The organism is Streptomyces sp. NPDC055025, from assembly GCF_053608565.1.
This window is the reverse complement of record NZ_JBSGVS010000012.1, coordinates 1-115,343: the sequence shown is the minus strand read 5'-3', so window position 1 is coordinate 115,343 and position 115,343 is coordinate 1. Positions and strand designations below refer to the sequence as shown.

Here is a 115,343-nt window from a genome sequence, read left to right as displayed (position 1 = left end):
CTACCGGCCGACTCGTACGAGTCTTTGATGTCGTTCGCGCTTCCGACTTCCTCCTGGCCGGTGTCGCTGGCGACATGAGAAAAGTACGCCGGGGAGGCATCTCCCGCCATGGGCCTCAGGGCCCAACCGCGGGCCCAATACGGGGATTGGGCCCTGCCCTCCGGTGTCCGCGTGCCCCGGGAGTCCCCTATGCGCTCAGCCATGGTCGGCCGACCTCCCCCGGGTGATCCCGTGCCAGAGGGCGATGGCCTCACCGCGGCTGCCCGCGTTCAGCTTGGCGAAGATGCGGTTGATGTGGTTCTTGACGGTCTTCTGGCTGATGAAGCAGGCGGCGGCGATCTGCTGATTGGTCATGCCCGACGCGATCAGATCCATGATCTCCACCTCCCGCTGGCTCAGTTCGGAGTACAGCCCCTCAGGGAGCGCCGTCTGCTGCCCCTGAGAAGAATATCCCACACCAGCTTGCGAAAGCAAAGACCCTGAAGAAGATTGTTGTGAATTCAACCCTTGGTCAACATGCCCTGGCGGAGCCTGGGTTGCCGGGAAGGGCGGCAGCCGGCCCGGCATCGTGGCATGTGCAGGTGCAGATGGTTGAATCGGTACCGCGGGCAGATAGCCCGAGCCCGTGAACGCCGTGCCCAGGCCCTCCGGCAGACGCGCCGCCCCGCCGTCGGGCCCGGCACCGTTGCGTACCGTCGCCAGCAGCGCGCTGGAGGCGGAGTAGGTGAAGTGGGCACGGCCCTGCTTGATGTCCCGTACCGCGTGGACCAGTTGGTCGGCCGTGAACTCACCGTGGACGAGATAGCCGCCCGCGCCCAGCCTCAGCGCCTCGTGGACGATCTCGCTCTCGCGGCTGTACGTCATCATCAGGACCGGTGCCAGCCGCACCAGATGCGGCAGCGCGGAGATCCCGTCGACCCCCGGCATCCGTACGTCCAGCAGAATGACATCGGGGCGGTGCCGCACGGCCTGTTCGTACGCCTGGCGGCCGTCCGAGGCCTCCGCGACGACCTCCAGGTCGTCGCGTCCGGAGAGCAGGACGGTGAGCCCCGCCCGTACCACCGGGTTGTCGTCGGCGACCACGACGCGCATCGGCGGCGCGGTCGGCGGTGTCAGGGGGAAGTCGGGGAGTTCTCCGGATGCCGCGGGCGGCCCGGCGGTGGGGACTCCCGCGGTGTGTTCCGAGCTGAGCGGTGTGGCGTGCGAGGACGTGTGCTGGGACACATGGGACTGCTGTGTCCAGTGCTGCCCGGAGCTTCTGGAGATGTCGTCCGGCATGGCTGCGGCCTCCTCTCAAGGTCTATGGGGACGGTGGATGGGATCTGTGCTGTGCGGTACGTGGATCCTTCGGCGTCAGTTCAGTTGTGGGGCGGGCTGCGGGGTCCACTGACCCTCATGGGTAGGTCGCAGAGCGGTGAGCGGCAGTTCCAAACGCACCTCCGTGCCCTTCGCGGCACGGCCCTTGCCGATCCGGATCCGCGCTCCGATGGACGCCGCCCGCTCGACCATGCCGACCAGACCGAAGTGGCCCGCCCGGCGCAGGTCGTTGAGGGTCGTGCCGGGCGGCAGACCGTTCCCGTCGTCGTACACGCTGATCCGCAGCAGATCGCGGACCACCCCGGCCGAGACATTCACATACGTCGGATTCGCGTGACGGTGCGCGTTCTCCATCGCCTCGCTGGCGATCGTCAGGGCATGCCGGGCGACGGCGTGCGGAATGGGCGGTACGGACACCTCGCCGATCTGCCCGAAGGTCGCCTCGACGCTGTGCCGGCGGGCGAAGTCCTCGGTCCGGGAGCGCAGTTCGGTCAGTACGTCCACCCCGCCGTCCAGCCCCGATTCACGCCGCAGATCGGAGAGCAGCTCCCGTGACTCGGCGGCGGCGCGCCGGGCGGAGCGTGCCACCAGCTCCGCCTGGTGCTTGACGGTCAGGGGATCCATACGGTCCGCCGAATGCGCCAGACCGTCCGCCGCCATGGCCAGACCGTGGAGCGTCTTGGCCACCGAGTCATGCATCTCCCGTGCCAGCCGTGCTCGTTCCTCCTCGACCGCGCCGTGCACCGCGAGCCGGGCGCGGGCCTCGGTCAGGGCATGGCTGGCGGTGCCGAAGCCCAGCATCAGACTGCGCAACGTACTGCCGATCGCACCCGCGATCACGCAGAGGCCCGGCAGGAGCAGGGCGTTGAAGCCGGCGTCCGCGTCACTGTTGACGACATAGGCGGCGGCCACGATCAGCGACTGGAGTACGGCGAAGAGCGCGGCGCCGCGCCAGCCGTAGACCAGTCCCGCGAGCAGCGGAGTGCAGATGGTGACATAGGCGAGTGTCGAGTCCGGCGACGCCGTGATGAGCAGCAGCGCGCCGAAGAACATGTCGACGGCGAGAAGAACGGGGTGCCGCAGCAGGACGGGCCCGAAGCGTTCCCAGTCGCGCAGCAGGACGTAGGAGAGCATGAAGGTCACGAGCACGGCCGAGCCCACGAGCCAGGTCGCGAGGCCCGGCGCGGTACGGGCCAGGGCGAAGGGGGCGGCGAGCGCGATCATCGCCAGCCGGAAGCCGAAGACCTGACGGCACAGCGCCTGGAGGGCGTTGACCTGGATCGGCAGCGAGGGCACGTGGTTCGGGGCCGCCGTGGCCGAGCGCGGCATCTCATTGGTGTTTCCGCCTGTGAGTGTGAGTGTCTTCTGACCCATGGAGATCACCTCCCCTTCGGACGAGTGCGGTCGGACGTGCGGTCGGGCGGTACGGGCGGGTTGTGCGGACGAGTTGTGCGGTCGGGCGGTACGGATGGGTTGTGCGGTCGGGCGGTGCGGACGGCTATGCGGTGGCGCCCTGTCGGATCACCCGGAGAGAATGCTCCCGAAGTCGACATCGGAGCCGTAGTAGAAGCTCAGGACGATCAGGATCATGGTGGCGGGCAGCATCACCATGGTCACCACGAGCGTGCTCTTCGGTACGGCCTGGGCGGCGCTGCGGCGGGCGTTCTGGGCGTCCGCGCGGCGCATGTCGTTGGCGATCTGGATCAGTGTGTCGACGATCGGGGCGCCGAGTTCCTCGCCCTGCTGGAGCGCCGTGACGAACATCGACACCTGCTCCGACGCGTTGCGCTTGCGCAACTGCTCGAAGGCCTCGCGGCGGCTGACGCCCATGTCCATCTGGCGCAGGGTGATGCTGAGTTCGTCGGACCAGGGACCGGTGTACTTGTCCGCGACACGCTCCAGCGCCTGACGGAAGCCGAGTCCTGCCGAGACGACGACGGCGAGAACGTCCAGGAAGTCGGGCAGAGTGCGCTCGATGTCCGACCTGCGCCTGCGGATGGCGGCCCGGATGATCACATCGGGCCAGACCAGACCGTACGCGAGGGCGACCACGGCTATCACGGTCTGTCCCCGGGAGATCATCGCGAGCGCCGCGAGCGCGCCCAGGGCTCCGTAGACGGCCCTGCGGGCGGCGAAGCGGTCGACCGTCATACCGCCCGGGTTGCCCGCCATGTCCAGCCGGCGGCGCAGGGCCTCGACCCTCTTCGGGCCCATCATGCTGAGCACGCTGGGTGCCCAGCGCATACCGAGCCGGTCGATACCGGATCCCACGGCGGTCGTACGGGTGGCGCCGACCTCCAGGGCGAGCGCGAGATCTCCCGGAAGGCGGGCGTCCGCGCGGTACATACGGATGCCGTGGAAGGCGCCGTACACGGCGAGTCCCACGGCGAGTGCGAGCAGAAGTCCTGTCATCTCTCTTCTCCCGCCTCAGACCTGGACCCGGGACAGACGCCCGATCAGGAGATAGCCGACGGCGTACAGGGCGAACGCGATGCCGGTGCCGAACTGGCCCAGTACCGAGCCCGTCATCTTGTCCAGCGCGCCGGGTGTGGTCGCGTTGATCATCAGCAGGAAGCCGAGGCCCAGCAGGGGGACCGCGAGCGCGGTGACCTTGACCTGGGAGAGCATCGTGGTGACCTCGCGGCGGGTCTCCTTGCGTTCCTCCAGGGTCTCCGTGAGGTTCCGCAGGGAGGTGACGACCTGGCCGCCGGCGCGGCTGGAGAGGACCAGGGTGGTGACCAGGACGACCAGTTCGCGGGACGGGAGGCGGTCGGCGAGTTCACCGAGCGCGTCGTCCAGGGAGTGGCCGATGGCGAGCTGGTCGGCGACCCGGCGCAGCTCCTCACCGGCGGGGTTGTCGAGTTCCTCCGCCGCCATCGCCAGTGCCGTACGCATCGCGAGCCCCGCCTGGGTGGCGTTGGCGAGGACGCGGGTCAGTTCGGGGAGCTGGCTGATGAAGGCCTCCGTACGCTTCGTCCGCTGCCAGTTGAGGAAGGCGTTGCCGCCCCACACACCGGTCAGCGCCGCCAGTACGCCGAAGTACGGGGCGAATATGGCGCCGACGACGAAGTACAGGGCGAGCAGACCGGCCACCACGTAGACGGCGTACTCGCCCGGTGTCAGATCGAGGCCGGTGGCGGCGATCTTGCGTTCGATGCGCTTGCCCAGCTTGGTGGTGCGCAGCTGGCGGTCGATACCGACGAAGCGACGGCGCCGGCCGGTCACGTTCGCGATCTGTCCCGTGTGGGACATGCGCTCGACGAGCGCCTCCCGCTGGGCCTTGCCCGACGAGTAGACGTGCACGCCGATGACGGCGAACACACAGGTGAGCAGCGTGACGCCGATCGTCAGGAGCGGGAGATTATCCATGTCGTGCGGGGACCTTCTCGATGGACGGGGATGGCGGCGGGAAGGGGACGGGTTCGGGGGGAGGCGGGTGCGGGGTCGGCGGGTGCGGGACGAGGCCGGGGAGGCGGGACGGGTCGGGTCGGCGGGGGCGGGACCAGGTCGCGGGCGCGGGGTACGGCAGCGTTGTCAGGCCGCCGTTTTCCTTACGGCGAGCTTCTCCTCCGAATCGGCGACCCCGAAGGCCGGTGGCACGGGTTCGCTCTTCAGATAGAGGCGTTCGGCGATCCTGCGGGGCAGCGGGTAGTACTCGAACTTCCCGTAGATCCTGCCGTCCGTGGCCATCGGCTGGGCGAGAAAACGGCAGACGGAGACGATCCGGTACTCCTCGCGGCCGTGCGAGTCGACAATGGCGATCTCGGTGACCCGGCGCGAGCCGTCCGCGTGCCGGGTGAGCTGCACGATGACATCGACGGCGCTGTTGATCTGGTCCTTGATCGCCACGAACGGGATCTCGACCTCCGACATGGAGGCCAGGGTCTGGAGTCGCATCAGCGCGTCCTCGGCGCTGTTGGCGTGGACGGTGGCGAGCGAGCCGTCGTGACCGGTGGACATCGCCTGGAGCATGTCGAGCGTCTCGCCGCCGCGGACCTCACCGACGATGATGCGGTCGGGGCGCATACGCAGGGAGTTGCGTACGAGATCGCGGATGGTGACCTGGCCCTTGCCCTCGACGTTCGCGGGCCGGCTCTCCAGCGTGATCACATGGGACTGCTGGAGCTGGAGCTCCGCGGAGTCCTCGATGGTGACGATGCGCTCGCCGTTGGGGATCAGTCCGGAGAGCGAGTTCAGCAGGGTCGTCTTGCCGGTGCCGGTGGCCCCGGAGACGATCACATTGAACTTCGCCCGCACCAGCCCGGCCAGCAGGACCATCATCTGCTCGTCGAGCGAGCCGAGACTGATCATCTCCTGGAGGGTGAAGGCCCTCGGGAAGCGCCGGATGGTGAGGATCGGCCCGGTCAGCGAGAGCGGCGGGATGATCACGTTGACCCGCTCGCCGGACGGGAGACGGGCGTCCACCATGGGATTCGCCTCGTCCACACGGCGGTTGACGGTGGAGACGATGCGCTCGATGGTCTGCATGAGCTGCTCGTTGGAGGTGAACCGCATCGGCAGCATCTCCAGCCGGCCACCGCGCTCGACGAAGACCTGCTCCGCGCCGTTGACCATGATCTCGCTGATGGAGGCGTCTTCGAGCAGCGGCTCCAGGATGCCGAGGCCGAGGGCCTCGTCCACCACCCGGCGGATCAGCTGGGAGCGTTCCACGGTCGAGAGGACCGGGCCCTCCCTGCTGATGATGTGGCTCAGGACCCGTTCCAGCCGGGCCCGGCGCTCCGCCGCGGCGAGCGCGGACATCTCCGCGAGGTCGATCTCCTCCAGGAGCTTGGCGCGGTAGACCCCGACGAGGAGACTCTCCTCGCTGTGCCCGTTCGTCGGCTCGGGGCTGTTGATGCGCGCCCGCAGGCTCATGTCCTCAACTCCCAGGTTCTGCTGGTGTGCTCTGATGTGCTGGTGTGCTCTGGCTGTGCTGGTGTGCTCTGGTGTGCTGGTTCGGTGCCGTCGTACGTACGGCCCGTCCCGTCCCGTCAGTCGAGGGGCATCGTGGTGCTCCTCTCGGCGTCGGGGAACGTGAAGACCGGCAGGATCGCCGGGATCTCTATGCGCGCGGTGGCCGTGATCTCGTCGCCGGCCGACGACGGAGGGTCGATGGTGACGTCCAGCCAGTCGCTCACGGCGGTCTCGCCGGCCGTCTGCGGGTCCGTCGTCGCCTCGTCGTACGACGCGGCGCGGGCGGCGGCCCGCGATGCCGTGCCCGCCTGCTGTACGGCGTACGCGGCGATCCCGAGCTGAATCGCGGCGAGGGCCACGAAGAGCAGCAGGACGATCACACCGACGTACTCGATGGCCGCCTGGCCGCGCCCGCCCTCGCCGCGCGCCGCGCGCTTCCTCGTGGTCCGCATGGTCAGCGTGGTCCGCATGGTCAGCTCTCCCTCACCGCGGAGGCGTGGGCGGGGACATTGATCGGGATGTTGACGCCGGGGAAGAACAGCGGGAGGTCGAGTGTGAGATCCACCCTCACCAGATCGCCGTCGGGCTCGCACTCGATTTCCCCGAGGTTCCAGGGCCCCGGCAGATTGTTCTCGGCGGCTTCGGTGCACTCCGCGACCCTCGTACCCGGCACCGCGACCGTCGCGGCCCGCACCGCCTCGTCCGCCGCGTTCCCCGCGAGCGAGAACGTGTAGCCGACCAGCGCCGCCTCCCAGAGCAGGATCACGGTGGCCAGGATGATCGGGACCATGCCCGTGAACTCGATCGCGGCCTGGCCCCGGTCGTCGTACGACCGGTCACCCGGCCGCGCGTCGGGGCCCTCTCCGTACTGTCCGGCTGCTCTTCGTATGACATTCATGGTTCAACGTGCCCCCTCCGACTCGTCGGTCCTACGGCTTCGATCGTCCGCGAAGGGCCCCGACCGATCCGCGGTCTCCCTTGAACTTGCCTTGTTTCTCGCTGCCTTCGGGCACCTTCACCAGACCCAGTTCGCCCGCCAGTCCCCACATGGCCTGCTTGACCATGGACTTGGACTCCAGGTCCTGCATCCGGCCCGCGTCCACCGCCGGCTGCAACTCCTTGAAATTGGCCGGGATCACCACCTTGGAGACCCGTGTGCCGGTGATGCGCTCGATCAGCGGCGGCTGGATCTCGGTGTTCCTGTTGTAGCGGTTGACGACCGACACGGTCTCCTCCGCCTTGCGGATCTGGAGCCGGTCCCAGAGCCGCACCATGCGCTTGGCCGCGCGGACCGAGACCACATCGGGCGTGGTGACCAGCAGGGTGGTGTCGGCCATCTCGATCGCCGCCGCGTTCGCGCTGTTCATCTGGGTACCGCAGTCGATGACGACGACCTCGTAGCGGTTGCGCAGCGCGCTGACGATCTGCCGTACGGACCGTTCGTTGACCTCCTCGCCCCGCTCCCCCTCCCCCGGCGCCAGCAGCAGACCGATACCGCTCGGATGGACGAAGACCGCGTCCTGGAGCACCCGGGGAGATATGTCCTGGATGGTGGCGAGGTCCACGATCGACCGGCGGAACTGCACATCGAGGTACGAGGCGACGTCCCCGGCCTGGAGATCCAGATCGGCGAGGGCGGTGTTCATGCCCGACGCCCTGGCCGCCAGGGCGAGCTGGACCGCTATGAGGGTCGTACCGACACCGCCCTTGGAGCCGCTGACGGTGATCACCGTGCCGCCGGGGCCGGTGAACACGTCGCCGCCCTGCCCGAGATGGCGCCGCACCCCCACCGACCAGCCGGCCGCGGCCTGGACGCGCTGGGCCAGTTCCTCGTACGAGAGCGGCAGCCCGACCAGGCCGCGGGCGCCCGCGTCCATCGCGGCCGAGAACAGGACGGGGCTCGCGTCCGTGGTGACCAGGATGACCCCGACGGCGGGGAAACGGAGCGCCACCTCCCGGATCAGTTCGAGTGCGGGTACGGGACCGATCCGTTCATGGACCAGCACGACCTCGGGCAGTTCGTCGATCGACTCGGCCGCCAGCCGCCCCAGGGTGTCGATCAGGGAGGTCGAGTCACCGACCGGCGCGGCGGGCTCCGCGTCGGGAAGCTGGCTGAGCAGGGTGGTGATGGACCGTGCGGCGTCGGCGTCGCCGACGACCGGGAGGATTCTGGTCGTCATTCGTCCCTCACTTGTCCCCTTCGAGGGTGTAGGTGCTCTCCCCGGGGCGCAGCGTGGTCGGGCTGCCGTCGGCGAGGAGCGCGAGCCGTACGTGCTGGGCGAAGGACTCGGCGTACGCGACGCGCTGGGCGTCCTTGGTCTTCAGCGCGAAGGTGATCGGCACGGCCTGCTTGACCCCGCTGCGGTTCCTGTCGTTCTCGTCCGGTTCCAGCGCGGTGAGCCGGCCGACGTCGATGACCTTGGCGTTGGGGACGATGATCCGGGACTGGGCCTGCGCGCCTTCGTTGTCGGCGGCGAAGGTGGCGAAGATATTGACCAGATCGCCGGGGGTGATCTTGCCGGCGACCCCGGTCGCCGCGTCGATCATGATGGCGATCTCCTGCTCGTCATTGGCGAGCGCGGGCCGCTTGACGATCATGTCGTCCTGGAGCAGCGAGCCCTTCTTGAGCTGGTTGACGGCGATCTTCCCGCTGACGACGGCCAGATCGGTCACCGCGTTGTCGGAGAGCCACCGCTTGGGCATGGTGATCTTCTCGAACTGGTTCACCTGGAGCGGTGTGTACGGCGCCACGTCCTCTTTCAGCCGGTACGCGGCGACCTCGGGGCCGACCTTCGAATTCACATCGCTGATCACCGAGAGGACACCGGCGAAGGCGGCGAAGGCGCAGAGCACCGAGAGAAGAAGAAGTATGACGCCGCGGCGTTGCCGTGAATTCATGAGCGGGACAACCTCGTTCGGAGACGTGAGAGTGAGAGTCGGTGGGTAGGGGCCCTGGGCGGGAGCCTGCGACTGACGACCCGTGGACCACGGTCTGCTGGGTATGGAGCCTGTTGTGCGTGGACGGCGTGCTGAGCATGGACGGCGTACCGGGCGTTGACAGCGTGCTGAGCGTTGACGACGTGCTGAGTGTTGACGACGTGCTGCGTGCGAGGACCTGTTGAGCTGAGGACCTGTTGAGCTGTCGACGGCCTCCGGCCGGCGGTCCGCGACTGCCGGACCGCGACCGAGGACCCATGATGTACGGGACGGCCCGCCGGTGAGGGCCCGGGGTCCGGGGAGCCGCCGCGGCCGGTCCCGGGGACCCGCCGGCGCTCGCGGATTCACGTTCCGTGCTGGATAGGCGCTCCCTGGTTCAGGACACCGGACGCCCGGCTCTGGCTCTCCGGCGGGTTGAGCGGCGCCGAGCAGAATCCGCAGCGGTCACCTATCAGTTCGATACCGCACCAGGAACACACCTCCCGCCGGACGGAGGAAACCAACTGATAGAGAACGGAGATATCCGGAAGGAAAGCGGCGAACTCGATCATTTTGGCGGTTCCCCACCAACGCGGCGAGTCGGCCAGGAGCGAGATCTCCTGAATTCCCTGGATCCGCCAGGCGGGTGCGAGCGTGGCTGTCACCCAGTCCGACTGCAACTGCCCCTTTCCGACCACCAGTTGAGTACCGAAGTCCGGACCGGTCAGTTCACCGCTGCCGATCTTGATCAATTGAGGTTCGGGGTTGGCGAGGACGCCGAACTGGGAGCCCGGCACCCATGACTTGGCATGGGACTTGAGGCTCACCGGCACCCGGTCGAGCTTGGCGACGGAGTTGAGCAGCGCTCCGGAGTAGATGTAGTGCGAGAGCAGCCGGGCGGCGGAGGCGACGATCCCGGCACTGAAACCGGAGATCGACAACTGCCGCAGCTGGCGTACCAGTACGGCTACACCGAGCGGCGGCAGATCGAGCTTGATCAGGGCGATCCGGTCACTCTCCAGGACGGACCTGACCGTGTGCAGCCGCCGTTCATGAGCCGCCGGGATCGATGCCGGGTAGAGCCCGACGACATAGCCGTGCTGCTCCACGAGCACCTGCATATCGGCGAGCGCGGCGTCCAGGGGCTGGGCGTCGGGCGACTGTAGCAGCGCCGCGGTGGGCGTCTGATGGTCCGTCGGTGGTAGCACCAGATCGGGACTGGTGACTGCGATCGCGGTCGGCACGCTGGTTCCCCGTTCGGCTCCGGCCGTCGGAGTCCCGGCGACCGCAGATCTCTTCTGCTCCGTGCTTCTGCCCCAGCACTTTATCCACGTCGTACGACGCAGAGAACACCTATCAGATACCGGTGACCCCGTTCCCCGGTGGCAAGCACCGGCAAACTCGGGCGAAGCAGTCACCTGTTCACCCACGTTTCAAGAAATATTCCATTCAGCCGAATTCCGCATCCAATCCCGCCACTTTGGGCCCGGGTTGGGCCCAGGGACCCACGCCCCCGCTCTGCCCACACTCGTACGCTCCCATTCCGATTCCGCGTGCGAATGGCGCGCGGCGCCGAGGGGGACGGGACGGGGACGCCGGATGAGACGGGACGCGGAGCGAGGTCCGGGCATGGGCCGGGAACGGGGCCCGGTCGGGCTTCGGAATCAGCGCCGGGGCCCGCAGCCGGTCAACGGCGGGGCCCGGGTCCAGCGCCGGGACCAGCGCCCGGACGCGGGTCCGGGCTCAGCTCCGGGCTCGGCTCCGGACGCGGGGCGGGTGCCGTCCGCCCGCCGGGTGCGGGGCCGCGGACACGACCGGGGCGCCACGGCCACCGAGTATGTGGGCGTGATCGTGGTCGTCGCCGCCATCGCGGGCGCGATGGTCGGCACCGGTGTCGACGAGACCATCGCCGCCGAACTGCGCTGTCTGGTGTCCTTCGACGGGCCCTGCGGCAGGGGCGGTGACGGTACCGACGACAGCGCCCGGCCCAGGACCGACGCCGACTACGAGCCGCCGCTCTGCCAGATCTCCTCGGTCAGCGACAAGGCCGGCGCGAAGGCCAAGGTCCTCTTCATCGAGTGGGGCGAGGAGTACGGCTTCCAGCAGACGACCTTTCAGGCGAACACCGATGTGAACAAGGACGGCAAGGTCGATGTCAACGACCAGCAGGTGATGATGACCTTCACCGACGCCGCCTCCGTCGCCGCCAAGAAGGACTGGAAACCGGGCGCGAAGATCGGCAAGTTCGGCGCCGACAAGGTGGAGCTCGGTGCGGGGATCAAGGTCACCAACGGCGACACCTGGGTCTTCGACAGCGAGCAGGAGGCCGCCGCCTTCCGTGACGACATCGAGTCCCTGAAGACCTATGAGCTTGCCAACCGGAACAGCAACTCCCGTGGCGGAGGCCTCGGCAACAGCATCCTCTATCTCTTCGGCAAGGGCCCGATGGCCGAGGAGGAGAAGCTGCGCGACCGTATAGAGGAGAAGCTCGGCAACCGCCACATCAGCTACGGCAAGGTCGGCCTGGAGGCGAGCGCGGCCGGCGGGCTCAAACTGTCGGCGGGCGACGAGAAGAAGCTGAGCGGCACCCTCGGCGGCAACTTCAAGTTCTCCCCCGAGGTGACCTGGACGGACAACGACTTCAAGGGCACCAAGGCGTACACGTACAGCGCGGCCGTCGAGTACGGCGGCAAGCTCGGTTACGAGGCGGGGCCCCTGAGCGGCGAGTCCTCCGGCTCCACCACCCAGACCGGCACGATCACCGTCACCCACGACAAGAAGACCGGTGAGCTGCTGCGGATCGACATGACCCGCACGGTGGAGAAGGGCGCCGCCAAGGACGGCGCGAAGCTGGGCGGCGACAACGGCAGGAGCGGCGACGACAAGCGCGGCGGCAGCGGCGGTGCGAAGGGCGGCGACCAGAGCACCGGTATCCAGGTCGTCACCAACTCCGTCGTCATCCCGCCGGGCGGCGACGGCGACGAGCAGCGCCGGATCGCCCAGGAGTGGCTGGACGGCCATGGCGACAACGCCACGCCCTTCACCTACATGTTCGACGACCACGCGCCGACGAAGCGCCCGGGTGACGACGACCCGTTCGGGCAACTGCTCTTCGACGAGGGTCTCTCCAGCCGGACGACCTACACCGGCCGGACGGACGCGGCCGAGTACGGCTTCGAGCTGAACCTCGGGCTCAGCCTCGGCTTCTCGGTCTCGACCGAGAAGAAGGAGGAGACGCTCGACCGGGCCCAGTTCCTCGGGGCGCCCCATGGGGGCAGCCGCAGCTATCTCCCGTACAGCTACTGTGCGAACTGACCCGCCGGCGACAGGAGCACCCACGTGACGACCAGCACGATCAGCGAGAAGACGGCGGCGGTCCGACGGCGGTCCGGGACCGGGGCCGGGAGCGGGAGCGGGACCGGGACCGTGGCGGCCGGGAACGTGGCCGCCGGGAACATGGCCGCCGGGGCCATGGCGGCCGGGACCAGAGCCGTGGCGTCCGCCGCCGTATCCGTCGCCGCGTCCGTAGCCGTCCTGCTGACGGCCGGATGCGGTACGACGGACACGGACGCCGGCGCGGTCCCCGAGGGCTGGGACACACTCACGACGTCCTCGGTCACGGTCGCGTACCCGCCCGCCTTCGCCCCGCAGAGCGACACCGAGCGGAGCGAGTACAACGCGGCGGCGGCCACCCGCACCGAGGGCGGCGAGTCCGTCGGAATGATCACCGTCCAGCTCGACTTCACCAACGCCGACTCGGTGGAGGAGGCGGCGATCGGCGCGGAGGCGGGCATCGCTCTCGGCTCGACGCTCGGCAAGCAGCAGAAGATCGTGGTCACGGGCCCCGACGGCGAGGAGGAGGCCCGGCGCGTCAACTTCCGGTTTACGGAGAAGAACACCCGGTACCAGGGGGTGATCGTCGCGGGTCTCGACTCCGCCGAGAAGTCCTACGCGGTACGGATCGACGCGGCCACGGGAACGCTCGACAAGGGTGATCTGGACAAGATCATCGAGTCCATCACGGTCAAGTAAGGTGCGTTGATGGGGATTCCGGGTGGTGACTACGTCTTTTTCCTGGGCATGATTCTGCTGTTCGGGTGGCTGACGGCACATTACGCGCGACGGCTGGCGGCCGTGGGACGCGCGCTGCGGGCGGGCGGCCGGGCGGCCGGTGTCTGCATAAGGATCGAGAGCGAACCGTACAACCGCTCGGACGCGCGACGGTATGTCTTCTCCTTCCGCACCTCCGAGGACGGGCGCACGGTCGAGTTCGAGGATCTGGCGAGCGGCGCGGTGAAGGTGGGCAGCGAGGTCACGGTGGCGTACGACCCGGCCGCCCCGGAGCGCACCGCGACGGTCGCGGGGCGCGGGAGCTGGTCACCGGTGGCGCAGTACGGACTGCTGGTGGCGGGCTGCGGACTGGCGGCGGCCGGGTTCACGGCGGTGTTCCTGTTCACGGTGATCTGAGCCCCGGGACCGGCCGGTCCCGGGGCACGGCGGTACGGCGGCGGTACGGCGGCTCTTCCCCGCGCGGCGGCCCCGCGCACATGTCCGTGGCGCGGAAGCCGACGGTTCAGCGGCGGCCGGACCAGCGGCGGAAGTCCCCAGCACGGTACGGCGATTCGAGGCACGGAGTTTTGATGCACGGCGATCTGTTCGGAGGCGAGGGGCGATGACGCGGTACGACTACCCGGGGGCGCGCACCCAGCGGGACGAGGGCCCCGGAGCGCCGGTCTTCGCGCTCGTACGCGCCTGGGCGGCCGGCATCGTCGTCCTGGTCGCGACGGAGTACCTCCAGGCCACGCTGGTCAACGACCATCTCGCGTCCGAGGACACCCTGGAGACGTTCTTCGGCCGCCTGACGCTGATCCACCTCCCTAACGCGATATGCATAGCCCTGGCGACCTGGATCGCGGGCCGGGTCCACCACGAGCCGTACCGCGACGCCCGCTTCCAGCACGCCCTGGCGACCTTCACCGTCCCGGTCGCGGCCCAGGCCCTGAGCATGTCGATCCAGTGGCAGGACCTCGCCACGGAGGGCCTGCTGATGTCCAACGCGGTCCTGGTACTGGGCTGCGTAACGGGCTACGCGGCGGACCGCCTGACGGAGGACTGACGCCCCGCCGCGCGACGGGAAGCTTCACGGGAGCCGACGTGAGCGGGAGCCCGCGTGGACGGGGGCGCGCCGGTGGACCGGGCCCGGTCCGGGACGCGACCGCATGGGCGGCGACGTCAGCTGTGCCCCGGGCCCGCTCAGCCAGGCCTGCCGTCGGACCACGGCATTTGGTCCGCGGACACATGAAAACGAGCCTGCCCCTACCCTGAGATATGACTGGCCGCTCAGAGAGGGGCAAGGCCGTGCCATCTGAAGCTACCCCGGATCCATACGCCGACCCGATCGCGTTCGGGCAGAGACTCAAGATCCTCCGCACCCGCCGCGGCATGACCCGCGCACAACTCGGCGGTCTGGTGGGCGACAAGTCCGCCTCGTGGGTCCGTGCCATGGAAGAAGGCCGGCTTCAGACTCCCAAGCTGGCAACCTTCCTGCGCTTGGCGGAAGTGCTTCGTGTCCGGGATCTCTCCGAGCTCACCGGGGACCTGTCCGTACCTGTCGCTCTCTTCGCCGGTCCGGGTCACCCCCGCCTCGGTGCGGTCAAGGCGGCCGTCGACGCGTTTCCGCTCGCGACCGCACGCGAGGCGCCTTCGATCGTCCATATCCAGGCCCGCCTCGCGGGTGCCTGGAAAGCGCGGCACTCTTCCTCGCACCATCGGGAGGTCGTCGGCGCACTGCTGCCGGACCTGATCCGGGACGCCCAGCTTGCCGTACGCCAGGCCGGACATGCCGATGAACGCCGGGCCGCGCAGGCGGCACTCAGCGAGGTGTACAGCCTCAGCCAGTTCTTCGTGGCCTACCAGCCGGACGCCCCTCTGCTGTGGCGGATCGCCGAACGCGGCATGGTCGCCGCGCAGGAGTCAGAGGACCCGCACGCCATCGGTGTCGCCGCATGGCTCACCGCACAGGCCCACCGCGATTCGGGCCCGGGTCACTACGACGCGGCCGACGCCGTGAACGCGGAGGCGCTGGCCTATCTCCAGCCGCTCCTCCCGGACGCCTCGGACGAGGTCCTCGCCATCGCCGGAGCCCTGACCTTCGAGGCGGGATACACGGCCGCGCGCCGCCGTGAGACGGGCACGGCGTGGCGCTACTGGGACCGGGCCCGCGCCATGGCCAACCAGCTCCCGGCCGACTACTTCCACCCCGTCACGAGCTTCTCCCAGGCCATCATGGGCGCGCACGCCGTCACCGTGGCCGTCGAGCTGCACACCGGCGGTGAGTCGGTACGTCAGGCCACGAAGTCCGAGGCCACCTCGATCCCGTCCCGGCCGCGCCGCGCCCGCCACCGGATCGAGGAGGCACGCGGCTACCGGTTGGACGGACAGCCGGACGTCGCCCTCGAAACGCTGGCTCGCGCGCATGAGGCCGCCCCGGAAACGATCAAGTACAACGGCTACGCGAAGGCCATCGTCATCGAGGAGACCGAATCGAAGGTCCCGGCGCGGCGGCGGCGGGCCTCCGAACTCGCCGTCAAACTCGGGCTGTTGTCCGCCTGAACAAGGGCGCACAATCTGTGCGCCCGCTCCCCGCCGTGTGCTCCTACCGTCGTCGTCAGAGCTGAAGAACCACCGACGACAAGGATGTCCGTGCATGCCGAAACCGAGGCTGCGCTGCCTGAACCGCGGCACGCAGACAGGGTCCACGGTCGGCGCGCGCGTCCCTGTGACAGCCCCGGCGGCCGTCCCCACGGCCCCGGCGGCGCCCGACGCGCGAGGAGCGTACCCATGCCTGAACCAAGGATCGGCCCCACGGACTCGGAAGCCGGACCCCGGCCGCTCGACCTCACCACCATGGGCGACGCGGCGCGGCGCGTGGTCGGCTCGGGAGCCCGGGGACCGAAGGAGGGCCTGGAGGCGGCCACGCTCCTGATGCGTGGCTATCTGGGGCTGCTGATCCCGGAGTTGGAGGGTCGGTTCGGTCAGCTCGGCGATGCCGCCAGGGGACCCGCCGAAGCGGGCATCGGGGAGGCCCGGCGGCGCTTGGGCGCCGGGCCCGGTCCACTCGGGCCGGGGCGTCACGCGTACAACCTGGCGCGGTCCGTGATCGCTCTGTGCACTCATCTGGGCCACGCCCAGGAGCGCGGTGACGCGCGGTGCGTGGAGTCGTGGACGCCGCCGAACGGGACGACGGTCGAGATGGTGCCCGCCGGGCGTTTCTGGGACGCCGTACGCGTGCGTTCCCATATCGGCGAGCGCGTGATCGAGCGCCTCGGCAAGGGCGGCGGTGCGGTCGTCGAGGACTGGAAGGGCGCGGTCTTCTACTGGCTCGTACCGCCGGGCACCACCGACGCGTGGGACCTTCCCCCATCGGTGGTGCTGCCCTTGGGCATCGCCACATTCGTCGCGGTGCCGCCCGTGAGCTGCACGGGTGAGGAGAAGCACCTGCGCTGGATCGTGCCGCTGACCGCGACGTGCTACCTGACGGATCCCGAGCTGCTGCACGACGCGCTCACCACGGAGCTCTCCGCGACGGGCGGTTCGCGCTGAGATCTCTCCCGCTTCCGGCCGGGGCGCGGGCGACTCCGCCCGGCTCCCCCTGCCCGGAGACGTACTCGCCCACACTCGGCATCTGCCCAGGCCCCGGCGTCCCCGGTCCGCGACGCACCCGTGGCGGGTGTCCGCGGCCTCCCCGAGATCCGTTCATATGAACTTCATGACCTCCCGCCCCGGCCGTCGCGTCACGCCTAGACTGACCCGGCCGCCACGGAAGGAATGATCACAAATGCGCCCCGCCCGGTTCCAGGACTTCACCCTCGATCTTGCCAAGAACAGCCCCGGCGTGACCCGCGTCCAGACGCTCGCGGATACGGGAGACACCAAGTACGCCTTCGGACTGGCGATCACGACCGGGGACGGTGAAGCGCGGTGGCAGATCATGGGCCAGCTCGCGGAGGGAGAGAAGCACGAACACGCCGATGTTCCCGTCAACGGTGACCCCGCTCAGGGAGTGGCGGACCCGGCGCCCGGCGATCACGAAGGATGGCTCGCCGCGGCCATCGCACGGGCGGAGTCCCCGGAGATCGCGGACATCGAGCGCTGGTCGACCCGTCCTGGTCAGGGGAACAGCCGCGGCCTGACGATCGCGTTCCACAACGGGGCGCGCGCTTTCGTCCGGCAGCTCTAGGGCGTGTTGGAGGTGCGTCACCTGTCAGCACCGCCTAGCAAGGAGGACTGATATGGCACCACGATTGGATCCCGGCCGGTGCGAGGGCACCTGCCCCTCATGTGGACAGACGGTCGGCTCGCCCCCGGGACAGCCGACCACGGGACACCAGAAGCCCCACCCGAGCAGGGAGACCTGCCCCGGCGGCACCACAACAGCAGCACTGATCTGACCCGGGCCCCGGCCGCGTTCGCGACCGGGGCTCTTCCCTGTCATGCCCGCCCGTCCTGCGGGCGGACCGCCGTGCCGCCTCCGGGACAGCCGTCCCGCGGGTTCGGCATCCGCGCAGGTCCCGGCGTTCCCGGTGTGCGGCGGTTCCGTGGTGGGCGGTCGTGGGCCTCGTGGTGGGGGGTGGTTCCTTGTATACGACCTTCTGCCAGAGGTCTTGACAAGTTGATTGGTCTGGACCACCTTTACGCCCGACGGTGGCCACCGTTCCCCCTCTCAGTACCTCCATCCCCGAACCCCCAGCGGAGGCAGCAAGTGGAACGTGCACCAGACGGCAGAGGTCGCATACGTACCTGGATCGGCGGGGCGGTGGCCGTGCTGGCGGCCGGAGCGCTGAGTGTGACCGGGCTCTCCGGGAGCGCGCAGGCCGCCGACATCAATGTCGCCAAGAACGCCGGCTACGAGTCCGGGCTCGCCAACTGGACCTGTTCCGCGGGCAGCGGGGCCACGGTCGGCTCGCCCGTGCACGGCGGCGCCGCCGCGCTCAGGGCCACGCCCGCGGGCCAGGACAACGCCAAGTGCGCCCAGGCCGTCGCCGTGCAGCCCAACTCGACGTACACGCTGAGCGCGTGGGTCCAGGGCGGGTATGTGTATCTCGGCGCCGAGGGGACCGGTACGACCGATGTGTCGACCTGGACCCCGGACAGCTCCGGCTGGAAGCAGCTCACGACCACCTTCAGGACCGGTGCCTCCACCCGGTCGGTGACCGTCTACACCCACGGGTGGTACGGCCAGACCCCCTACTACGCCGACGATCTCTCCGTCTTCGGCCCCGACGGCGGCGGAGGCACCGACCCCGGGCCGCAGATCCCCGCCGCGCCCAGCGGTCTCGCCGTCGGCTCCGTGACCTCGTCGTCCGTGACGCTCAACTGGAGCGGGGTGTCAGGGGCGACCGGATACAACGTCTACCGGTCCGGTACGAAGGTCCAGTCGGCGACCGGCACCTCCTCGACCGTGACCGGCCTGGCCGCGAACACCTCGTACGACTTCCAGGTGACCGCGACCAACGCGGCCGGTGAGTCCGCCCGCTCCGCCACCGTCAGCGGCAGGACCGCGCAGGGCGGCGGCAACCCGCCCGGCAACCCCTCGGTGCCGAAGCACGCGCTGACCGGCTACTGGCAGAACTTCAACAACGGCGCGACCGTCCAGAAGCTCCGTGACGTCCAGTCGCAGTACGACATCATCGCGGTGTCGTTCGCCGACGCGACGACCACGCCCGGCCGGATCACCTTCAATCTCGACCCGGCCGTCGGATACGCCTCGGTGGCCGACTTCAAGGCGGACATCGCCGCGAAGAAGTCCGCGGGCAAGTCGGTGATCATCTCGGTCGGCGGTGAGAAGGGCAATGTCACCATCAACAGTGACGCCTCCGCGACCGCCTTCGCCGACAGCACCTACGCGCTGATGCAGGAGTACGGCTTCAGCGGGGTCGACATCGACCTCGAACACGGCATCAACTCCACCTATCTGACCAAGGCCCTGCGGCAGCTCTCCGCGAAGGCCGGCAGCGGACTGGTGCTGACGATGGCGCCGCAGACCATCGACATGCAGTCGACGTCGGGCGAGTACTTCAAGACGGCGCTGAACGTGAAGGACATCCTCACCGTCGTCAACATGCAGTACTACAACAGCGGTTCGATGCTCGGCTGCGACGGCAAGGTCTACTCCCAGGGCTCGGTGGACTTCCTCACCGCCCTCGCCTGCATCCAGCTCGAAGGCGGCCTCGACCCGTCACAGGTCGGTCTCGGAGTGCCCGCCTCCACGCGGGGCGCGGGCAGCGGCTATGTCGACCCGTCCATCGTGAAGAACGCGCTGGACTGCCTCGCCAGGGGCACCAACTGCGGTTCCTTCAAGCCCTCCAGGACCTACCCCGGCATCCGTGGCGCCATGACCTGGTCCACCAACTGGGACGCCACGGCGGGCAACGCCTGGTCCAACGCGGTCGGCCCGCACGTCCACGGCCTGCCGTAGGGCGTTCCGGAAGTCCCGCCGGTCCCACCGGCACCGCACCGCACCGCACCGCACCGCACAGCACAGCACCGTACCGGCAGTGCCGCCGCTCCCCCGGTGGCACTGCCAGCACCCCCCAAGCCCCCCACAGGGCCGGCAGCGCCGTCGAACCCCACCCCGACGGCGCTGCCGTGTGTGCGGCCCCGGACCGCCGCGTGGCGCGGTGACTACCAGGGGAGATCCCCCACCTGCCGCACACACAGCACCACGAACAGCAGCCCGCCCGCCGCGAGCATCACATTGCTCAGCACACCGTTGCGCCATTCGGATGGCGTACGCGAGGAGTTGAGCAGCCAGACCAGGGTGAGCGCCAGGAACGGCATGAAGAAGGCGCCGAGCACTCCGTAGACCACCACCAGACCGAACGGCTCGTCGAGGAAGAGCAGTGAGATCGGCGGGAAGGTCAGCCAGAGCAGATACGCGCGGAACATGAACGAACGCTCCCGCGCGCCGGACGCGACCATGTCCACCGCGTCCTCCCGGTCCACGCCCTTCCGGTCCCGGACGAACCGGTCGACGAAGTCGGCGAACATCAGGCTCACACCGTGCCACACGCCCATGAGCGCCCCGAAGGACGTGGCGAAGAAGCCGACCAGGAAGAGCTTCGCCGTGACCACGCCGAAGCGGTCCTCCAGTACGGTCCCGAGATCGATCAGGCCCCGGTCGCCCGAGGTGAGGGCGATCTGGGAGGAGTGCAGCAGCTCGGCTCCGATGATCAGCATGGCGACGACGAAGAGGCCGGTGGTGAGGTAGGCGACGCGGTTGTCGAGCCGCATCACCTTCATCCAGCCGGAGTTGGTCCAGCCCTTGGCGTTCACCCAGTACCCGTAGGCGGCCATGGTGATGGTGCCGCCGACGCCGCCGATCAGACCGAGCGTGTAGAAGAGCGAGCCGTCCGGCAGAACCGGCACAAGACCGGCGACGGCCTCCCCGAGATCCGGTGCGACGCGGACCGCGACATACATGACGACGAGGAACTTCATCCCGATCAGGACCGTCATGGCCTTCTCGAAGACGGCGTACCGGTTGAACCAGACGAAGACCAGGCCGGCCAGCCCCGTGACGACCGCCCAGGTCTTGAGCCCGGGGCCGTCGGGGAAGAGCGCCACGATCGGCAGGGCGCTGGAGGACATGGCCGTGGCGCCGTAGACGAAGCCCCAGACGACGACGTAGACCGCGAAGTAGACGGTGGTCCAGTTGCCCAGGCTGCGCCAGCCGTCGAAGAGCGTACGGCCGGTGGCGAGATGCCAGCGGCCCGCCGCCTCGGCGAGGGAGATCTTCACGACACAGCCGATGACCGCCGCCCACAGCAGGGTGTAGCCGAACTCGCTGCCCGCGATGAGCGTCGCGACCAGATCGCCCGCGCCGACCCCGGTCGCCGCGACGACGATCCCGGGGCCGATATACCGCCAGCTCGACTTGCGCGGCCGGGAGACGGCCGCACCGGCCTCACCGACCCCGGCCCCGGCAACCGCGTCGGCCCCGGCTCCCGTACCCGCCCCGGTTCCGGCCCCGGCACCCGTCGTGCCCGTCGTGCCCGCGCTGTCCGTCACGCCCGTCGCATCCGCACTGTCCGTCGCGCCCGTACTTTCCGTACTGTCCGCCATGCGTAACGTCGCCTCTCACTCGACCCCCCTCATGTGACCCACGTCACCAAAGCGGAGGGCCGGTGATCGCGCAAGACCGCGTCGGGTCCGCGTCGGGTCCGGCGGGGGACACATCAGGTCCCGCCTCCCTCCCCAGGATGTTGACGCGGCTGCGGTGGCGGACGAGCATTCCTGGTGGATTCCGGATCCGGTGGATTCCATGGCCGTGGCGGGAACGGGGTGTCTCCGCCAGGCGTGTTATCCACCGCGCACCGGAATCGACGGGGGATCTGCGGGGGGAGTTTTGGCATGTCCGGGGTGAAGATCGAGCGGCTGGGTGCGGACGACCCGACGGCTCTGGGCCCGTACCGGATCATCGGCAGGCTGGGTTCGGGCGGAATGGGCCGGATCTATCTGGCCCGCACCGGCCCACGGCTGGTGGCGGTCAAGACGCTGCTCGCCGAGGGGATCGTCAGCGATGTCGACCGGCGCCGGTTCGCCCGTGAGGTGGCCGTGGCCCAGCGGGTCGACAGCGGCTACACGGCGCGGGTCCTGGACGCCGACGCCGACGCGGCCCGGCCCTGGATGGCCATCCAGTACATCGCCGCGCCGTCGCTCGCCGAGCTGGTACGGACGGCCGGGCAGCCACCGGCCTCGGCGGTGCGCTGGGTGGGGGCGGGGGTGGCGGCGGCGCTGGTCGCGCTGCACGGCGCGGGCATCGTCCACCGTGACATCAAACCGCCGAACGTACTGCTCCCGCTGAACGGTCCGCGCGTCATCGACTTCGGGATCTCCCACGCCAGCGATCTCACCCGCACCAGCCTCACACTCGGCACGATCGCCTTCACCTCCCCCGAGCAGGCCAGGGGCGAGCCGTCCACGGCGGCCTCCGACATCTACTCGCTGGGCGCGACCCTCTTCCATCTCGCGGTCGGCCGGCCGCCGTACGCCCATGACGGCGACACGCTCGGGCTGCTGGCCCGGGTGGCCAGGGGCGAGCTGGAACTGAGCGGACTGCCGCGCGAACTCGACCAGCTCATCCGCCCCTGTCTGGCGGCGGACCCGGGCGCCCGGCCCCGGCCGGCGGACGTCCTCGCGCAGTTCAAGGCCGCTCTGGTCGGGCTGCCTGTGTCGGACAGCGGCAAGCGGTGGCTGCCGCCGCGCTGGACGGCGCTGATCGAGGCGTACGACCAGCAGGCGCGGAGGCTGCGGGAGGGCGGGCCGGGGGCGGGGGCGGGGTCGGGCGTGGGTCCCGACGATCCGACGGCGGACCAGCGGACGCACGGGGTACGGGAACCGGCCCCGACGCGCGAGTACACCCAGGCCCGCGACGGGGCGGAGGCGGCGGCGAAGGCGGCAGCGGAGCGGGAGAGAGCCGAGAAGGAGCAGGCCGAGAAGGAGCGGGCCGAGAAGGAGCGGGAGCGCGCCGCCCGCGAACACGACCGCGCGGAACGGGAACGGGCCGAGCGCCGCGCCCAACGGGAGCGCTCGGCCCGCGAGCTGGCCGAGATACAGGCCAGACAGGTACGCGCGGCACGCGGCCGGATCGAGCGGGAACAGGCGGAACGGGAGCAGGCGGCACGGGACAAGGCAGGGCAGGACCAGGCAGCGGGGCAGGACGCCGGGGCCGACGGCCGGTCACGGGCGGGATCGGCCGGCGGACCGGGCTCCGCGGGACAGCGCTCCCCCGGGCAGGGCTCGCCCCGGCAGGGCTCCACCGGCCACGGCTCCACCGGCCAGGGCTCACCCGCCGGATCACGCCCGGCGGGCAGACAGCGTCCCTCCGCCGGAGCGGCCCGGTCGGCGCCCGCCGCCACGCCGCCCGCGACGGCCCCCGCCAAGAAGTCCTCCGGCGGCGGTGTGTTCCTCCTCGTCATGGCCTTCGTCGTGATCTTCATCTGGCGCCCCTGGGAGGCGGACACCACCAGCACCTCGTCCTCCGGCGGCTCGTCGTCGAGCGGCGGGAGTTCCTACGACGGCGGCTCCTCCTACGCCAGTGACACCCCCTCGGCGCCCGCCCCGAGCGCCGTCGACCTCGCCTTCCGTGCCGTACGGACCGGGGAGTGCCTCAGCTCGCACGACGACGGGTTCGGACGCTGGAGCGACACCGTGCCGAAGCGGGTCGGCTGCTCGGCGCCCGAGGCGTACAACCATGTCGACCGGGCCGTCTCGGACTCGACGGGTTCGGACTGCGACGGCGGCGACGACCAGCAGACCTGGGCGAACCGGGGCGACGACGGGGTGACCACCACGCTCTGCGTCTCCCGCAGATACGCCCCGGGCCAGTGCTTCATCGCCGAGAAGAACGGCGACCGTGTCGGCGCCGGCCGCCTCCAGGCCGTATGGAACTGCGGCGCCGACACGGTGCCCAAGGGCTACGCGTACATCATGCAGATCACCGGCTACTACGGGATGCCGACGGACGGCAGTGATCCCAACTGCCCCGAGTACTGGTGGGAGGTGGACGACGACGAGAACTACGTCTGCGCCGAGGTCACGTCCTGAGCCCGGCAGGCACCGGTCCGGAGAGCGAGCGGGACGACGGACACCCTTCTAGATCACCAGGCTCAGCAGCGCCGCCACGACGAAGCCCGCCACCGACAGGACCGTCTCCAGCACCGTCCAGGACTTCAGGGTGTCGCGCTCCGAGATGCCGAAGTACTTGGCGACCATCCAGAAGCCGCCGTCGTTGACGTGCGAGGCGAAGATGGAGCCCGCCGAGATCGCCATGATGATCAGGGCGAGATGCGCCTGCGAGAAGCCCTGGCCCTCGACCAGCGGGACGACGATGCCCGCGGTGGTGACGATCGCGACCGTCGCGGAGCCCTGCGCCACCCGCAGGACGACGGAGATCAGCCAGGCCAGCAGGATGACCGGCAGACCGACGTCGTTGAAGGTGTCGGCGAGGGCGTCCGCGATACCGCTGCCCTTGAGGACCGCGCCGAAGACCCCGCCCGCGCCGACGACCAGCAGGATGTTGCCGACCGGCTTGAGGGAGGAGGTGGAGACCCTCTCCAGCGAGGCACGTGACCAGCCCCGGCGGATGCCCAGCAGGTAGTACGCCAGCAGCAGCGCGATCGTCAGCGCCACGAACGGGTGGCCGAAGAACTCGATCACCGAGCGCCCGGTCGACGGGTCCAGGGCGATGGACGAGAAGGTCGCGAGCAGGATCAGGACCAGCGGGGTGCCGATGATCGCGAGTACGGTCCCGAGCGCGACGGGCCGCTCGCTCGGGGTGACCCCGGAGGCCCGCTGCTCGGCGGCGACCGCGGCCTTGGCCTCCGCCGCGGCCTCGACCATGTCCTGCGGCACCTCGACGAACAGCCGCTTGCCGATCCACGCGGCGTAGACCCACGCGGCGAGCACGGCCGGGACGCCGACGACGACACCCATCAGGATGACCCAGCCCAGATCCACCCCGAAGAGTCCGGCCGCGGCGACGGGACCCGGGTGCGGCGGCAGAAAGGCATGGGTCATCGACAGACCGGCGAGCAGCGGCATCGCGTACAGCAGGACCGACTTGCCCGAGCGCCTGGCGGCGGCGTACACGATCGGCGCGAGGACGAAGATGCCGACGTCGAAGAAGACCGGGACACCGAAGACGACACCGGTGACGCCCATGGCGAGCGGCGCGCGCTTCTCGCCGAAGAGACGGAGCAGCCGGGCGCTCAGCACCTCGGCGCCACCGGACACTTCGAGGATCGCGCCGAGCATGGTGCCCAGACCGATGATGATCGCGACATGGCCGAGGATGCCGCCCATCCCCGTCTCGATCATGGAGACGGCGGCGGACTTCTGGACCGTGCCGAAGAGTTCGGTGACGGAGAGACCGGCGGCGAGGCCGACGGCTATGGAGACACCGAGGAGGGCCACGAAGGGCTGGAGCCTGACCTTGATGATCAGGAGGAGCAGGAGGGCGATACCGAGGGCGGCGACGGTCAGCAGACCGGCGGTGCCGTCGATCAGGAGCAGCAGACCACCGGTGTGGGGCGGTGTCTCGGGTGGGGCGTCGGCGGCCAGGAGCATGGGGGGACCTCTGTTCAGGGGGGTTCTGGGGGTTCGGGAAGCGCGGGGGGTTCCGGGGATTCAGGGGGGTCCGGGGATACAAGGGCATACGGCGAGGGCGTGGCGATGGGGGGCGGGGCAGGGGGGATCGCGGTACGGCGCCGCGGGGGCGGTCGCCGTACCGGGTCGGTTTCCGGCTCTCCGGCTCTCCGGATCTCTGGGGCTCTGGGGCTCCGGGTCTCGGGTGGGCTTCGAGGGCTCGCGGACTTCGGGAGCCGGGGGGCGGGGGGCGGGGGGCGGGGGGCGGTGGCTCAGCCGAGGACGGCGAGCGCGTCGATCTCGATCAACAGCCCCTTGGGCAGGCCCACATAGACCGTCGTCCGCGCGGCGGGGGCCTCCTTCAGCCCCTGCTCCTCGAAGTACGCGTTGTAGATCGCGTTCATCTCGGCGAAGTGGTCCACGTCGGTGAGATAGACGCGCATCATCATGACGTCGTCCCAGCTCGCGCCGCCCTCCTCCAGGATCGCCCGGACATTGGCGAACGTCTGGAGGGTCTGCTCACGCAGGGTCGGTCCCGCGACCGCGGGCGCCTGCCCCTCGACGGCGGGCAGGAAACCGACCTGGCCCGCGACCTGGAGGATGTTCCCCTTGCGGACGCCGTGCGAGAACTTCGCCGGCGGGGCGGTGTGGGTGGCGGGCGTGAGGGCGGTCTTCTCGGTCATGTGGCACTCATCCTTCGGGCGTGTCCGTGACGGGGGTGGTGTGGAGCGGGGTCGTGCTGATGGGGGCGCTGCCGGAGTACTCCCGGCTGATGGCGTCCGCGGTACGGCGTACCAGCGGCAGCAGGGTGAGGAGTTCCTCGGCGGTGACCACGACGTTCGGCGCGGAGACCGACATGGCGGCGACGGCCCGGCCGTCCGTACCGCGGACCGGGGCGCCGACGCAGTTGATGGACTCCTCGTGGCCGCCGAGATCGGTGGCCCAGCCCTGTTCGCGCACGGTCGCCAGCTCCTTGAGGAAGGCGGCGGCGTTCGGCGTCGAACGGGACGTGTAGGCGGGGTAGTCGAGCTTCTCCGCGACGGCGCGGCGCTCGGGCTCGGGAAGGTCGGCGAGCAGGAGCTTGGCCACGGCGGCGACGGTGATCGCGACGGGCTTGCCGATCCGTGAGTACATACGGACGGGGTAGCGGCTCTCGACCTTGTCGATGTAGAGGACCTCGTTCTCCTCGTACACGGCGAGATGGACGGTGTGCCCGATCTCCTCGTTGAGCGCGGTGAGATGGGGGTGCGCGATCTCGCGTACGTCCAGGTTCTCCACGGCCTCCTGCGCGAGCGCGAAGAGACGGGCGCCGAGGCGGTAGCGCTGGTCCTGCTGGCGGTGGACGAGCCCGTGCTCGTGGAGCGTACGGAGCAGCCGCAGCGCGGTGGACTTGTGCACACCGAGCCGGTCCGCGACCTGTCCGAGATCGGCGGGTCCCTGGGCGAGCAGCGGAAGGATGCTCAGCGCGCGGTCGACGGTCTGGCTCATGGGGTACGTACCTCCTGCTCCGTGGCCTCCGTCCAGCCGGGGCCGAGACGAAGTCTCCCCCACGCCCGCGCGTCGAGGCCCGCGAGCCGGTCGGCGTCCGCCCGCGCGGGCGGCGCCCCGAGATCGCCGGGCACGGTGAGGGCGGCGGCGGCCATGAGATGCCCGTGGCGCAGCCGCGCGGCGGCGGGCAGGCCGCGCAGGGTCGCGGAGAGGAATCCGGCGGCGAAGGCGTCCCCGGCCCCGACGGGCGCGACGACATCGACGCGGAGGGCGGGCACGGAGACGACGGTGTCGCGCCCGTACGCCGAGTCGCGCCCGTACGCCGCCGCGTCGTGCCCGTACGCCGAGTCGTGCCCGTACGCCGACGGGGCGGCCGGGGCGGGCGGGGCGCCCGTGGTGCCGAGGGGCGTCGTCGTCTCCGGCTCGCGTGTGTAGACCGTCGCCCCCGCCGCGCCGCGTTTGACCACCAGCGTCCGCGGTTCGGGCAGCGCGGCGCGGATCGCCTCCGCGCCGTGCAGGTCCCAGGCCGCCGCGGCCTCGTCCTCGCCGACGAACACCAGGTCGGCGCCGCGCGCGAGGTCCAGCAGCACACGGACGCCGGAGGGGTCGCGCCACAGGTTCGGGCGGTGGTTGACGTCGAAGGAGACCAGCGGGCGCCCGGGGGCCCGCGCGGTCAGCGCGCGCATCAGCGCCAGGCAGTCGTCCGAGAGCGCGGCGGTGATACCGGACAGATGCAGCAGTGCCCCCGACCGGAGGTCCTCGGGCGCCATGTTGTCCGGCGACATCGCGGAGGCGGCGGAACCCGCGCGGTAGTAGACGACCTCGTGCGCGTCGGTGGCGCGGTCCGTCGCCGTACGGAAGTAGATACCGGTAGGCCGGTGCGGGTCGCGGCGCACGCCCGAGGTGTCGACCCCGTACGCGGCGACCGACCGTACGAGATGGTCGCCGAAGCCGTCGGCACCGACCCGGCTGACCCAGCGCACCCGGTGCCCGGCCGCCGCCAGCACGCAGGCGACATTGGACTCGGCGCCGCCGATCGTACGGTCGAAGGACGGGACGTCCGCGAGCGGGCCGGGCCGCGAGGGCAGGAAGGTGACCATGGACTCACCGAGACAGACGACCTCCGCGTCCGCGGTTCCGGTCACGCTGGGACTCCTCGCCGCTCGTGATGTTCGATGAGGTCACCATTGACCCGCTGTCGCTCGGATGTTAGACAGCGGTGAGCGTTACACGCAATGGTCATTGCAAGTATTGCAACGACACTGCCGAAACAAACCGCTGGAACCACCGCAACCGCTGGAATCACCGCAACCGCCGCAACCGCTGAAGCAAGGGGAGGCTCCCATGGCCGCCGACGGACGTACCGACGAGCGCCTCGACCGGCGACCCGGCCGGGGGCTCGGCGACGAGCGCGTCGACCACCGCTTCAAGGGCCTCCCCCCGGACGCCGAGGGTCTCACCGTCGCCGCGCTCGCCGCCGAGCGCCGCTCCCTCTTCAGCGGCGGCTTCACCACCCCCGTCCTCGCCCTCTCCGCCGAGTCGGTCGAGCACAATCTCGCCCTCCTGGAGTCCTACTCCGCGCGCCACGGCCTGGCCTTCGCCCCGCACGGCAAGACCTCCATGTCACCGCAGCTCTTCGCGCGCCAGCTCGACCACGGCGCCTGGGGCATCACCGCCGCCGTGCCGCACCAGGTGCGCGTCTACCGCGCGTTCGGCATCCGGCGGATCTTCCTCGCCAACGAGCTGGTCGACGCGGCGGCGCTGCGCTGGCTCGCCGCCGAGCTGGACCGGGACCCCGCCTTCCGGTTCCTCTGCTACGTCGACTCCGTACGCGGTGTCGAGCTGATGGACGAGGCGCTGAGCGCGGCGGGCGCGGTCCGGCCCGTGGAGGTCGTCGTCGAGCTGGGCGCGGGCGAGGGCGCCCGTACCGGAGCCCGTACGGAGGCGGAGTGCGCCGCGGTCGCCGACGCGGTGGCGGCGGTGACGACCCTGCGGCTCGTCGGCGTCGCCGGTTACGAGGGCGAGGTCCCCGCGGCCGACGGTGACTCCGTGCGCGCCTGGCTGCGCCGGCTCGTCGCCCTGGCGGCCGGCTTCGACAAGGCCGGCCGCTTCGCCGTCCCGGCGCCGGACGCGGGCACGAGCGGCGCTCCCGGCGGCGAGATCGTCATCAGCGCGGGCGGCAGCGCCTGGTTCGACGCGGTCGCGGACGTCTTCGCGGAGATCCCCCCGCTCTCCCGTCCCGTGCTGAAGCTGCTGCGCTCGGGCGCGTACGTCTCGCACGACGACGGCCACTACCGCCATCTCACCCCCTTCAACCGGGTCCCCGAGGAAGGCTCCCTCCAGCCCGCCTTCCGGCTCTGGGCCCAGGTCGTCTCCCGCCCCTCCCCCGGCCAGGCCTTCGTCAACGCGGGCAAGCGGGACGCGGCGTACGACCTGGACCTGCCCGAGGCCCAGGTCGTACGGGACGGGCGCACCGGCGCGATCCGCCCGGCTGCCGGTGTCACGGTGACGGGCCTGTCCGACCAGCACGGCTGGCTGAGCACCACGCCCGAGGCGGAGCTGGAGGTCGGCGACTGGGTCGGGATGGGGCTGTCCCATCCGTGCACCTCGTTCGACAAGTGGCAGCTCATCCCGCTCGTGGAGGCCGACGGCACGGTCACGGACCTCATCCGTACGTTCTTCTGAGAGGGCCCGTCATGGATCTCGTTCTGCGGGACGCGCAGGTCATCGACGGCACGGGCGGCCCCTCGTACCGCGCGGACGTGGGCATCACCGGCGGCCGTGTCGCCGCGATACACCGGGAGTCCGGGGGCGGGGGCCGTCCCACCGGCGCCCGGGTCCTCGACGCCGGGGGACTCGCCCTCTCCCCCGGCTTCATCGACATGCACGCGCACAGCGATCTGGCGCTGCTGCGCGACCCCGACCACTCGGCGAAGGCCGCGCAGGGCGTGACCCTCGAAGTGATCGGCCAGGACGGCCTGTCGTACGCGCCGGTCGACGACACGGCCCTCGCGCAGGTGCGGCGGGCGATCTCCGGGTGGAACGGCGGCGCGCCGGAGGACACCAGCGTCGACTTCGACTGGCGCACGGTCGGCGAGTATCTGGACCGGCTCGACCACGGCTTCGGCGGCCGGGGCATCGCGGTCAACGCCGCGTATCTGATCCCGCAGGGCACGGTCCGTATGCACGCGGTCGGCTGGGACGACCGGCCCGCGACCGACGCCGAACTCACCCGGATGAAGCGGCTGGTGGCCGAGTCCATGGAGCAGGGCGCGGTCGGGATGTCCTCCGGGCTGACCTACACACCCGGGATGTACGCGGACGACGCCGAACTGACCGAGCTGTGCCGGGTGGTGGCGGAGTACGACGGCTACTACTGCCCGCACCACCGGTCCTACGGCTCCGGGGCGCTCCAGGCGTACGAGGAGATGGTGACGCTCACCCGCCACGCGGGCTGCGCCCTCCATCTCGCCCACGCCACCATGAACTTCGGGGTGAACGAGGGGAAGGCGCCCGAGCTGCTCGCGCTGCTCGACCGGGCGCTGGACTCGGGCGCGGACATCTCCCTGGACACCTATCCCTACACCCCCGGCTGCACCACGCTGGTGGCGATGCTGCCGAGCTGGGCGGGCGAGGGCGGTCCCGACACGGTCCTGGAGCGGCTGCGGGACGACTCCGCCGCCGAGAGGATCCGCCACCATCTGGAGGTGGTGGGCTCCGACGGCTGCCACGGTGTGCCCATCGAGTGGGACACGATCGAGATCTCCGGCGTCTCGGCGCCGGGACTCGCGGACCATGTCGGCCGTACGGTCGAGGAGTCGGCGCGGGCGCGCGGTGAGGCGCCCTGGACCACGGCCCGCCGGCTTCTGATCGACGACCGGTTGGGCCCGACGATCCTCCAGCACGTGGGGCACGAGGAGAACGTCCGCGCGATCATGCGGCACCGCGTCCACACGGGCGGCAGCGACGGCATCCTCCAGGGCGCCAAGCCGCATCCGCGGGCCTACGGCACGTTCCCCGAGTATCTGGGCCGGTACGCGCGTGATCTGGGCGTGCTGTCACTGGAGGAGTGCGTGTCCCACCTCACCGCCCGCCCCGCCGCCCGTCTGCGCCTCCCCGACCGCGGTCTGGTCCGCGAGGGCTACCGCGCCGATCTGGTCCTCTTCGACCCGGAGACGGTCGCGGCGGGCTCCACCTTCGCGTCCCCGCGCGTACTGCCGGTGGGCATCCCGTACGTACTGATCGACGGGCGCTTCGTGATCGAGGACGGCCGCCGCACGGACGTCCTGGCGGGCCGGTCCGTACGACGGTCGCGCCGAGGGTACGTGCCGCCCGCGCGGTCGCGCTGAGCGCCACGCCCGGCGGGGGAGGCGTCGCTCAGGCCGGGGAGGCGTCGCTCAGGCCGAGGCGGTGCTGCTCAGGCCGAGGCCAGGCGCAGGACAAGGGCCGCCGCGGCCAGCAGGAGGAGGACGACGGCCGGGGCGATCTCGTAGTCCTTCACACGGAGATGCGCGAGGGTGGCGCCGATGAAGTAGAGGACCACACCGATCGCGGCGGCCACGCCGAGTGCCGGGACCCAGAGACCGATCACGAGGCCCACCGCGCCCGCCGCCTTGAGCGTGGCGAGGCGTGGCAACCAGGAGTCCGGGACGCCCACCTTGGACATCGAACCGACGACCGACTCGTTCCGGGTGAAGGTGGCGAAGGCGGAGGCCGTCAGGACGGCGGCGAGCAGAATGCCGACTACGGCGTAGGCGATGAACACGGATGACCCCTCGGACGGTGTGCGTACGGCGTGTGAAGAACCGCGGGAAGACCGCGGGAACACCACGGGAAACAAAAGGAGGTCCACTGATCGAGGGCCCCCGCCCAACGTGCCGGAATCCGCGGCTCCCAGGAACACCGGGCCGAGGCTAGTAGTGACAGGGCTATGATCCGCCGGCTCCCGGCGCGGAGCCCGGCCGGTACATTGCCTTCCGTGAGCGACAACGAGCTGGGCATGTTCCTGCGCGCCCGCCGCGAGTCCGTCACCCCCGCCGAGGTCGGGCTCCCGGACAGCGGCCGGCGCCGTACGCCCGGCCTGCGCCGCTCCGAGCTGGCCACGCTCGCCGGTATCAGCGTCGAGTACCTCGCCCGGCTCGAACAGGGCCGGGACCGTCATCCCTCCGCGCAGGTGCTCACCGTGCTCGCGAACGCCCTGCGGCTCACCGACGAGGAGCGCTTCGCCCTGCTGCGCCAGGTCAAGGCGAACAGCGACACGCTCAAGCTCTGCCCGGGGGCGGGCCGCCCGCCGGCCAGGACCGTACGCCCCACCCTGCGCGCGGTGCTCGAACGGCTGGAGCCCACCCCCGCGGTCCTGCTGAACCGGCTGACCGAGGTGCTCGCCTTCACCCGCGGTTACGAGCTGCTCGTCGGCCCGCTGGGTCTGCTGGACGCCTCCGCGCCCAGTCTCGTCCGGTATCTGCTCACCGATCCGCGGGCCCGTACCGCGCACCCGGACTGGTCCCGCGCCGCCGATGAGCAGATCGGCCGGCTGAAGACCGACTCCGTCCCCGACGACCCGCATCTCGCGGCGCTCGTCGAGGAGCTGACGCTCGGCGTGGGCACGCCGTTCACGGAGCGCTGGGCCGCCGCCCCCCGGATGCCCGCGAACCTCAGCGCCTGGCGCCTCGTCCACCCCGGCGCGGGCGAGCTGCGGCTGCTCGACGAGACGCTCGAACTGCCGGAGGCCGAGGGCCAGCGGCTGCTGATCCATCTCCCGGCCGACGAGGCGACGTCCACGGCGCTCGACGCCCTCACCGGCCGCCGCCCCGGCGCGCTGCGCGCGGTCTGAACCGCCGGCACGGCTGAACCACCCGCACGGCTGAAACCGGCCCCTCCGGCGCCCGCCCGCGCCCGCCCGCGCCCGTCCGGCGATCGAGGACGAACGATCCGGTACGCCCGGAACGCCGTCACCGCGCCCGCGCGCCGGACCGCACACTTCCGCGTCCCCCGCCCGCCGTACTGCGCCGCCCGGCCCCCAACCCCGCCCCGACCGGCTGACGTGTCCCAAAACACGACGCGGGCTCCGTTACGCCGCCGTAAGCTCGCGGACATGCAGGTCATCCAGTCGACGAAGCTCGCAAACGTCTGTTACGAGATCCGGGGCCCCGTCCTCGACGAGGCGATGCGGCTGGAGGCGGCGGGCCAGCGCATCCTCAAGCTCAACACCGGCAACCCGGCCGCCTTCGGCTTCGAGTGCCCGCCCGAGATCCTGGAGGACGTACTCCGCAATCTCGGGGACGCCCACGGCTACGGGGACGCGAAGGGGCTGCTCTCCGCCAGGCGCGCGGTGATGCAGCACTACCAGACCAAGGGCATCGAGCTGGACGTCGAGGACATCTACCTCGGCAACGGCGTCTCCGAGCTGATCCAGATGTCGATGCAGGCGCTGCTCGACGACGGCGACGAGGTGCTCGTACCGGCGCCGGACTATCCGCTGTGGACGGCGGCGGTCTCCCTCGCGGGCGGCACGGCCGTGCACTACCGCTGCGACGAGCAGTCCGAGTGGATGCCGGACCTCGCCGACATCGAGCGGAAGATCACCGACCGCACCAAGGCGCTCGTGATCATCAACCCGAACAATCCGACGGGCGCGGTATACGGCGAGGAGATGCTCACGGCGCTCACGGAGATCGCCCGCCGCCACCATCTCGTCGTCTGCTCCGACGAGATCTACGACCGGATCCTCTACGACGGCGCCACGCACACCCCGACCGCCGCCGTCGCCCCGGATCTGCTCACGCTGACCTTCAACGGGCTCTCCAAGAACTACCGGGTGGCCGGTTTCCGCTCCGGCTGGCTGGCGGTCTGCGGGCCCAAGGCGCACGCGGCCTCGTACATCGAGGGTCTGACGATCCTGGCCAATATGCGGCTGTGCGCCAATATGCCGTCGCAGCACGCGGTGGCCACGGCGCTGGGCGGCCGGCAGTCCATCCGGGATCTGGTCCTGCCGGGCGGGCGGATCCTGGAGCAGCGGAACACCGCGTACGAGCTGCTCACCTCGATCCCGGGGGTGACCTGCGTCAAGCCCAAGGGCGCGCTCTATCTCTTCCCGCGGCTCGATCCCAAGGTCTTCAAGATCAAGGACGACCGGCAGATGGTGCTGGATCTGCTGCGGGCCGAGAAGATCATGGTCGTGCACGGTACGGGGTTCAACTGGCCGGAGCCGGACCACTTCCGGATCGTGACCCTGCCCGCCGTACAGGATCTGACGGACGCGGTGACCCGGATCGGGACCTTCCTGGACGGCTACTCGCAGCCGTAGACGCGACGGGCGCCCGCCGTATCGCCCGCATCGCCCGCGCGAAGGTTCCGGACTGTGCGCGAGAAGGGTCCGGACTCCGCTCAACTTTAGACTCGATCCAAGGTAGGATGGTCTCCTGACGATGCCAGGAGGCCATCCTCATGTATGAGCCGATCCGCGCCAAGTCGGTCCACACCCTGGCCGCTGACGCCGATTTCCCCCACCGCACCCGCGAGGAAGAGCTGAACATCCAGCTCGCCGGACATCTCTCCGCCCTGCTCGCCGTCACCGACGAGCTGGGCCTCGAAGAGCCCGGCGCGAGCATCGCCGGGCAGATCACCAGACTCCGCGGCACCCCGCCGGTCCGGCACGCGGCGCTCGCCGACGCCGACCCGGCGGCGCTGCACCGTCGCGCCCTGGCCCTCGCGGGCCGCGCGCTCGTCGTCGCCGCCTCGCGCGCCGACACCGCCGCGGCGATCCTGTCCGCCGAGCGGATGGACGCGCACACCGCCGCGCTGGCCGAGCCGCCCGCCCCGGCCGCGGCCTCGACCCCGGCTCCCGCCCCGGTCCCCGCCTCGGCCGCGGCCGCTACCGCCGACCCGGCCCCGGCCCCGGCCCCGGAGGACCAGCGTCTGGTCGGCGCCCACTGACGGCCCCGGTCCCGCGGGCCGCGGAGGCGCGCGGACCGGGTGCCCCTCACCGCCGGCGGGCGCGTACCACGGCGCCGCCCGGCGGCCCTCGTAGACCGACGCCCGACGCGCCGTCGGCCGCGGTCGCTATGACCGCTGTGAACCTTCCGTTCCGGTTCCTTACCGGGATGGGTACTTCACCCCGCGTACACCCAACTCCCCCCGGAATGTGGGTCTCCGCGAGCACGCTTTGGGCGTGAGACGCATCGTGGGAATCATCCTGGCGGTGCTGCTGATCGGCGGAGTGGCAGCAGCCGTCGTGGCAGGCCGAGAGAGCCAGGGAACAAGCACGGCAACGAAGACCGTGCGAGGGGTCATCGGTTCGGAGAAGGCGGAGTTCTTCGCCGACCCCGACGTCATCAAGGCCCTTGACGAACATGGTTACGCCGTGAAGACGGAGACCTCCGGCTCCTGGGCCATGGAGGAACTCTCTCTCGACGGCACCGACTTCGCCTTTCCTTCCTCCAAGGCACCGGCGGACGAACTGGCCGCGAAGTACCAGGTCCAGGGCACCCCGCCGCGGCCCTTCTACTCCCCGCTGGTGGTCGTCGCCCACCGCTCCGCCGCCCAGGTCCTGGCCCGCAACGGACTGGCCACCCTGGACGGCGAGTCGCGCGGCACCCTGCGGATGGAGCCGTATCTGGAGGCGGCGCGGAAGGAGCGCACCTGGCAGCAGCTCAAGGGGGCCTCGGCCCACGCGGAGCTGACCGGGACGGTCTTCATCGCGAGCACCGACCCCATGACCTCCAGCTCGGGCGCGCTCTATCTCGCCGCCGCGTCCTATGTCGCCGACGGTGGAAAGGTCGTGGGCGACAAGGCGGCCGTCGCCCGTACGGCACCGCTGCTCAAGCAGCTCACCGTGGTCCAGGGCGCCCAGCAGACCAGTTCCGACGCGCCGTTCCGCGACTTCATCAGCGGCGTCGGGAATCCGCTGGTGCTGGTCTACGAGTCGCAGGTGGCCTCGGTGCTGCTCCAGCGGCAGGAGGTCGGGGATCTGGTGGTGCTCTACCCGGACACCACCGTCAACAGCGACCACACGCTCGTACCGCTCACCGAGAACGGGCGGGCGCTCGGCGCGCTGCTCACCACCGATCCGCGCCTGCGTGAGCTGGCGGTACGGCACGGCTTCCGCCCGCAGGGAGCCGCCGCGGAGTTCACCGCCGCCACCGCTCCCTACCAGGCTTTCCTCAACCAGCGGCTGACCGGGGTCCGCCAGGCGCCCGTGCCCACCACCGAGTGGCTGCACGCGATGGCGCAGCGGGCCCGGTCGTAGGCGGCCCGCCGTGGCAGCCCAGGTCGCGGCCGGTCCGGTCCCGGCCGGCACTTCGCGCTTCGCTCTTCATGTCCCAGGGGGAACCAGATGTCCGTAGAACAGAGTTCCGGGCCGGCCGGCCCGGAACTGATCCTCACCCCGCCCGAACCCGTCGCCCCGGTCCGTACCGAACAGGCCGTGGGACTGGTGCCGATCGACGACTCCGTACGCACGGAGATGACCCGGCGCGCCACGGACTATGTCGGGTCGCTCGCCGCGCTCGACGCCCGCTCGCCCGAATTCACCGCCCGTATCGGCGAGATCGCCAATCTCGGCGCCGGTGAGATCCGCGGCGCGGCCCAGCAGTCCAACCGGATGCTGGACCGTACGATCCACTCGCTCTCCTCCGGCGGCGAGGACGCCCAGTCCCGGGTGTCGTCCTCGCTGGTCGAACTGCGCCGTACGGTCGAGGACCTGGACCCGCGCGACACCCCGGGCAAGGGGGCCCGCCGGTTTCTCTCGAAGCTGCCCGGCGGCAACAAGCTGCGCGATCACGCCGCCAAGTACGCCTCCTCGCAGGGCACCCTGAACAAGATCGTGAGCTCGCTCAGGGGCGGCCAGGACGAACTGCGCCGCGACAACGCCGCGCTGCACACCGAGCGCACACGTCTGTGGGAGACCATGGGCAAGCTCCAGGAGTACGCGGTGCTCACCTCGGCGCTCGACACGGCGATCGAGGAGCGGATCGGCTCGGTCGGCCTCGCCGATCCCGCGCAGGCCGACGCGCTGCGCGCCGATGTCCTCTTCCCCGTCCGGCAGAAGCACCAGGACCTGCTGACCCAGCTCGCGGTGTGCGCGCAGGGCTATTTGGCGATGGATGTCGTACGGCGCAACAACGAGGAGCTGATCAAGGGCGTCGACCGCGCCGCGACCACCACGGTCTCGGCGCTGCGGATCGCGGTGATGCTCTCCTCGGCCCTGGAGAACCAGCGCAGGGTGACCGAGCAGGTGAACGTCCTGCGCTCGACGACGGAGGACCTGATCCGCGGCAACGCGGAGATGCTCGCCACCCAGAGCGGCGAGATCCAGCGCATCGCGGCGGATCCGGCCGTGGGGGCGGAGACGCTGCGCACCGCGTTCCAGCAGATCTACCGGACGCTGGACGCGATCGACACGTACAAGATCCAGGCGACGGAGTCGATGGCCTCCACGGTGGAGTCCCTGACGGCCGAGCTCCAGAGCGCGAGCACCTATCTGGAGCGAACCCGCTCGGCGAGCGCGCTGGAAGGGGGCCTCCAGTGAGACGAAGGCCTCCGGTGGGACGCGCGCTGACCGCCGTACTCGTCACCGCCCTGCTGACCGCCGCCACGGCGTGCACCACCGGCGGGGGCGACGCGCCGGCCGGGCCGGAGCCCGCCCCGGCCACGACCTACCGTCCGGGCACCCTGCGGGTGCTCGCCTCCAGTGAACTCTCCGACATGCAGGGGGTGCTGGACCAGGCCGAGCAGAGGACCGGGGTGAAGGTACGCGCCACCTGGACCGGCACGCTGGACGCCGCCGAGCTGATCGCGTCGGGCAAGGCGGACGGCGCGTACGACGCGGTCTGGCTGTCGTCCAACGACTATCTGCGGCTCGACCCCGGGGTCGCGCGGCGCATCACCAACGAGACGCCGGTCATGTCCTCGCCCGTCGCGCTCGGGTTGCGGACGGAGACCGTACGGCGGCTCGGCTGGCAGCCGGACGAGGTCACCTGGTCGCAGGTGCACCAGGCGGTCGTGGCCGGGAAGCTGACCTACGGGATGACCGACCCCGTGCGTTCCAACTCCGGTTTCTCCGCGCTGATCTCGGTGGCCTCCGGGCTCTCGGGCGCGCAGTCGGCGCTCACCGACGCGGATGTGCGCCGGGCGTCGGGGAAGCTGAAGGAGTTCTTCACCGGGCAGAAGCTGACATCGGGTTCGTCCGGCTGGCTCGCGACGGCCTACACCCGGCGCGACAGTGTGGACGCGCTGGTCAACTACGAGTCCGTGCTGCTCTCCATGAACCGGGACAGCCGCACCGGGCTCACCGTGATCCGTCCCAAGGACGGGGTGGTGACCGCCGACTACCCCTTCACCCTGCTGACGTCGGCGCCCCAGGAGGCGCGGGAGGCGGGCCAGGCGCTCACCTCGTATCTGCGCAGCCCGGAGGCGCAGAAGTCGCTGACCGAGCAGACGTTCCGGCGCCCTGTCATCCCGTCGATACCGCCCGCGGCGGGCCTGGCCACCGACAAGCGGCGCGAACTCCCCTTCCCCGGCTCGCGTTCGGTCGCCGACGGGCTGCTCCACGCGTACGAGAACCAGCTGCGCCGTCCTTCGCGCACGGTGTACGTACTGGACACCTCGGGCTCGATGGAGGGCGAACGGCTCTCCCGGCTGAAGGACGCGCTCGCGGGGCTGACCGGTACGGACGACTCCGCGACCGGGGAGCGCTTCCGTGACCGGGAGGAGGTGACGCTGATGCCGTTCGGCTCCGAGGTGAAGCGGGTCCTGAGCCATACGGTGGACCCGGCCGGCCGGGCCGCCGCGCTGGACGCGATCCGCGCGGACGCCAGGGCGCTGTCGGCGTCCGGGGACACCGCGATCTACAGCAGTCTGCGGGAGGCGTACTCCCATCTCGGCAAGGGCGGTCCTGGCGCGGACGCCTTCACCTCGATCGTCCTGATGACGGACGGCGAGAACACCACGGGCACGAAGGCCGTCGAATTCGACAGCTTCTACGCGGGACTGCCCGCGGACCAGCGTGCCACCCCCGTCTTCCCCATCCTCTTCGGCGACTCGGACCGCGCGGAGCTGGAGCACATCGCCCAGCTCACGGGCGGCCGGCTGTTCGACGCGACGGGTGGCGAGGAGTCGCTCGACGGCGCCTTCGAGGAGATCCGTGGCTACCAGTAGAGCGACCGGCAGGGCACTGGCGTATCTGGAGTCGCGCAAGAACCTGGTGGGCAGCGCGGCGGGCGTGGGCGGCCTGGCCCTCACCTTCACCGGCCTCGCGGGCGCGTACTGGCCGGTGGTCGTGGCGGGACTGTACGGCGCGGGCGCGCTGATCGCCCCGCCGGAACGCCCCGACGCCCCGGCCTTCACCAACCCGGCCGAGCAACTGGACGAGCTGCGCGCCGACTTCACCAGGCTTCACGCCTATCTCGCCGAGGTCGACCTGCCGCCCACCGCGGCGGGCCGCCTCACCGAACTGACCGAGGTCCTGACCGCCCTCCTCGAACCCGGCTGGGTCGCCGACGCCCTCGCCACCGACGCCGAAGGTGTCCACACCCTCTCCCGGGCCATCCGCCAGGACGTCCCGGAATCGGTGGACACCTTCGTACGCACCCGCTGGTGGACCCGCCTCCAGCCCGGCATGGAACCCCCGGAACGCCATCTCGAACGCCAGCTCACGGTCCTGTACGACGAGGCCCGCGCCCTGGCGACGGCCCTGAGGGAGGCCGAGGCCCGCCGCCAGGAGACCCACACCCGCTACTTGGAGGACCGCCACCGCCCGCCGGGGCTGTGAGAGCCGGGGGGGCGGCGGGGCATCGGCTCTTCGCTCAGCTCACCGCTTCGACGGCCGCCTTGATGACCTTGGTGACGGCCTCCGGGTGGGAGATGAGCGTCAGGTGCGAGCCGCCCTGGAACGTGGTGATCTTCGAACCCGCCCGGCGGGCCATCATCAGTTCGGACTCGGCCGTGATGATCTGGTCGCCGGTGCTGATGAAGTACCACGACGGGATCGTCTTCCACGCCGCGTACGCGGACGGGGTGTCGAACGCGGCCATCGACGCGGCGCGCTGGGTGGCCCAGAGGTTGACGGCCTGCCGGGCCGGCAGGTCCTGGGCGAACTTCCTGACGAAGATGTCCTGCTTCAGGTACAGGTTCGCCGTGCCCTCCGGGGCGTTCGCGTACGGGACGCTGTCGAACAGCGTCTCGGGCGGGGCGTTGAGCGCCGATGCCGAGCCGCTCAGCTCCCCCGTGGTCTCGCCCACCGCCGGCGCGGCGGCGTCGACGTAGACGAGCGCCTTCACGTTGCCGGTCCGGGCGGCGGCGTTCGTGATGACCGAGCCGCCGTACGAGTGGCCGACCAGCACGACGGGGCCGGGGATGCTCCTGACGAAGTCGGCCACCGTCTCCGCGTCGGTGGTGAGGCCCTCCAGCGGGTTGCCGATCGCTCGTGCGGAGTACCCCTCGCCGCGGAGGATCTTCACCTCGCCGCCCCAGCTCGATGTGTCGGCCCAGGCACCGTGGATCAGCACGATCGTCGGTGCGGCCCCGGTGCCACCACCTCCGGGGAGGGCCGGGCGGGCACTCGCGGCGGGAACGGTGGCGGCGGCGAGCACGGTCGCCGTGAGCGCCGCCGCGCCGAGGACCGCGGTGCGCGTGTACGTACGGCGTGGGGACATCCCGCGTGTCCGGCGTATCAGCGGGCCAGGAGTGGACGGCTCAGCCATCTGCTCTCTCCTTCGAACGGCGGAGGGGCTGCCCTCAGCGTCACCGCCGTCGGTCCTCGGGTCGCGCGTTGCGGAGCAGACGAGTGAAACAGAACCGCCATCCGGGTGGTGATCTCCGCACATCCGTGTCCGGCGTGCGCGGCTCACTCCGGCGTGCGCGAGTCACTCCGGCATGCGCGAGTCACTCCTCCATGGACGGCAGGGCGGGCAGAAGGTTTTCGAGCCTGATGGGGAAGTCGCGTACGCGCACACCGGTGGCGTTGAACACCGCGTTGCCGACCGCCGCTCCGGCGCCGCAGATACCCAGCTCACCGACGCCTTTGGCGCCGAGGGGGTTGGCCTTGTCGTCGCATCCCTCAAGGACGACGGCGTCGATCTCGGGGATGTCGGCGTGGACGGGCACCATGTACTGCGCGAGATCCCGGTTCACCTGGGCGCCGGACCGCGGGTCCACGAGCACCGCTTCCTCCAGCGCCATCCCCACCCCCCAGATCATGCCGCCCATGAGCTGCGAGCGCGCGGTCTTGGCGTTGAGGACGCGGCCCGCCGAGAACACGCCCAGCATCCGCCGGAGCCGGATCTCGGCCGTGTCGGCGTCGACGCCCACTTCGGCGAAGTGCGCTCCGTAGGTGTTGATCGAGTAGGCCGCGTAGTGCGGATCCTCCGCCATGAGCGAGGTCGCGCCCTCCGCCTCCACGCCCTCGGGACGGACTCGTCTCACGATCTCGGCCAACGGCAACGCCTCGGACATCCCGTCGAGGCGCACCCCGCCGTCCGCCAGGACCGCGGTCGCGGGGTCGAGACCGTACAGCGGGGAGCGCTGGTCGCCGCATGCCGCGAGCAGCAGTTCCTCGCGCAGGGCCGCGCACGCGCGGTGGACCGCGGTGCTCGAATTGCCCGCGCCCCACGAGCCGCCGGACCCCGCGCTGACGGGGAACCCGGAACGCCCGAGCTCGACCCGTATCCGGCCCGGGGGCAGTCCCAGCCCGTCGGCGGCGACCTGGGTCAGGGTCGTGTACGTACCCGTGCCGAGGTCCGTCATGTCGGACCGGACGACGGCCGTACCGTCCGCCTCCAGTCTGACCAGTGCCCTGGTCGCCGACTGGGGATGGGGACGGATGGCGGAGGCGACGCCGTACCCGATCAGCCACCGCCCCTCCCGCAGACTCGCGGGTCTCGTCGGGCGGTGCTTCCAGCCGAACCGGCGTTCCCCCTCGCGCAGACAGTCGACCAGATGACGGTCGCTGAACGGCACGCCCCGCTCGGGGTCCAGCTCCGGCTCGTTGCGGATCCGCAGCTCGACCGGATCCATCGACAGCTCATGGGCCAGCTGGTCCATCGCCCCCTCGACCGCCAGCAGCCCCGGCGCGTGGCCCGGCGCGCGGACATCCTCTCCGCGCGGCAGATCGAGCGAGGTCAGCCGGTGGCGTGTCAGCCGGCCGGGGGCGGCGTAGAGGCTGCGCGTCGTGGCGGCGGTCTGCTCGGCGTACTCCGCGTCGGGGTTGGTGTACATGGTGACCTCGTGGGCGATCGCGGTCAGCCGGCCGTCCCGTCCCGAGCCGAGGCGGACGCGCTGGCGCGATGTGGGGCGCATGGCGACAAGGGGGAAGGTCTGCTGCCGGGTCAGCACGATCTTGACCGGCTGGTTCAGCGCGCGGGCGGCGATCGCCGCCAGGATCGTCTCGTAGTGGACGCGCAGCTTGGAGCCGAATCCCCCGCCGATGTACGGACTGACGACATGGATCCGCTCTCTGTCCATCCGGAGCGTGGCGGCGATCGAGGTACGCGCCATGTCCACGATCTGGGTGCTGGTGTGGACGATCAGGTCCTCGCCGCGCGGTACCACGAGACAGGCGTGCGGTTCCAGCGGCTGCGCGGAGCCGTACGGCGTCGTGTAGTACTGGTCGATCGTGACGTCGGCGGCGTCGAACCCGGCGTCGAAATCGCCCACCGCGGTGTCGGCCGCGAGGCCGATCTTCATCTTCTTCGGAGGATGGGCCTGATCCAGCCGTGCGGAGAAGTCGTAGCGCCCTTCCTCGACGGCGTAGGTGACATCGACGAGACCGGCCGCCTCGCGGGCCTGTTCGAAGGTCGTCGCGACGACGAGCGCCACGGGCTCACCGTGGAAGTGGATCTCCGGGCTGTCGAGCGCCCTGAAGGCGCGCGGGAACTCCAGGAAGGTGGACTCGTCGGGGGTGCCCTGCGGCGGGGAGTTGTGATGGGTCATCACCATGCGTACGCCGGGGAGGCGTTCGGCGCGGGCCGTGTCGATCCGTGTGACGCGGCCCTTTCCGACGGTCGCGCCGGCGATGTACCCGTACAGCGGCTGACCGGCCTCCCACTGCTCGGCCGGATAGGTGGCCCGGCCGGTGACCTTCAGCGGGCCGTCGACACGGTCGAGCGGCTGTCCGATCACCGTGGCTCCGGCTTCCTCGGCTGCTTTCTCAGCTCGGGCCATGGCTTCCCTCATCCCGCCCGGGGCGCCCGGACCGCCCGGAATGCTCGGACCACCCGGGACGCCCGGTCGCCTGGGGCGCTCGGGCCGCTCGGGCCGCCTCGTCCAGCGTGCGGCAGAGCGTGCGCCGGGCCAGCTCGATCTTGAAGTCGTTGCCGCCCCGCCCCACGGCGTCCCGCATCGACGCCTCGGCCGCGGCGCGATACGTCGCCATCGTGGCGGGGCGCTCCCTCAGCGAGTCCTCCGCGGCGAGGGACCGCCAGGGCTTGTGCGCCACACCGCCGAACGCCACCCGGGCGTCGACGACCGTCGCCGTTCCCCCGTCGGCTCCCGAGCCCACACCGGCTCCCGTTCCCGCGTCCGTCGAGACGATCGCCGCCACGGAGACCAGCGCGAACTCGTAGGAGGCGCGGTCGCGTACCTTCCGGTAGAGCTGTCCGCCCGACGGGGGCGGGGGCAGGACGACGCCCGTGATCATCTCGCCGGGCCGCAGGACGGTCTCGATGTGCGGGGTCTCCCCCGGCAGCCGGTAGAAGTCCCCGATGGCGACGGTGCGTACGGACCCGCCGGCGTCGAGCAGTTCGATCCGCGCCTCCAGCGCCGTCATCGCGACGGCCATGTCCGAGGGGTGGGTCGCGATACAGGCGTCGCTGGCGCCGAGGATCGCGTGCGTCCGGTTGAAGCCGCCGATCGCGTCACAACCGGAGCCGGGATCACGCTTGTTGCAGCCCGAGTCCGTGTAATAGAAGTACGGGCAGCGTGTGCGCTGCAACAGATTGCCGCCGACGGACGCCATGTTGCGCAACTGGCCCGAGGCACCGGCGACGAGCGCCTCGGACAGGACCGGGTAGGCGGTACGTACGCGGGCGTCGGCGGCCACATCGGAGTTCGCCGTCTGCGCGCCGATCCGCACTCCCCCGTACGGCAGTTCCTCGATGGTCGCCAGGGGAAGCCGGCTGATGTCCACGAGATGGTCCGGCCGCTCGATGTCCAGCTTCATCAGATCGAGCAGATTGGTCCCGCCGCTGATGAACTTCGCGCCGGGCCGGGACGCCGCCGCCGCCACCGCGGCCCGCGCGTCCGTCACCCGCTCATAGGTGAAGGGCCTCATGCCGGGCCTCTTTCCGAGTTCGCGACGTCGGCCGGGAGATCGGCGGCGGCGTCGGCCGGAACGTCGGCGGCGGCGTGACCCGCGAGATGCCTCGCGGCGGGATCCGCGCCGGCGGCCTCGCCGTCCGCCTCGCTGTCGGCCGCGACATCACGGATGGCCGCGGCGATGTTCGGATAGGCCGCACACCGGCAGATGTTGCCGCTCATCCGCTCGCGGAGTTCCTCGTCGGTCAGCTCGATCCGCGCGGAGGAGACATCGGCGGTGGCATGACTGGGCCAGCCGGCCTTCACCTCGCCGAGCATGCCGACCGCGGAACAGATCTGACCAGGGGTGCAGTAGCCGCACTGGAAGCCGTCGCGCTCGACGAAGGCCGATTGCATGGCGCTGAGAGCGCCCGGTCTCCCCATGCCCTCGATCGTCGTGATCTCGTCGTCCTGGCGCATCACGGCGAGCGTCAGACAGGAATTGACGCGCCGGCCGTTGACCAGCACCGTACAGGCGCCGCACTGTCCGTGGTCGCAGCCCTTCTTGGTGCCGCTCAGACGCAGCCGCTCGCGCAGCGCGTCGAGCAGTGACGTACGGGGATCGACGTCGAGGCGCCGCGAGCGGCCGTTGACGTTCAAGGTGATCGCGGAGAGCCGTACTCCCCCGTCCCGGCCCCGGTCCACGTCCGGCTCGCTCATCGCATCCGCCTTCCCGTCTCCGCTCTCCGGCGGAGCGTTCGGAGGGACTTGGAGAGACTCGGACGCCACCGGACACGCCACCGGACCATTCCAAGCTAACCCCGTACCGGCGAACCCGAAACTTGTCGGAAGGGCCGCCGGCCGTTCGTCACGGCTGGGGGTCTTCCACGCCTGTGCCGAGGAGGGCAGGGGCAGGGGCGGGACGGCGCAGGAGCCGGTAGCGGGTGCGGCGGTGGGACTGGCGGAGATCGCTCAGACCGTTGTCGTCCAGGGCGTTCCGGGCCGCCTTCCTGAACTTCGGCAGGCTCTCCGACATGGGCTGAACCGTCTGCTCGAACGAGATGAGCAGGGCGATCGTGTCCCATGGCAGCTCTCCGACCGGATTCCTTTCGTGATCCTCCCTGATACGCCCGAGATCGGCGCAGAGGGAAGAGATCACATCGACCGACTGGGCGAGTTCCTCCGCCAGCGTCGACACGTTCTCGGGGCCCGCCAGGGCGACATCGACCCATACCGATTTCACACTGGAGGCACGGTCCCGGCACTCGCGCACATAGGCGCTCGTGAAGTCGGCGAGGGAGTGGGGCCCCGGTTTCCGCTGCCCTATCGCCGTCTGGAGCTCCTCCATCGCGGAGATGAACGCTCTGTAGAACCCATGGCGCGGTTCACGGCGTTGCCGGTGGTGTTCCATGTGGGCCGCGATCCGCGCCGCCTCCAGCTGGGTGCGGCCGGTGGCGAACGCGGCTCCTATCGTGGCGAACGTTCCCGCCAGTGCGCCGCACACCGCGGCTAACCCTGCGTCCATGACTGTTGAGTCTGACCGCTGTCACCGTCCGGCGCGAGACCTCCGCGCGCGAAACCTCTGCGCGCGAAACCGCCGGCGGGAAACCAATGAGAACCACGGGGGACCGGGCCGGTCCCGGGGGGTGGGACCGGCCCGGCGGTGTTGGGTGGCCGACACCGACACCGACGCTTGTGCTCACGCCGGTGCCGACGCCAACTCCGGTGCCGGTGCCGGTGCCGATGTCGGCCGCGGTGTCAGCGGAGACGTTCCACCAGGGCGTGGTACTCGTCCCACAGTTCCTTCGGCGCGTGGTCGCCGAAGGTGTTGAGGTGCTCGGGGACCAGCGCCGCCTCCTCGCGCCAGACCTCCTTGTCCACCGAGAGCAGGAAGTCCAGTTCGGACTCGGAGAGCGCCAGACCGGCCGTGTCCAGGGCCTCCCTGGTCGGCAGGACCCCGATCGGGGTCTCGACGCCGTCGGCCCTGCCTTCGAGGCGCTCCACGATCCACTTCAGCACGCGGCTGTTCTCACCGAAGCCGGGCCAGACGAACCTGCCGGCCTCGTCCTTGCGGAACCAGTTCACGTAGTAGATCTTCGGCAGCTTCGACTCGTCGCCCCTGGCTGTCGCGTCGGCGCCGACCTTGACCCAGTGCCCCATGTAGTCGCCCATGTTGTAGCCGCAGAACGGCAGCATGGCGAACGGGTCCCTGCGCAGCTCGCCGACCTTGCCCTCGGCGGCCGCCGTTTTCTCGGAGGCGACATTGGCTCCGAGAAAGACACCGTGGCGCCAGTCGAAGGACTCGGTGACCAGCGGTACGGCGGAGGCACGGCGGCCGCCGAAGAGGATGGCCGAGATCGGGACCCCCCTGGGGTCCTCCCACTCGGGCGCGATGATCGGGCACTGCCCGGCGGGCACGGTGAAGCGGGCGTTGGGGTGCGCGGCGGGCGTACCGGACTCCGGTGTCCAGTCCTTGCCCTTCCAGTCGGTGAGATGCGCGGGCGGTTCCTCCGTCATGCCCTCCCACCAGACGTCGCCGTCGTCGGTGAGCGCCACATTGGTGAAGACCGAGTTGCCCCACATCGTCTTCATCGCGTTGGCGTTGGTGTGCTCACCCGTGCCCGGCGCGACTCCGAAGAAGCCCGCCTCGGGGTTGATCGCGTAGAGCCGGCCGTCCTCGCCGAACCGCATCCAGGCGATGTCGTCACCGATCGTCTCCACGGTCCAGCCGGAGATGGTCGGTTCGAGCATCGCGAGGTTCGTCTTGCCGCACGCGGACGGGAAGGCCGCGGCGACGTACTTCGGCTCCCCTTGCGGCGGCGTCAGTTTGAGGATCAGCATGTGCTCGGCGAGCCAGCCCTCGTCACGCGCCATGACGGACGCGATACGCAGCGCGTAGCACTTCTTGCCGAGCAGCGCGTTGCCGCCGTATCCCGAGCCGTACGACCAGATCTCGCGGGACTCGGGGAAATGGGAGATGTACTTGGTCGTGTTGCAGGGCCACGGCACATCGGCCTCGCCCTCGGCCAGCGGCGCGCCCAGCGTGTGGACGGCCTTGACGAAGAAGCCGTCGGAGCCCAGTTCGTCGAGGACGGCCCGGCCCATCCGGGTCATGGTGCGCATGGAGGCCGCGACATAGGCGGAGTCGGTGATCTCGACACCTATCGCGGAGAGCGGTGAGCCCAGCGGGCCCATGCAGAACGGCACCACGTACATCGTCCTGCCGCGCATCGCACCACGGAAGACGCCCCGGTCACCCGTGAAGATCTCCCGCATCTCGGCGGGCGCCTTCCAGTGGTTGGTCGGCCCCGCGTCCTCCTCCTTCTCGGAGCAGATGAACGTACGGTCCTCGACGCGGGCCACATCGGACGGGTCGGAGGCCGCGTAGTACGAGTTGGGCCGCTTGATCGGGTCGAGCTTCACGAACGTGCCCTTGGCGACGAGCTCCCCGCACAGGCGCTCGTACTCGCTCTCGGACCCGTCGCACCAGACCACCCTGTCCGGCTGCGTGATTGCTGCGATCTCGTCGACCCAGGAGATCAACTCCTGGTGATGGGTGGGGGCGGTTGGGGGAGCCGCGATATCGCTCGCCACGATTGCTCCTTGATGAGGGTTTTTGAGGTTTGTGCCCCTTGGGGGCCGCGACCCGGACGCTTCGTAGCCGCTCATCCGGTGCCGACCGCACTCATATGATCATCCGCCGCGCGCGCCCATCTGTCCAGAGGACCGCACACGTGAGCATCGCCACTCATGCGACATGACGAAGAGGTTATTTGTGCGGGAACGTAACCTACGCTCCCGTAGGTAGCATGAACCCATGACTCCTGCCTCGCCCGAGCCACTCGCCAACCCCCAGTCACAGGAAGGGGGGAGGACCGCGAGCCGAGGCGGTCCCGAGGCCGTGCCCGAGCTGTTGAGCATCGTCAAGCCGAGGCTGCGCGGCTGGCTGCACGCGGGGATGTTTCCCGCCGTACTGATCGCGGGAGTGGTGCTCATCGTCACCACCGAGTCACTCCGCGCCAGGGTCGCCTGCGGGATCTACGTACTGACCGCCTGCCTGCTCTTCGGCGTCAGCGCGATATACCACCGGGGCACCTGGGGACCGCGCGGCGAGGCCGTACTGCGCAGGCTCGACCACGCCAATATCTTCCTGATCATCGCGGGCACCTACACCCCGCTGACCATGCTGCTGCTGCCCGACACGACGGGACGGCCCCTGCTGTGGGCGGTCTGGGCGGCGGCCGCCGCGGGCATCGCCTTCCGGGTGCTCTGGGTCGGGGCGCCACGCTGGCTCTACACCCCGTGCTACATCGCTATGGGCTGGGCCGCCGTCTTCTATCTGCCCGACTTCATGCGCACCGGCGGGATCGCCGTACTCGTCCTCGTGATCGTCGGCGGGCTGCTCTACAGCGCGGGCGGCGTGGTCTACGGACTCAAGCGCCCCAATCCGTCACCGCGCTGGTTCGGGTTCCACGAGGTGTTCCACTCCTTCACGCTGGCCGCGTTCGTCGTGCACTTCGTCGGTATCTCACTGGTGGCCTACCAGCACTCCTGACCATACTTGACGCTGTCCCTCTTTTGGGAGTTACTGTCACTTGACACTAACTCCCGAAGGAGGGCTGCCATGGGCCGCCGCTGGTGGGCGCTGGGCGCCCTGGTCGCGAGCATGCTCGTGCTCGGTTTCGATCTGACGATCCTCAATGTGGCGCTGCCGACCATGGCCGCGGAGCTGGGCGCCACCACCGGCCAGCAGCAGTGGATGGCCGACGCGTATGTCGTCGTCTTCGCCGCGCTGATGCTCCCCGCCGGACTGCTCGGCGACCGCTTCGGCCGCCGCCGGATGCTCATCACGGGACTCGGCCTCTTCCTGGCCGGCTCGCTCATGGGCGCGCTCGTCGGCAGCGTCGAGCTGGTCATCGCCGCCCGCGCCGCGATGGGCGTCGGCGGCGCGCTGGTGATGCCGCTCGCCCTCGCCGTACTGCCCTCGCTCTTCGGTGACCCCAAGGACCGCACCAAGGCCGTCGGCATCATCTCCGCCGCCTCCGCGCTGGGCATCCCGCTCGGCCCGATCATCGGCGGCTGGCTGCTCGAACACTTCTGGTGGGGCTCGATCTTCCTGGTCAACATCCCGATGGCCGCCCTCGGGATCACCGCCTGTGTGCTTCTGCTGCCCGAGACCAGCGACCCGTCCTCGCCCCGGGTCGACGCCGTCTCCACCGCGCTCACCGCACTCGGGCTCGGCGCCCTGATCTACGGGATCATCGAGGCTCCCGGCCGGGGCTGGGGCAGCCCGCTCGTCGTCGGCGTACTGGCCGCCGGAGCGGCCCTGCTCACCGCGCTCGTCCTGCGCGAGCGCCGGTCCGCCAGGCCCATGCTCGATCTCGTCCTGCTGCGCCACCGCGGCTTCCTGCTCAACACCGTCGCCGCGACGCTGGTGATGTTCGTGATGTCGGGGCTGCTCTTCCTGCTGCCCGTCCATCTCCAGGCCGTGCTGGGCTACGGCGCGCTCGGGACCGGGGTGCGGATGCTGCCGATGATGGGCGGGCTGATGGTCGCCGCCAGGGGCAGCGGACCGCTCGTACGGCGGGTCGGACCCCGTGCGGTGATCGGCGCGGGCCTGGTCGTACTCGCCTTCGCGGCGCTGCTGGGCAGCCGTACCACCGTGGACAGCGGCTACGGATTCACCGCGCTGTGGCTGTCCGTCGCCGGTCTGGGCTTCGGCTTCGCGGTCGTGCCCGCCATGGACGGGGCGATCGCCGCTCTGCCGGCCGACCGGGCGGGCAGCGGTTCCGGGCTGCTGATGACCGTACGGCAGGTGGGCAGCGCGATCGGGATCGCCCTGCTGGGCTCACTGCTCGCCGCCGCCTACACCTCCGGGCTGGACACCTCGGGGCTGCCCGCTGCCGCCGCCGGCACCGCCGGGGACTCCGTGGTCGCCGCGCATGTCGTCGCCGACCGGCTGGACGTCCCCCGGCTCGCGGCCTCGGCGGACGCCGCGTACATCCACGGGATGAACCTCGCCCTGCTGGTCTGCGGTGTCGCGGCGCTGGTCTCCGCGCTGCTGGTCATGACGCTCCTGCCGGACTCCAGGGAACCGGGCTCCGAGGGACCGGGCTCCAGGGGACTGGGCTCCGAGGGACCGGGCTCCAGGGGACTGGGCTCCGGGCGAGGAGAGGACAAGAGCACGCGCGGAGGCCCGGCCAGGGAGACAGCGACGGCCGGGGAGACAGAGGGTGACGCGGGCGTGGCCCTGTCGCCCGCCGATGCCGGACAATAGGAGTCATGGCCGCCACTTCTCACCCCCCTCTCACCCCTCTCCCGGAGCACCAGCCCCCGATGGGCCTGCGCGAGCGCAAGAAGCTCAAGACGCGGATCGCGATCCGCCGGGCGACCTACGGGCTGATCGCCGAGCAGGGGTACGAGGCGACGACCATCGAGCAGATCGCGGAGGCGGCCGAGGTCTCCCCCTCGACCGTCTTCCGCTACTTCCCGACCAAGGAAGACATCGTCCTCACCGACGAGTACGACCCGGTCATGGCGGCCCTGCTGCGCTCCCGGCCGGCCGACGAACCCGCGCTGGAGTCCATCCGGTTCGTCATGGACGAGGCGATGCGCGCCATGATGGACGGCGACTACGACGAGATGATGCAGCGCACCAAGCTGGTGGTCGAAGTGCCCGCCGTCCGGGCCCGGATGACCGAGACGATGTCGTCGACGGCCAAGCTGCTCGCCGACGCGCTGGCGGAGCGCACCTGCCGGGACGCGGACGACTTCGAGGTGCGGATCTTCGTCGCCGCCGTGCTGGGCGCCCTGCGTGAGATCACCATCTACTGGGGGGAGCGCGGCAGTCAGGACGATCTGCGCGCCCTGATCCACCGCGCTCTGGACAATCTGGCCGCCGGTCTGCGGCTGTGACGGGCGGGTCGGACATGCCGGGCCGTTGTCCCCGGTCCGCCGACTGATCGCTCTGCGGTTCCGGCGGCCCCGGCGGTCCTGAACGCTCACGCGTTGGCGGGGAGCGTCAGGACGAGCACGGACTCGTTCTGCGGGAGGTAGTGCACCTTCACGACCCGTCCCACCTGGACATGCTGTACGGCGCGCGGCGGCAGGAACTTCTCCACCACGGTGGTGAAACCGGAGCCGTCGGGCCGGGTGACGGCCAGTCCGATCGCCACCTTCGGGTTGCCGTCGCGGATCTCACCCGGCACCTCCAGCGAGCGGACCACGGCCTCGGCGGCCACCCCGCGCTCCGCGATCTCCAGATTCTCCCGGGTGGTGACGCCCCGCCGGATCATGGCCTCGTTCATCGCGCTCTGGACCTTCGTCATATCGCCGGAGCGGTCCAGCTCCACCGTGTCCGTACGGCCGGGGAGATAGCGCACCGGCAGCAGGGTGCCCGGCCGGAGCACCGCCAGATCCGTCACCGGCACGACCGCCCTGGCGTACGAGGGGAACGGAACGCCGTCCGCGCCCTCCACCATCAGCTCGATCCGTACCTCGGGCTGGTCGTTGAGCGTCATCCCGGTGGGCCGCGTCGACACGACGGTCCCCACACCCACCAGCCCGTCGCGGAAGGCCGCGCTGTTGCGCCCCGAGAACGCCGCCACGACGCTGTCGCCGGAGAAGGCGAAGACGAGGGGGACGACGGTGAGGGCGATGATCGGCGCGGTCATCTGCGGTCCCACCCAGGCGAGAAACTCGAACCCCTCCTCGACGGGCCGGGTGAACCCCGTCCAGAGGTAGTAGCCGATCGAGCCGAAGAGAAACACCAGGGCCGCCGCGCGGATGAGCTTCTTCATGGTTCCGTTCCTTTCCCCGAGTGGGCCGGGAGCCGTGATCGGCCGGCCGGTACGAGGACCGTAGGAGCGGCCCGCGCCCTACCGATCCCAGGTTTGGCGGCGCCGGTTCGGCGACGACGGACCCGCTATAGCCTGGAGCGCATGCGGACAGATGCCGGGATGCGCGGGGTGCGCGGGGCGCGTTCGGGGGCGGCGCGTCCGCGGGCGATGGTCCTGGACGAGGTGTGGCGCGAGCTGGCCGGGGTCGGTCCGCTGAGCGGCCCCCAGGGCGGGCCCCTGAGCCGTACGGTGAAGCTCGTCCTCGATCCGCTGGTGATCCGTCCCGTGCTCCGTCCCCAGTGCGCGGGCCCGTTGGTGACGGCGGACGGCGCGGCCCTGCTCGCCGCGCTGATCCACGCGGCGGCGGACGTGCTGCGCGCCACGGCCGACTGGTTCACCCTGCTCAAACAGGTGCGCCGCGCGCTTCGGATCACCGAGGGCAATCCCCAGGACCTCTACTTCCAGCTCTGCTTCGAACTGGCCGCCACCTCCGGCCCGCCCGATCCGACGACCGGCCGGCGCACGGCGGAGGAGGCGCTGCGCGAGACGCACGGCTCCGCGCGGGGCCGTACGACCGGGGCGCTGAAGGAGTACATCACCGACCCCGCGCACACCGCGGAGCTGACGGCGGCCCTCGAACGGGCCTGGGCGGGCAGACTCCACGGCACCGACCACGGCACCAACCACGGCCACGGCCACGGCACCGGCACCGGCACCGGCACCAGCCACGGGTCCCGCGCCCCCGGGGAGCCCGAAAGCCCGCGAGAACAGGCCGCGTTGGTACGGGCCGTGCTCGACGGCTGCGCGGCCCCGTCCGCCGGCCGGTCCCGTACGGTGAACGCCCCGGGCGGAGGGCGGACGGCCGACGCCGGGCGGTCGGGTGCGGCGGCGCTGGTACGGCTGGTCGCGCGGCACGCCGGTACGGCGGCCGGCCGGGCCCTGTGGACCGCCGCGCCCGCCCCCGCACTCCCCGCCGGCGCACTCCCCGTCGGCGCCGAAGAGCTGGGCCTGACGAAGCATCCGGTACCGGTCGCCCCCCGCCTGGGCGGCTCGGCCGCCACGTCCGCGACCGGACAAGGCCCCGGGCAAGGTCCCGGACAGGGCCTGGGACTGCCCTTCGACCGTACGGTGCACGAGCGGGTGTTCTCCGTGTTGCAGGCGTCCCACGACCGGGCCGGGCTGGCGCCCGTACCGGAACTGGTCCACCGGGAGATCGCCCGGAGCTGCGCGCCCTGGGCACTGAGCGACGAATCGCTGCGTGTCGCCGCCACCGTGGGAGTGCGACTCGCGCTCGGGCTGCGGCCGTTGGGCGACGGGGACGGGAGCGGCGCGAGTGAGAGCAGGAGTGGGGGCGGGGGTGGCGGCGGGAGCGGGAGCGAGGGCGGGAGCGGGAGCGGGAGTGGCAGTGGGAGCCCGGAAACGGACGCGCACCGGGTGATCAACAGCCGCTGGCGCCGCGAGGCGTATGTCCTCCGGGCCCGCCGCCTCGCTGTCGGCCTCGGCGAGCCGAGCGCCTACGGTGGGCGGCCGGGCGGCACCGGTGAGAGCGCCGTACGGGCCGCGCGAACCGTACGGGCCACCGTCCCCGAACCGCTCGCGCGCATCGCGGAGGATCTCCGTACCCCCTGGCGCGCGTATCTGCGACGCCTCTGGGTCCGGCTGCACGGACGCGATGTGCGCGAGGCGCCGATCGTCGGCGTCGAGGAGTTGTGGGACGTCCTGGACGGAGTCGCCCGCTCGGTCATCCTGGACCACCGCACCCGGGTCAGACGCGCCCTCAGCGACCCGGCCGTCCCACTCGCCGCCCCGGCCGGCCACCCCGCCCGCGAAGGGACCGCCCGCGAGGAGACCGCCCGCGAGAGGACCGGACGCGAGAGGACCGGCCGATGACGGACACCGTACGGATCGGCCGCGCCGAGGACGGGCTGCTCCATGTCATCACCCCGCTCCTGCCGAGCGGCGGAACACCGCCGAGCGTGCTGGACCCCGCGCCAGGCGTGGATGTGGCGGTACTGGAGGTCGCCGGCGGCCATCTCACCTGGAGCGTGCTCGCGCTGGAGGCACCGCCCGTGGCGGTGCTCGACAGCGTCGGCCCGGCCCAGGGGTGGGTCTGGGCCGTCTACGGCGAACAGACCGCGCTGGCCCTCGCCGAGGACGCGACGGCTCCGGCCGCACCGGGCGACGGCACCGTCACGGGCGGCACTGTCACGGAGGTGTCTCCCGGCGACGGCACCATCAAGGGCGGCACCGTCACGGAAGCGTCCCCCGCCCTGCCGGAACTGGTCGCGAGCGCACGGCGGCTGGCGTACGCGCACTGGGCGGCGCGGTGGTGGCCCGCCTCCGTGGTCGACGCCATCCCCGCGCTGGACGTACACCTGCTCGGCCAGGAGATCGGCACCCTGACCGAGGAGTGCGATCTGCTCTTCGGCGCGCAGGAGACGGCCGAAGCGTCACCGACGGACGGACCCTTCCCGGCCGTCCCGCCGGACACACTCCCGAGCGCCGATGTGCCGCTGCCCCGCGCGACGGACTACGCGCTCGCCGCCGGTCCGGCACCGGCCGACGGCGCGGCCGACGGCCTGACACTCGCCCGGGGCACGGGCGGCTGCGACTGGCGCCGCTGTCCGCCGGGGCTGGTCGACGCCTCGGAACGCGCCGTGTCCTGGGAGGTCGTACGGGCGGCGGCGCGCACCACCGTGTCCATCACCGTGGTGGCCGCCCCCGGACCACCGCACCCGCGCGGCGAGTTGGCGCCATGGGCGGCAATCGGCGGAGCGGGCGTCGGCGGAGCTGCCGTCGGCGGAGCGGGCGTGCCCCTGGACGTCCCGCTGCGCCGGGTGGCCGACACCTGGGTGGGGGACGGGCTGCTGGACGGCGTACGACCCGACGCCGTACGAGCCACGACGGGGCCGCACCCCGACGGCCCGGCCGGTCCCGGTCCGTACGCCCTCGGCGCGGACGGCCTCGCCGTGGACATCCATCTCCCGGGCTTCGGCACACCGTCCGGCCCCGGGGAGGATCCGGCGGCGCAACGGGCCCTACGAGCGCGGATACGCGATCTCGAGCGGAGCCGACTCGCCAGGGCGGCAGCCGGTACGGACGCGCCCGCCGGGCCCGGGGCGCTCCTCCTGCGCGCCGAGATCGCGGCGGCGAACGACGACTCGGACTTCTGATGACCGGCCTTCCCGACGCCCATGGCGGCCACGACGAGCCTGGCTCCCCGGCCGGTCCCGACGAGCCGGGACCCGAGGTGATCTCCCGGATCTCCGCCCTCGTCGACGCGGGCAACGACGCCTTCCTCCGGGGTGAATTCCCCGGCGCCCACGCGCTGTTCGACCAGGCCGTCAAGGCCGCGACCCGCTACGGACGGGCCCTCGACCTCCGTATCCAGGCCCTGGCCAACCGGGCGAGCACGGCCGACCGGATGGGCGACCACCCGGCGGCGATCGCCTCGTTCCACGAGGCGCTGGATCTCTGCGACCGGCTCGCCGCGCTGGTCGCCCCCGATCCCGCCGACACCGCCGATCTCACCGATCCCACCGATCCCACCAACACCGCCGACACCGCCGCCGTGACCGTCCTGCGGGCGTCCGTGCTCGTCAATCTCGCCCAGGCGCTGACGCGCACCGGGGAGCTCGACGAGGCACACACCGTTCTGGAGCGGACCCGCGCGCTGGTGGGCGGCGCCGAGCGGGGACCGGACACGGCGGATCTGCTCATCGGCTGTCTGGTCGCCCTCACCGCGATCACGATCGAGCGCGAGCAGTGGGCCGGGGCGCACGGACTGGCCGCCGAGTCCCTCGATGTCGTCCTGCGCCACCGCCCGGCACTCGCCGGGCGCCCGCTGCTGAATCTGTCGGCGATCCATCTCGCCACCGGACGCCCGGAGCTGGCGGAGGACTTCGCGCATCAGGCGATCGCCGCGTTCGAGGCGTCGGACACCCCGGCCGGGCTCGCCGAGGCACAGCAGAGTCTCGCCCAGATGTATCTGCGCTCCGGGCGTCCCGCCCTGGCCGAACCGCTGCTCACCGCGTGCCAGACGTACTTCGAGCGCACCGGGATGGGCCACCAGTCGGGCATCGGCCTCGATCTGCTCGGGCTGCTCGCCGCGCTGCGCGGTGATCCGGCCGGGGCCAACGCGCTGTACGTGCGCGCGATCGTACGGTTCGAGGAGTCCGGGGCGGTGGTCGCCGCCGCCGAGGTACGCGTACGGCTGGCGGCCGTTCTGCACGCCGAGGGCCGGTACGAGGAGAGCGAGGCCCAACTCGCCCTGGCTCTGGCTGCGTTCGCCGCCGGCGGGCTCGGACCGCGCTGCGCGCAGACGGACTTCTACCACGCCGCGCTGCTGGAGCACCGGCTGTCCGGCCCGCCCGCCGCACCCGGACCACCCGGCCGGTACGGCCCGCCGGGACCACCTGCCCGGTACGGCCCGCCCGGCGGCTCCGCCTCGGACCCCCTGGTGCTGGGCCGGGCCGTCGGACTGGCCGTACCGGCGGCGCTCGCCATCGACGCGGTGCGGTTCACACTGGCCGACGGCGGACAGCGGGAGCGCTGGAACCGCGCGTTCGCGGAACCCGCCATGCGGCTGGCGTTCCGGCTCGCCACCCGGGCGGGCGCGGCCGAGCTGGTGGCCGAGCTGATCGAATCACGGTGCGCGGGCACCCCGCTGCTGGACGGCTCGTCCGCCACGGCCGGTCCGGCCGGGCCGGCCGAAGATCCGGACGGCGGCCCGGCGGTCGGGGCGCCGTTCCCCGAACCCCCCGATTTCCTGGGTCCGTTGTCCTTCCCGGGCGCGGACCGGGACACCGGCGAGGAGAAGGACGCCTTCCGGCTGGGCGCCGCGCTCGCCGGTGTGGCGGCGAGCGCGGGACTGCGGGTCTCCCCTCCGCCCCGGCTGGCGCTGGACCGTACGGGCGCGGTGGCGCTCGCCCCGTACATCGCCCAGGCCGAGGCCCGCTACGGCGGCCGGATCCGTGACGACCGGGTGGTGCCGACATGGTGAGCGCGAACGAGGTGAGTGCGAAAGGCGTGGGTGTGAACGGGTTGAGCGCGTACGGCGTGGACGGCGCGAGCGCCGGGACGGGAGGTACGGAGCGGCCGGACGGGCGGCCGACGGCCCTGGTCCGGATGGCCGACGCCGGGGATCTCTACATCTCCTGGCGCTGGACGCACGATCTGACCGCGACGGGCGTCGGTATCGTCCCGCGCGCCGAACTCACCACGGCGCTGGCCGCGCTCGCCGCCGCCCTGCCCGGCGAGGCGCTCGGCCATGCGCTGACTTCCGGCGCCTTCGCCTCGTACGACACCGAACTCGCCCTCGCCGAACTGCTCGCGCGCACCTTCCTTCCGTACGGCCTCGCCAAGCAGCTCCACGAGCTCTACGAGCGCGGGATCCGCCCCCATCTGCGTCTTCAGCCGTCGCCGCGCGTGGCCCAGGTCCCCTGGGAGCTGCTGGCGCCGGACCCGGCGGTACGACTGGTGGAGATCGCGGACATCAGTCTGCTCGCGCCGGTGAGCATCGCACACGCCCCCGCCAGACCGTCCCGCACCTGGGCGGCCACCCGGCACCTTCCGGTCGTGGGCGTCCTCGATCCCCGGGTGCCCGGATTCCGGGCGGACTCCGCGCTCGGTTCCGTACTGGGGCGGATGACGGCCGACGCCCCGGTGGCCCGGATGGTCGCGGGGTATCTGGCGCGGGAGCGCTGGCGGCCCGCCGTACAGGATCCCGTCGAGGCGTTCCGGCGTACCGATCTGGACCGGGAGTGGCTCGGCGCGGCGCTGCGCGAGGGCGCGGGAGCGTCGCGGCTGCTGTACGTCGGCCATGTGACGGCGGCGGCGCCCGAGTCGGGGCAGAGCGAGAACGCCCAGCTCCATCTGGCCTGTTCCGCGGAGACGGCCGGCTTCGCGCCGACGGTACGCGCCCACCGGCCGCTCTCCGCGAAGGACCTGCTGCTGGGTACGTACGGGCTCGACGCGGGGGCGGGGCCGGGCGCGGGGGCGAGGACAGAGGCGGGGGCGCGGGCGGAGGCGGAGGCGGCCGTCGGGACCGGTTCGAAGACCGGCGCCGGCACGGAGCGCACCGCCGCCACGGAGCGCAGCGCCGCCACGGAGAGCGGCACCCGGGCCCGGAGCGAGGACACCCGGGCGCGGGCCGGAGACACCCGGTGGCCGATCCCCAGCCGGGTGGCGCTGATCGCCTGCGAGAGCGGCGGTGACCTGCGGTTCGGCGAGGCGCTCGGACTGGCCACGGCGATGATCCACGGCGGCGCCGAGACCGTCACCGCGGGCCGGTGGACGCTCCCCACGGATCTGGCCTTCCACCGGATCGCCGGGGCGGACCCGGCGGCCCGCCCGCTCCAGGACGCGATCCGCGCGATCGACGCGGCGCACGAGCGGGACGACGCGGTGCTCGCCCACGGCGACTGGCAGCGGGCACGGCTGGCCGCCTGGCGGGAGCACCGTACGGTCGAGCACTCCCCCGTGCTGTGGGGCGCGTTCGCCACCATCAGCACGGTCTGAACCATCAGCACGGTCCGAGCGTCGGCACGGTCCGAAACAGGCCCGGATCCGGCGCCCGGAGCCCGGATCCGGCACCCGGCACCCGGCACCCGGCACCCGGCACCCGGCACCCGGCACCCGGCACCCGGCACCCGGCACCCGGCCAGGGCCTACCGCACCCTCGCCGTGATCGTCTTCGGACGCTGGTACTCGTGCAGGGCCAGCGTGCTGAGGTCCGTCCCATGGCCCGAGGAGCCACGGCCCCCGTGGGGCAGCTCCGCCGTCTGCACGAGATGGCAGTTGACCCAGGCCTCACCCGCGTTCAGCCGCCCGGCGAGGTCCAGCCCCGCCGCCAGATCACGCGTCCAGACACTCGCGGCGAGCGCCTGCGGCACACCGTTCGCCAGGGCGAGCGCGTCCTCGGCCGTGTCCGCCGCCTGGACGGTGAGCAGCGGGCCGAAAACCTCCTCCACCACCGCCGGGTCGTCGTCGGGCAGATCGGCGAGCACCCGCGCGGGCCGCCAGAACCCGCCCTCCTCGCCGGCCCCGGGGGCCAGTTCCCCGGTCGCGGTCACCTTCGCGGCGGAGGCGCCGACGATACGGTCGTAACGCGCGGCCTGGTCCGCGTTGTTGAGCGGGCCGAAGTCCCGGCCCGCGCGGCGCTCGCGCATCGCGTCGGAGAGCAGGGCGACGGCGGACTCGTAGTTCTCGCGGAGCGTGATCACGCGCGCGGGGACCGCGCAGCTCTGGCCCGCGTTGTACGTGGTCGCGGCGGCCAGCTCCGTCCAGGTGTACTCGGGGGCGTCGGGCAGCACGACGACCGGGCTGTTGCCGCCCAGTTCGAGGCTGACGCGCCGGGTGCCGGCCCGCGCCGTCACCTCGGCTCCGGCGACCGCGCTCCCGGTGAAGGCCACCATGTCCACGTCGGACGCCACCAGCAGCCGGCCGGTCTCCCGGTCGCCGGGCACCGTCCGGACCACCGACTCGCCGAGCGCCTCTCGCGCGTGTTCGGCGAGCAGGGTGAGTGAGTCGGGGGTCGTCTCGGCGGGCTTGACCACGACGGTGTTCCCGGCGGCGAGCGCGGGGGCGCACCGCCAGGTGGCCATCATCAGCGGGTAGTTCCAGGGGACGACCACACCGACGACACCGAGCGGCTCCCAGCGGACCCAGCTCTCATGGCCCGCGACAAAGCTTCCGGCGGCCGGGGCGGCCTGGGTGCGCGCGGCCCAGGCGTAGAAACGGAAGAGATCCGCCGCCTGCTCCACCTCGGAGGCCGCCTCTCCTTCCGGCTTGCCCGTACCGGCCCGCTCCAGCGCGGCGTACTCGGCGGCGTGCTCCTCGATCAGACCGGCGAGGCGGTCGAGCCGCCGTGACCGTTCCCTCGGCGTCAGCGCCCGCCACCCGGTGAAGGCCCGGCGGGCCGCGCCGACGGAGGCGGTGATCCGCTCCACACGGGCGACGGCGAAGTCGCCGCGTACCCGCCCGGTCCGGGGATCGACCAGCGTGACGGTGTCGGTGCTCGACGTGCTCAAGGTACTCAACGGGCCTCCATCAGCGTATGTCGTAGGCGCGCAGCCACAGTTCCAGGGTGAGTACGAGCCACAGCTTGCCGCCCTGCCTCGGCAGCAGCGCGCCCTCGCCGCGCATCCACGCGCGTACGGTGTCCTGGCGGAAGAGCCCTCGGGCGCGTGCCTCCCGGCCCAGCAGCAGATCGCCCGCCAGCTCGCGCAGCGGTCCGCCGAGCCACTGCTGCACCGGTACGCGCATCCCGCTCTTGGGCCGGTCCACGACCGTGCCGGGCAGCAGATCCCGTACGGCCTCCTTCAGCACCCACTTCTCGACGGCGCCGTTCAGCTTCCACCGGGGCGGGGTGGCGAAGGCGTGGTCCACCACCCGGCGGTCGAAGAGCGGGGCGCGGCCCTGGAGCGCCTGGGAGGCGGTGAGCCGTTCGACCTTGGTGAGGATGTGATGGGCGCCCTTGGTCCGCAGATTGCAGTGCAGGAGCTGGTTGAGGAGATGGTCCATCCGGCCGTCCCGGGGTTCGGGCCGCAGATACGGGGTGATGAAGCGCTCGGGACGGGGCGCGGTGGCGAGGGCGTCGAGTGTGTCCGGGGTGAGCAGCTCGGGAAGGTCGGTGTAGCACTTGCGGTACGAGCGCAGATAGGCGGTCTCGCGCGCGGTCGTGGCGTATCCACCGGCCGCACCCGCCCCGCCGGTCGCACCGGGCAGCCCGGCCAGATCGTCGCCGTGCATCTCGTTGACGAGCATGGGCAGATTCTTCGGCCCGCCGAACACCGGGTCGCCGCCCTCCCCGTTGAGCACGACCCGTAGCCCGTCGCCCGCCACCGCCTCGGCGAGCATCAGATTGGGCACGGTCAGCGGATCGCCCACCGGGCTGTCGAGCAGCGCCGCGGCCTCCGCGAGCCGGGCGGCCACGGCGTCCCCGGACACCGTGAGCACCCGGTGGCGGGTGTGGCAGTGTGCGGCGACCAGGCCCGAGTAGCCCAGTTCATTGGGGAGTTCGTCGCCGAAGCTGATGGAGTACGTGTGCACGGGGTGGGCGTGCAGTTTGGCGGCGAGCGCGGTCACCAGCGAGCTGTCGACACCGCCGGAGAGCAGGACGCCCACGGCCTCCGCCTCCGGCAGCCGGCGCGCGGTGGCCTCCTCCAGCAGTTCGCGCAGCCGTAGCGCGTAGCTCTCGGGCGGGGCGCCGTCGTCCTCGATCAGCTCCTGGGGCTCCCAGTAGTGCTCCTCCGCCAGGGTCCCGTCCGCCGCCAGCCGCAGACACCGTCCCGGCAGCACCTCGCGCACCCCGCGCAGCAGTGTCTCCTCGCCGGGGAGATAGGCGAAGGTCAGGAAGGAGCGTACGGCGGAGAGTTCGAGGCCGGTGCCGAGCGCGGGCCAGCGGCGCAGGGCCCGCAGCGAGGTGGACGCGGCCCAGCAGGCACCGGCGCGGGCGTAGAAGAGGGTGCGGGCTCCGACATGGTCGCGGATCAGGACCAGTGCGCCGTCCTCGTGCACGGCGAGTGCGAACATGCCCTCCGCCGCGCGGATCCCGGCCGTGCCGAGCCTCGCCCAGCAGCGCAGGAGCAGCTCTCCGTCGGGGCAGTCGGGCGGGGCGGGGGCGCCGGCCGCGGCGAGGGCGGTGAGCAGTTCGGACCGGTTGTGGAGGGTGACCTCACCGACGGCGGTACGGCCGTACGCGGTGAACGGGCCGGTGGCATGGCCCGGTTCGTCCTCGATCAGCGCCAGCGCGGGGCCGTCGGGGCGTACGGGGGCGCCCGTCGCCGCGAGTTGGTCCCTGGCGTGCCCGGGGTCCGCCGCCAGGAAGGCGCTGAACCGCGCCATCGTCACACTCCTCGTGCCGGATCCTGCCGGATCTCGCCGGATCTCGCCGGGTCTTGGCCGGGTCTTGGTGGGTCTCGCCGGATCTCGCCGGGTCTTGCGGGTCTGGTGGGTCTGGTGGGATACGGCTCGCCCGCCGGGGGACCGAGCCGCCCTGGGCCGCCTGGGCCGCCGAGTCGCCTGGGCCGCCGGGCCCGTTCAGCCGAAGTCGTCGTCGCTCCAGCCACCGCCGTCGTCGGAGTTCCAGCCGTCCCCGGAGTCCCAGTCTCCGCCATCGCCGCTGTCGCCACCGGTGTCGCCGGTGCCACCGGTGTCGCTGTCCCCACCGCTGTCGCCCCCACCGCCGTCGCCGCCGCCGGAGGAGGAGCTGCTCTGGGCCTGCTGCCGCAGCTCTTCCTCCTCCTCGGGGCTGAGGCTCACCGGCGGATACTGGGCGGCCGTGACGGCGAGCGCCGCCAGACCGAGGCCGCCCAGCAGGACGCCCATGCGCCCGCCGAACGAGGTCCTGTTGACCATGACCGTCTCGCCCTGGCCCCAGACCGTACGGCCGTAGCCGATGTCCCGGCCGTAGGTGACGGTGCCGTCCGCGTGACTCCGTTTGATGATCCGCTGTCCGAGCAGCTCGTCGGTGCCGGAGCCGCCCTGGTTGTCGTACCAGCGCACGGTGGTGCCGCCCTCACGCCGCCGCCACTCCTCGCGCCCGTCCTCGTACCGCCGGTGGACACTGCGGTCGGCGAGCAGTTCGTCTCTGTACGGTGTTTCGCGTGGCCGGTTCATCGCCTCGTGTCCTCGTATCGCCGGTCAGTCCGTCGGCCAGGTCATGAACCCGGCCGTGCGCAGCTCGCGCAGGCCGGTCCACAGGGACTGGCCGGGTGTTCTCGGTCCGCGCAGCACACGCAGGACCGTGCGCAGCAGACGCGCCGGGGGGACGGCCTCCACCTCGGCGAAGCGCCCGTCGGCGAGCCAGTCGCGCTCGCGCGGTCCGAGCGCGGACGGCAGCGCCCGCCCGTCGTCCGGCCCCGGGGCCGGGCCGTGCGGCGAGACCAGGTGCAGCGCCGCCGCGTGCCGGGGTACGAGTCCCATCGAGGCGACCCGTACCCCCGCGAGCCCGGCGCGCACCCGCGCGGTCAGCGCGATCCCGGCGGTGCTCGCGTCGTGCAGGACATGCACGGTGGCGCCCTCCACCCGGCCGAGCCCGGCGACGAGCCGGGGGTCGAGCGGCCGTCCGTCGGCGGCGAGCACCGGGCAGGCCGCCTCCAGATGGATGTCGTTGGCGAGCAGCATCCGGGCCACGGCGCGGCTCTGGCAGACGAGCAGCCGGGGCAGTCCGTAGGCGTAGAGGTCGGGCTCCTCGGGTGTGCGGCGGACGGCGGAAGGACCGGCCGACGAACCGCCCGACCGACCGACACCCGAACCGACGGACGAACCGCCCGACCGACCGACGTCCGAACCGGCACCCGGGCCGGCGGACGGGCCGACACCCGGACCGGCGGACGGGCCGGGCGGCAGGGGCTCCAGCAGCCCCGGCACCTCGCCCTTCCCCGCCTCGCGCCACCGGCGCAGCGCCTCCTCGAACCGCTCGTACCGTACGGGCGGCCCCGGCGTGAGCGGGATCCGGCGCGGCACGGTGTGCAGCGGGCGCAGGACCCGGCACATCTCGTAGTAGAGCTGGCGCTCCGTGAACCGGATACGCGCCGGCGCTCCCGCGCGGGCCACCGCGGTGGTGAGGGCGCGGTCGAGGAGCCGGTCGCCGACGCCCGTGGCGGCACGTGGGGTCATCGGCCGGCCCCGCCGCCGGGGGGCCAGGTGAGAAAGCCGACCGCCTCCGCCCGGCGCCGGGCGGGATCCGCCTCGTTCATGGTGGCGACCCGGTGGGCGGTCCTGGTGACGGCGTCGACGAGCTTGGCGGGCCGTACGGCGGTCAGGGGGACGGTCCAGCCCTTGGCCAGCCAGTCCAGCTCGGCCTTGGTCAGCGTGCCGCCCCCGCCCAGCCACGCGATGAGGTCCGGTGCCGGTCTGGCGACCCGCGCCGTGGGCGCGTCCTTCACGTTCATCACCGCGCGCGGCGGCAGCCCCGCGTCGACCACCCTGCGGCCGGGCAGTTCCTCCCGGGTCCGCACCACCAGCCCGCAGCCGTCCGCGCTCGCGTCGTGCAGGACGAGAACGGGCAGCGCGCCGGGGAGCTGACGGCTCTCGGCCGCGAGGGCGATTCCGTACCGCTCGGGTATGTCGTTGGCGGACAGGAAGGCGAGGACGGCCCGGTCGGGGCAGAGCAGCGCGACCCGCGCCCGGTCCGGGTGGTGGACGCCCTGGTGGGCGGAGTCGTCCACGACCCCGTGCGGGAGCGCGCCGTAGAGAGGCTTCCAGTCGGTCAGCAGGGCGCTGCGGAAGGCGCTCAGCAGGGTGTCGCCCCGCCCGCGTCCGCCGCTCCTCAGCGAGGAGATCACGCCGATGACGACGAAGATGAGGAACAGGACACCGAAGAAGCTGAGCAGACCCTCGTCCCCGCTGGTGGCCGAGCCGAGGGCGAGCAGACCGACGCCGGCCGGCACCCCGATCACCGTGCACCCGACGGCCGCCGCGATCCCGCCCGAGGAACTCTTCCGCTTCTTGCGTACGGCGGCGGCCCCGAGCTGGTCGAGGGTGATCTTCAGCCGCCCGCCGTCGGTGAGCTTCGCCATGAGCCGCTGGATACGCAGATCGCTCAGCCCGAGCGAGTTGGTCCTGGGGTCCAGGGCGAACCGCCGATGGCACTTGGAACAGGTCCGGTCGGGCCGTTCCTTGTACAGCAGGTTCTGCTGACAGTGCGGGCAGATCATCGCGGGGTCTCCAGCGCGGAGGCGATACGGCGCAGCCCCGCGGCGAGACGCTCGCGCGCCGTGGTGGTGCCGACGCCCCTGAGCCGCTGGGCGCGTTCGATGTCGCGCAGCGCGGCGGCGAGCAGTCCGAAGTCGGTGCCGATCCTGGCGACGGTGCCGATGCGAACGGCGGTGCCGAGGCCGCGGCGGCCACCGCGTACGACATCGTCCGTGGCGCGGCGCTCGGCCTCGTCCGCGGTGATCGCGTAGTCCTCGTGATCGATGCCGAAGCCGGTGTTGGCTGCGAGGATGTTCAGCGGCCTGGTGCCCCGGTTGGCGAAGGAGTGGGGCATCATCTCGGGGATACGGATCATCCCGCCGGGTACGAGCGGGATCTCGGTGACCCGGCCGCGGGGCGCGTCCCAGAGCCCGCAGGAGGCATGGCCGAGGCTGAGTACGAAGTGCTCGCCGCCGTGGGCGTGCGGGGTGAACGCACTGCGCGGCCCGACGACACCGAGCTTGACGGTGGCGTTGGACGGGCGCTCGGGCGAGGTGCGCGCGTCTCCGACGAGATAGTGGGCGAACTGCCCGTCGTCGATGAAGGGCAGGAACTCCTCGCGGGGTCCCAGCTCCCGCGCCCCGTCGCGGTCCGCGAAGAGCACACTGCCCTCGGAGCCGAGCTGGAACAGCTCCACCCCGTACGGCAGTTCACGCGCGAGCCGCGCCATACCCCGCAGTCCCGACCTGCCGGACCCGAATTCCACGCCGGACATCGACGCCCCCCATCGCGCTGTCGACCACTCTCGCATGGTAGGCCGATGTCTGGGAACGCATGGCGCGTAGGGCCCGAATCCGAGGCGAGATCACGGTGAACGAAGCGCGTTCCGCCGCTGTCTTCCGCCCGTTCGCGGCCATCCTCCGTACGCGCGGCGCGAAGGTCACGGGAGAGCGGGGGCCTGTAGTCACGGGAGAGCGGGGGCCTGTAACAGATACCGACGGTTGATCATGGGTGTGCAACAGTGGCGCCGATCGGCGAACCGCCTTGCTCCGGAGCGCGTTTGACAGGTCAAGACCAAGACGAACGCACCGCCGAAAGGGCACCCACATGTCGCTCCGCCGCTCCCGCACCCGCTCCCGCACGCTGGCCGCTGTCGGCCTTCTGGCCGCCACCAGCCTGTTCCTCACCGCCTGCGAGCCCGCCGGCTCCGGCGCCGCTTCGGGTGCGGAGACCAGTGCGGAGGCCGGCGTCGGGGCCGACGCGGACGCCGGTGCGAAGGACGGCGCGAAGAAGGGTACGGAAGAGGCCAGTACCGACAACCGCGAGGACGGTACGGTCACCGGCGTGCTGACCTACCTGGCACCAGGGAAGCTGGAGGTCGACGGCCGCCCCTTCTTCGTCGCGGAGGACACCCTGATCCAGGGCGGCGAGATCTGCGGCGACCCCGAAACCCCGGAGATGGAGAACTGCACCCCCGAGGAACTCGACATGGTCGCCAAGGACGGCAACCACACCGTCGAGGTGACCATCGAGAAGGGCATAGCCGTCAAGGTCCTCCAGAAGTTCTCCCCCGAGAAGCCGGCCGGGGAGGGCGGCTCCGAAGAGGCCAGTGCCGACAACCGCGTGGACGGTACGGTCACCGGCGTGCTGACCTACCTGGCACCGGGAAAGCTGGAGGTCGACGGCCGCCCCTTCTTCGTCGCGGTCGACACCCTCATCCGGGGCGGCGAGATCTGCGGCGACCCGGAGACCCCGGAGGCGGAGACCTGCACCCCCGACGAACTGGACATGGCCGCCAAGGACGGCACCCTCAAGGTCGAAGTGACGATCAAGAAGGGCATCGCGGAGCAGGTCGTCCAGGCGTAGGGCCTCTCGTTTGGATCTTGCTGGGCTCGCGTGCCCTGGTGCCGGATCCAGCCAGATCCAAACGAAAGACCCTAGCCGCGGACGTCCTTCAGATCCGTGGGACGCGTCGTGACGGCGGGACGCGAGACAGTGAGACATATGACGGTGGGACGCGAGAGGCGTGACGGTGGGCGCCGGGCGGCGCGGCAGCGGGCGGCGCGGGCGGCGGCCCTGTGCGATGGCTCTGTACGGCGGCCGGTCGGCCGCCGTACAGAGCCGGGCGTGTGGCTCACCCCGTCTGCTTCAGGACGATGACCTTGTACTCCTTGCCGTTGATGATGGTCGTCTCCGTACCGGTCTGGGTGAACTTGCCGTCGCGCGGGATGACGACCTCCGACTCCTTGCCCCGGTAACGGGACAGCGGGTCGACATTGCGGCCGTTGTCCGTCTCGATGCGGACGAGGACCGACTCGCCGTCCCGGCCGTTGCTCTTCGCCTTGGCGGCGGCGCCCTCGGCCTTCTTGATGTCGGTGGACGTGCTCAGGTACTCGGGCATGGTGATCTCTTCGCCGGCCGCGTACCTGTCGAGCATGTCGCGCGGCATGAACGTGCCCCGGTAGACGGTCGTGCTGACCGGCGGCAGGTGCTCCAGGGCGCGGTCCATCTTCTCGATGAACTCCTCGACCTTGCCGGCACGGCTGCCGGAGACCGGCTGGCCGCGCAGGAACTTGTTCGCGTCCTCGTACCAGGAGCCGGTGTAGTCCGCGATGATGAGCGCGTCCTCGGCCGTGAAGTCCTTGGTCAGGGGATTCTTGCGAGCGATTTCCTCGACCTCCTGCGCCCAGGCCTTGCGTCCCGGTCCCGGGCGGTACGGCGGGATGTCGTCCAGCGCGCGCATCGGGTCCATCGGCCGGTTGGCGTCGGAGCACGCTCCGAGGTCCCCGCCGTCCACGTTGGGGCTGCCCGGATTCTGCTGGCCAACGTTGGGTGCGCTCGGGTTGTCCCCGCTCACATTGGGGGAACTCGGGTTCTCGTCCCCGCCGACCTCGGGGTTCATGTCCTGCATGGAGTCAAGGGCTTGCTGGACCGCCTGCTCCGCCTCTTGGTACGTACCGAAATTGGCGAGGGCCGCCGCGGCCATCGCCTGCATGGCGGCTTCGGCCGAGGTGCTCCCGGGGCTGGGCGCGGCGAGCGAGAAGCCAGTGCCGGCGGCATGCCGGGCGCCCGTGCCGGTACTGACATCGGCCGAGGCGAGCGCGAAGCGGACACCGCCGGTCGCGCCTGTGGTCACACCGCTGGAGTAGGAGATCGCTGAGGCGAAGGGAGGAGCGGCGACGGCCCCTTCGGCGCAGGGGTCTTGTTCGTCGTCCTCGTCCTCGTCGTCCTCGTCGTCGTCCTGGTCTTCGTCGTCCTTCTTGTCGTCGTCCTTCTTGTCGTCGTCCTTCTTGTCGTCGTCCTCGCCGCCGCTGCTGCCGCCGCTGGTGAGGGCACCGGTGGTGCCACCGCCACTGCTGCCACCACCGCTGGTCGAACCGCCGGAGGTACCGCCACCGCTTGAGCCTCCGCCACTGATCAGACCACCGCTGATCAAGCCGCCACTGATCAGGCCGCCGCTGCTGGAGCCGCCGCTGCTCGAACCGCCGCTACTGCTACCGCCGTTGGAACCACCGCCGGTCGAGCCACCACCCGTGCTGCCACCGCTGCTGGACCCACCGCCATTGCTGCTGCCGCCGCTGGCGCCCCCGCCGCTGGCACCCCCGCCGCTGGTCCCACCGCCGTTCGAGCCGCCACCGTTGCTGCCACCACCGCTGGAACCGCCGCTGTTACTGCCACCACCGCTGGAACCACCACTGCCGCTGGTGCCCCCGCCACTGGAACCGCCACCGTTGGTCCCACCGCCGCTGGAGCCCCCGCCGTTGCTCCCGCCGCCGTTCGAGCCGCCACCGTTCGAGCCGCCGCCATTGCTGCCGCCGCCATTCGAACTGCCGCCATTCGAGCCGCCGCCGTTCGAGCCGCCGCCGTTCGAGCCACCACTCCCGCTGGTGCCACCGCCGACGACAGCTCCGCCTATGTCGCCGTCATCATCATCGTCATCGGACCCGCCGCTGCTGGAACCGCCGTTGGAGCCGCCACCGTTGGAGCCACCGCCGTCCGAACCGCCTGCGTCGGATCCTCCGTCGGAGCCGCCGCCCGAGTCACCGCCGCCGGTGCTGCCGCCGCCGTCGGTACCACCGCCATCGCTGCCGCCGCTTCCGCCCGTACCGCCGTCGGAACCACCGCCGTCAGCACCGCCGTTGGCGCCCCCACCATTCGTACCGCCGCCGTCCGAGCCACCGTTGCCCGAACCACCATTGCCCGACGTACCGCCCGAGTCTTCGCCACCGCCGGTACCACCGCCAGTACCACCGCCGGTAGCACCACCGGTGCTGCCCCCGTCGTCGCCACCACCCGTGGTGCTGCCGCCGTCGGAGCCACCGCCGTCAGCGCCACCGCCGCTGTCGCCGCCGCCCGAACGGCCCGTCGTGCTGCCGCCGTCGTCACCGCCGCCGCCGGTACCACCCGTACCGCCGGTATTCCCGCCCGTACCCCCACCGGCCGTGTCACCGCCACCGCCACCGCCGCCCCCCACTACCTCCGTGGAGCAGGTGCCGCCGAGGATCCTGCAAACCGCGTTCTGGAGGCCACCGGCGATCTGAGGTCCCACACCGCTGAGAAGCAGTGCGCCGATGATGAGGGCGACCAGGCCGATCATGCCGACGTACTCGACCGATGTCTGACCGCGGTTCCGGCGCCACCTGATCAGGTGCTGGAGCGAGGGGATCGCCAGTCGGCGGAACCGCTCGGGGGTGAGGCGCGGCTTCACGGCCCGCTGTTCCAGGGGGAGTTCGAACCAGGCGCGGCTACCGCCGATCAGCACCAGCAGAACGCCGGGCAGCACCATCTGGCTGATCCCGCGCTCCGAACCCCCGTACAGATTGATGACGCCGCCGGCCAACAGCCACGCCTGGAGACCGATCAGCCCGAACCAGACCACCTTGCCGCCGGTCCACAGGCGCTGCGCCAGAACCACACCCGCGATGCCCGGCGCCACCGCGTACAGCGCCAGCAGGGTGAGCGTGGGCGTGACATGGTCGCCCAGTTCCAGCAGCGAGGTCAGCATGCCGACACCGCCCAGCAGCGTGAGGGCGAACATCAGATACAGCAGGGCCCGCGTCAGAACCAAGGACCGGGGCAACTCCCCGCGCCCGTCGGGCAGCGGTACGACGCCCCGCAACGTCAAGGCTCCTGGGTCGGACATAGGAAACCCTTCCACCACACCGCTCAAGACGTCGCGCCGACGGCGTCCGGCCGTGGCACCTACGCCGTCAGCGTAGGTACGGGCGAGGCCCAGCCCTAGGGCCCACAGACCCAACCCGGGGGCCCAACCGAGCCCACGCCCAGCACAAGAGAGGAGAGACACGGACGAATCCCCGCCGCAACTGAGTACGAGAGCCGCCGGAGGTCCCCGGACACGCCGGAACCCGGGTGCCGCAGCGCCGCGTCACCCGGGTCCGGACGGGGCGTCAACCCCGTCGGGGCGTCAACCCCATCAGGGCGTCAGCCCCGTCGAGGCGTCAGCTCCTGGTCCGTCGTACGTCACCCTTTCCGCACGCCGTGCCGTCCTTGTCCGGGTCGAGGCGCAGCGGGTCGTCCTTGCCGTTGACCTTCAGGCGTCCGTACGCGTTGTCCGCCAGCCAGTCGCAGCGCGCCTTCGTCGTCGCCTTCACCGTCTCCGGGAAGACCGTGGGGACGCAGACGTTCGCCGAGCCGTAGTGCCGGTCGCAGCCGGCGATCTGCGGGCTGACCGGTGCCGAGGTCCGCTTCTTCCCCGGCTTCTTGGCGGGCTTCGCCAGGTCACTCGCGAAGTCGTGCACATGTGCCCCGTGCGCAGAACCCGCCGACCCCGCCGACCCGGCCGCCTCCGCCGAGCCCGCCGCCTCCCCCGAGCGCTTCGCAAGCGCCGCCGGGCCCCCGAGGTGCACCCACTCCGCCACCGAGGGAACGCCGTTGGCGTCGACCGCGAACAGCATGTACCAGCCGGGCGGCGCCAGATTCGGGTTGCTCGTCACATTGAGATCGACGTTGTTCCCGTCCACCGTGAGCGGCAGGTCCACGAACCGCTGGTTGGGGTCGGACGAGTGCGTCACCGCCGCCGGGCGGATCAGCTCCGCCTTGGCGATGGGCCGGTCGACCGTGATCCGCTGGGTGTCCCCGTACAGCCACTGGTCGTCGATCAGCGAGGTGATCTCCGGCCGCGGCCCCTTGAGCAGATACGGCGGGGTGTACAGCGACACCTGATGGTTCCAGGTGCCGTTGCCCGGGTTGTCGCCCGTCGTCATCACCCGGCCGTCGGGCAGCAGGAACGCCGAGGAGTGGTAGCCGCGCGCCTCGGGGTCCACCGCCACCGGATCGAAGGTGTCCGTCCGCGGATCGAAGATCGACGATTCGTAGACCGGATTCGCCCGGTTGTGCAGCGCGCCGCCGGTCTCCAGGACCGTGCCGTCGGGCAGCAGCACCGCCGAGCCGTACATCTTGCCCTGCGCCCCGGTCTGCGGCTGCGGACCGGCGCCGAGGTCGACCGTGCCCTGGGGCAGCGGCGGACCGGCCGTGTACACGGGGTTGGGCTCCTTGAGATCGATCAGGTCCGTGAGCCGGTTCGCCTCCGGGTTGGAGTCGATGTTGCCGCCGCCGATGGTCAGCACCCGCTGGTCCTGCGCGGGCGGCAGCAGCACGCTCGCCGACTGGTCGCGCTCGTCCTTGTTCTGGAGCCCGGCCACATCCGTGACCGTGTTGGCGTCGTAGTCGTAGATCGAGGAGCCGGTGCCCGGGGTGCCGTTGCCGAAGACATGGCTGCCCGAGTAGAAGAGCCGGCCGTCCTGCATCAGGATCATCGACGGGTACAGACCCCAGTACGACCAGGTCTGGTTGACCTGCCACGTCGGCAGCCACTGGTTCTGCGCGGCGGACCAGCGCTCGGCGGTCACCGATCCGCTGGAGTCCTCGCGCAGCCCGCCGAAGGACAGCACATCGCCGTTGCCCATGATCGTGGCCGACGGGTACCAGTGCCCGTCGTTCATGTCGTTGGTCCTGCTGTAGGTCTCGGTGACGGGGTCGAAGATGTACGAGTCCTTGTACCCCTGGTAGCCGACCGTGCCGTCCGCCGACGGATAGCCCTTGTTACCGCTCATCACCAGCACCCGGCCGTCGGAGAGCTGGACATGGCCCGCGCAGAACATGTCGTCGGGCGTGGGGACCATACGGTACGAGCCGTCCTCCGGGTCGTAGACGGCGGAGGTGAACGTGCCCGCCTCGAACATGTCCGTGTCGTTGCCGGACCCGGCGATCAGCAGCACCTTGCCGTTGTTGAGCACCACCGAGTGCATCGAGCGCACGGGGTTCTCCGTCGGCAGGACCTCCCACCTGCCGTCCAGGCACTCCTGGGCGGTCCCGGTGCACTCGGGCTCGACGGGCGGCGGTGCCACCTCCTCCATGGTGTAGTCGTCGGTGGTCACACTGCCCGTGCCGTACACCGACACACCCCAGGTGATCCGGTCGGTGCCGGGCGGGACGACCGGGGTACGGACCTCCGCCCGCTGGTAACCGGCGCTCGGATCGAGGGTCTTGAGATCGGTCCAGTACTGCCAGCCGGCCGTGGTGTCATGCCGGAAGAGTGTGATCGCCGCGTCCGGGGTGGTCGACTTGTACCAGAGGGACAGGTCGTACTGCCGGTCCTGCACCACATCGGGCGCGCACGCCACGGACTCGGTGATCAGCGCCTTGCGGTCGCCGTCGACCCGGCGGGTCAGCTCGACCTTGAGCGCCTTGGTGCCGGAATGGGCGTCGGCGACGGTCGCGAAGCTGAAGTCGTTGTCGCCCCAGCCGGACTGTTCCCAGCAGTACGGCATGGCTCCGGCGCCCGTACCGGCGGTCTCGAAGCCGGGGTTCTTGACGAGGTTCACCCCGGCCGCCGCGGGCTGCTGTGTGCTGAGGAGCAGTCCGCCGGTGAGCGCGGCGACGGCGAGCAGGGCGGTACGGCGGCTGCGCCGGGCGGGCGGCCGGCGGAAGGGACGTACGGATCCGGCCGGGCGCGCGGAGCCCGTCGCGGGCCCCGCCGAACCGCTCGCCGCCCGCGCCGCGCCCGTGACACCGGGGGACGCGCCCGTACTCGCCGCCTCGCGCGGCCCTCGTCCGAATCTCAGTGCTCCCATCGGGCGGCTCCCCCCTCGATGATCTCGACACCCTCCATACGCTCAGCACCGGAACCGGAGCCGGAACCCGCACCGGCACCGGCACCCGCGACGCGGTCGGCCACGGGTCCGCCCCGCCGCCCGGCCGCCGCACGGCTCTTCCCCCGCTGCCGCTTCGGCAGATACACCAGCGCTTCCGTCCCCACGAACCGCAGGACGAACGTCGCCAGCAGCGCCAGCGCGGTCGCCGCCAGCACCGCCATCCCGAACTGGGAGACGAAGAGCGCGATCAGCGGGATACGCAGCAGCAGATCGGCGTTGGCGAGCAGCGCGAACCGGCCCACGCGGTCCGCCCAGTGCCGGTGCGCCCGCCTGTTGCGGAAGAGCAGCGTCTCGATCAGAAGGAAGTTCCACGCCACGCCGAACTGGTTGGCCAGCACCTCGGCCGGCAGATAGTGCAGCCCGGCCACCGTCAGCCCGTACAGCGCGAGCAGATTCGGTACGAAGCCGGTGAGGCCGATCAGTCCGAAGGCGGCCATCCTGGCGAACGGCGAGGCCGTCCGCAGCTCCACGAGATGGCGCAGGAACCGCAGCCCTTCCCTGGCCGAGGACTTGGACTCGCCCGCGAACCGGTCCCGGAAGACGAACGGCACCTCGGCGGGCTGCTCGGGCCGGCAGCGTACCGCCAGCTCCAGCAGGATCTTGTAGCCGAGCGGACGCAGCGCCTCCGCGGTGACCGCGGAGCGCCGGATCGCGAAGAACCCGCTCATCGGGTCGCTGATACCGCGCAGCCTGGCCGGGAAGAGCCCCTTGGCCAGCCAGGTCGCCGCGCGGGAGACCGCGACCCGGTAGCCGCCGGCCAGTCCGGCCCGGCTGCCGCCGCTGATGTAGCGGCTGGCGACGACGAGATCGGCGCGTTCCCGCTCACCGGCCGCGACCAGATCGGGAACGAGGGCGGGCGGATGCTGGAGGTCGGCGTCCATGACGACGATCCAGTCGGAGCCCGCGGCCCGCAGACCCTCGACGACGGCTCCGCCGAGCCCGCCCTCGGGGCTCTGCCGGTGGATCACCTCGACGGGGAACGGGCAGTCCTGCGCGGCGGACACGATGACCTCGGGGGTGTCGTCCGTCGAGTCGTCGACGAAGATCACCTCACAGGGCAGTCTGGCCGGTACGGCGTCGGTGAGCTGCCGCAGCAACTCCCTGACGTTCCCCGACTCGTTGAAGGTCGGGATGATGACGGTGACGGCTCCCGGCTCGGCCACGGCCGTGGCTTCGAGTTCGGGCTCGCCGAGCGCGCCGGCGCCGGTGGGCGGAAGAATGCTCATCGTGCGCCTCCCGTGCTCTTGGTGTCCGTGGCCGTGGTCGTGGCGGCGGTCGTAGCCGTAGCCGTAGCCGTAGCCGTTGCCGTAGCCGTGGCGGAGGCCGTAGCCGCGATCCGGCGGATCTCGATCCGGTCCTCGCCCTCGCCGAAGACGGCGACGGTGTCCGAATGGGTCAGCGCGTCCCGCACATTGGGCAGGTCACGCGCGTCGCGCCGTACGGTCGGGGAGGCGACCACATAGTCCAGGTCGCGCCAGCCGCGGGGCATGGTCTCGGTGACGGCCGGGTCGAGATCGGCCTTGTAGAACCAGATCGCGCCGAGGCCCGGCTCGTATCCGGCGTGTACGAGGTCGAGCCAGAGCGCGTCGTCGACCAGCACCCGGGCCCGGGACGGGTCGGGGACCTCCGTGGCCATCCAGGAGGCGGCGGCCCGGTAGGGGGCGTTGGCGTCGGCGGTCAGGGCGGTGCGGTTGCCGTCGTACCAGCGGGGCGCCGCGTACCCGGCGGCGGTCACGGCCAGGGCCGCCAGCGCCGTCCAGCGCACGACGGTCAGCTTCCGGCTCTCCCCGCTCCCGCGCCGTCTGCGCAGCACGGCATGGGTGATGCTCGCCGCGCCGCCCGCCAGCACCAGCGCCAGGAAGGGCAGCGCCTGGATGACATACATCGCGGGCAGATAGCCGGAGGGACGCATGGCGACGGCGGTGAGGATCACCACGGCGAGCGCGGGGCCCGCGAGCGCCCGCGCGGTGACCGACCAGCGCAGGGTCACCATCAGCAGGACGGCACCGGCGACCCCGCCCAGCGGCAGCACCCGGTCGTAGTAGAGCCAGGACTGGAGCACCCCGTACGAGCCGCTGCCGGCGTCTAGGATGAAGCCGGAGCCGGGCCGGCTCATCTGGTACGTGATGCCGTCCCACAGCGAGACATGTCCGCCGCCCGGCACCAACTCGCCCTTGAGTAGGGCGAACAGCGGATAGAAGAGCCCGATCAGCGCACAGGCGGTGATCGCGCCGGTGAGGGCGAACTTCCGGGTGTCACGGTGGCTGAACCGCCACATCGTCACCAGCAGCGCCGGCAGGATGACGAGCATCGTCTCCTTGGTGAGCACACCGACGGCGGCGGCGATCCCGGCCGCGAAGTGGTGCCAGAGATGACGGTGCGGCGAGGCGGCCAGACAGAACGCCAGCAGCATCCACATCACGGCGATGTTGTCGAGGAAGATCTCCCGCTGGAGCACCACGGAGAGCGGGGAGAGCCCGAAGAGGACCATCGCCAGTCCCGCGGCCCAGCGCGGCAGCCACAGCCGCCGGGCCAGTACGTACAGGAACACCGCGCTGGCCGCGCTGACCAGCAGCATCGCGAACCGCATCGGGGCGACGGTCATCGACTCGGGCGAGAGGAGCGAGGGCAGCCAGGTCAGAAAGGCGATCTGCATCCAGCCGAGCGGCGGATGGTCGTACCAGTAGGTGTAGTGGGCGAGGCCGTGGCCCTCCTGGACCGCCCAGGCCTGGGCGAGATAGGTGCCCTCGTCGTCGCTGAGCGTCGGATAGTGCTGGATGTTCCAGCCCTGGACCAGCAGGATCGCGACGAGGAGCACACCGCAGAGCAGCAGATCGGGGCGGGAGCCGCGGAAGCGCACCACCGGCCGGACCGTGAGCCGTCTGTTGCCGCCCGTCCGCCCGTCGGCCTCGTCCGGGGTCCCTGGCGCGTCCCCGGCCCGACCACCCTTGTACCGGGCGCCGTCGGCCCGCTCGTCCGTGTCCGGGGCATCGTTCGGCTGCGTGGGGACGGCCGTTCCCTGATCGGCCGTCACCACGGGGAGGGTGGAGGTCACGCGTGGACGTCCTCTCGGATGAGATGCGCGCCGACATGACTGGTCAGCTCCCAGTCGCTGCGTCCCCGCTGCTCGCGCCAGACGGCACGGATCGCCGCGCCGGCGAGGAGCACCTGGTAGAAGGGGCCGCCGACGACGAGCTTCAGATAGTGCGTGAACCGGACGCGGAGCCCGTACTGCTTGCCGAAGTCATGCAGCCCGACCACCTCGAAGACGAAGGTCACCATCGCGGTGACCAGCGGCAGGAAGGTGATGAAGGCGATGGTCACCGATACGTCCAGGAAGAGCGCGATCCCCACGTTCAGCGGGATGATCACTCCGGTGAACGCCTGGAGGAACGGGGTCATCAGGGTGTAGCGGGCGAGCATCCGCTGTCCTGGCGTGGGCAGTTGCTTCCAGTCCTTCTTGCGGTAGACCTGAAGGAAGCCCTGGTTCCACCGGGTGCGCTGTTTGAGCAGGGACATCAGCGAGCCGGGGGTCTCCTCGCGGGTCACCATGTCCGAGTCGTACGCGACGACGACCTTCTTGCCGACGCTGGAGAGCCGTACGCCCAGATCGCAGTCCTCGGCCAGGCAGTTCGGGTCCCAGCCGCCGGCCTTGCGCAGCACCTCGGTCCGTACGAAGACGGTGTTGCCGCCGAGCGGGATGAAGCCCTTCTGGGCGTGCAGATGCAGTCTGCTGCGGAACCAGAAGAAGTACTCCAGGCAGTTGCGCAGGCTGTACCAGCTCGAATGGAAGTTGATGAGCTGGACGCCGCCCTGGACGACATCGGCGCCGGTGGAGCGGAAGGCGTGATCCACATGGGTCAGCAGTTCGGGGTGGACCTGGTCCTCGGCGTCGAAGACCCCGACGACCTCGCCGGTGCAGTGCGGCAGCGCGGTGTTGAGCGCCTTGGGTTTGTTCTTCGCCTCGTGGGTGTCGACGACGACCCTGACCCGGTCCGGGTCACGGGCCGCGGCCCGCTCGGCGACCTCGGCGGTCTCCGGGTCGTCGTGTCCGACGATGACGATGATCTCGAAGTCGGTGTGGCTGGACTGGAGCAGCCGCTCGATCGTGTGCTCCAGCACCGCCTGCTCATGGCGGGCGGGCAGGAGCAGGGAGAACGATCCCTCGCGGCCCCCGTCGGGCGGTGCGAACTTGGTCGAGGCCAGCGTCTCCGGTGTACGCCAGGCATGCATCTGCCACCAGAGCGTGAACGCGGCCATCCAGAAAAGCGCCAGTGAAACGGCAGCAATGAACACAGACGTGAGCAACACGGCCCCCCTCGGCCCGGGTGGACCGCGGCAAGGCCCCCCTGGCCGCAGGCGCACCCGTCATCCCCCTCGCGCGCAGGTCCCCCATGCGCACCTATTGTGCCTCTTGTGAAGACAATAGGGCCGACCTGTGACGGTCGGGGGGCTGATTAGATGAATACTGCGTTTCCGGCCGATTCACCGCACGTCGTAAATCGGCCACAGATCACTCGAACACGCCCAACTCGGCGCGCAGTACGCCCACTTCGGTTGTGGGGGCGGTGCATACGAACCGCCGGCAGACATATGCGGCGGACCGCCCGCCGACCAGCGGCCGGTCCGTCAGCAGCGGGAACCCGTCGCCGTCCGCGGGGCCGTACGCCACCACCGCGCCGGGTGCCGTCGCGAGCAGTGCCGTACGGTGCAACTCCCGCGCCGCGGGGTCCTCCTCCGGCCCGACGACGGCGATCTCACGCGGCCCGTCGAGCAGCGCCTCGGCGACCGCGAGCCCCCAGCCGATGAAGCGCGGCGCGCGCGGCCCCAGCGACTTCACCACGCCCAACGCCCCTTCGGCGGCGGCGCGATGGGGTTCGGAGCCGGTGTGCGCGGCATAGGAGAGCAGGGCTCCGGCGGCGGCGGTCCAGCCGGACGGCGTCGCGTTGTCCGTCGGATCCTGGGGCCTGCGGATCAACTGTTCGGCGTCGTCGGCGGTATCGAACAGCGCGCCGTCCTCCGCGACGAAACGGTCGAGCACAATGTCCAGCAGGAATCCGGCGAATTCCAGCCAGCTTCCCTCGCCGGTGACCGCGGCGAGCGCCAGAAACCCCTCGGCCACATCCCCGTAGTCCTCCAGCACCCCGGCGTGGGCACCGGACCTGCCGTCCTTGGAGGTACGGACGAGGCGCGCGGTGCCGGGCGTGTCACCCAGATGCACCCGCACCAGCAGATCGGCGGCCTCCGTGGCCCGCTCCACCAGATCCGGCCGGTCGAAGTAGGCGCCGGTCTCGGCCAGCGCGGCGATCGCGAGCCCGTTCCAGGCGGCCACGATCTTGTCGTCCCGGCCGGGCCGGGGCCGCTCCTCACGCGCGGCGAGCAGCCGGGTCCGTACGGACTCGACCCGCGCGGCGTCCGCCATCCCGCCGCCCTGCGGGAGTTGGAGCACCGAGGCGCCCTCCGCGCCCTCCTCGAAGGTGCCCTCGTCGGTCACCCCGTAGTACTGGGCGGCGAACTCGGCGTCCGGCCCGCCCAGCACCTCGCGCAGCTGCTCCGGGGTCCAGACGTAGTACGCGCCCTCGGCGTGCCGTCCGGTGCCGTCGTCGCTGTCCGCGTCGAGCGCGGAGGCGAACCCGCCCTCGTCGGTGCGCAGTTCGCGTACGAGGAAGTCCGCGGTCTCCACCGCGACCCGCCGGGCCAGATCGGATCCGGTGGCCCGCCACAGATGGGCGTAGACCCGGCACAGCAGCGCGTTGTCGTAGAGCATCTTCTCGAAGTGGGGCACGGTCCACTCACGGTCGACCGAATACCGCGCGAACCCGCCGCCGAGCTGATCGTAGATCCCGCCGCGCGCCATCGCCTCACAGGTGTCGGAGGCCATCTGGAGCGCGCCCTCGGCGCCGGTGCGGGCGTGGTGGCGCAGCAGGAACTCCACCACCATCGACGGCGGGAACTTGGGCGCCCCGCCGAACCCGCCGTGCCGCGCGTCGTACTCCCGGGTCAGCCCGAGCAGCGCCTGCGACAGCTCCGCCTCCCCCGGCACCCCTTCCCCGCCGCCGTGCGCGAGCGACCGCCCGGACAGCTCCCGTACGATCCGCCCCGCGACCTCCGCGACCTCCTCGCGCCGGTCGGTCCACGCGGCGCTGACCCCCTCCAGGACCTGCGGGAAGGACGCCATGCCGTGCCGGGGCGCGGGCGGGAAGTACGTACCGAAGTAGAAGGGCTCCCCGTCCCCCGTCAGAAACACCGTCATGGGCCACCCGCCCTGCCCGGTGGCGGCCTGCACGGCCTCCATATAGACGGCGTCCACATCGGGCCGCTCCTCGCGGTCCACCTTGACGCTGACGAAGTGCCGGTTCATGTACTTCGCGGTCGTGGTGTCCTCGAAGCTCTCACGCGCCATCACATGGCACCAGTGACAACTGCTGTACCCGACGCTCAGCAGCACCGGCACATCCCGCCTGCGCGCCTCCGTGAACGCCTCTGCCGACCAGGGCCACCAGTCCACGGGGTTGTCGGCGTGCTGGAGGAGGTACGGGGAGGTCTCATGGGCCAGTCGGTTCGCCATACCCCCATCCTGCCCCAGCCCTCCCGCACCGCCGCCGCAGGCGCGGACGTCTCGGCACGAAGGCGAACCTGCCCCTCAGGCGATGGCCGCGATGTCCCCGTCGTCGAAATAAATGGCCTGGTGCAAGCGCCCGCCCAAAGCCACGGCGAATCGGGCGAGCACGTCCTGGCCGGAAATGTGTCCCCGCTCGATCTGCGACACACGCCCCTTGGTGACGCCCATACGGTCGGCCACTTCCTGCTGGGTCAGCCCCCGGGCCCGCCGCAGCTCCGCCAGGCGGCGGCCGGTCGTCTCCGCGAGAAGCTCCTCCTTGCCCGCCCGCACAGCCTCCTCGCCTCCGGCACGGGCAACATGTTCAGCGCGAATGTCCCGCCAACGCGTATAGCCGCTCACGGTCGTCCTCCTTCTCCCCGCTGTCTATACATCTGGGTATAGCGAACGCTATACCCTCGCCTTGACGTCGCTTCTCGCGGCGAGGCTGGGGCAGGTTCGAGGATTTAGGTAGAATCAATCTACGTAGATTGAATCTACCTTCTGGGAGCGATCATGGCCGCCACCCCCTTCGTCGGCCGGGGCGCCGAGTTGAATCTGCTGCGCAAGCGTCTCGACCGTATCCTCGCGACCGGTTCCGGTACCGCCGTGGCCATCAGGGGCCGGCGGCAGGTGGGGAAGTCGCGACTCGTCCAGGAGTTCTGCGACCGGGCCCGGCTTCCGTATCTGTTCTTCACCGCCACCAAGGGCGCCTCTTCCCCGGAGGCCCTCGCCGCCTTCCACACCGAGCTGCGCGAGTCACGGCTCCCGGGCGACGACGCCCTGCTCTCGGCGAGTCCGCCCTCGAACTGGCCGGACGCCTTCCGGCTCCTCGCCTCCGCGCTCTCGGAGGCGCCCGGGGTGGTCGTACTCGACGAGCTGCCCTGGCTGGCGGAACAGGACCCGGTCTTCGACGGCGCCCTCCAGACGGCGTGGGACCGGCTGCTGTCCCAGCGGCCCGTACTGCTCCTGCTGCTCGGCAGCGATCTGCACATGATGGAGCGGCTCACCGCGTACGACCGTCCCTTCTACGGCCGCGCCGACAGCTTCGTCCTCGGCCCGCTCAATCCCGCGGAGACCGGAAGCGCGCTCGGGCTCGACGCCGTGGACGCCATCGACGCGCATCTGGTCTCCGGCGGACTGCCCGGCATCCTGCGCGCCTGGCCGCACGCGACACCCGCCCTCGACTTCATCGAGGCGGAGTGCGCCGACCCGGCCTCCCCTCTCTTCAACGTGCCCGAATCGGCGCTCATGGCCGAGTTCCCGGCACCCGACCAGTCCCGCCGCGTGCTGGAGGCGATCGGCGGTGGCGACCGTACCCACTCGAACATCGCGGCCACCGCGGGAAGCAGCAGTGGCGCCCTGCCCTCGGGGGTGCTCTCCCCGATACTGCGCCGGCTCTCGGAGGAGAAGCGGGTGCTCGCGGTGGACAGCCCGCTCTCCGTCAAGCCCGGGAAGCCCGCGCTCTACCGCGTCGCGGACAGCAATCTGCGGTTCTATCTCGCGGCCCTGCGGTCCGCGCAGGAACAGACCCGGCGCGGGCGCCCGGAGGCGGCCTTCCGGCTGGTGCGGCGGCGCTGGGCGTCCTGGCGGGGCCGCGCCGCGGAACCACTGATCCGCGAGTCACTCGAACTGGCCGCGGCGGAGGGGGACTTCCTCTGGCCGGAGACCGAGGCGGTGGGAGGCTGGTGGAACCGGCAGTTCAGCCCGGAGATCGACCTGATCGGCGCGGACCGCGCGCCGGTGGCCGGATCGCTGTTCTTCGCCGGCTCCGTCAAATGGCTGGCCACCCCGTTCGACCAGCACGATCTCGCCACGCTGGAACAGGGCGCGGCGCGGGTGCCCGGCTTCATCCCGGGCACCGCCGGTCTGGTCGTCGCCACCCGCGCCGGAATGACGGCCGGAATCACCCCGGACCGTGTCGGGCTGCTCTGGGGCCCCCGCGACATCGTCACCGCCTGGCCGACGTGACCATACGGCCGACGTGACCGCACGTCGCGTACGTACGGCCCGCGTACGGGACCCGGGCGTCCGGCGCCCGCGCGTCAGGAGACCCGGGGGTCCGGCGTCGCGCGTCAAGAGACCCGGGCGTCCCCCGCCCGGGTGTCGAGAGGGCCGGCCGCCGCTCGGGGCGGCCGGTCGGCGGCAGACGCGCTATTCGCCGTGCGGCGCCTTCGGCGGAGCCGCGGCCGGGGTCTTCTCCGGCTCCGGGGTCTCCTCGAAGTTGACCATGCTCATGTGCCGGTTCATCGACTTCATCAGCAGCCACACGCCGCCCGCCATCACCGCGAACACGATGAACCCGAGCACACCGGGCGTCACCTTGTTCTCGTCCAGCTCCTTGGCGAGCGGAAGCATGTGCGTCATTGCCTGGGTCGCATACATATCAGGCATTGTCGCGGACGCCCGCGAAGAGGTCGCTCTCGGGGAGGGACGTATCGACGTAGGACTTCGCCAGCTCGTACTCCTCGGTCGGCCAGACCTCACGCTGGACGTCCATCGGCACCCGGAACCAGCCCCCGTCGGGGTCGATCTGCGTGGCGTGCGCGATCAGCGCCTTGTCCCGGATCTCGTAGAAGTCCGCGCACGGGACGTATGTGGTCAGCGTCCGCTCGTCGCGCTCGGACTCCTGCCAGCGCTTGAGCCAGTCCCCGTACGGCGACTCAAGGCCGCGCGCCAGCAGCGCCTCGTGCAGCGCGACCGTACGCGGCCGGTTGAAGCCCTGGTTGTAGTAGAGCTTCTGCGGCTGCCAGACCGGACCGAACTCGTCCTCCGGGTACTTCTCCTTGTCCGCCGCCGCCTCGAACGCCACCACCGAGATCTTGTGGGTCATGATGTGGTCGGGGTGCGGGTACCCGCCGTTCTCGTCGTACGTCGTGATGACCTGCGGCCGGAACGAGCGGATCGACCGCACCAGCCGGCCGGCCGCCTCGTCGACGTCCACCAGCGCGAAGCAGCCCTCGGGCAGCGGCGGCAGCGGATCGCCCTCGGGCAGCCCGGAGTCGACATAGCCCAGCCACTCCTGCTCGACGCCGAGGATCTGGCGCGCCTCCTCCATCTCCTTCTTACGGACCTCGTGGATGTGCTCCTCGATATAGGCGTCACCCTGGAGCTTGGGGTTGAGGATGGAGCCGCGCTCGCCACCCGTGCAGGTCACGACCAGCACGTCCACCCCCTCGGACACGTACTTGGCCATGGTGGCCGCGCCCTTGCTCGACTCGTCGTCGGGGTGGGCGTGAACGGCCATCAGCCGTAGCTGCTCAGTCAAGACTCGATCCTCAGTGATTCGTCGCATCGGACGGCTTCTATAGTGACGGATACCCGGGGGCGGAAATTCCGGCCGCCCGACGCGGAAAGGGACGATCATGGCTGTGGTGCGCGAGCAGCTTCCCCCCGGTCGTTACGGCCGCTCGGCGGACGGGCACGCGGACCACCGGCTGCGGATCATCGGCGCCGTCCTCGGCGCCGTGGTGATCGCCCTGATCGGCTGGTTCGGCTATCACTATGTGGTCGATCGCAGTGTCTCCGGGGAGCTCATCAAGTTCAAGGTGGTTTCCGCCACCTCCGTCGAGGTCCATCTGGAGGTCCGCAAGGACCGGGACGCCGGCGGCAGCTGTACGCTGCGCTCCCTCGCGGAGAGCGGCGCCGAGGTGGGCCGCAAGGACGTGCGCTTCGGCCCCGGCGAGACCAGGATCGACGAGGTCGTCACCGTGCGTACGACAGCGACCGCGACCAGCGCGGAGCTGCTGGACTGTACGTCGGACTGAGTTCCGCGTCACGTCGGACCGATCCGTGGCGGACCGACTTCCGCGTCGGACCGAGTCCGTGCCGGACGGATTCCGTGGCGGACGGGCTCCGTGCCGGACCGGCTCCGTGGCGACCGGCTCCGCTCGTACCGGCTCCCCGGGCATCGGACCCGCCGCGCGTCTCGGCGTGAGTCCCGGCGCTGACCTGCGTCGACGTAATTCTCATGGCTTTCGTCCTCCCCCTCGCGCCACGAAATTGTTAGGCTCGTGGTTTCGCCCGACCTAGAAGGAAACATTCTTCTGGGTAGGGCGTTGCTTTGTATTCCCGGTACCTACGAGGAGCACCTGTGACCCAGACCAGCGAAAACGTCACCTGGCTCACCCAGGAGGCGTACAACCAGCTCAAGGCCGAGCTGGAGTACCTGTCTGGTCCCGCCCGCACCGAGATCGCCATGAAGATCGCGGCGGCCCGTGAGGAGGGCGACCTCCGGGAGAACGGCGGGTACCACGCGGCCAAGGAGGAGCAGGGCAAGCAGGAGCTCCGGGTACGCCAGCTCACCCAGCTCCTGCAGAACGCGAAGGTCGGCGAGGCCCCCGCGGACGACGGCGTCGTCGAGCCCGGCATGGTCGTGACGATCGCCTTCGACGGTGATCCCGACGACACCCTGGACTTCCTGCTGGCCTCCCGCGAGTACGCCAGCTCGGAGATCGAGACCTACTCGCCGCAGTCCCCGCTGGGCAGCGGTGTCAAGGGCAAGAAGGTCGGCGACACGGCGGAGTACGAACTGCCCAACGGCAAGAAGGCCTCCGTGAAGATCCTGGACGCCAAGCCGTACCAGGGCTGAGGTGCCAGGGCTGAGGTGCCAGAGCTGAGGTGCCAGAGCTGAGGCACCAGGCCCGAGACCAGGCCCGAGCGCGACAACAGCCCCCGGCCCATGAGAGCCGGGGGCTGTTTCCGTACGGCGTACGCGTCGCCTCGGACGGCAGGGACCTCAGGTCCCTCAGGTCCCTCAGGCCGTCGCCGAGCGGTATTTCCGTACCGCCAGCGTCCGGAACACCGCGATGATCACGACCGACCAGATCAACGAGGCCAGGACCGGATGCTCCATGGGCCAGGCCGTGGACTCCGAGACCCCCGGGTTGCCGAACAGCACCCGGCAGGCCTGCACCGTCGCGCTGAACGGATTCCACTCGGCAATGTGCCGCAGCCACGCCGTCATCCCGCTGGTGTCCACGAAGGCGTTCGAGATGAAGGTCACCGGGAAGAGCCAGATCAGCCCGCCCGAGGTGGCGGCCTCCGGGGTACGGACGGACAGCCCGATCAGCGCGCCGATCCAGGAGAAGGCGTAACCGAGCAGGAGCAGCAGCCCGAACGCGCCGAGCGCCTTCGGCACCCCCTCGTTGATGCGCCAGCCGACGAGCACGGCGACGACCGCGAGCACCACCACGGTGAGCGCGGTCTGCACCAGGTCGGCGAGCGTACGGCCGGTGAGGACCGCGCCACGCGCCATGGGCAGCGAGCGGAACCGGTCGATGAGGCCCTTGTGCATGTCGTCGGCGATTCCGGCGCCCGCGCCCGCCGTGGCGAAGGTCACGGTCTGGGCGAAGATCCCGGCCATCAGGAAGTTGCGGTAGACATCGGGGTCGACAGTGCCGCCCACCTGGAGTGAGCCGCCGAACACATAGCTGAACATCACCACGAACATGATCGGCTGGATGAGCCCGAAGAGGACGACCTCGGGAATCCTGGTCATCCGGATCAGATTGCGGCGGGCGACGACCAGCGAGTCGGTGGCCGACTGGACGATCCCGCCGCGCGGGCGGGGGGCCGCGGTCGGTGCGGCTTCCGTGGTGACGGTCACTTCCCGGCCTCCTTCGTGGTCTTGACGCTCTTGGCGCTCTTGGCGGCCTTGGCTGCCTTGCCGGTGCCGGAGGCGCCCGCGGTGCCCGCGGTTCCGGTGGTGCCCGCGCTCTCCTCGCCGTCGGTCACCCCGTCCTCGGCCGCGTGCCCGGTCAGGGAGATGAAGACGTCGTCGAGGGTGGGGCGGCGCAGACCGATGTCGTCGATCTCGACCCCGCGGGAGTCCAGCTCCCTGATGACCTCGGCGAGCAGCTTGGCGCCGCCGGTGACCGGGACCGTCAGCTTGCGGGTGTGCTCGTCGACCGTGACCGCCGTCTCGCCGCCCTTGCCGAATGCCGCGAGCACCGTGCGCGCGGTGTCGATCCGGTCGCGCTCGTGCACGACGACCTCGACGCGCTCACCGCCCGTACGGGCCTTGAGCTGGTCGGCGGTGCCACGGGCGATGACCCGGCCGTGGTCCACGACACAGATGTCATGGGCCAGATGGTCGGCCTCCTCCAGATACTGCGTGGTGAGCAGCAGCGTCGTACCGCCGGCCACCAGCTCCTGGATGATGCCCCAGAGCTGCTGCCGGTTGCGCGGGTCGAGGCCGGTCGTCGGTTCGTCCATGAACATCACGGGCGGGGAGACGACGAGCGCGGCGGCGAGGTCGAGCCGGCGGCGCATACCGCCGGAGTAGGTCTTGGCGGTGCGGTCCGCCGCCTCGGAGAGATTGAAGCGCTCCAGCAGCTCGTCCGCGCGCGCCTTCGCCGCCCGGGAACTCATCTGGTAGAGCTGGCCGACCATCCGCAGGTTCTCGCGGCCGGTCAGATACTCGTCGACCGCCGCGAACTGGCCGGAGAGGCCGATGGAGCGGCGGACTTCGTTGGGGTGCTTGAGGACGTCGATGCCCGCGACCACGGCCTTGCCGCTGTCGGGCCGGAGCAGGGTGGTCAGTACCCGCACGGCGGTGGTCTTTCCGGCGCCGTTGGGTCCGAGGAGCCCCAGGACCGTGCCTTCGGGAACATCGAGATCGACGCCGTCCAGAGCCCTTACATCGCCGAAGGTCTTCACCAGGCCTTCGGCGTAGATGGCGCCTGGCATGAAGTTTCTCCAGTGGATCGCTGTCGGTGCTTCTGCTTATGCAGAGCTTAGGTTCGCTGGTCGTCCCATGCCTGGGCATTACTGAAGTACGGTCGTGGCACGCCAGGACCGGAACACTAACGCGATACATCGCGACTCACAAGAGGATGGTGTAACCCGCCGTCCGCAGCGCCGACTCGACCTGCGCGCAGTGCTCCGGACCCTTGGTCTCCAGATGCACCTCCACGTCCGCCTCCGCCAGCCCGAGCCGCGGATCGGTCCGCACATGGCTCACATCGAGCACATTGGCGTCGGCCACCGACAGCACGGTGAGCATGGTCGCGAGCGCGCCCGGCCGGTCCGTCACCCGTACCCGCAGACTCAGATACCGCCCGGCGGCGGCCATCCCGTGCCGCAGGACGCGCTGCATCAGCACCGGGTCCACATTGCCGCCGGAGAGCACCGCCACCACCGGTCCCCGGAAGGCCCCCGGATCGCCGAGCAGCGCGGCCACAGAGCTCGCCCCCGCGGGCTCCACGACCAGCTTCGCCCGTTCCAGACAGAGCAGCAGCGCGCTCGACAGCTCGTCCTCGGAGACCGTGCGGACCTCGTCGACCAGCTCCTGGACGATCTGGAACGGTATGTCGCCGGGGCGGCCCACCTTGATGCCGTCCGCCATCGTCTGCGGGGTCTCGACCGACATCGGCCGGCCCGCGCGCAGCGAGGGGGGATACGCGGCGGCGCCCTCCGCCTGCACCCCGACCACCCGCACCTCGGGGCGTACGGACTTCACGGCGAGGGCGATCCCCGCGGCGAGCCCGCCGCCGCCGATCCCGACGACGACCGTCCGTACCTCGGGGCACTGCTCCAGGATCTCCAGCCCGACCGTGCCCTGTCCGGCGATGATGTCCGGGTGGTCGAAGGGGTGGATGAAGACCGCGCCGGTGTCCCGGGCGTACTCCTGCGCGGCGGCCAGGGTCTCGTCCACCACCTGTCCGTGCAGCCGGACCTCGGCGCCGTAGTCACGGGTGGCCGCGATCTTGGGCAGGGGTGCCGCGAGCGGCATGAACACCGTCGACCGGACGCCGAGAAGGGTGGAGGCGAGCGCGACGCCCTGGGCGTGGTTGCCCGCGCTGGCGGCGACGACACCCGCCGCGCGCTCCTCGGGGGAGAGACCCGCGATCCGCACATAGGCGCCGCGCAGCTTGAACGAACCGGTCCGCTGGAGGTTCTCGCACTTGAGATGGACGGGGGCGCCGACGAGCCGGCTCAGATATCTGCTGCCCTCCATCGCGGTCGTCCTCGCGACGCCGGAGAGCATCTTCTGTGCCCCTCTGATGTCATCGAGGATCAGGGGACGCACGGGGCGCGACGTACCGAAGCTCATGGATGCCAGTCTCGCAGCTCACCGGGTCGGCGGCTGTCCACGACCGCCGACCGTGAATCCCTGCCCATGGGTTTGCGCAGCCCGGGTACGGGCGGGGTCATCCACGCGTACTCTGTCCCCCACCAACCGACCCCCGCACCAGAGAGCCCCCAGCCATGCCCCCCATTCAGGACATGACTTCCGCTGCGTCGGCCTCCCGGGAGATGGCCTCCGAACCCTTGGGTGACGCCGGCCTCCTCGACGCCCTCCAGCACCAGGTGGCCGTCTTCGCCCGGCGGGCCGAACAGACCCGGCTCGGCGGTGTCGGCCAGGTCCGCAACTCCATGGACCGCGCCGCGTATCTGCTGCTCAACCGGCTCGACCAGGAGGGCCCGATGGGTGTCAAGGCCCTGGCCGCGGGCATGGGCATCGACTCCTCCACGGTCACCCGGCAGGTGGCACCGCTGGTGGACACCGGCCTTGTCAAACGTACTTCGCACCCGGAGGACGGCCGTGCGGTCGTGCTCCAGCTCTCGGCGCGCGGACTGGCCAGGCTGGAGGAGGTCCGCTCGTCGCGGCGCGAACTGATGGCGCAGGTCACGGGCGGCTGGACGGCCGACGAACGGCAGTCCTTCACCACACTGCTGACCCGGTTCAACGGGGCGCTGTCGGCGCGGGCGGCCGGACAGCCGCAGGGCGAGGGCGAGGGCGATGCGGACGGCCGGGACACGGCCGGGGACTCATAACCCGTCCCGGGGACGGCACTTGACGGGTCGAGGGCAGCACTTGACCGGTCGGGAACGGCACTTGACCGGCCAGGGCGGCGATTGACCGGTCGGGGGCGGCGATTGACCCGCCCGCCCGTGGTCGGCCCCGGGGGCCGGGAATCGTGGCCGGCCTTCTCATGGCCGCCCGCTCATGGCCGACCCGTTCATGACCGGCCCGCTCATCACCGACCCGCTCATCACCGGCCTGTGCTCGAAAGGCACTCTTGACCGTGGCCCGCCGACGCGCGTCTATTGAGGACGTGCGAGAGCGGCGGACTGCCACTGATCGCCGCCGCGCCCTGGAGTTCGAGGCGTTCGCCGCGGGTGCGGGCGGCCGGCTGCTGCATGCGGCGGCGCTGCTCACGGGCGAGCCCCCGGACGCGGCGCCGCGCGCCCAGCGTCTGCTGATCGCCGCGCTGGCCCGTACGTACGCGGACTGGGACCGGCTGCGCGGCGAGGACCCGTACGACCGCACCCGCCAGGATCTCGCCCTCCGCTTCGCCCGCACCGCCTGGCACCCCCGCCGGCGCCGCCCCACGGCGGGTCTCCTGGCCCGGCTGGGGCCGCAGGAGCGGGTCGTACTGGTCCTGCGGCTGTACGAGGGCGTGGCCGAGGAGCAGACGGCGGCCCTGATCGGCCTCCCGGTGGAGCGCGTCCACACGATCTGCGCACGCGCGATCAGAATGTTGCGGCAGAAGACCGTCCGCCGCCCGGCGGCCGGCCCCCGCCCGGCGGCCGGCCCCCGCGCGGTGGGCGGCCCCCGCGCGGTCGGTCCCCTCGCAGGGGGTTCCCTCGGAGGGAGTCCCCTCGGAGGGGCCGTGCCATCGCGGGAGGCGCGGTCATGAGCGGGTACGAGCACGGCGACCGCAAGTCCGCCGAGGTACGGCGCATGCTGGAGGCGGGCCGGCCCGCCGTGCCCGGCGATCTCGTACCGCGCGCCACCGAACTCGGCGTACGGCTGCTGCACCGCCGCCGCGCCGTGCACCGGGTGCTGTGGACGCTGCTGTTCGTCGCCGTGGTCGTCTTCACGGTCTGGGCGTCCGTGGCCCACCCGTGGACCGTGCCGCCCGTCGAGACGACCCCGCCGCTGGAGTGGTAGGCCGGGTGAGGGGCGGCGTGGGCCGCGCTGTGGGCCGACGGTCCGCGCGGTGGGCCGGGTGACGGTCCGTGTGCTGAGCCGCCGCCCGGCGCGCGGCGGACGTCAGGAACGCGCCGGGCTCCGGCCTGATCCGGACGTCCGGCCCGATCCGGACGGAAGGCCCCGCTCGGGCAGGGCCTTTCGAAACACGGCCTAGGGTCTTTCGTTTGGATCTGGCTGGGTGAGGGAGCGGGGTCTGGTGCCGTGGATCGCAAGGCGGAGGAGGGAGCCCACGCGGAGCGTAGGCGACCGACGACAACGCCGCGAGGCGCGGTGCCAGGGCACGCGAGCCCAGCAAGATCCAAACGAGAGGCCCTAGCCCAGCGCCTGCTGGAGGTCGGCCAGCAGATCGTCTCCCGACTCGATGCCCACCGACAGCCTGACCAGGTCGGACGGCACCTCCAGCGCCGAGCCCGCCGCCGACGCGTGCGTCATCCGGCCGGGGTGCTCGATCAGCGACTCGACGCCGCCCAGGGACTCGCCCAGCGTGAAGAGCTTCGCGCGGTCGCAGACCGCCACCGCCGCCTCCTCCCCGCCGTCGACCCGGAAGGAGATCATCCCGCCGAACGCCTTCATCTGCTTGGCGGCGACCTCGTGGCCGGGGTGGTCCGGCAGGCCCGGGTAGAGGACCTTCGAGACCCGGGGGTGCTTGGTGAGCATCTCCGCGATCCGCGTCGCGTTCTCGCAGTGCCGGTCCATCCGCACGGCGAGCGTCTTGATGCCCCGCAGCACCAGCCACGCGTCGAACGGCCCGGCGACGGCGCCCATCGCGTTCTGGTGGTAGATCAGTTCGTCCGCCAGCCCGGTGTCGTCGACGATCAGCGCGCCGCCCACCACGTCCGAGTGACCGCCCATGTACTTGGTCGTCGAATGGACGACGACATCCGCGCCCAGCGCCAGCGGCTGCTGGAGATACGGACTGGCGAAGGTGTTGTCGACGACGAGCCTCGCCCCGGCCGAGCGCGCGATCCCGGCCAGACCCGCGATGTCGGTGATGTTGAGGAGCGGGTTCGACGGGGTCTCGACCCAGATGACCTTCGTACGGGGCGTGAGCGCGGCCCGTACCGCCGCCGGGTCGGAGGTGTGGGCGACCGAGAAGTCCACCCCCCAGCGCGAGAGGACCTTCGCGAAGAGCCGGAAGGTGCCGCCGTAGGCGTCGTCCGGGATCACGACATGGTCGCCGGGCGCCAGCAGCGTACGGAGGAGGCAGTCCTCGGCCGCGAGACCCGACGCGAAGGCGAGTCCGCGCCGGCCGCCCTCCAGTGCCGCGAGGTTCTCCTCCAGCGCGGTACGGGTGGGGTTGGCGCTGCGGCTGTACTCGTAACCGCCGCGCAGCCCGCCCACTCCGTCCTGCTTGTAGGTGGAGACCTGGTAGATCGGCGGCACGACCGCGCCGGTGAGGGGGTCGGCGGTGTTGCCCGCGTGGATGGCGAGAGTCTCGAAGCGATGGTGCTCGTGCTGGAACTCGTGCTCGCGCTCGCCGGGGTACTGCTCGCTGGGGTGCTGGTGGCTCATGAGGCCCGAGCGTAGCGCCGGACGCGGAGTACCGGGCACACGCGGCGGCGCGGCGGATGGCCGGAGGCGGCCCGGTCGGCCGGGGGCGACCGGGGGCGGCCGGACCGGCGTGCGCACCGGGCGGGGTACGCGCCGTGCGGCGTCCGGGACAATGGGGCCATGGAGATTCTCTGGTTCCTGATCGCGACGGGCCTGCTGGCCGCGGTCATCGGCCCGTACGTCATGCGCCGCCGCGGCGGTATCCGCCAGGTCGCCCCCGGTTCGCCCGACGCCGCCGATCCGGCCGCGTACGGTTTCGTGCTCCAGGAGGAGCTGGACATCCGGCTGCCCGGCCCGGACCAGGATCTCCTCGACGTACTCGATGTCGTCCAGCACACCCAGGACTGGCGGGCCGCCGCGCAGTTGCTCGCGGGCACCGGCAAGGACGGCGAGGTGCGCTGGCAGCGCGTCCAGGCGTTCGCCGGCGCGGCCTCGCTGGAGCTCCAGCGGCGGCCCGGCGTCGGCGGGGCCTGGCTGCGGGCCTGGCGCTCCGACGCGCCGAAGGACGCGGGCGGCGCGGCGGTGCACGCGGAGTTCCTGGTGCAGCAGGCCTGGCGGTCCTCGGCCGCCGGGACCGACGACTTCCGGATCATCCTGGAGGAGGCCCGTACGGTCTGCGGCGAGGCGGCCCTGCTGGCGCCCGGCGACCCGGTGCCGTACATCACCGAGCTGGCCGTGGCGCGCGGGCTCGCCTATCCGCACGAGCGGTTCGACCAGCTCTGGGCGAAGGTGATCGACCGCGCCCCGGCGCACATGGGCGCGCATCTCGCCGCGCTGCACTACTGGTGCGAGAAGTGGCACGGTTCGCGCGAGGAGGCCGACCACTTCGCGACAACGGCCGCGGCGCGCGCGCCGCGGGGCTCACTGCTGGCGGCGCTGCCGCTGTTCGCGGTGTACGAGCATCTGCCCGAGGTCAATCTGGTGCAGGGCTTCTACCGGAGCGCGGTGGTGGGCAAGGCGGTCGAGGGCGCGCTCTTCGCGGTGCACGCGGCCCGGCCCGACGACCCGATGCTCGCGCATGTACGGCATCTGCTGATCCTCTTCCTCGTACGGCAGGAGCGCTGGGCGGAGACGATGAACCAGCTCGTACAGGTGGACGGGCATGTCGGGGCGCTGCCGTGGACGCTCGAAGGAGACCCGGCGCAGGTGTACGCGGTGTACCGGGCGCTGGCGGTGGCGGGATACGAGGCGAACGGCGGAAACCCGGCGACGCTGCCGCGGTAGCGCCCCTCGCGCGGGCCGCGTCCCCGGCCGTCCCGCGTCCTCCGCCGTCCCCTGCCGTCCACCCCGCGCCATCCGCCGTTCACCGCCGTCCACCGCCGTTCACCGCCGCCGTATTCACTTTGCCGCGCCGGCCTGTGGTGCGACATACTCCCGGTCCCCCCACGCAACACTGTCATGCTCATTTTCCTGTGGGGGGAATCTGTCCGATGGGCGCAACTCTGCGCGCGCTGCGCGCCCTCGTCCTGCTGACCGGCTTCTATCTGTTCGGGCTCATCCTGCTCGGGGCCCTCGCCGCCATCGACTGGACCGCGACGCTCTGGGCCCCGGCCTCCGTGTACGGGAAGCTCTACATCATCACCGCGCTCCTCGCGATCCCGGTCGTCCGCGGCATGTTCCTGCTCCGTACACCGAAGAACGAGGACGTCGCCGGTCTGCCGGTCACGGAGGCGCGGGAGCCCCGGCTCTGGGCGACCGTACGTACCCTCGCCGAGCAGGTCGGCACACGCGCGCCCGACGAGATCGTCCTCGTCGGCGAGACGAACGCGGCGGTCAGCGAGGACTCCCGGTTCCTGGGCCTGGTGGGCGGCAGGCGCCGGCTCTTCCTCGGGCTGCCGCTGATGGCCGGGCTGACGGAGGCTCAGCTACGGGCCGTACTCGCCCATGAACTCGGCCACTACAGCAACGCGGACACCCGGCTCGCGGCGATCACCGTACGCGGCCGGTTCCAAGTGCTGCGTACCGTCGCCCACTTCGAGGAGCGGGCGGGGAAAACCGCCGCCAAGGAGCGGGCGCGGCAGGAGAAGAAGGCGGCCAAGGCGCTGGCCAAGGGCAAGAAGGCCAAGGAGGTCGACACCTGGGGCGCGGGCGTCACCTACCGCACGATGGCCAGGCTCTACACGGGGTACGCGAAGCTCTACGTCCGCGCCACCGAGTCGGGTTCGCGCCGCCAGGAGCTGGCGGCCGATCTGGCCGCCGCCCGGATCGCGGGACGTGACGCGACGGCCTCGGCGCTGCGCGAGATCCCGGTGCTCGACGCCACGCACGAGTTCTACATGCGGTCGTACGCGACGCTCGGCGTCGGCGCGGGGCTGCTGCCGCCCCGGGGCGAGGTGTTCGGCGGTATCCGGCATCTGCTGGCCGCGCGCCATGAGGAGCTGGACACGATGCGGCGCGAGCTGCCGACGGAGACGTCGTCGCCGTACGACTCGCACCCGCCGATCGCCGAGCGGGTCGCCAGGATCGAGGCGCTGCCCGACGACGGCCGCGCCTCGGAACCGACGCGTCCGTCGCTCGGCCTGCTGAGCTCCCCCGAGGAGGCCCTCGCCGCGCTCGAACAGGTGGTGCTCACGCCCGAGGCACTGACGATGCAGCGGGCGGAGTGGCCGCAGCTCGTGCACGAGTCGATGGCGGTGTACGCGGACCGCTTGGCGGAACCGCTGCGGGAGGCGATGGAGGCGGTGGCTGTGGTGGCGGTGCCGGTGGCGGCAGGCGCCGATGCGGCGCGGCCGTCCCTGTCCGCTTCCCCGTCCTCATCCCCGTCCCCGTCCCCGTCCCCGTCCTCATCCCCGTCCCCGTCCTCCCCTTCGTCCTCGCTGTCCGCGCTGCTGGATGTGATCGACGGGGGCGCGCTGTGGGAGGTGGCCGACCGGCTGCCGAAGTCCGAGGAGGCGCGGGCGGCGACGGGCCGTGTGGCGCGCGAATTCGCCCGCCCGGCGCTGCGCCGGGGCCTGTCGCACCTGGTGACGAGCGACCTGATCCGGCGCGGCCGGGCGCACTGGCAGCTCTCGTGGACGGAGTCCGCGCGGCTGCTGCTGCCGACGGGGTACGAGGAGTCGCTGCCGGCGGCGCTGGACGCGGCGGTGGCGGACGCGCCGGACACGGCGCCGCTGCGGAAGCTGCTGGCGTCCTGAGGCGCCTCAAGGCGTCCGTCGGCGGCACGGTCCTTCCGCGCCCCGTCGTCCTTCCGCGCCCCTGGTTCCTCATCCCCGTAGCTGTCGCAGTCCCCCTCCCCGTCCCCACCTCTTCTTCTTTGATTTCTTCTTTGATCGGATTCCCATGGGCCGCCTGCTCCCCGTGATCGTTGTGACGATCGCCATCTACTTCTGGTTCAGGGCGCGCCGCGCGGGCTCCTCCGTCGCGCCCGCCACCGTCAAACCGTCCGCACGCTCCGCCGAACTCGGCTTCCTGCCCGTGGAACAGCTGGACGACGACCACTGCGCACCGCCCGCGCCCGAACTGCTGCGCGCGCTCGCCGGTGTCCGGTCCGGCGACTGGCGGCCCGCCGCCGAGCTTCTCGCGGCCGTCGGTACGGACTGGGAGAGACGCTCGATGTACGCGTTCGACCTCGGTACCGTCGCGGCCAAGGAGGACGGCTGGCTCCTCACCTGGGAGAAGAACCGCCCGGCCGATCCGGACGCGGCCATCGTCCGGGCCCGGAGCACCGTGAGCCTCGCGTGGGAGCTGCGGGGCGCGGCCCGCGCCGCCCGTACGAGCTCCGAGCAGTTCGACGGCTTCCACCGCACGCTGACCCGCTCGCGCGGCGAGCTGGCCCGTGCCGCGGAGCTCAATCCGCAGGACCCGACCCCGTATCTCACCGAGATCTGGACCGCGCTCGGCCTCGGCTATCCGGACGAGGAGATGCACCGGCTCTGGGCGGAGGTGACGGCCCGCGCCCCGCACCACTACGAGGCCCACTTCAGCGCCCTCCAGTACTGGTGCGCGAAGTGGCGCGGCTCGGACGAGCAGGCCCGCGAATTCGCGGCGCGCGCGGCGGAGGGCGCCGCGCCCGGGACGCTGATGACGGCGTTCCCGCTGATCGCCTTCTTCGAGGCGCACCTGGACGAGCAGGTGAAGCCGTCGACGTACAGCGGCCCGGAGCTGACCGCGCTGGTGGACGCGGCCCTGGCCGACGCGGCGGCGGCCGACGAGAGCCATCCGCGCCTGCCGGAGCTGCGGCATCTGCTCGCCTACTTCCTGGTCAAGCAGCGCAGGTACGAGGCGGCGGTGGAGCAGTTCCGGCTGGTGGACGGCTATGTGGACGCGCTGCCGTGGCGCTACTACGGCAAGGAGTTCTATGTGGCGCACCGGGAGGAGGCGGTCCGCAAGTCGAGGTGAGTCGGGCGCGGAGCGGGGCGGGTACGGGGCGGAGCGGGGCGGGTACAGGGCGGGGCGGGTACGGGGCCGGTTCGGACGGCTTTACGGAATGTCCGAGGGGGCCGGTACGTTTGAGAGAGCAGGACCCCACAGCCGAGGAGACCTGAGATGTTCCTGACCCGCCGCACCCCCGAGCTCCCCACCCCGGAGCAGACCCTGCCCGGCCGCCCCGAGCGCGATTTCCCGGTGCCCTCCCGCCACACGGTCCTCGGCAACCCGCTGCTCGGTCCGTACCCGGAGGGCCTGGAGGTCGCCGACTTCGGCATGGGCTGTTTCTGGGGCGCCGAGCGCACGTTCTGGCAGAAGGACGGCGTCTGGACGACGCTCGTCGGCTACCAGGGCGGCACGACACCGAATCCGAGCTACGAAGAGGTCTGCTCCGGCCTCACGGGCCACACGGAAGCGGTCCGCGTGGTCTACGACCCCAAGGTGATCTCGTACGCCGAGCTGCTGAAGCTCTTCTGGGAGTCCCACAACCCCACCCAGGGCTTCCGCCAGGGCAATGACGTGGGCACCCAGTACCGCTCCGCGATCTACACCCACTCCCCCGCCCAGGCCAAAGCCGCGGACACCGCCCGCGACGCCTACCAGCAGGTCCTGAAGGACTCCGGCTACGGCACGATCACCACGGAGATCCTCCCCTCGACGGGCCGCACCTTCTACCCGGCCGAGGCCTACCACCAGCAGTATTTGGACAAGAATCCGGCGGGCTACTGCGGCATCGGCGGCACGGGCGTGTCCTGCCCGATCGGCGTGGCCAAGACCACCGGCTGAGCCTGACTGAGCCGGCGGCACACGGCATCGAGCTGTGCCGCCGGCCAGTGGTGTATCAGGCGACGCGGTCCGCGAGCCCGGCGGGCAGCAGGTGGACGCCTGCCTTGTCCGTGCTGAGGCACAGTGAGCAGACCATCGCGTCATGCGTACGGCAGGCGGCCACGTCGGGGCGTTCGAACTCCTGGTGGCACACGTGGCACTCGTACGGCACCGCGCTCGGGTTGCCGTCGGCGTCGAGCAGCGGTTCGGCGATACCGTCGTCGGTGCGCCGCAGGTAGTAACGGCCCTTGGTGACGATCGCCATCAGCGGGGTGAGGACGAACGCGATCAGGGCGGCGGCGACCGCCGAGTACGGTTGCAGCGCGTCGCCCAGGACATGGAAGTACATGGCGATGGACAGCCCCGAGGCGGCGGTGAAGGCCACGACACCGACCGGGTTGACCGCGTACAGCATCCCCCTGCGGAACTCCGGTACGAGCGGGGAGAGTTTGAGCAGGTACTTGTTGACCATGATGTCGGTGGCGACGGTCACGACCCAGGCGATCGCGCAGTTGGAGTAGAACCCCAGGATGCTGTTGAGGAAGCTGAACATGTCCGCTTCCATCAGGATCAGCGCGAACAGCAGATTGACCAGGACGAAGACCATCCGGCCCGGATAGTGCTTGGTGACGCGTGTGACGGAGTTGGTCCACGCGAGCGAGCCCGAGTAGGCGTTGGTGACGTTGATCTTGATCTGGCTAATCACGACCAGGACCACCGCCAGCGGGACGACCAGCCAGGACGGCATCATCGCGTCGAAGGCGCCCCGGAACTGCTGGATGGGCTCGGTGGCGGCGGCCGGTCCCACCTCGGAGAGGACGTAGACGGCGAGGAACACCCCCATGGCCTGCTTGAGCGCCCCGAGGACCACCCAGCCGGGACCGGCCATGATCACGGCCGTCCACCAGGTACGGCGGTTCGCCTCGGTCTTGGGCGGCATGAAGCGCAGGTAGTCGATCTGCTCACCGATCTGCGCGATCAGCGAGAGGCACACGCCCGCGCCCAGCAGCACCGAGGCCGTGTTGACGGCCCCCTCGCCGTCGGTGCCCGCGTACGAGAGCCAGCGGTCCACCGTGCCGGGGTCGGTGGCGATCAGGTAGATGAGCGGTCCCGCCATCAGCAGAAGCCAGATGGGCGTCGTCCAGACCTGGAGCTTGCTGAGCGCCTTCATCCCGTAGATGACCAGGGGAATCACCATGACCGTGGAGACCAGATAGCCCGCCCACAGGGGCAGGCCCAGCCCCAGTTTCAGCCCCTGCGCCATGATCGAGCCTTCGAGGGCGAAGAAGATGAAGGTGAAGCTGGCGAAGATGACACTGGTCAGTACGGATCCGTAGTAGCCGAATCCGGAACCCCGGGTGATCAGGTCCAGGTCGATGTTGTACCGGGCCCCGTAGTACGCGAGCGGGAAGCCGGTGACGAAGATGACGGCCGCCGCGAGAGCGATCGCGGCGAGCGCGTTACCGGTGCCGTGGGTGAAGCCGATGCCGGCGCCGATGGAGAAGTCGGCGAGGTACGCGATCCCGCCCAGCGCGGTGGTCGCCACGACCATGGGCGTCCAGCGGCGGTAACTGCGGGGCGCGAAGCGGAGGGTGTAGTCCTCCAGGGTCTCGCTGGCGGCGGGCCCGGCGGGGTCGGCGGACCCGGCGGGTGCGGCCGACCCCGCCGACCCCGTGGGACCCGCCGGACCGGTCCCCGCCTCCGGCGCCGGGGGCTCCTGACCGCTGCCGGGCGCCATCAGTTGTGGCTCGCTGCTCATGCCGCGCCTCCTGGGGAGAGTGAGGTGGACTGTTCAGGGCGATGCTCGTCACCGGCCGGGCAGGCCGTACGCGGTCGTACGCGGCCGTAGGCGCGGTACGCGCGGGTGCGCGGGTGTACACGCGGGGGTCGGTCCGTACGGCGCACGCGCGGGAGCGGTGGGAGGAGTGGGGACGGATCAGCCATGACCCCGTGTCATGAGCGCGGACATTAGTCAGAACCTGTTTCCTGCCAGCGCTCCGCAGGTGAAGGAACCGTTTCCGGTTACTCTCGGCACCCGACGCGACACACCCGAGAGCGCCCGCCCGCACAGCCCACCCGGCCGCGCCCGCCCACACCCGCCCGCACAGCCCACCCACACACAAAGTCGCGCGCGGATCAGCGGGCGGCGGCGCTAGCTTGGGCTCATGTGCGTGTCCATGGATCAGGCCCAGTTCTCCGGCACCACCCTGTATGCCGGGCGGCTGCGCCATGACGTGCATGGGCTGGTCCATGTGCTGGGCTATCAGAACACCGCGGTGAATCTCGCCGACGGTCCCAACGCCATGCTGCTCCATCTCCCGGCGCGGCGGATGAGCAGGGCGAACTTCCTTTCGGTGGGGCGCAGTTCGGATGTGCTGCACCGTATGGTCGAGGCCGTACGACCCGTTGCCGCCGGTACGCGGTCGGACATCGCGTGGATGGGCTGGGACGACGGCGAACGGGTCGAAATGTTCGACCACGACATCTACACCGTGCTCCTCGCCACCGACCCGACCCTGCTGCCCGCCGCCCTCGCGCGGGTCCCGCCGCACCGGCGTCCCCGTCTCGATCCCCCGCTGCTGGAGTTCTACGCCGATCACTACCCGGGGTACCCCATCGCGGTGTGCTGCTTCGACAACGCCGAAGCGGAACAGGCGAAGCCGCTGCTCATGTGGTACGAGCCCATGTTCCCCGACCGGCTGATCCTGCCCGCCCTGGACTGTCACACCGGAGAGCCACCGGACCTCAAGGGCAAGGTGTCCGCCGATCACTGGGTGCTGTACGGAACCGATGAGGCACCGCCCGGCTGGGGCGAGCCCGTCGGCTATCCGCCCCGTATGCGCCACGAGCTGCGCGGTTTTCTCCCCGACACCGTCATGGGCACCTACTTCGGCGAACGCCCCCTGCCCAACGGCGACTTCGTCCTCCCTCACGAGGACCTGCTGGCGGGACGTCTGAACCGGATCCGCCGTCTTCCGCCCTCACGCCCGTCTTCGCCCCTGCCCTCGTCCTCGTCCCTGCCCTCATCCGGGCCCTCGCCCTCGTCCGGGCCCTCGCCCTCCTGACGACCGTACGCACCCAACAAGGAGAGCGCATGTCACGTCCGGTCACCATCGTCACCGGCGGCAGTCGGGGAATCGGCGCCGCGACATGTGTCCGGCTGGCGGGCGACGGACATGACCTGGCCCTGGGGTACGTCAGCGACGGTGCGGCGGCCGAGCGGGTCGCGGGCGCCGTGCGGGCGGCGGGGGCGCGCTGTGTGGCCGTACGGGCGGACACGTCCGACGAGGCGGACGTGGAGCGGCTGTTCGACACGGCGGTGACCGAACTCGGGCCGGTGACCGGCCTGGTCAACAACGCCGGGGTCACAGGCCCGCTCGGGCGCTTCGCCGACGTCCGCACCGAGGACCTGCGGCGGGTGGTCGACGTCAACCTCATGGGCTATCTGCTCTGTTGCCGCCGGGCCGCCCAGGACATGACCGCCCTCGGCACCGGCGCCATCGTCAACGTCTCCTCGGCGGCGGCCACCCTGGGCAGCCCCGGCGAGTACGTCCACTACGCGGCGACCAAGGCGGCCACCGACGCGCTGACCGTCGGTCTGGCCAAGGAACTCGGCCCGGCCGGCATCAGGGTCAACGGCGTCGCCCCCGGCGTCATCGAAACCGAGATGCACGCCACGATGGGCGATCCCGACCGCCCGGCCAAGGCCGCCCCCGAGATCCCGCTCCGCCGCCCCGGCCAGCCGTACGAGATCGCCGCCGCCGTCGCCTGGCTGCTGTCGCCGGACGCCTCGTACACCACGGGGACGGTCCTGAGGGTCGCCGGCGGGAGGTAATCCCCCTCGAAGCCGCCCCCGAGCCACCTTTCATGCGACTTTCAGTCCCTCGCCCTGGTGACGTGCCCGTCGGGCCGCGCGGGGCGGAGTGTCGAGCCCCACTGTCCGTTACGGCGGTGGGGCTCAGGGGCACGCTGAGCGCGCCGATGGCGGGCAACCGGGCGGGCGGTGATCAGCTTCGGCCGGGTGTCGGTTCGTACCCGTCCAGCGAGAAGCGCATCGAGCACTCGTCCTCCGGCTCGACCCTGACGGGCCGGCCCCACCACTCGCTCAGGGCGCGTCCGACGTCATACAGGCGCGTCCGTTCCTCCGGGCTGTACGCGGGGAAGCGGGCCCAGCCGTGGTCGGCGATCCGGTTGCCGATCTCGGTGAAGAACACGGCGCGGGCCCGCCGTTCCTCCTCCGGCGTCAGCGGAGTGGGGCCGCCCGCCGTGCCGCCCGGAGAAGGCACTTCGCGTACGTTGTAGAGATCCCGGATCATTCGCACTCCTGCCGGTGGACATCGACCTGAGGGCGCCCTGTGCTCTCCCCCACGCATGATGTCACCAGCAACGCCGATGGCTCCCCCAGCACGTGCGGAGAGGCCCGGACCGGAACGAGGCCGGTCGCGCCGGATCGTCCCGCACGACGTGTGGTGTGTGAGCGGACGTACCGAGTCATCGGCAGGCCGTGATACGCACGCGGCGCCGCCACTTGCGGAGCTACTTCCCGGCTTGCTCCTGGATCGCGCCCAGGGCGGCCGACACGCGCTCCTCCGTGCCCGCCTTGTCGACACCGAGCCCGCCGAGCACCCCCGCGCCGTCCTCCTGCTCCAGCAGCGCCAGCAGCAGGTGCTCCGTGCCGATGTAGTTGTGGCCCAGCCGCAGCGCCTCACGGAAGGTGAGTTCGAGGGCCTTCTTCGCCCGAGCGTCGAAGGGTACGAGGTCGGGCACGGGCTCACCGGACGGCTCCGGCAGCGCCCCGGTCACGGCCTCCTCGACCGTCTTCAGCGGGATGCCCTGGGCGACGAGCACCCGTGCGGCCAGCCCGTCGGGGTCGTCGAGCAGGCCGAGCAGGAGATGTCCTGTGCCGATCTGGGTGTGACCGCTTTCGCGGGCCTTGTTCTGGGACGCGACGACGACGTTCCTGGCCCGGGGCGTGAACCTGCCGAAGTCCTGGTTCGCGTCGGGCTCCTGCTCGCCCTTCGTCACGAACCGCTTCTGGGCCGCCTGCCGTGTGACGCCCATGGACTTGCCGATCTCGGTCCAGGAGGCCCCGGAGCGGCGCGCCTGGTCGACGAAGTGGCCGATGAGGTGGTCGGCCACCTCGCCGAGATGGTCGGCGGCGACGACAGCGCTCTGGAGCTGGTCGAGGGCGTTGCCGTGCACCTTCTTGATGGCCTCGATGAGGTCGTCGAGGCGAACGGAATGGGTTGTCTGAGTCGGTTCCACCATGAGGCAACCCTAGGTTGACAGCCAGCCTGTCGTCAACCCGTGGTTGACACTCTTCGTGTGTCCGGGCACCCCGCACGTCCGGGCAGCGCACCGGGCCGTCGGGCGGAGATACCGCGCTCATGGCACGGCTCACTCAAGAGGCGTGCGTACCGCCACCCTTGAACTTTGGGACAAGGAAGCTCATGAGAGCCGGGCGCGTGAACGGTCAGGCGCTCAGGGCTCCCTCGGTGAGGGCGCCGATGAAGGACGACCAAGCGGGCGCGGGAACGGCGAGGGCGGGGCCGTCGGGGTTCTTGCTGTCCCGGACGGGGACGATGCCGGGGACGCCGTCCGCGACCTCGACGCAACTGCCGCCGTCCGGGTTGCTGTAGCTGGACTTACGCCAGCCGAGAGGGGCGAGAACGGCTTCGATGACCTCGACGCAATCACCGTTGTCGCCACCGCTGTAGCTGGACTTGCGCCAACCAGCAAGCAGGGACGCGGGGACGACGTCTGTCACCTCGACGCAACTGCCGTTGTCGCCACCGCTGTAGCTGGACTTCCGCCAGCCAGTAAGGGCGGACGCCATGGGAACGCGGCTAACAGTCATCTTCGTAATCCTCAGCCACCGATTCGATCAGGGTGAGGGATGCCGCTGGCGGCAACGCGGCGGCCCTGGTCAAATCGTATGCCTGACGGAGCCGTCGCACGAGATGCGGATCGTCGAACAAGTTCCCGGTGAACACGCCCTCGACGTAGGCCATGTCGGGGGCATCGTCAAAGCTCATCAGAGTGACCATACTGCTCATGGTCGCGTGAGCTCCGGCGGAGAACGGGACGACCTGCAAGAAAATCCTGTCGGCTCGCATCAGCCTTGCGAGATCGCGCAGTTGTTCAGCCATTACAGCCGGACCACCGACGACGGTCCGCAGGACTGTCTCACTGAGGATGACCCAGGTCACGGGAGTCTCCGGGTTGTCCAGCAACTGTCGGCGCGAAGTTCGGACGGCGACCAACTCGTCCATCCTCTTCGGATTGGGGTTGGGCTCCCGTGATCGGTACACCGCTCGCGCGTACTCCGTCGTCTGCAAGATCCCCGGAACCAGCGAGACCGCATACTCATGGATGGCCGTCGCCAGCCGCTCCGCCTCCGCCGCCTCCCTGAAGTACGCCGCGTACTTCGCCTCCTCCAGCGTCCGCAGCATGCGGTAGAAGCGCCCTCCTGTGCCCAGCACCTGGTCGATGCGCTGTGCGTCGTCAGGGCGCGGCATACGGCGGCCCGCCTCGAAGTGGGCGAGGAGGGTGTAGTGGCAGACCACACCCTCGCTTAGCTGTTGCTGTGTCAGCCCCGCGGCCTCGCGCGCGATGCGCAGTTCCTGTCCGAAGTGCTTGCGTGGCGGCAGATACTCCCGCGCGTCACGCTTCTCTCCGCGCTTCTCCTCCTGCGTCATTCCAACGCCCCTTTCCTGTCACGCGCCTTGTCGAGCCATGACCCCCTTTCGCAGCGTACGCGCCACGCTGCCACTCCGTAATCAATTCATCACAGAAAGCACACGATGGCGGGTGCCGGGGAAGGCGCACCCGAGCCCGAGCCCCCGCACCATGTGACGCAGAGCACACCCGAACGAAAACCTGGCGGCGCCGCCGAACGTCTTGCCGGTGTGGGATCACGCAGGAGGACACTCGCTGAGCTGGACGAGGAAGGACTCGTCCGGCTCGTCGCCAAGGGCGACCGCGCCGCGTTCGAGGAGTTGTACCGGCGCACCGCCCCCTGGCTGACCGTGCGGCTGCGGCAGCGGTGTGCGGACGAGCAGATCGTCGCCGAAGTCATGCAGGAGACGTATCTGGCGGTATGGCGTGCCGCCGACGCGTTCGCCGGTGCGGCGGTCGGCGGCACGGCCGTCGGCTGGCTGTGGACGATCGCCGCGCGGCGTCTGGTCGACGCGTTCCGCCGCCGCGCGCACCACGCACGCCTTCCCGACGCGATGGCCGCCGGGACCGCTCGTACCGTCGCGCCCGCCGCCGAGGACGAGGTGCTCGCGGCGGCCGTCGACGGTGAGGTCGGTGACGCCCTGCGGCGGCTCGCGCCCGAACTGAGCGACGTACTGCGGGCCATGGTGCTCGACGGGCTCACCGTACGGGAGACCGCCGTTCTGCTCGGTCTGCCGGAAGGAACCGTCAAAACCCGCGCCCGTCGGGCACGGCGAGCCATGCGGGAGGCACTTTCATGAGCACCAACAAGCGTACGGACGCGGGCTCGGGCAGGGGCTGGGGCTCGGGCAGGGGCTGGGCCAGTCGGCGCCACAAGGCGCCCGACGCGCACCACGCCTCCGAGCCGCTCATCACCCGCTACGCACGCGGCGACACCGCCATCCCCGGCGACGAGATCTGGGCGCTGGAGGCCCACCTCGAATCCTGCGCGCTCTGCCGAGCCCGGCTCGCCGCCGCCGTGGAGAGCGCCGCGCCCGCGGTGAGCGCGCTCGTCGACGGCGTCTGGTCCGAGCTGGCGCCGCTGCTGCCCACGACCGCTCCCATGCCCAGGCGCCGCCGCTGGGCCCTGCCTCTGCTGGCCTGGGCCTCTCCGGTGATGGTGCCGTGGGTGTGCACGACCGTCCTCATCACCCTGCTCGCCATCCTGTTCGACCAGACGAACGGTCCGGGATTCGACTTCGTCCTCCTGCTCGCCCCCGTACTGCCCGTACTGGGCGTCGCCGCCTCCTGGGCGCGCGGTCTCGACCCTGCGTACGAACTCACCGCGGGGACACCGCGCGCCGGACTCCCCCTGGTGCTCCGGCGCACCACGTCCGTACTGGTCGTGGTGATCTCGCTGCTGACGCTCGCCGGCTGGATCACCGGTACCGGCATCGCGCAGTGGCTGCTGCCCTGCCTGGCCTTCACCACCGGCACACTCGCGCTCGGCGGGCTGGTCGGGGTGACCCGGGCGGCGGCCGGACTGGTGCTGGCGTGGGTGGCCGTGATCGTGGCGCCGACCGTGGCCGTGAGCCGTGTGCCCTTCGCGGACCGTACGCCCGTCACCCTCCAGACGGACGCCCTCCCCGTGTGGGCCGCCGTCTTCGCGCTCGGCCTGGCGGTCGTGATCGTCCGCAGGGGCGCGTACTCCCTGCTCGGAGCGCGCCGCTGACACGCCCGTCGCCCGTCGCCCGTCGCCCGTCGCCCGTCGGCACCTTGCGCCCACCCGCCCCTCTCCGCGCCATCCCGCGCCACCAATACCAACCGCCAACCGCCAACCAGCGAAAGGTTCCTCACCCATGACCGAGGAAGTGACCACATGACACGCGGCGTGACCGCTGCCGAAGTGGCGCCCACCGCATACGCCTGGGAGATCCACGCCGAAGGGCTCAAGGTACGGGCCGGGGGCCGCAAGCTGGCCGTCGACGGTCTGGACCTGGCCCTCGGCACCGGGGTGCACGGGCTGCTCGGGCCCAACGGCGCCGGGAAGACCACTCTCATCCGCGCCCTCGCCACGGTCCTGCGGCCGGCCGACGGCTCCCTCGAACTGCTCGGCGCTCCCGCCGGAGCGCAGAACCGCCGCCGCGAACTGCGCCGGCGGATCGGTTATCTGCCGCAGGAGTTCGGCTACTACCGGCGCTTCACCGTCCGCGAGTTCATCGAGTACATGGCATGGCTCAAGGAGGTCCCGGCGGCGGAGATCCCCGGCGCCGTACAGCGCGCCGTCGAGCGCGTCGGGCTCGCGGACCGCGCCGACCACCGGCTGAAGACGCTGTCCGGCGGCATGGTGCGGCGCGCCGGTATCGCGCAGGCGATCGTCAACGACCCGAGGATCCTGCTGCTCGACGAGCCGACGGCCGGACTCGACCCCGCCCAGCGCCTGCGCTTCCGCGAACTGCTCCACCAGCTCGGCACGGACAGCTGTGTCGTCGTCTCCACGCATCTCGTCGAGGACGTCGCGGCGGCCTGTACGGACGTACTGCTCATGGCCGACGGCCGCACCGTGTTCAGCGGCACACCGGACCAGCTCGCCGACGCGGGCGGGCCGGACGACCCGGGCGACAGCCCGATCGAACGCGGTTACGCGGCGCTGCTCATGCGCTCCGAGCCCGGAAGGGGTACCTGGTGAACCCGGCAGGACCACAGACACAGCCGTCGTACGCGGACAACCCGACCCGGACGCCGCGCACCGAGGACCCCAAGGCTCCGCGCGGAGGGCGGATCCTGCGGATCGAACTCCGTCGCTCCAGCGGCCTGTGGCTGAGCGCGCTCCTCCTGTTCGGCTCGCTCGCCCTGCTCCAGCTCTTCAGCGACGGACCGTGGGGGGAGGGTGCCGAGTCCTGGACCGCGCAGTGGACGTCCACCGCCTGGTGGGAGCGGTATCTGATGGTGTTCCTGTGGCCGCTGTCCGTGGCCGCCGGGGCCGTGCAGGGGCTGCGGGACCACCGTTCCGGTATGACGGAACTCATCGGCACCACACCGCGCCCGCCGTGGCAGCGCGCGGCCAGGACGGCGGGCGCGCTCGGGCTGGCCCTCGCCACCGCCTATGTGCTGGTCTTCCTCTACGGAGCGGTCCAGGTGATCGGCAACGAGGGGTACGCGCATCCGCGCTGGCTGCCCATCCTGCTGGTCGGGGCGCTGGCGCTGGTCGCCGCCGCCTGGCTGGGGATGGGGATCGCCAGGACCCTGCCGTCCGCACTCACCCCGCCCGCGCTCACGATGGCGACGCTGATGGCCGTGATCCTCGTCCACGACGCGGTCACCAAGGACATGTTCCCCAACCGGATCGTTCTCCTGTCGCCGTCGCTGGCGGAGGTGCACAGCGTGTTCCTGACCGTCGCCTGGCGTGTCAACGCCGGGCAGGCGGTGTGGCTGCTCGGTCTCGCCGCCACGGGTTTCCTGCTGCTGGTGGCGGGGAAGCGGCGTGCCCGGCTGCTGGCGCTCCTGCCCATGGTGCTGGGCGCGGCGGTCGCGGTGCCGCTCCTGCCCGCGTCCCACGACCGCGACTACGTCATCGACAAGGCGGCGACGGCGCTGGTGTGCGAGGGCCCCGTCTGTGTCACGCGGCTGCACGAACGGGAACTGGCCGCGCTCGCCGGTCCCGAGGGCCCCGGCGAGAAGGCGCTGCGGCTGCTGGCGGCCCTGCCGGACCCGCCGTCCACGGTGCGCGAGACGGTCCCCGCGTGGCCGCCCGGCGTGTGGCAGCCGCAGGCGCCGCCGCAGCCCGCCGGTTTCGTCCCCGTCGACTTCGAGGCGCGGGCGCTCAGCGGCGCCCCGAAGGACGAGGTCCTGCGCGGTCTGCTCGCCGGGGCCGGTACCGCGCCCTGTGTCGTACCGCTCAGGACGTATCCGACCGAGGAGGAGGAACGGCGCTACGACGAGACCAGGGCCGTACGCGAAGTGGCCGCGCGCACGGTGGCCGCCGCCTGGTTCACCGGGGAGCTCAAGCCCCTGCGGGGCACGGGCCCGCTGGGGGCCGAGGCGGGCAAGCTCGCCGGGCCCGCCTGGGACGCGCTGCGCGCGCTGCCCTCGGACGAGCAGCGGGAGCGGGTCGCGGCGCTGCGGACGGCCGCGCTGAGCTGCGAGGGCGATCTGCTGACGGTGCTGGGGGAGGACGGCCCGAGGTGAGGAACGTGACGCCGGGGGACGGGAAAGGGTCGGAGCCGCGGGAACACCCGTCCCCCGTAAGGCCGTTGGCGCGGGGCGCCCGCTCGCGGACGCCGGGCGCCCGGTCGCTGGCGTCGGCTGCCCGGTCGCTGGCTGCTGCCCGGTCGTTGTCGGCTGCCCGCTCGCTGGCGCTGGGCGTCCGGTCGTCGGCGCTGGGCGTCCGGTTGGCCCCGGCAGTCCGGTCGTTGGCGCCGGCCGCCCGGTGGCCGGTGCTGTATGCCCGGTCCCGGCAGGTCCCCGTCTCGCTCGCCGCCGTGCTCGGCTGCGCCGTCTTCGTATGGTCGCTCCCCCGGAGCGGGACATCCGGTGATCCGAGGATGGTGGCCCTGCTGCTGACCTCCGTGGTGGCGGTGGCCTCGACCGGGCTGAGCGGGCAGGACCTCGCGCTGGACCGTACGGCGGCGATCCGCTGGGCACCCCGGCGCGCGGCGCACGTGCTGCTCATCGCCGCGCTCGCCGTGGCCGTACTGCTGGTCCTGTCGGCCTTGTCGGTGCTGTCGGCGCCGGGCGGCGGGCCGGTCCCGGTCGGGTACGCCGTACGCAACAGCGCCGGGCCGGCGGGCGCCGCCGCGATCGGGGCGGTGGTGTGGGGCGGACGCTATGCCTGGACGGTGCCGTTCGGCTGGTGCCTGACCGCGTTCGTCGTACCGGTACCGGCCTCCGGCGGAGTGCCCGCCCAGGTGGCGACCTGGATGCTCCAGCCGTCCGGCACCCCGGCCGCCACCTGGACCTCGGCCGTGCTGGCGGTCGGCGGCGGGCTCGTCTACGCGCTGGCGGGTCCCCGGCGCTGACGGGCCGTCGAGCGCACCGAGCGCGGTGTACCGCACCGCATCCCGCCGCATCGCATGGGATCGCATGGCATCGCATCAGCCGGGCCGCCCTCCGGTGGTCCGGCTACACTCGACGCCATGTTCGCCCACTACTACTTCCTGTGATTCCGGACCTGCTCCCCAGGTCCCCCGGAATCCAGCCCTGACCGACCCGACGCGGCACGCGATACGCGATGCGCGGCGCGCGGGTGTCAAGGCCTGTCCTCACAGGAAGAAGCATGCGCGAGCACGCCCAATTGGCGATGAAAGACGTTTCCAAGGCGTACGGCGACCGGTCGGTTCTCGATCAGGTGTCGCTGACCGTACGTCCCGGCGAGAAGGCCGGAATCATCGGGGAGAACGGCTCCGGCAAGTCGACACTGCTGCGGCTGCTGGCCGGGGCCGAGCACCCCGACGCCGGTGAGATCACCGTCCGTTTCCCCGGCGGTGTCGGCCATCTCGCCCAGACCCTCGGACTCGATCCCCTGTGCACCGTCCAGGACGCCGTCGACTCCGCCCTCGCCGAGGTGCGGGAGCTGGAGCGCCAGCTGCGCAAGGCCGAGAAGGCTCTCGGCGGGGCCGGTGACGAGGAGCTGGCCGCGTACGGCGAACTGCTCACGGCGTACGAGGAGCGCGGCGGCTATCAGGCCGACGCCCGGGTCGACGCCGCGCTGCACGGTCTCGGGCTCGCCCGGGTGACGCGCGGGCGGCGGCTCGGCTCGCTCTCGGGCGGCGAGCGGTCCCGGCTCGCGCTGGCGTGCGTGCTGGCGTCGGCGCCCGAGCTGCTGCTGCTCGACGAGCCCACCAACCATCTCGATCTCCGGGCCACCGGCTGGCTGGAGGAGCAGCTCAGGGCACACCGGGGGACGGTGCTCGCCGTCACCCACGACCGGGTGTTCCTGGAGCGGATCGCGACGACGATCCTGGAGGTCGACCGGGACACCCGGGCGGTGACGCGGTACGGGGACGGCTGGCAGGGCTACCGGACGGCGAAGGCGGCGGCCCGGCAGCGGTGGCGGCAGGACCATCTGGAGTGGCTGGCCGAGGTGGCCCGTACGGAGGAGCTGGTCGCCGCGTCCGGGCAACGGCTCGCCGCCACCGGCAAGGACCCCCGCCAGGGCTTCGGCAAGTACCGCCGCGCCCATGAGGCGAAGCTGTCGGGGCAGGTCAGGGCGGCGCGGCAGCGCCTGTGGCGGCTGCGCCGGGAGCCGGTGCCCGCTCCCCCGGAACCGCTCAGATTCGCACCCGCACTGAACTCCGGCGCCCTGAACTCAGGCGCGGCGCCACGAGCGGTGCTCGCGGCGCCGGGAGCGGCGCCGGTGACGGGGGCCGACCCGGCGGCGGGCCCGGAGGACGCGGGAGGCATGACGGGTGCGGGAGGCATGACGAGCGCGGGAGACACCGGAGATACGGGGAACGGGCAGGGCGTCGTGGCCGAGTTGGCCGACGTGGTCGTCGGAGACCGGCTCCGGGTGGCCGCTCTGCGGGTACGGGCGGGCGAACGGCTGCTGGTGACGGGCCCCAACGGCGCGGGCAAGAGCACCCTGCTCCAGGTGCTGGCGGGTGAACTGCGCCCGGACAGCGGCTCGGTGACCCGCCCCCGCCGGATCGGCCGGCTGGCCCAGGACCTGCCCGCCGTACCGTCCCGGCTCCCGCTCCTGCGCGCCTTCGCGGCCGACAGGCCGGGGCCGCCGGAGGAGTACGAGGACGAGCTGCTGGGCCTCGGGCTGTTCCGGGCGGACGATCTGGCCGTACCCGTCGCCTCGCTCTCGGTCGGCCAGCGACGCCGGCTGGAGCTGGCCCGGCTGGTGACCCGTCCCGTGGAACTGCTGATCCTCGACGAGCCGACGAACCATCTCGCGCTCACCCTGGTCGAGGAGCTGGAGGAGGCGCTGCGGAGCTACGCGGGCGCGTTGGTGGTGGTCTCGCACGACCGCCGCTTCCGGGCCGGTTTCACCGGCGCGCGGGTGGAGTTGCGCTCGGGGCGTGTCGTACGGGAGACCGGCCCCGGGGCCGACGCGGAAGACAGCAGGCGGCCCCGAGGGGGTCATTGATCAACCGACGAATGAACGCTTATCAGCTCGGCCCTGCCTGGGCCCTCCGGTGGGTCCGTGGGCCCTGCGGGTGGGCCCCGAACCGTCCTTAGGCTGCTGCCGCTCGGGGGGCAACAAGGGCGTGAGCTGGGAGAACAGGTGAAGGGCGCAGGCAGGTTCCGCGGTCGGTACGGGCTTCGGCTCCGGCAGAGGCACGGGCAGGGGCACGGGCAGGGGCACGGACAGCGGCACGAACAGCGGCACGGCCGGGGGTGGAGTGACAGCGGGCAGAGCGGGGCCGAGTACGCCGCGATGGTCGGGGTCGTGTCCCTGGTCGTGGCCGCGATCGTCGGCGTCAGCGTGCCCGCCGACACGGCGACCGGGCTGAAGAGCGCGGTGTGCCGGATACTCCACCCGTTGAGCGGGTCCGACGCCTGCGCCTCCGGCGACTACGCGGACGGCGAGGGCGACGGCGAAGGCGGGGGAGACGGCGGCGGGGGCGGGGGCGGAGACACCTTCGTGCCGGGCGACGACCCGTTCGAGCCCGCGAAGTGTCTGCTCTCCCAGGACCAGACCAAGGACACCGTCGTCATCCAGATCTTCTTCATCAAGATCAGCAGCTCCGAGACGGTCAAGCTCCAGCAGTGGTCGGACGGCACGGTCACCCTGGAGCGGATCACCGAGACCGGGGGCGGGGTCACGGCGAGCATCTCCGCGGGCATCCCCGGTCTGAAGGACTGGGGCGGCAGCGCCAAGCTGAGCGGCACCTATCTGGCGGGCAGCGGCAGCGGCGGACAGTGGCTCTTCAACGGGAACAAGAGCGACAACCCCCAGGCGGACCTGGAGGCCAACCTCGCGGACGCCAAGCAGTTCGCCGAATACCTGAAGGCCATGGACGACTGCAACAGCCGTCCGGCGGGCCCCCGTTCCTCCGAACTCGGCATGATCTGCGGCTACCACGCGGGCAAGAAGAAGCCCGACCTCGAACCGGAGCGGGCGCCGGACGTCGACATCACCAAGACCTCCACGGAGGCCTCCGGCAATGTGAGCTTCGGCGGGAAGTTCAAGAGCAACGGCAAGAGCGGCAAGGACGCCGGGAAGAGCGACGGCCCCAAGGACCTCGGCAAGATCTCCGGCGAGGTGCTCTCCGGCACGATGACCGAGGACGTCGTGGTCATGCGCCACAACACCGGCCAGAACGCCGGGAAGATCACCTTCATCTACACCTTCACCGTCAAGGGCATAGCGGGCGCCGGAGGCGTGGCCACCGGCGAGCGGATGCAGCAGGTCGCGGTCACCTACGACGCGGCGGCCTACGACCAGGAAGAGGAGGACGACGCCCCGCACCACCCGGAGAAGCTGGTGATCACCACCAGCCAGGAAGCCGGTGACGGCAACGGCTTCAAGGGCGAGGCGGGCGCCAACGCGGGTCCCGTGACCATCGATGTCGGCGGCGGCGGCGGAACCACCGAATCCGAGATACACACCGAGACGGCCGAACTCATCCTCGACGACGACGCCGACAGCACCGCCGTCGAGGACTGGCTCCGCGGCAACGGCGACCCCGCGAAGAACCCGCTGCCCTCCCCCTCCGACGCGGCCGAGGTACCGGGCCCCGACGCGAGCCCGCTGGAACGGCTCCTGCACGACAAGGGAAAACTCAGCAAACTCGACTACAAGGCCAACACCGACTGGTGGAACGCCTCACTCGGCATCGGCTTCGGCATCTCCGTCGGACAGTTCTCCCTCGGCTTCAAGCTCTTCGGGATCGACATCACCCATGAGCACAAGGAGCAGACGATCACCGGTGACCCCACCTACGCCACCGGCCCGAAGAACGGCGGCGCCCGGCCCTGGGTCGAATGGAAGAACTGCACCCGGACCAAGCCCATCACCACCTGAGGAGGGCGGGACCGTCGGGCACGATCAGGGCGGTACCGTCCGGCACGATCAGGGCGGTACCGTCCGGGACGGATCCGGGCGGTCGCCATGGCGGAGACCCGCCGGACGCCCGCCCCGCCCCCGGAGCCCGGTACGGCCCTCAGAGCTTGGTACGGAAGATGCCGGCGGGGCGCTCGCGGCGGTAGCCCAGCGCCTCGTTCACGGCCAGCATCGACGCGTTGCCGTCCGCGACGGTCGTGGTGATCTCCCGTACGGCGGGGTGCAGTTCGCGCAGCCGCCCCAGCAGATGGCGCTTGACCGCCCGGCCGAGACCGCGCCCCCGGTGGGCCGGGACGACGACCGTGTCGTACTGGACCGCGCGGGTGTCGGCGGGATCGCGGAGCGCCACCTCCGTGTACGCCACCACGGCGTCGCCGTCCGTCGTGTCGAGCACCGCGGCGGTGAGGACGATCCCGCCGCGCCGCTCCATCACCTGGGCGCCCGCCCGTATCCGTGCCACGTCCGAGCCCGGTCTCCGCTCGTCCAACTGCCCTCCGGGCACGGCTGCCGGCGCGTCCCGTACCGTCGCGTGGGCACGGGCGAAGGACTCGGCCGGTCCGTCGGGGACCGCGCCCGACCAGTCGGTGAAACGGAGGCCGTCGGGCAGCGCGGGCGGCGGGATCTCGTCCACCGCCTGCTGGACACGGAGTACGTACCAGCCGAGCGGAAGCACATTCGTGAAGCCCAGGCTGTCCACGAACGCCTCGCCCGCGCCGCCGAGTTCGAGCACGGTCGAGACCGAGGTGCGGCCGTGCGCGAGGAGTTCGGCGCGTACGGCGGCCCAGAGCGCGGCGCCGACCCCGGACCGCCGGGCGTCGGGCCGTACCACCAGGGCGTCGAGAAAGGCGGTGTGGCGGCTGTCCCGGTCGGTGAACAGCAGCAGCGAGGCGACACCCTCGTACGAGCCGTCGGGTCCCGTCGTCGCGAGATGAACGTTACTGCCGTGCAGCGGGGGCACCCGCAGCCTGCCCGCGGTCTCCCCCCTGCTGGGCTCGGGGACCGAGGCGGGGAGATCGCGGACATGTGCGGCGCTGATCACCGCGTGATAGGCGTCTGTCTCGGCGTCCGACGGCGGGCTTCCCAGAGTGATCAGCATGGACCGAACCTACGCGTACGAGGAGGGCGACGCCCCCGAGTTGACGGGACGTCCGGGCGGGGCGGGACAGGGTGCTCGTGCCCCGACAGCACAAGCACCCCCGGCCGGACCCTGTCCGGCAGGTCCTGTCCGGCCGGACCCTGTCCGGCCGGACCCTGTCCGGCCGGACAGGACCTGCCCCCGCTGCCTGGTCCGCCCGGCTCCACGGTCCGGGCGGCACGCTACGGCCGGTGCGGCCGCAGTGGCTCAGGCCGCCGCGTTCTCGGTGACCGTGACCCGGCCCTTGCGGATCGTGGCGAGCCGTGGGGCCCGGCGGGCGATCGAGCTGTCGTGAGTGACCATGATGAACGTCAGGCCGTGCTCTTTCCAGAGGCCCTCCAGCAGTTCCATGATCTCGTCACGCATCGACTCGTCGAGATTTCCCGTGGGTTCATCGGCGAGCAGCACCTTCGGCCGCTTGACGAGCGCGCGGGCGATCGCGACACGCTGCTGCTGGCCGCCGGAGAGTTCGCCGGGCACATGGCCGAGCCGCTCACCGAGGCCGACGGAGTCCAGGGCCTCCGCGGCCTGCTGCCGCCGGGCGGCGCCCTTGACGCCGAGGGGCACGAGCGCGGTCTCGACGTTCTCCTGCGCGGTCAGGGTGGGGATGAGGTTGAAGCTCTGGAAGACGAAACCGATGTTCTCGGCGCGCACCTTCGTCAGCCGGGCCTCGGGCAGGCTCGCCAGATCCACCCCGTCGAACTCGACGGTGCCCTTGGTCGGCCGGTCGAGCCCGCCGAGCATCTGGAGAAGGGTGGACTTGCCACCGCCGGTGGGACCCTGGATGACGAGCCGGCCGCCGTCCTCGATGGTCAGATCGACGCCCGCGAGCGCGTCGACGGTCTTCTTGCCGCGCTGATAGCGCTTGGTGACACCGCTGAGCTGGTACACGGTTCAACTCCTGCTGTACGGACCGCTGTACGGACTGCCTTACGGACTGCCGTTCGAGGGTGTGGGACGGGGTGGTGCGGGAGGGTGAGGCGGTGAGGAGGGTTCCGGCGGTGCGGGGGACAGTGGCCGGAGGAGGCCGCCGGGCCCTGTCCGGTGCGGCCCGTCACTCCAGCCGCCGCAGCGCGTCCGCCGGGCGCAGCCGGGACGCGCGCCAGCCGCCGAAGCCGCCCGCGATCAGACCGCCCGCGACGGCGAGTCCGACGGCGATACCGAGGGTGGCGAGCGAGACGGGCGCGGTCAGGGTGATGTCGAGCGCCTTGGCCGCGGTCTGCCGCGCGGCTCCGCCGCCTCCGAAGCCCCCGCCGCCACCGCCGAAGCCGCCACCGCCACCGCCCGTGGAGCCGAGCTGCGCCGTCAGGGTCGGGCTGACGGCCGTGACGAGATAGGCGCCGCCGAGCCCCAGCGCGATACCGAGCACACCGCCGAGCAGGCCGTTGACCAGTGCCTCGCCCACCACCTGACGGGTCACCCGGCCGCTCTTCCAGCCGAGCGCCTTGAGCGTGCCGAACTCCCGTACCCGGCGGCTGACCGCCGAGGAGGTGAGCAGACCGGCCACCAGGAAAGCGGCGATCAGTACGGCGATGGAGAGCCACTTGCCGACGGTCGTGGCGAGATCGGAGGCCGTGGACAGGGAACCGGAGACGGTGTCCGCGAGATCGGCCGAGGTGGTGACGGTCGTGTCCGGCACGTTCTTCTGGATGGCGGACTTGACGCCCTCGATCTGCTGCGAGTCGGCGGCCTTCACATAGACCGTGGTGACCTTGTCCTTGGAGTCGGCCAGGGTCTGGGCCTTCTTCAGCGGAATGTAGAGATTGGCGGCGGCGTCGCCGCTGTCGGCGGTCGCGACCCCGACGATGGTGAACTTGGTGCCGGAGATGGTCACGGTCTTGTCGACCGCGAGGCTCTTCTCCTTGGCGTACGCGCTGTCGACGATCGCGACGGCCGCGTCGGTCTCACCGCTCGTGAAGGTACGGCCCGAGGTGATCTTGGAAGAGGTGAGCGGGCCGAGGGCGGGCACGGAGACATCGGTGCCGTACACCGAGTAGGTGTTGACGTCGAACGCGGCGCCGCCGCCCCGGACCTCGCCGCTCCCGCCGCCACCACCGCCGCCACCGCCACCGCCGCCCTGCCCCGGGGTGAACTCGCCGGGCTTGAACTCTCCGTTGACCTTGAGCACGGTCAGGCTCAGCCCGCCGACGGCGTCGGCGACCCCGTCCTGGCCATCGACCTCGGTCACGGTCGAGGCGGCCAGCGTCTGGAAGCCCTGGACCACCACCCGGTCACTGCTCTGCTCGCCGTCGCCCTGGGCGTCGAACTCGAAGCGCGGCCTGTTCTGACCCTCCTCGCCGGGCGGGGGCGCGGCCTTGGTGACGGTCATGTCGGTGCCCAGGCCGTACAGCGACTGCAGGACCTTGTCCTGTGCCTGGCTCATACCGGAGGAGACCGAGCTGACGATGATCACCAGCGCGATACCCAGGGCGAGCCCCGAAGCGACGACGAGCGCCGCCTTTCTGCGACGGCGCAGCTCGCGCCTGAGATACGTGAAGAACATGAGCGTGAAGCTAGGCAGCGGGCGTGATGAAGTGTTGAGGCTCCGGTGAGAGCTGGATGAGAACGCGAACGGCGGCGGCACCGCGAGGGTGCCGC

Annotated in this window: 95 protein-coding genes; 45 read left to right on the top strand and 50 right to left on the bottom strand. The window is 71.3% G+C overall.

Annotated features, from left to right (window positions below; translation table 11 throughout):
* Positions 1 to 195: 195 nt before the first annotated feature.
* The 10 genes from ACWGDX_RS10430 to ACWGDX_RS10385 form a co-directional block, all read right to left on the bottom strand.
* Positions 196 to 1,278: a response regulator gene (locus tag ACWGDX_RS10430; RefSeq protein ID WP_453624150.1), complete on the bottom strand. Its 1,083-nt coding sequence runs from the start codon at positions 1,276 to 1,278 to the stop codon at positions 196 to 198.
* Positions 1,279 to 1,353: 75 nt separating this feature from the next.
* Positions 1,354 to 2,646, bottom strand: coding sequence for a sensor histidine kinase (locus ACWGDX_RS10425; protein WP_453624198.1), 1,293 nt, complete (start codon positions 2,644 to 2,646; stop codon positions 1,354 to 1,356).
* Between the two features lie 192 nt (positions 2,647 to 2,838).
* On the bottom strand, positions 2,839 to 3,729 hold the full coding sequence (locus tag ACWGDX_RS10420; RefSeq protein WP_453624148.1) for a DUF5936 domain-containing protein: 891 nt from the start codon (positions 3,727 to 3,729) through the stop codon (positions 2,839 to 2,841).
* A 15-nt stretch (positions 3,730 to 3,744) separates the two neighbouring features.
* Positions 3,745 to 4,686 (bottom strand): type II secretion system F family protein, encoded by a 942-nt coding sequence (locus ACWGDX_RS10415; protein ID WP_453624146.1) that lies wholly within the window; start codon positions 4,684 to 4,686, stop codon positions 3,745 to 3,747.
* 165 nt (positions 4,687 to 4,851) lie between these two features.
* Positions 4,852 to 6,192, bottom strand: coding sequence for a CpaF family protein (locus tag ACWGDX_RS10410; RefSeq protein ID WP_363079961.1), 1,341 nt, complete (start codon positions 6,190 to 6,192; stop codon positions 4,852 to 4,854).
* Positions 6,193 to 6,308: 116 nt separating this feature from the next.
* Positions 6,309 to 6,701 carry a TadE family protein gene (locus ACWGDX_RS10405; RefSeq protein ID WP_453624144.1) on the bottom strand — a complete coding sequence of 131 codons (393 nt, stop codon included), beginning with the start codon at positions 6,699 to 6,701 and terminating at the stop codon, positions 6,309 to 6,311.
* A gap of 2 nt (positions 6,702 to 6,703) precedes the next feature.
* The gene (locus ACWGDX_RS10400; RefSeq protein ID WP_453624143.1) at positions 6,704 to 7,129 is read right to left on the bottom strand and encodes a TadE/TadG family type IV pilus assembly protein; all 426 of its coding nucleotides are present in this window, start codon (positions 7,127 to 7,129) and stop codon (positions 6,704 to 6,706) included.
* A gap of 31 nt (positions 7,130 to 7,160) precedes the next feature.
* The gene (locus tag ACWGDX_RS10395; protein WP_453624141.1) at positions 7,161 to 8,411 is read right to left on the bottom strand and encodes an AAA family ATPase; all 1,251 of its coding nucleotides are present in this window, start codon (positions 8,409 to 8,411) and stop codon (positions 7,161 to 7,163) included.
* Positions 8,412 to 8,418: 7 nt separating this feature from the next.
* Positions 8,419 to 9,129 carry a Flp pilus assembly protein CpaB gene (gene cpaB, locus ACWGDX_RS10390; protein WP_365902643.1) on the bottom strand — a complete coding sequence of 237 codons (711 nt, stop codon included), beginning with the start codon at positions 9,127 to 9,129 and terminating at the stop codon, positions 8,419 to 8,421.
* A 383-nt stretch (positions 9,130 to 9,512) separates the two neighbouring features.
* On the bottom strand, positions 9,513 to 10,391 hold the full coding sequence (locus tag ACWGDX_RS10385; protein ID WP_453624139.1) for a hypothetical protein: 879 nt from the start codon (positions 10,389 to 10,391) through the stop codon (positions 9,513 to 9,515).
* A gap of 355 nt (positions 10,392 to 10,746) precedes the next feature.
* Between ACWGDX_RS10385 and ACWGDX_RS10380 the strand changes: the two genes are divergently transcribed.
* From ACWGDX_RS10380 to ACWGDX_RS10345, 8 genes are all read left to right on the top strand, one after another.
* Positions 10,747 to 12,462, top strand: coding sequence for a hypothetical protein (locus tag ACWGDX_RS10380; protein WP_453624137.1), 1,716 nt, complete (start codon positions 10,747 to 10,749; stop codon positions 12,460 to 12,462).
* A 24-nt stretch (positions 12,463 to 12,486) separates the two neighbouring features.
* Positions 12,487 to 13,179, top strand: coding sequence for a hypothetical protein (locus ACWGDX_RS10375; RefSeq protein ID WP_453624136.1), 693 nt, complete (start codon positions 12,487 to 12,489; stop codon positions 13,177 to 13,179).
* Between the two features lie 9 nt (positions 13,180 to 13,188).
* The gene (locus ACWGDX_RS10370) at positions 13,189 to 13,614 is read left to right on the top strand and encodes a DUF3592 domain-containing protein (protein WP_453624134.1); all 426 of its coding nucleotides are present in this window, start codon (positions 13,189 to 13,191) and stop codon (positions 13,612 to 13,614) included.
* Positions 13,615 to 13,819: 205 nt separating this feature from the next.
* Positions 13,820 to 14,263 carry a hypothetical protein gene (locus ACWGDX_RS10365; RefSeq protein ID WP_453624133.1) on the top strand — a complete coding sequence of 148 codons (444 nt, stop codon included), beginning with the start codon at positions 13,820 to 13,822 and terminating at the stop codon, positions 14,261 to 14,263.
* A 242-nt stretch (positions 14,264 to 14,505) separates the two neighbouring features.
* Positions 14,506 to 15,759 (top strand): helix-turn-helix domain-containing protein, encoded by a 1,254-nt coding sequence (locus ACWGDX_RS10360; RefSeq protein ID WP_453624131.1) that lies wholly within the window; start codon positions 14,506 to 14,508, stop codon positions 15,757 to 15,759.
* Between the two features lie 228 nt (positions 15,760 to 15,987).
* A complete protein-coding gene (locus ACWGDX_RS10355) occupies positions 15,988 to 16,749 on the top strand; it encodes a DUF6415 family natural product biosynthesis protein (protein WP_453624129.1) in 762 nt (253 codons plus the stop codon).
* Between the two features lie 235 nt (positions 16,750 to 16,984).
* Positions 16,985 to 17,386, top strand: coding sequence for a hypothetical protein (locus ACWGDX_RS10350; RefSeq protein WP_453624127.1), 402 nt, complete (start codon positions 16,985 to 16,987; stop codon positions 17,384 to 17,386).
* A 522-nt stretch (positions 17,387 to 17,908) separates the two neighbouring features.
* Positions 17,909 to 19,624 (top strand): chitinase, encoded by a 1,716-nt coding sequence (locus ACWGDX_RS10345; protein ID WP_453624125.1) that lies wholly within the window; start codon positions 17,909 to 17,911, stop codon positions 19,622 to 19,624.
* 206 nt (positions 19,625 to 19,830) lie between these two features.
* On the opposite strand, the gene ACWGDX_RS10340 is transcribed toward ACWGDX_RS10345, so the two are convergent.
* Positions 19,831 to 21,270, bottom strand: a complete 1,440-nt coding sequence (locus ACWGDX_RS10340; RefSeq protein ID WP_453624123.1) for an Nramp family divalent metal transporter — start codon at positions 21,268 to 21,270, stop codon at positions 19,831 to 19,833.
* Positions 21,271 to 21,558: 288 nt separating this feature from the next.
* On the opposite strand from ACWGDX_RS10340, the gene ACWGDX_RS10335 reads away from it, so the two are divergent.
* Complete coding sequence (locus tag ACWGDX_RS10335) at positions 21,559 to 23,754, top strand: serine/threonine-protein kinase (RefSeq protein WP_453624121.1); 2,196 nt, start codon at positions 21,559 to 21,561, stop codon at positions 23,752 to 23,754.
* 48 nt (positions 23,755 to 23,802) lie between these two features.
* Here the strand turns inward: ACWGDX_RS10335 and ACWGDX_RS10330 are convergent, their stop codons facing one another.
* The 4 genes from ACWGDX_RS10330 to ACWGDX_RS10315 all read right to left on the bottom strand — a co-directional run bounded on the left by ACWGDX_RS10330 (position 23,803) and on the right by ACWGDX_RS10315 (position 27,926).
* Entirely contained in the window at positions 23,803 to 25,275 is a 1,473-nt protein-coding gene (locus tag ACWGDX_RS10330; protein ID WP_363079979.1) for a GntP family permease, read from the bottom strand.
* A 290-nt stretch (positions 25,276 to 25,565) separates the two neighbouring features.
* The gene (locus ACWGDX_RS10325; protein WP_453624119.1) at positions 25,566 to 25,976 is read right to left on the bottom strand and encodes a RidA family protein; all 411 of its coding nucleotides are present in this window, start codon (positions 25,974 to 25,976) and stop codon (positions 25,566 to 25,568) included.
* A 7-nt stretch (positions 25,977 to 25,983) separates the two neighbouring features.
* On the bottom strand, positions 25,984 to 26,781 hold the full coding sequence (locus ACWGDX_RS10320; RefSeq protein WP_453624117.1) for an IclR family transcriptional regulator: 798 nt from the start codon (positions 26,779 to 26,781) through the stop codon (positions 25,984 to 25,986).
* The gene (locus tag ACWGDX_RS10315; RefSeq protein ID WP_453624115.1) at positions 26,778 to 27,926 is read right to left on the bottom strand and encodes a sugar kinase; all 1,149 of its coding nucleotides are present in this window, start codon (positions 27,924 to 27,926) and stop codon (positions 26,778 to 26,780) included. Before ACWGDX_RS10315 ends, ACWGDX_RS10320 begins: the two co-directional genes overlap by 4 nt.
* Before the next feature lie 199 nt (positions 27,927 to 28,125).
* On the opposite strand from ACWGDX_RS10315, the gene ACWGDX_RS10310 reads away from it, so the two are divergent.
* Positions 28,126 to 29,466, top strand: a complete 1,341-nt coding sequence (locus tag ACWGDX_RS10310; protein WP_453624113.1) for an amino acid deaminase — start codon at positions 28,126 to 28,128, stop codon at positions 29,464 to 29,466.
* A gap of 11 nt (positions 29,467 to 29,477) precedes the next feature.
* Complete coding sequence (locus ACWGDX_RS10305; RefSeq protein WP_453624111.1) at positions 29,478 to 31,130, top strand: N-acyl-D-amino-acid deacylase family protein; 1,653 nt, start codon at positions 29,478 to 29,480, stop codon at positions 31,128 to 31,130.
* Between the two features lie 68 nt (positions 31,131 to 31,198).
* On the opposite strand, the gene ACWGDX_RS10300 is transcribed toward ACWGDX_RS10305, so the two are convergent.
* Positions 31,199 to 31,546 carry a DoxX family protein gene (locus ACWGDX_RS10300; RefSeq protein ID WP_453624109.1) on the bottom strand — a complete coding sequence of 116 codons (348 nt, stop codon included), beginning with the start codon at positions 31,544 to 31,546 and terminating at the stop codon, positions 31,199 to 31,201.
* A gap of 213 nt (positions 31,547 to 31,759) precedes the next feature.
* Here ACWGDX_RS10300 and ACWGDX_RS10295 point away from each other — a divergent pair, with 213 nt between their 5' ends.
* From ACWGDX_RS10295 to ACWGDX_RS10265, 7 genes are all read left to right on the top strand, one after another.
* Complete coding sequence (locus ACWGDX_RS10295; RefSeq protein ID WP_453624107.1) at positions 31,760 to 32,614, top strand: helix-turn-helix domain-containing protein; 855 nt, start codon at positions 31,760 to 31,762, stop codon at positions 32,612 to 32,614.
* A 261-nt stretch (positions 32,615 to 32,875) separates the two neighbouring features.
* Complete coding sequence (locus ACWGDX_RS10290) at positions 32,876 to 34,087, top strand: pyridoxal phosphate-dependent aminotransferase (protein ID WP_453624105.1); 1,212 nt, start codon at positions 32,876 to 32,878, stop codon at positions 34,085 to 34,087.
* A gap of 140 nt (positions 34,088 to 34,227) precedes the next feature.
* Positions 34,228 to 34,716, top strand: a complete 489-nt coding sequence (locus ACWGDX_RS10285; RefSeq protein WP_453624103.1) for an SCO4983 family protein — start codon at positions 34,228 to 34,230, stop codon at positions 34,714 to 34,716.
* Between the two features lie 235 nt (positions 34,717 to 34,951).
* Positions 34,952 to 36,028: a hypothetical protein gene (locus ACWGDX_RS10280; RefSeq protein WP_453624102.1), complete on the top strand. Its 1,077-nt coding sequence runs from the start codon at positions 34,952 to 34,954 to the stop codon at positions 36,026 to 36,028.
* Positions 36,029 to 36,115: 87 nt separating this feature from the next.
* Entirely contained in the window at positions 36,116 to 37,309 is a 1,194-nt protein-coding gene (locus ACWGDX_RS10275; protein WP_453624100.1) for a toxic anion resistance protein, read from the top strand.
* Positions 37,306 to 38,937 carry a substrate-binding and vWA domain-containing protein gene (locus ACWGDX_RS10270; RefSeq protein WP_453624098.1) on the top strand — a complete coding sequence of 544 codons (1,632 nt, stop codon included), beginning with the start codon at positions 37,306 to 37,308 and terminating at the stop codon, positions 38,935 to 38,937. Before ACWGDX_RS10275 ends, ACWGDX_RS10270 begins: the two co-directional genes overlap by 4 nt.
* Positions 38,924 to 39,550, top strand: coding sequence for a hypothetical protein (locus ACWGDX_RS10265; protein ID WP_453624096.1), 627 nt, complete (start codon positions 38,924 to 38,926; stop codon positions 39,548 to 39,550). Before ACWGDX_RS10270 ends, ACWGDX_RS10265 begins: the two co-directional genes overlap by 14 nt.
* Positions 39,551 to 39,584: 34 nt before the next feature.
* Here ACWGDX_RS10265 and ACWGDX_RS10260 read toward each other — a convergent pair whose 3' ends face one another.
* The 6 genes from ACWGDX_RS10260 to ACWGDX_RS10235 all read right to left on the bottom strand — a co-directional run bounded on the left by ACWGDX_RS10260 (position 39,585) and on the right by ACWGDX_RS10235 (position 47,604).
* Positions 39,585 to 40,481 carry an alpha/beta hydrolase gene (locus tag ACWGDX_RS10260; protein WP_453624094.1) on the bottom strand — a complete coding sequence of 299 codons (897 nt, stop codon included), beginning with the start codon at positions 40,479 to 40,481 and terminating at the stop codon, positions 39,585 to 39,587.
* A 181-nt stretch (positions 40,482 to 40,662) separates the two neighbouring features.
* Positions 40,663 to 42,939, bottom strand: coding sequence for a molybdopterin cofactor-binding domain-containing protein (locus tag ACWGDX_RS10255; protein ID WP_453624092.1), 2,277 nt, complete (start codon positions 42,937 to 42,939; stop codon positions 40,663 to 40,665).
* Positions 42,926 to 44,047, bottom strand: coding sequence for an FAD binding domain-containing protein (locus ACWGDX_RS10250; protein ID WP_453624090.1), 1,122 nt, complete (start codon positions 44,045 to 44,047; stop codon positions 42,926 to 42,928). The genes ACWGDX_RS10255 and ACWGDX_RS10250 overlap by 14 nt, the downstream gene beginning before the upstream one ends.
* The gene (locus ACWGDX_RS10245; RefSeq protein ID WP_453624088.1) at positions 44,044 to 44,730 is read right to left on the bottom strand and encodes a 2Fe-2S iron-sulfur cluster-binding protein; all 687 of its coding nucleotides are present in this window, start codon (positions 44,728 to 44,730) and stop codon (positions 44,044 to 44,046) included. Before ACWGDX_RS10245 ends, ACWGDX_RS10250 begins: the two co-directional genes overlap by 4 nt.
* A gap of 148 nt (positions 44,731 to 44,878) precedes the next feature.
* Positions 44,879 to 45,535, bottom strand: a complete 657-nt coding sequence (locus ACWGDX_RS10240) for a hypothetical protein (RefSeq protein ID WP_453624086.1) — start codon at positions 45,533 to 45,535, stop codon at positions 44,879 to 44,881.
* A gap of 233 nt (positions 45,536 to 45,768) precedes the next feature.
* On the bottom strand, positions 45,769 to 47,604 hold the full coding sequence (locus ACWGDX_RS10235; RefSeq protein WP_453624084.1) for a phosphoenolpyruvate carboxykinase (GTP): 1,836 nt from the start codon (positions 47,602 to 47,604) through the stop codon (positions 45,769 to 45,771).
* 223 nt (positions 47,605 to 47,827) lie between these two features.
* On the opposite strand from ACWGDX_RS10235, the gene trhA reads away from it, so the two are divergent.
* From trhA to ACWGDX_RS10220, 3 genes are all read left to right on the top strand, one after another.
* A complete protein-coding gene (gene trhA, locus ACWGDX_RS10230) occupies positions 47,828 to 48,565 on the top strand; it encodes a PAQR family membrane homeostasis protein TrhA (protein ID WP_453624082.1) in 738 nt (245 codons plus the stop codon).
* A gap of 69 nt (positions 48,566 to 48,634) precedes the next feature.
* Positions 48,635 to 50,287, top strand: a complete 1,653-nt coding sequence (locus ACWGDX_RS10225; protein ID WP_453624080.1) for an MFS transporter — start codon at positions 48,635 to 48,637, stop codon at positions 50,285 to 50,287.
* 5 nt (positions 50,288 to 50,292) lie between these two features.
* Complete coding sequence (locus ACWGDX_RS10220; protein ID WP_453624078.1) at positions 50,293 to 50,925, top strand: TetR/AcrR family transcriptional regulator; 633 nt, start codon at positions 50,293 to 50,295, stop codon at positions 50,923 to 50,925.
* Positions 50,926 to 51,011: 86 nt separating this feature from the next.
* Here ACWGDX_RS10220 and ACWGDX_RS10215 read toward each other — a convergent pair whose 3' ends face one another.
* A complete protein-coding gene (locus ACWGDX_RS10215) occupies positions 51,012 to 51,809 on the bottom strand; it encodes a hypothetical protein (protein ID WP_453624076.1) in 798 nt (265 codons plus the stop codon).
* A 141-nt stretch (positions 51,810 to 51,950) separates the two neighbouring features.
* Between ACWGDX_RS10215 and ACWGDX_RS10210 the strand changes: the two genes are divergently transcribed.
* The 4 genes from ACWGDX_RS10210 to ACWGDX_RS10195 are packed head-to-tail and all read left to right on the top strand — an operon-like array spanning position 51,951 to position 58,367.
* The gene (locus ACWGDX_RS10210) at positions 51,951 to 53,738 is read left to right on the top strand and encodes a hypothetical protein (protein ID WP_453624074.1); all 1,788 of its coding nucleotides are present in this window, start codon (positions 51,951 to 51,953) and stop codon (positions 53,736 to 53,738) included.
* Positions 53,735 to 55,021 (top strand): hypothetical protein, encoded by a 1,287-nt coding sequence (locus ACWGDX_RS10205; RefSeq protein ID WP_453624072.1) that lies wholly within the window; start codon positions 53,735 to 53,737, stop codon positions 55,019 to 55,021. Before ACWGDX_RS10210 ends, ACWGDX_RS10205 begins: the two co-directional genes overlap by 4 nt.
* Positions 55,021 to 56,850, top strand: a complete 1,830-nt coding sequence (locus tag ACWGDX_RS10200) for a tetratricopeptide repeat protein (protein ID WP_453624070.1) — start codon at positions 55,021 to 55,023, stop codon at positions 56,848 to 56,850. Before ACWGDX_RS10205 ends, ACWGDX_RS10200 begins: the two co-directional genes overlap by 1 nt.
* A gap of 32 nt (positions 56,851 to 56,882) precedes the next feature.
* Entirely contained in the window at positions 56,883 to 58,367 is a 1,485-nt protein-coding gene (locus tag ACWGDX_RS10195) for a CHAT domain-containing protein (RefSeq protein WP_453624068.1), read from the top strand.
* Between the two features lie 149 nt (positions 58,368 to 58,516).
* Here ACWGDX_RS10195 and ACWGDX_RS10190 read toward each other — a convergent pair whose 3' ends face one another.
* The 6 genes from ACWGDX_RS10190 to ACWGDX_RS10165 form a co-directional block, all read right to left on the bottom strand.
* Complete coding sequence (locus tag ACWGDX_RS10190) at positions 58,517 to 59,887, bottom strand: aldehyde dehydrogenase family protein (protein WP_453624067.1); 1,371 nt, start codon at positions 59,885 to 59,887, stop codon at positions 58,517 to 58,519.
* 10 nt (positions 59,888 to 59,897) lie between these two features.
* On the bottom strand, positions 59,898 to 61,694 hold the full coding sequence (locus tag ACWGDX_RS10185; protein ID WP_453624065.1) for an asparagine synthetase B family protein: 1,797 nt from the start codon (positions 61,692 to 61,694) through the stop codon (positions 59,898 to 59,900).
* A gap of 195 nt (positions 61,695 to 61,889) precedes the next feature.
* On the bottom strand, positions 61,890 to 62,468 hold the full coding sequence (locus ACWGDX_RS10180) for a hypothetical protein (RefSeq protein ID WP_453624063.1): 579 nt from the start codon (positions 62,466 to 62,468) through the stop codon (positions 61,890 to 61,892).
* 24 nt (positions 62,469 to 62,492) lie between these two features.
* Positions 62,493 to 63,470, bottom strand: a complete 978-nt coding sequence (locus ACWGDX_RS10175) for a hypothetical protein (protein ID WP_453624062.1) — start codon at positions 63,468 to 63,470, stop codon at positions 62,493 to 62,495.
* Positions 63,467 to 64,510: a hypothetical protein gene (locus ACWGDX_RS10170; RefSeq protein ID WP_453624060.1), complete on the bottom strand. Its 1,044-nt coding sequence runs from the start codon at positions 64,508 to 64,510 to the stop codon at positions 63,467 to 63,469. Before ACWGDX_RS10170 ends, ACWGDX_RS10175 begins: the two co-directional genes overlap by 4 nt.
* Complete coding sequence (locus ACWGDX_RS10165; protein WP_453624058.1) at positions 64,507 to 65,262, bottom strand: cupin domain-containing protein; 756 nt, start codon at positions 65,260 to 65,262, stop codon at positions 64,507 to 64,509. Before ACWGDX_RS10165 ends, ACWGDX_RS10170 begins: the two co-directional genes overlap by 4 nt.
* A 332-nt stretch (positions 65,263 to 65,594) precedes the next feature.
* Here ACWGDX_RS10165 and ACWGDX_RS10160 point away from each other — a divergent pair, with 332 nt between their 5' ends.
* Complete coding sequence (locus ACWGDX_RS10160; RefSeq protein ID WP_453624056.1) at positions 65,595 to 66,353, top strand: hypothetical protein; 759 nt, start codon at positions 65,595 to 65,597, stop codon at positions 66,351 to 66,353.
* Between the two features lie 268 nt (positions 66,354 to 66,621).
* On the opposite strand, the gene ACWGDX_RS10155 is transcribed toward ACWGDX_RS10160, so the two are convergent.
* From ACWGDX_RS10155 to ACWGDX_RS10125, 7 genes are all read right to left on the bottom strand, one after another.
* Positions 66,622 to 69,630, bottom strand: coding sequence for an ADP-ribosyltransferase (locus ACWGDX_RS10155; protein WP_453624054.1), 3,009 nt, complete (start codon positions 69,628 to 69,630; stop codon positions 66,622 to 66,624).
* A 316-nt stretch (positions 69,631 to 69,946) separates the two neighbouring features.
* Entirely contained in the window at positions 69,947 to 72,580 is a 2,634-nt protein-coding gene (locus ACWGDX_RS10150; protein WP_453624052.1) for a galactose oxidase-like domain-containing protein, read from the bottom strand.
* Positions 72,568 to 73,887: a glycosyltransferase gene (locus ACWGDX_RS10145; RefSeq protein ID WP_453624050.1), complete on the bottom strand. Its 1,320-nt coding sequence runs from the start codon at positions 73,885 to 73,887 to the stop codon at positions 72,568 to 72,570. Before ACWGDX_RS10145 ends, ACWGDX_RS10150 begins: the two co-directional genes overlap by 13 nt.
* On the bottom strand, positions 73,884 to 75,716 hold the full coding sequence (locus ACWGDX_RS10140; protein WP_453624048.1) for an ArnT family glycosyltransferase: 1,833 nt from the start codon (positions 75,714 to 75,716) through the stop codon (positions 73,884 to 73,886). Before ACWGDX_RS10140 ends, ACWGDX_RS10145 begins: the two co-directional genes overlap by 4 nt.
* Positions 75,713 to 76,969 carry a glycosyltransferase gene (locus ACWGDX_RS10135; protein ID WP_453624046.1) on the bottom strand — a complete coding sequence of 419 codons (1,257 nt, stop codon included), beginning with the start codon at positions 76,967 to 76,969 and terminating at the stop codon, positions 75,713 to 75,715. The genes ACWGDX_RS10140 and ACWGDX_RS10135 overlap by 4 nt, the downstream gene beginning before the upstream one ends.
* A 205-nt stretch (positions 76,970 to 77,174) precedes the next feature.
* Positions 77,175 to 79,229: a thioredoxin domain-containing protein gene (locus ACWGDX_RS10130; RefSeq protein WP_453624044.1), complete on the bottom strand. Its 2,055-nt coding sequence runs from the start codon at positions 79,227 to 79,229 to the stop codon at positions 77,175 to 77,177.
* Positions 79,230 to 79,304: 75 nt separating this feature from the next.
* On the bottom strand, positions 79,305 to 79,622 hold the full coding sequence (locus ACWGDX_RS10125; protein ID WP_453624042.1) for a helix-turn-helix domain-containing protein: 318 nt from the start codon (positions 79,620 to 79,622) through the stop codon (positions 79,305 to 79,307).
* A 153-nt stretch (positions 79,623 to 79,775) separates the two neighbouring features.
* On the opposite strand from ACWGDX_RS10125, the gene ACWGDX_RS10120 reads away from it, so the two are divergent.
* Complete coding sequence (locus ACWGDX_RS10120; protein WP_453624040.1) at positions 79,776 to 81,230, top strand: ATP-binding protein; 1,455 nt, start codon at positions 79,776 to 79,778, stop codon at positions 81,228 to 81,230.
* 183 nt (positions 81,231 to 81,413) lie between these two features.
* On the opposite strand, the gene ACWGDX_RS10115 is transcribed toward ACWGDX_RS10120, so the two are convergent.
* The gene (locus ACWGDX_RS10115; RefSeq protein WP_382853230.1) at positions 81,414 to 81,653 is read right to left on the bottom strand and encodes a hypothetical protein; all 240 of its coding nucleotides are present in this window, start codon (positions 81,651 to 81,653) and stop codon (positions 81,414 to 81,416) included.
* Positions 81,646 to 82,527 carry a mycothiol conjugate amidase Mca gene (mca, locus tag ACWGDX_RS10110; RefSeq protein ID WP_453624038.1) on the bottom strand — a complete coding sequence of 294 codons (882 nt, stop codon included), beginning with the start codon at positions 82,525 to 82,527 and terminating at the stop codon, positions 81,646 to 81,648. Before mca ends, ACWGDX_RS10115 begins: the two co-directional genes overlap by 8 nt.
* A gap of 97 nt (positions 82,528 to 82,624) precedes the next feature.
* On the opposite strand from mca, the gene ACWGDX_RS10105 reads away from it, so the two are divergent.
* Positions 82,625 to 83,026 (top strand): DUF4307 domain-containing protein, encoded by a 402-nt coding sequence (locus ACWGDX_RS10105; protein ID WP_453624036.1) that lies wholly within the window; start codon positions 82,625 to 82,627, stop codon positions 83,024 to 83,026.
* A 326-nt stretch (positions 83,027 to 83,352) separates the two neighbouring features.
* On the top strand, positions 83,353 to 83,850 hold the full coding sequence (greA, locus tag ACWGDX_RS10100; protein ID WP_363081455.1) for a transcription elongation factor GreA: 498 nt from the start codon (positions 83,353 to 83,355) through the stop codon (positions 83,848 to 83,850).
* A gap of 165 nt (positions 83,851 to 84,015) precedes the next feature.
* Here greA and ACWGDX_RS10095 read toward each other — a convergent pair whose 3' ends face one another.
* The 3 genes from ACWGDX_RS10095 to ilvA form a co-directional block, all read right to left on the bottom strand.
* Complete coding sequence (locus tag ACWGDX_RS10095; RefSeq protein WP_453624034.1) at positions 84,016 to 84,867, bottom strand: ABC transporter permease; 852 nt, start codon at positions 84,865 to 84,867, stop codon at positions 84,016 to 84,018.
* Complete coding sequence (locus tag ACWGDX_RS10090) at positions 84,864 to 85,949, bottom strand: ATP-binding cassette domain-containing protein (RefSeq protein WP_453624032.1); 1,086 nt, start codon at positions 85,947 to 85,949, stop codon at positions 84,864 to 84,866. The genes ACWGDX_RS10095 and ACWGDX_RS10090 overlap by 4 nt, the downstream gene beginning before the upstream one ends.
* A gap of 136 nt (positions 85,950 to 86,085) precedes the next feature.
* Positions 86,086 to 87,315 carry a threonine ammonia-lyase gene (ilvA, locus tag ACWGDX_RS10085; RefSeq protein ID WP_453624031.1) on the bottom strand — a complete coding sequence of 410 codons (1,230 nt, stop codon included), beginning with the start codon at positions 87,313 to 87,315 and terminating at the stop codon, positions 86,086 to 86,088.
* A gap of 155 nt (positions 87,316 to 87,470) precedes the next feature.
* Here ilvA and ACWGDX_RS10080 point away from each other — a divergent pair, with 155 nt between their 5' ends.
* The 3 genes from ACWGDX_RS10080 (at position 87,471) to ACWGDX_RS10070 (ending at position 89,160) form a co-directional block, all read left to right on the top strand.
* On the top strand, positions 87,471 to 88,040 hold the full coding sequence (locus tag ACWGDX_RS10080) for a MarR family winged helix-turn-helix transcriptional regulator (RefSeq protein ID WP_453624030.1): 570 nt from the start codon (positions 87,471 to 87,473) through the stop codon (positions 88,038 to 88,040).
* Between the two features lie 281 nt (positions 88,041 to 88,321).
* Positions 88,322 to 88,906, top strand: coding sequence for a sigma factor-like helix-turn-helix DNA-binding protein (locus ACWGDX_RS10075; RefSeq protein ID WP_453624028.1), 585 nt, complete (start codon positions 88,322 to 88,324; stop codon positions 88,904 to 88,906).
* Entirely contained in the window at positions 88,903 to 89,160 is a 258-nt protein-coding gene (locus ACWGDX_RS10070; RefSeq protein WP_453624026.1) for a hypothetical protein, read from the top strand. The genes ACWGDX_RS10075 and ACWGDX_RS10070 overlap by 4 nt, the downstream gene beginning before the upstream one ends.
* Positions 89,161 to 89,514: 354 nt before the next feature.
* Here ACWGDX_RS10070 and ACWGDX_RS10065 read toward each other — a convergent pair whose 3' ends face one another.
* The gene (locus ACWGDX_RS10065; protein ID WP_453624024.1) at positions 89,515 to 90,714 is read right to left on the bottom strand and encodes a cystathionine gamma-synthase; all 1,200 of its coding nucleotides are present in this window, start codon (positions 90,712 to 90,714) and stop codon (positions 89,515 to 89,517) included.
* Between the two features lie 159 nt (positions 90,715 to 90,873).
* Between ACWGDX_RS10065 and ACWGDX_RS10060 the strand changes: the two genes are divergently transcribed.
* The 4 genes from ACWGDX_RS10060 (at position 90,874) to msrA (ending at position 95,904) form a co-directional block, all read left to right on the top strand.
* Positions 90,874 to 91,977: a hypothetical protein gene (locus tag ACWGDX_RS10060; protein ID WP_453624023.1), complete on the top strand. Its 1,104-nt coding sequence runs from the start codon at positions 90,874 to 90,876 to the stop codon at positions 91,975 to 91,977.
* 206 nt (positions 91,978 to 92,183) lie between these two features.
* Entirely contained in the window at positions 92,184 to 93,887 is a 1,704-nt protein-coding gene (locus ACWGDX_RS10055; RefSeq protein ID WP_453624022.1) for a M48 family metalloprotease, read from the top strand.
* A 163-nt stretch (positions 93,888 to 94,050) separates the two neighbouring features.
* A complete protein-coding gene (locus tag ACWGDX_RS10050) occupies positions 94,051 to 95,091 on the top strand; it encodes a hypothetical protein (protein ID WP_453624020.1) in 1,041 nt (346 codons plus the stop codon).
* A gap of 147 nt (positions 95,092 to 95,238) precedes the next feature.
* Positions 95,239 to 95,904 carry a peptide-methionine (S)-S-oxide reductase MsrA gene (gene msrA, locus ACWGDX_RS10045; protein WP_453624018.1) on the top strand — a complete coding sequence of 222 codons (666 nt, stop codon included), beginning with the start codon at positions 95,239 to 95,241 and terminating at the stop codon, positions 95,902 to 95,904.
* Positions 95,905 to 95,959: 55 nt separating this feature from the next.
* Here msrA and ACWGDX_RS10040 read toward each other — a convergent pair whose 3' ends face one another.
* Positions 95,960 to 97,702: a purine-cytosine permease family protein gene (locus ACWGDX_RS10040; RefSeq protein WP_453624017.1), complete on the bottom strand. Its 1,743-nt coding sequence runs from the start codon at positions 97,700 to 97,702 to the stop codon at positions 95,960 to 95,962.
* A gap of 406 nt (positions 97,703 to 98,108) precedes the next feature.
* Between ACWGDX_RS10040 and ACWGDX_RS10035 the strand changes: the two genes are divergently transcribed.
* Together ACWGDX_RS10035 and ACWGDX_RS10030 are read left to right on the top strand one after the other, a co-directional pair.
* Positions 98,109 to 99,008: a hypothetical protein gene (locus ACWGDX_RS10035; protein ID WP_453624015.1), complete on the top strand. Its 900-nt coding sequence runs from the start codon at positions 98,109 to 98,111 to the stop codon at positions 99,006 to 99,008.
* A gap of 29 nt (positions 99,009 to 99,037) precedes the next feature.
* A complete protein-coding gene (locus ACWGDX_RS10030) occupies positions 99,038 to 99,778 on the top strand; it encodes an SDR family NAD(P)-dependent oxidoreductase (RefSeq protein WP_453624013.1) in 741 nt (246 codons plus the stop codon).
* A 172-nt stretch (positions 99,779 to 99,950) separates the two neighbouring features.
* Here the strand turns inward: ACWGDX_RS10030 and ACWGDX_RS10025 are convergent, their stop codons facing one another.
* The 4 genes from ACWGDX_RS10025 to ACWGDX_RS10010 form a co-directional block, all read right to left on the bottom strand.
* Positions 99,951 to 100,259 carry a hypothetical protein gene (locus tag ACWGDX_RS10025; protein WP_453624011.1) on the bottom strand — a complete coding sequence of 103 codons (309 nt, stop codon included), beginning with the start codon at positions 100,257 to 100,259 and terminating at the stop codon, positions 99,951 to 99,953.
* Between the two features lie 220 nt (positions 100,260 to 100,479).
* On the bottom strand, positions 100,480 to 101,211 hold the full coding sequence (locus ACWGDX_RS10020; RefSeq protein ID WP_453624009.1) for a Clp protease N-terminal domain-containing protein: 732 nt from the start codon (positions 101,209 to 101,211) through the stop codon (positions 100,480 to 100,482).
* A gap of 205 nt (positions 101,212 to 101,416) precedes the next feature.
* Entirely contained in the window at positions 101,417 to 101,800 is a 384-nt protein-coding gene (locus tag ACWGDX_RS10015; RefSeq protein WP_453624007.1) for a DUF397 domain-containing protein, read from the bottom strand.
* The gene (locus tag ACWGDX_RS10010; protein WP_453624005.1) at positions 101,790 to 102,641 is read right to left on the bottom strand and encodes a helix-turn-helix domain-containing protein; all 852 of its coding nucleotides are present in this window, start codon (positions 102,639 to 102,641) and stop codon (positions 101,790 to 101,792) included. The genes ACWGDX_RS10015 and ACWGDX_RS10010 overlap by 11 nt, the downstream gene beginning before the upstream one ends.
* 210 nt (positions 102,642 to 102,851) lie before the next feature.
* Here ACWGDX_RS10010 and ACWGDX_RS10005 point away from each other — a divergent pair, with 210 nt between their 5' ends.
* The 7 genes from ACWGDX_RS10005 (at position 102,852) to ACWGDX_RS09975 (ending at position 111,571) form a co-directional block, all read left to right on the top strand.
* Complete coding sequence (locus tag ACWGDX_RS10005; RefSeq protein ID WP_453624003.1) at positions 102,852 to 103,421, top strand: RNA polymerase sigma factor; 570 nt, start codon at positions 102,852 to 102,854, stop codon at positions 103,419 to 103,421.
* Positions 103,418 to 104,332, top strand: coding sequence for a zf-HC2 domain-containing protein (locus ACWGDX_RS10000; RefSeq protein WP_453624001.1), 915 nt, complete (start codon positions 103,418 to 103,420; stop codon positions 104,330 to 104,332). The genes ACWGDX_RS10005 and ACWGDX_RS10000 overlap by 4 nt, the downstream gene beginning before the upstream one ends.
* Positions 104,333 to 104,479: 147 nt before the next feature.
* Positions 104,480 to 105,289 carry an ABC transporter ATP-binding protein gene (locus ACWGDX_RS09995; protein ID WP_453623999.1) on the top strand — a complete coding sequence of 270 codons (810 nt, stop codon included), beginning with the start codon at positions 104,480 to 104,482 and terminating at the stop codon, positions 105,287 to 105,289.
* Positions 105,286 to 106,788: a hypothetical protein gene (locus ACWGDX_RS09990; RefSeq protein ID WP_453623998.1), complete on the top strand. Its 1,503-nt coding sequence runs from the start codon at positions 105,286 to 105,288 to the stop codon at positions 106,786 to 106,788. Before ACWGDX_RS09995 ends, ACWGDX_RS09990 begins: the two co-directional genes overlap by 4 nt.
* A 248-nt stretch (positions 106,789 to 107,036) precedes the next feature.
* Entirely contained in the window at positions 107,037 to 107,618 is a 582-nt protein-coding gene (locus ACWGDX_RS09985; protein ID WP_453623996.1) for a hypothetical protein, read from the top strand.
* Positions 107,619 to 107,875: 257 nt separating this feature from the next.
* Positions 107,876 to 109,690, top strand: coding sequence for an ABC-F family ATP-binding cassette domain-containing protein (locus ACWGDX_RS09980; protein ID WP_453623994.1), 1,815 nt, complete (start codon positions 107,876 to 107,878; stop codon positions 109,688 to 109,690).
* Between the two features lie 303 nt (positions 109,691 to 109,993).
* Positions 109,994 to 111,571, top strand: coding sequence for a hypothetical protein (locus ACWGDX_RS09975; protein ID WP_453623993.1), 1,578 nt, complete (start codon positions 109,994 to 109,996; stop codon positions 111,569 to 111,571).
* A gap of 139 nt (positions 111,572 to 111,710) precedes the next feature.
* Here ACWGDX_RS09975 and ACWGDX_RS09970 read toward each other — a convergent pair whose 3' ends face one another.
* The 3 genes from ACWGDX_RS09970 to ACWGDX_RS09960 all read right to left on the bottom strand — a co-directional run bounded on the left by ACWGDX_RS09970 (position 111,711) and on the right by ACWGDX_RS09960 (position 115,248).
* Entirely contained in the window at positions 111,711 to 112,706 is a 996-nt protein-coding gene (locus ACWGDX_RS09970) for an N-acetyltransferase family protein (RefSeq protein ID WP_453623991.1), read from the bottom strand.
* 246 nt (positions 112,707 to 112,952) lie between these two features.
* Entirely contained in the window at positions 112,953 to 113,636 is a 684-nt protein-coding gene (locus ACWGDX_RS09965) for an ABC transporter ATP-binding protein (RefSeq protein WP_365906562.1), read from the bottom strand.
* A gap of 163 nt (positions 113,637 to 113,799) precedes the next feature.
* Positions 113,800 to 115,248 carry an ABC transporter permease gene (locus ACWGDX_RS09960; RefSeq protein WP_453623989.1) on the bottom strand — a complete coding sequence of 483 codons (1,449 nt, stop codon included), beginning with the start codon at positions 115,246 to 115,248 and terminating at the stop codon, positions 113,800 to 113,802.
* Positions 115,249 to 115,343: the final 95 nt, after the last annotated feature.

Bases quoted from the DNA above. Each gene is read 5' to 3' on its own strand.
- ACWGDX_RS10430 (WP_453624150.1), bottom strand. From the start codon at position 1,278: ATGCCGGACGACATCTCCAGAAGCTCCGGGCAGCACTGGACACAGCAG.
- ACWGDX_RS10425 (WP_453624198.1), bottom strand. From the start codon at position 2,646: ATGCCGCGCTCGGCCACGGCGGCCCCGAACCACGTGCCCTCGCTGCCG.
- ACWGDX_RS10420 (WP_453624148.1), bottom strand. From the start codon at position 3,729: ATGACAGGACTTCTGCTCGCACTCGCCGTGGGACTCGCCGTGTACGGC.
- ACWGDX_RS10415 (WP_453624146.1), bottom strand. From the start codon at position 4,686: ATGGATAATCTCCCGCTCCTGACGATCGGCGTCACGCTGCTCACCTGT.
- ACWGDX_RS10410 (WP_363079961.1), bottom strand. From the start codon at position 6,192: ATGAGCCTGCGGGCGCGCATCAACAGCCCCGAGCCGACGAACGGGCAC.
- ACWGDX_RS10405 (WP_453624144.1), bottom strand. From the start codon at position 6,701: ATGCGGACCACGCTGACCATGCGGACCACGAGGAAGCGCGCGGCGCGC.
- ACWGDX_RS10400 (WP_453624143.1), bottom strand. From the start codon at position 7,129: ATGAATGTCATACGAAGAGCAGCCGGACAGTACGGAGAGGGCCCCGAC.
- ACWGDX_RS10395 (WP_453624141.1), bottom strand. From the start codon at position 8,411: ATGACGACCAGAATCCTCCCGGTCGTCGGCGACGCCGACGCCGCACGG.
- cpaB (WP_365902643.1), bottom strand. From the start codon at position 9,129: ATGAATTCACGGCAACGCCGCGGCGTCATACTTCTTCTTCTCTCGGTG.
- ACWGDX_RS10380 (WP_453624137.1), top strand. From the start codon at position 10,747: ATGAGACGGGACGCGGAGCGAGGTCCGGGCATGGGCCGGGAACGGGGC.
- ACWGDX_RS10370 (WP_453624134.1), top strand. From the start codon at position 13,189: ATGGGGATTCCGGGTGGTGACTACGTCTTTTTCCTGGGCATGATTCTG.
- ACWGDX_RS10365 (WP_453624133.1), top strand. From the start codon at position 13,820: ATGACGCGGTACGACTACCCGGGGGCGCGCACCCAGCGGGACGAGGGC.
- ACWGDX_RS10355 (WP_453624129.1), top strand. From the start codon at position 15,988: ATGCCTGAACCAAGGATCGGCCCCACGGACTCGGAAGCCGGACCCCGG.
- ACWGDX_RS10350 (WP_453624127.1), top strand. From the start codon at position 16,985: ATGCGCCCCGCCCGGTTCCAGGACTTCACCCTCGATCTTGCCAAGAAC.
- ACWGDX_RS10340 (WP_453624123.1), bottom strand. From the start codon at position 21,270: ATGGCGGACAGTACGGAAAGTACGGGCGCGACGGACAGTGCGGATGCG.
- ACWGDX_RS10335 (WP_453624121.1), top strand. From the start codon at position 21,559: ATGTCCGGGGTGAAGATCGAGCGGCTGGGTGCGGACGACCCGACGGCT.
- ACWGDX_RS10330 (WP_363079979.1), bottom strand. From the start codon at position 25,275: ATGCTCCTGGCCGCCGACGCCCCACCCGAGACACCGCCCCACACCGGT.
- ACWGDX_RS10325 (WP_453624119.1), bottom strand. From the start codon at position 25,976: ATGACCGAGAAGACCGCCCTCACGCCCGCCACCCACACCGCCCCGCCG.
- ACWGDX_RS10320 (WP_453624117.1), bottom strand. From the start codon at position 26,781: ATGAGCCAGACCGTCGACCGCGCGCTGAGCATCCTTCCGCTGCTCGCC.
- ACWGDX_RS10310 (WP_453624113.1), top strand. From the start codon at position 28,126: ATGGCCGCCGACGGACGTACCGACGAGCGCCTCGACCGGCGACCCGGC.
- ACWGDX_RS10305 (WP_453624111.1), top strand. From the start codon at position 29,478: ATGGATCTCGTTCTGCGGGACGCGCAGGTCATCGACGGCACGGGCGGC.
- ACWGDX_RS10290 (WP_453624105.1), top strand. From the start codon at position 32,876: ATGCAGGTCATCCAGTCGACGAAGCTCGCAAACGTCTGTTACGAGATC.
- ACWGDX_RS10285 (WP_453624103.1), top strand. From the start codon at position 34,228: ATGTATGAGCCGATCCGCGCCAAGTCGGTCCACACCCTGGCCGCTGAC.
- ACWGDX_RS10275 (WP_453624100.1), top strand. From the start codon at position 36,116: ATGTCCGTAGAACAGAGTTCCGGGCCGGCCGGCCCGGAACTGATCCTC.
- ACWGDX_RS10260 (WP_453624094.1), bottom strand. From the start codon at position 40,481: ATGGCTGAGCCGTCCACTCCTGGCCCGCTGATACGCCGGACACGCGGG.
- ACWGDX_RS10255 (WP_453624092.1), bottom strand. From the start codon at position 42,939: ATGGCCCGAGCTGAGAAAGCAGCCGAGGAAGCCGGAGCCACGGTGATC.
- ACWGDX_RS10250 (WP_453624090.1), bottom strand. From the start codon at position 44,047: ATGAGGCCCTTCACCTATGAGCGGGTGACGGACGCGCGGGCCGCGGTG.
- ACWGDX_RS10245 (WP_453624088.1), bottom strand. From the start codon at position 44,730: ATGAGCGAGCCGGACGTGGACCGGGGCCGGGACGGGGGAGTACGGCTC.
- ACWGDX_RS10240 (WP_453624086.1), bottom strand. From the start codon at position 45,535: ATGGACGCAGGGTTAGCCGCGGTGTGCGGCGCACTGGCGGGAACGTTC.
- trhA (WP_453624082.1), top strand. From the start codon at position 47,828: ATGACTCCTGCCTCGCCCGAGCCACTCGCCAACCCCCAGTCACAGGAA.
- ACWGDX_RS10225 (WP_453624080.1), top strand. From the start codon at position 48,635: ATGGGCCGCCGCTGGTGGGCGCTGGGCGCCCTGGTCGCGAGCATGCTC.
- ACWGDX_RS10220 (WP_453624078.1), top strand. From the start codon at position 50,293: ATGGCCGCCACTTCTCACCCCCCTCTCACCCCTCTCCCGGAGCACCAG.
- ACWGDX_RS10215 (WP_453624076.1), bottom strand. From the start codon at position 51,809: ATGAAGAAGCTCATCCGCGCGGCGGCCCTGGTGTTTCTCTTCGGCTCG.
- ACWGDX_RS10210 (WP_453624074.1), top strand. From the start codon at position 51,951: ATGCGGACAGATGCCGGGATGCGCGGGGTGCGCGGGGCGCGTTCGGGG.
- ACWGDX_RS10205 (WP_453624072.1), top strand. From the start codon at position 53,735: ATGACGGACACCGTACGGATCGGCCGCGCCGAGGACGGGCTGCTCCAT.
- ACWGDX_RS10200 (WP_453624070.1), top strand. From the start codon at position 55,021: ATGACCGGCCTTCCCGACGCCCATGGCGGCCACGACGAGCCTGGCTCC.
- ACWGDX_RS10185 (WP_453624065.1), bottom strand. From the start codon at position 61,694: ATGGCGCGGTTCAGCGCCTTCCTGGCGGCGGACCCCGGGCACGCCAGG.
- ACWGDX_RS10180 (WP_453624063.1), bottom strand. From the start codon at position 62,468: ATGAACCGGCCACGCGAAACACCGTACAGAGACGAACTGCTCGCCGAC.
- ACWGDX_RS10175 (WP_453624062.1), bottom strand. From the start codon at position 63,470: ATGACCCCACGTGCCGCCACGGGCGTCGGCGACCGGCTCCTCGACCGC.
- ACWGDX_RS10170 (WP_453624060.1), bottom strand. From the start codon at position 64,510: ATGATCTGCCCGCACTGTCAGCAGAACCTGCTGTACAAGGAACGGCCC.
- ACWGDX_RS10165 (WP_453624058.1), bottom strand. From the start codon at position 65,262: ATGTCCGGCGTGGAATTCGGGTCCGGCAGGTCGGGACTGCGGGGTATG.
- ACWGDX_RS10160 (WP_453624056.1), top strand. From the start codon at position 65,595: ATGTCGCTCCGCCGCTCCCGCACCCGCTCCCGCACGCTGGCCGCTGTC.
- ACWGDX_RS10155 (WP_453624054.1), bottom strand. From the start codon at position 69,630: ATGTCCGACCCAGGAGCCTTGACGTTGCGGGGCGTCGTACCGCTGCCC.
- ACWGDX_RS10150 (WP_453624052.1), bottom strand. From the start codon at position 72,580: ATGGGAGCACTGAGATTCGGACGAGGGCCGCGCGAGGCGGCGAGTACG.
- ACWGDX_RS10145 (WP_453624050.1), bottom strand. From the start codon at position 73,887: ATGAGCATTCTTCCGCCCACCGGCGCCGGCGCGCTCGGCGAGCCCGAA.
- ACWGDX_RS10130 (WP_453624044.1), bottom strand. From the start codon at position 79,229: ATGGCGAACCGACTGGCCCATGAGACCTCCCCGTACCTCCTCCAGCAC.
- ACWGDX_RS10120 (WP_453624040.1), top strand. From the start codon at position 79,776: ATGGCCGCCACCCCCTTCGTCGGCCGGGGCGCCGAGTTGAATCTGCTG.
- ACWGDX_RS10115 (WP_382853230.1), bottom strand. From the start codon at position 81,653: ATGCCTGATATGTATGCGACCCAGGCAATGACGCACATGCTTCCGCTC.
- ACWGDX_RS10105 (WP_453624036.1), top strand. From the start codon at position 82,625: ATGGCTGTGGTGCGCGAGCAGCTTCCCCCCGGTCGTTACGGCCGCTCG.
- ACWGDX_RS10090 (WP_453624032.1), bottom strand. From the start codon at position 85,949: ATGCCAGGCGCCATCTACGCCGAAGGCCTGGTGAAGACCTTCGGCGAT.
- ilvA (WP_453624031.1), bottom strand. From the start codon at position 87,315: ATGAGCTTCGGTACGTCGCGCCCCGTGCGTCCCCTGATCCTCGATGAC.
- ACWGDX_RS10080 (WP_453624030.1), top strand. From the start codon at position 87,471: ATGCCCCCCATTCAGGACATGACTTCCGCTGCGTCGGCCTCCCGGGAG.
- ACWGDX_RS10070 (WP_453624026.1), top strand. From the start codon at position 88,903: ATGAGCGGGTACGAGCACGGCGACCGCAAGTCCGCCGAGGTACGGCGC.
- ACWGDX_RS10065 (WP_453624024.1), bottom strand. From the start codon at position 90,714: ATGAGCCACCAGCACCCCAGCGAGCAGTACCCCGGCGAGCGCGAGCAC.
- ACWGDX_RS10060 (WP_453624023.1), top strand. From the start codon at position 90,874: ATGGAGATTCTCTGGTTCCTGATCGCGACGGGCCTGCTGGCCGCGGTC.
- ACWGDX_RS10055 (WP_453624022.1), top strand. From the start codon at position 92,184: ATGGGCGCAACTCTGCGCGCGCTGCGCGCCCTCGTCCTGCTGACCGGC.
- msrA (WP_453624018.1), top strand. From the start codon at position 95,239: ATGTTCCTGACCCGCCGCACCCCCGAGCTCCCCACCCCGGAGCAGACC.
- ACWGDX_RS10040 (WP_453624017.1), bottom strand. From the start codon at position 97,702: ATGAGCAGCGAGCCACAACTGATGGCGCCCGGCAGCGGTCAGGAGCCC.
- ACWGDX_RS10035 (WP_453624015.1), top strand. From the start codon at position 98,109: ATGTGCGTGTCCATGGATCAGGCCCAGTTCTCCGGCACCACCCTGTAT.
- ACWGDX_RS10030 (WP_453624013.1), top strand. From the start codon at position 99,038: ATGTCACGTCCGGTCACCATCGTCACCGGCGGCAGTCGGGGAATCGGC.
- ACWGDX_RS10025 (WP_453624011.1), bottom strand. From the start codon at position 100,259: ATGATCCGGGATCTCTACAACGTACGCGAAGTGCCTTCTCCGGGCGGC.
- ACWGDX_RS10020 (WP_453624009.1), bottom strand. From the start codon at position 101,211: ATGGTGGAACCGACTCAGACAACCCATTCCGTTCGCCTCGACGACCTC.
- ACWGDX_RS10015 (WP_453624007.1), bottom strand. From the start codon at position 101,800: ATGACTGTTAGCCGCGTTCCCATGGCGTCCGCCCTTACTGGCTGGCGG.
- ACWGDX_RS10010 (WP_453624005.1), bottom strand. From the start codon at position 102,641: ATGACGCAGGAGGAGAAGCGCGGAGAGAAGCGTGACGCGCGGGAGTAT.
- ACWGDX_RS10000 (WP_453624001.1), top strand. From the start codon at position 103,418: ATGAGCACCAACAAGCGTACGGACGCGGGCTCGGGCAGGGGCTGGGGC.
- ACWGDX_RS09995 (WP_453623999.1), top strand. From the start codon at position 104,480: ATGACACGCGGCGTGACCGCTGCCGAAGTGGCGCCCACCGCATACGCC.
- ACWGDX_RS09980 (WP_453623994.1), top strand. From the start codon at position 107,876: ATGCGCGAGCACGCCCAATTGGCGATGAAAGACGTTTCCAAGGCGTAC.
- ACWGDX_RS09970 (WP_453623991.1), bottom strand. From the start codon at position 112,706: ATGCTGATCACTCTGGGAAGCCCGCCGTCGGACGCCGAGACAGACGCC.
- ACWGDX_RS09960 (WP_453623989.1), bottom strand. From the start codon at position 115,248: ATGTTCTTCACGTATCTCAGGCGCGAGCTGCGCCGTCGCAGAAAGGCG.